Genomic DNA, 89,716 nt, shown 5'->3' on the forward strand with positions numbered 1-89,716 from the left:
TCGCGTAGGGCCTACGGCTTCAGAAACTTTGAGAATTACCGCATGAGGGTCTTGGCTCAATGCGGCTGGAACGGTGTCATCAACCGTGTCTGATGGATGCCCATCCCCCGTTAATGGGGTAGAGCCGGCACCTGATGTCCCGACAGTACGGCCAGTTCTGTCATGGTTTTGGGCTTGGCCCGCCAAAACAAAACGCCCGACAGAGACCTGTCAGGCGGTTGTTCTGGTGGAGACGAGGAGGATCGAACTCCCGACCTTCGCATTGCGAACGCGACGCTCTCCCAGCTGAGCTACGTCCCCGAAAGACCGAAATTCTAGCATAGAAAAGGCGCTGTGCATGGTGGCCATTCCTTGGTTTCCAGGGGGCGCAGGACACGGGATCCACGGCGATATAATGGAAGTTTGTCTTTCACTCTGGCTACTTCGGATTCCCATGAGCACAACCATTCTAGAAAACCTGCCGGTCGGGCAGAAGGTCGGCATCGCCTTTTCAGGCGGCCTGGATACCAGCGCTGCGCTGCTGTGGATGAAGAACAAAGGCGCGATCCCGTTTTCCTACACGGCCAACCTGGGGCAGCCGGACGAGCCCGATTACGACGAGATCCCCCGCAAAGCCCTGCGTTATGGCGCCAAGGGCGCGCGCCTGGTGGATTGCCGCGCGCAGCTGGTGGCCGAAGGCATCGCCGCGCTGCAGTGCAGCGCCTTCCATATTTCCACAGGTGGCGTGACATATTTCAACACCACGCCGCTGGGCCGCGCCGTGACGGGCACCATGCTGGTGTCGGCGATGCGCGAAGACGATGTGCACATCTGGGGCGATGGTAGTACCTTCAAGGGCAATGATATCGAGCGTTTTTATCGTTACGGCCTGCTGACCAATCCGGATCTGAAGATCTACAAGCCCTGGCTGGACCAGCTGTTCATCGACGAACTGGGCGGCCGTGCGGAAATGTCCCAGTATCTGCAGGAAAACGGCTTCGACTACAAGATGTCGGCCGAGAAGGCCTATTCCACGGATTCCAACATGCTGGGCGCCACGCACGAGGCCAAGGACCTGGAATATCTGAATGCCGGCATCCGCATCGTCGATCCCATCATGGGGGTGGCGTTCTGGAAACCGGACACCGACGTCAAGGCCGAGGAAGTCACCGTGCGCTTCGACGAAGGCCGTCCTGTGGCCCTGAACGGCGTGGAATACGCCGATCCGGTGGAACTGATGCTGGAGGCCAACCGCATCGGCGGGCGTCATGGCCTGGGCATGAGCGACCAGATCGAAAACCGCATCATCGAGGCCAAGAGCCGCGGCATCTACGAAGCCCCCGGCATGGCGCTGCTGCACATCGCCTACGAGCGCCTGGTGACGGGCATCCACAACGAGGACACCATCGAGCAGTACCGCATCAATGGCCTGCGCCTGGGCCGTCTGCTGTATCAGGGGCGGTGGTTCGACCCGCAGGCTATCATGCTGCGTGAAACCGCCCAGCGCTGGGTGGCGCGCGCCATCACGGGCGAAGTCGCGCTGGAACTGCGCCGGGGCAATGATTATTCGATCCTGGATACCCGTTCGCCGAACCTGACCTATCACCCCGAGCGTCTGACGATGGAAAAGGGCGAGTCGATGTTCTCGCCGCTGGATCGTATCGGCCAGCTGACGATGCGCAATCTGGATATTGTCGATACGCGTGAAAAGCTGTTTACCTATACCCAGGTCGGTCTGCTGACCAAAACCGCTCAGTCGGACATTCCGCAGATCCGGCAGGATACGGCTGAAAAATGATCAAGGCGGGCAGCGGCGAGGCAGGCATGTCCCGCCGCTGCGGTCGCAGCAATGATCGTGCACGATAAAACACCGGCGCTGCAGCCGGTGTTTTTTTCTGGCGAAACGGATGGGGCTCTGTTGTGGCGATGACCGTTGTGCAGCCTAGGCAGACGCGCTCAGGTCGTCGATGGGGTCAGCGGTGTCGGTGGTCTGCAGGTGGTTGCTTTCCGCAAAATCACAGGCGAATTTCCAGGCCAGGGGTTCCAGGTCGCGCAGGCGGTGGTCGATAAGCACGCAGGGGGTGCCATTCAGGGTGCGCGGCGTGGCATAGGGGGAATAGGACAGGGGGTTATGGACGGACCCGGCAGGCCGGAACTGAGACAGGACGCCTGCCAATCGTTCGGCCCAGTCGCTGGGACGAAATCGCTGGCCATCCAAGGTTTTTCCATGGATGATCAAATGTTGAACTGGGAGATTCATGTGGGTTCCAAAGACGGGACACGCCTGGCGGCCAGGTGCGCAACATCCCCTACGCCGCGCATTGTATCCGATCGGCGTTTTGCGCGTCCTGCGGGCGCACGGTAAGATGATCCCTTTGCGTAGGGTTTCCCATGTCTGCAGCCAATTCCACCGGGCCTTTGCGGCATTTCTTGCAGTTTCGCGACTTTTCGGAGGACGAAATCCATTATGTGATCGACCGCGCGCGGCTGATCAAGGACAAGTTCAAACGCTACCTGCCGCATCACACGCTGCATGACCGCAATCTGGCGATGGTGTTCGAAAAGGCCAGCACCCGCACGCGGGTGTCGTTCGAAGCCGGCATGTACCAGCTGGGCGGAGCAGTCATCTATCTGACGACCGAAGGCTCGCAGCTGGGGCGCTCCGAACCCATCGAGGATACCGCACGCGTCATCTCGCGCATGGTCGACCTGGTGATGATCCGCACCTTTGAGCAGACCCGGATCGAACGGTTCGCCGCGCATTCGCGGGTGCCGGTCATCAATGGCCTGACCAATGAATTCCACCCCTGTCAGATTCTGGCCGATATCCTGACCTTTGTGGAGCATCGCGGGCCGATTCGTGGCAAGACTGTCGCCTGGATCGGGGATGCTAACAACATGGCCTATACCTGGCTGCAGGCAGCCGAATTGCTGGGCTTCACGCTGCATGTGTCGGCGCCCGCAGGGTATCGTCTGGACCCCGTGCGCGTGGGGCAGCAGCCCGCATCCGTGCTGAAGGAATTCGACGATCCTCTGGAAGCCTGCCGGGGCGCTGATCTGGTCACCACCGACGTCTGGACCAGCATGGGCTACGAGGCCGAAAACGAGGCACGCCGCCTGGCCTTTGCCGACTGGTGCGTCGATGAGCAGATGATGAGCGCCGCCCAGCCGGATGCCTTGTTCATGCACTGCCTGCCCGCCCATCGTGGGGAAGAAGTCGCTGGCGAGGTCATCGATGGGCCGCAAAGCGTGGTCTGGGACGAGGCTGAAAACCGCCTGCATGTGCAAAAGGCCTTGATGGAATTCTTGCTGCTGGGCCGCCAGGACTGAATCCGGCTACAGGGCAGTTCACTAGAACTGTCCTGTGCCTGGGATCAGGGCGGCATGCGGGTCGCGACGCAGGCCGCTGGCAGGGCAATAAAAAAGGACGCCGGAGCGTCCTTTTTCTACAGTCCAAGCTGCGCGTTTCTTCGATCAGGCAAGCGCCTTGATGGCGGCCGACAAGCGGCTTTTATGGCGGGCAGCCTTGTTTTTGTGGATGATCTGTTTGTCGGCAACGCGATCGATCACGCTGCTGGCCTTGCGGAAGACTTCGTTGGCAGCAGCCTTGTCACCCGCTTCGATGGCCTGGCGCACGCGTTTGATGGCGGTGCGCAGCATCGAACGAATGCTGGCGTTGTGTTTGTTCTGGGCAACGGCCTGGCGGGCGCGTTTGCGGGCTTGTGCGGAATTGGCCATAAAGTGTTATCTGGTTCGCGTAAATAGAAACGGTTGCTTAGACTGCAAAAGCAAAGACGGATAAGTGTATCCTACGACTGTCGGCGTGTAAAGTCTCTTGGCCGAAAACCGAATAAAAACAAGGTGCTGAAGTACGCCAGTACAGCCAGCGCCAGAACGCCCAGCAGCCACGCGACTCGTGTTAGCGGCTGGGCGCCCAGGGCTACCCAATCCAGATGCCGGTCAGCCCAGCCCAGGACCAACGCCAGAGCGCCCAGGGCCGGCAGCAGTTTCAGGGTGAAAACCGGCCAGCCCGACAGGGGGGTGTACAGCTTGCGCCGGCGCAGCAGCACGACCAGGCACAGCGCGTTGGCGCTGGCGCCCAGCCCGATGGACAGCGCCAGCCCTGCGTGGGCCAGCCAAGGCACCAGGATCAGATTCAGCAATTGGGTAAAGACCAGCACGGCGATGGCGATGCGAACCGGCGTCCGGATGTCCTGTTTGGCATAGAAGCCCGGCGCCAGTATCTTGATGGCCAGCAGGCCCAGCAGACCGGCGGCGTAGGCGGTGACCGCCAGCCGTGTCTGGGCCACGTCGGTGGCGGAAAAGGCGCCGTAATTGAACAAGGTAGCGACCAGACCGTCGGATAGCAGCGCCATGCCCAGGGCCGCAGGCAGGCCCAGCAGCAGCACCAGACGCAGTCCCCAGTCCAGCAGGGCGTTGTAGGCGCGGTGGTCGTCTTTGGCGTGCGCTGCCGACAAGCTCGGCAACAGCACCGTCCCCAGGGCCACGCCCAGCAAGGCCGTGGGGAATTCCATCAGGCGGTCGGCGAAGGACAGCCAGGTGACGCTGCCCGGCGTCAGCCAGGTGGCGATATTGGTATTGATCAGCAAGGACAGCTGGGCGACGGACACTCCCAGTGTCGCCGGCAGCATCTGCCGCAGGATGCGGCGCACGGTGGGGTCCTGCCAGGCGGCGCGCAGCCCGTTGCCGTAGCGCGGCAGCAGGCCCAGGCGGCCCAACGCCACCCATTGGACGACCAGTTGCAGAAGGCCGCCGATCATCACCCCGATGGCCAGCGCGTGGATAGGCTGATCCAGATAAGGGGTCAGCAGCAGACTGGCGGCGATCATCGCCAGATTCAGCAGGACCGGCGTAAAGGCCGGGACCGCGAATCGGCTGAAGGTATTCAGCACGCCCGAGGCGAAGGCTACCAGCGACATGCAGATGATGTAGGGAAACATCAGCCGTGTCATCCAGATGGCTTCCTGGAATTCAGCGGCGCGGGCCGTCGTGCGCATGCCGCTGGCCATGGCGGTGACCACCCAGGCGGCCCCCGCGATCCCCACGAGCGTTACGCCGCACAGCGCGACGAACAGCAACAGTGCGACACGGTCCAGCAGGCGGCGCAGCGTGTCATGGTCGCCGCGCTGGCGGATTTCGCCCAGAATGGGGACGAAGGCTTGGGAAAAAGCGCCTTCGGCGAACAGGCGGCGCAGCAGATTCGGGATGCGGAAGGCCACCCAGAACGCATCGGTCAGCGGTCCGGCTCCGTACACGCTGGCGATAAGCACATCGCGCAGCATGCCGGTCACCCGGGAAAACAGCGTCAGGCCACTGATCGTAGCCGCCGAGCGCAGCAGGCTCATGAAACAGTGGGTGGCAGGCAGGCCTTTTGCCGCCGGGCCGCCCCAAGGCAAAAGCGCCCCCTTGGGGGGCAGCAAGCGGCCTTCAGGCTGCGCAGCGTGGGGGCAGTCATTTTGGATTCATCCGGATGGCGCCGTCCAGACGGATGGTCTCGCCGTTGAGCATATCGTTGTCCAGAATGCTGAGAACCAGCTTGGCGTAGTCTTCCGGGCGACCCAGGCGGGACGGGAAAGGCACGCTGGCAGCCAGGGAGTCCTGGACTTCCTGGGGCATGCCGAACAGCATCGGGGTGCCGAAGATGCCCGGCGCGATGGTCATGCAGCGCACGCCCAAGCGGGACAGATCGCGGGCGATCGCCAAGGTCATGCCGACGATGCCGGCCTTGGAGGCGGCATACGCGGATTGGCCGATCTGGCCATCGTAGGCCGCCACGGACGCGGTATTGATGATGACGCCGCGTTCGCCAGTGGCCTGGGGATCATTGGCGGTCATCGCCTGGGCGGCCAGGCGGGCCATGTTGAAGGAGCCGACCAGATTGATGTCGATGACACGGCGAAACAGCGCCAGGTCGTGAGGGCCGGTCTTGCCGACGATGCGCGCCGCCGGGGCGATGCCGGCGCAGTTGATCAGCCCGCGCAGCGTGCCCTGCGCCGTGGCGGCGTCGACCGCAGCCTGCGCGTCGGATTCGGACGTGACATCGCAATGGACATAGGTCTGGCCGAGTTCCGCTGCCAGGGCCTGCCCGGCGGCTTCCTGAACGTCGGCCAGAACAACGCGGGCGCCCTGGGCGCTGAGGGCGCGGGCGGTGCCTGCGCCCAGGCCGGATGCGCCGCCGGAGATGAGGATGACTTGATTGCGGATATCCATGATGGCGTCCTGGCGGCGATCAGGCAGCCGAGTGGGTGCGCAGGATGCCCAGGATCCGTTCACGGATCTCGTCGACCGAGCCCACGCCGGAAATTTTGGCGTAGTGCGGCGCTGCGGCATCGCCCGTCGTGGCCCACTGGGAATAGTAGTCGACCAGCGGGCGGGTCTGGTCGCGGTAGACCGACAGGCGATGACGCACGGTTTCTTCGCGGTCGTCGTCGCGCTGGATCAGCGCTTCGCCGGTGTCGTCGTCCAGGCCTTCGCGTTGCGGCGGGTTGAACTTGATGTGATAGGTGCGACCGCTGGCTACGTGCACACGCCGTCCGCTCATGCGTTCGATGATGTTTTCTTCGGGGACGCTGATCTCGATCACGTAGTCCAGCGCGACGTGAGCGTCCTTCAGCGCGTCGGCCTGCGGAATGGTGCGGGGAAAACCATCGAACAGATAGCCGCTTTGGCAGTCGGCCTGCTTCAGGCGATCGCGCACCAGGCCGATGATGATGTCGTCAGACACCAGGCCACCCTGATCCATGATTTTTTTGGCGGCCAGCCCTAGCGGGGTCTGCGCCTTGACTGCGGCACGCAGCATGTCGCCGGTCGAGATCTGCGGAATGCCGAACGCTTCAGTGATGAACGCGGCCTGGGTACCCTTGCCCGCCCCCGGGGGGCCTAGCAAAATCAAGCGCATGATTTCCTCCGAAAGTATTTTTCAAATTTTTCCGATTATGCCGCAACGCAGCAAAAACTGCAGGGATTCCTGGCGTATGGGCTTACGTGTTTGAAAACAAAGCGCGAACCCGAGCCAAGTCTTCTGGGGTGTCGATCCCTCTGGCCGGCAGTTCCTGGGTCTGGTGTACGAAAATCGGGAAACCTTGTTCCAGGGCGCGCAGTTGTTCCAGGGATTCGATGTGTTCCAGCTGTCCTGGGGGCAGTTCTGGAAAGGTCCTGAGAAAGCCGGCGCGGTAGGCGTACAGGCCGATGTGGTGCAAAGCGGGCAGGCCGGGCGCCAGGCGTTGCTGGCCGTCTTTCAACGCGTCGCGGGCCCAAGGGATGGGGGCGCGGGAAAAGTACATGGCCCGCTGGCGACTGTCGCAGACGACCTTGACTGCATTGGGGTCGAACAGTATGTCGGCGTCGCGGATCGGGGCGGCGCAGGTGGTGATGGCGGCTTCCGGGTGTTGCAGCAGCAAGGCGGCGACGGCATCGATCAGGGCAGGTTCGATCAGCGGCTCGTCGCCTTGGACGTTGACGATGACGGCGGCGTCATCCAGGCCCAGTTGCTGGACGACCTCGGAGAGGCGGTCGGTGCCGGTGGGGTGATCCGGGCGAGTCGCCAGGGCTTCGATGCCATGCGCGGCGGCGGCCTGCAGGATGTCCGGGTGATCGGTGGCGATGATGACCCGATCGGCGCTTGACTGGGCTGCCTGGCGGGCCGTGCGCACCACCATCGGCAGGCCGCCGATATCCAGCAGCGGCTTGCCCGGCAGTCGGGTGGAGGCGGCGCGTGCCGGAACGACGACCGTGAAGCTCATTGCTCTGGCGCCTGATCCAGCGCGCGGGCTTCGCCCGGCAGCATGACGGGTACCCCATCGCGAATCGGAAAGGCGAGGCGGTCGGTCGGGCAGATCAGCTCTTGGTGTTCGCGGTCATGGCGCAGCGTGCCTTTGCAGACGGGGCACACGAGGATCTGCAACAAACGGGTTTCCATGGCGGGCAACTATCAAGTGTGGAGACAAAGAGCACAGTTTAATGCCTGCTGCTGCGATTGTGCGGCAAAGTCGCAGAACGTTCACGCAGCCCGGCTTCCAGTGCGTCCAGCCAGCCTGGATCGGAGAATTCCGGGGCGGCGTGGACGACCCAGAGCCGGGAGTCGTGGGGCGGCGTGTATTTGACGGCGTCCTTGGCGGTGATCAGGATGGGGCGGGCAGGCAGGGTGAGCAAAGCATCCGGGGATGGCGCCTGGTGATCTGGGCTGCTGAGCGTGCGTTCCAGGGCGAGCCCGGCCTGGCGCAGCATGTCAAAGAAGCGCTGAGGCTGGCCGATGCCGGCGGCGGCGCTGCAGGGGGAGCGCCCGTGCGCCAGGCGCCAGGCGGGCCAGTCCAGCTGCGTGCCGCTCGCCAGGTGGACCAGATGGTCCGGCTGCAGGCGCAAAACGATCTGGCGGGGTTTGCCGGCGGAGTCGATCGGCAGGTCGGGCGGGGGTGTGTCGGCAGGCCCCAGTTGGGTGATGAGCCAATCGGCGCTTCGGCGCCGGTCGGGGGGTTCCCGCAGCGGGCCCGCCGGCAACAGCCTGCCGTTGCCGACGCCGCGGGCATCCTGCACGATGATTTCCACGTCGCGGGCCAGGGCGGTATGTTGCAGGCCGTCGTCGGCCAGCAGCACGTCGATGTCCGGGTGCGCCTGTAACAGTGCTGCGGCGGCCAGAGGGCGTTTGGGGTGAACGGCGACCGGCGCGCCCGTCATGGCATGCAGCAAGGCGGGTTCGTCCCCCAGGTGGGCGCTGTCCGCGGATTGGTCGCTTAGCCGCGGCGTGACGCCGGGGCGGGTGCCGTAACCCCGGCTGAGGATGCCGGGGCGCCAGCCCCTGGACTGCAAAAAGCGGCACACGGCGGCGGTGACCGGAGTTTTTCCCGTGCCGCCGACCAGAATATTGCCGATGACGATGACCGGCACCGGCGCTTGCCAGGCTTGAGCGGCCTGCCGCGCCATGCGGCGGGCGGATAGGCTGCCGTAGAGCCAGGCCAGGGGCGCGAGCAAGGTGCTGACGGGGCCAGGCGTGCGCCAGATGGCCTGCAGGCGGTCTTCGGCCTGCCTGCGCCAGGCGGACGTCATGGGCGGCCCTGGGTCAGAAAGGACACCCGCCGGATATCGGCCTGGCGGGCGGCTTCCAGAGCCAGGACCACGGCGGCGTGGGATGCCTGGCCGTCGGCGTCGATGCGCAGGGCCGCATCCGGCAGCTCGACCGCCGCCTGGCGTAGCGCGGCGGTCAGGGCGTCTGGCGTGACATCGTCGATGTAATGGCCGTTCAGGGCGTATTGCCCGTCGCGGCTGATGGCCAGTTCCAGGGCAGGGCCGGTCTCGAGCGTCTGGGCCTGGGCCTGGGGCAGGGCGATGGGCAACTGGCGCGTCTGCGTGAAGGACGTGGAGGCCGCCAGGAAGATCAGGATCACCAGCAGCACGTCGATCAGCGGGATCAGATTGACCTCGGGTTCGTCGTGCGCTTGACGGTGGTGGAAGTTCATGAGCTAGCGCGGCGGTTGATCAGGCGGTCCAGGGCGCCGGCTTCGCGTTCCATGGTGTGCAGAAAGTATTCCACACGGGACCGGAAGTAGCGGTGGAAGATCAGGGCGGGAATGGCGATCAGGATGCCGAAGCCCGTGTTGTACAGTGCGATGGCGATGCCGTGGGCCATCTGCGCCGGGTTGCCGGTGCCGCTGGGGTCGTAGGCGCCGAAAATCTCGATCATGCCGACCACGGTGCCAAACAGTCCCAGCAGCGGCGCGACCACCGAGATCGTCGCCAAGCCGGCCAGATAGCGGTTCAGGCGCCAGGAGACGTCACGCCCGACGGCTTCGATGGCCGCCTGACGTTCGGCGTCGTCTTGCCAGCGCTGGGCGACGACTTCGGCCAGGATGCGACCGATGGCGCTGCTGCGCGCCAGGCGCAGCACGGCGTCGGGTTCATCCTGCTGGCGACGCATGAGTTCCAGCACCTGTTCGGGCAGGCCGCGCGGCATGACCTGGCTGGGTCTCAAGGCCAGGAAACGTTCTATGATGATCGCCAGCGTGATGACCGAAGTGGCCACTAGCAGCCAGATGGGCCAGCCGGCCGCGTGGATGATGTCCAGCAAGATCGTTTCCTTTGTGATCGGTGGGCGGAGCGACAATTCCTTATTCTATCCTCAGGGTGTGAAATCAGGTTTTATTCAGCTAAAGTCCCGCACCGTAAGGCTTTCCGGCAAGTATCCACAGATTCTGTGGATAATTCTGTGCATAAAGGTGCTCAAGCGCATGATTCAAGCCCTCTCGCAGTCGATTGGCTATTTTTTGCACACCTGGCTTGTATTTTTATTTTTGTTATTAATCAATAGCTTACGTAATTATATTCAGGCTTTCTGTGATGATCGTCCTGTGCAAGCCCGGAAATAGGCGTGTTTGACAAAAAAAGGTTTTCTGTGGATAGGTTTTCATGAGTTTTTCGGATCAGACCCCCGCTGACAGGTGTTTTCCAGCCGAAGACGTAGTGCTGAGCGTGGCCCAGCTCAATCGTCAGGTGGCCCGGCTGCTGGAAGCCGGTGTGCCACGTCTGTGGGTTGCGGGTGAAATCTCCAATTTCACCCGGGCCGCGTCTGGTCACTGGTATTTTTCGATCAAGGATGAGTCCGCCGCTGTGCGCGCCGTCATGTTCCGCGGGCGGACCCAGGCCGTCGGTTTCGTGCCCGAGGCGGGCGGGCGCTATGAGTTCCGGGTGCAGGTTTCGCTATACGAACCGCGCGGGGATTACCAAGTGCAGGTCGAGGCGATGCGGAGGGCAGGTCGTGGCGATCTGCACGAGGCTTTCCTGCGTCTGAAGGACAAGCTCAGCAGCGAAGGACTGATCGATGCCGGGCGCCGCCGCCCTGTGCCCGCCATGCCGCAGACGATCGGGGTGGTGACGTCCCTGGCGGCGGCGGCCTTGCGCGACGTGTTGTCGGTCATGGCGCGCCGCGCCCCGCACGTGCGGGTGATTCTGTACCCGGCGCCGGTGCAGGGCCGCGAGGCGGCGGCTCAGCTATGTCAGGCGCTGGATCAGGCGGCGAGCAGGGCTGAGATCGACGTGCTGCTGCTGGTGCGCGGCGGGGGTAGCCTGGAAGACTTGTGGAGCTTCAATGACGAGGCCTTGGCGCGGCGGATCGCGGCCAGTCCGGTGCCTGTCATCAGCGGCGTGGGGCATGAAACGGATTTCACGATTGCGGACTTCGTGGCGGATCTGCGGGCGCCGACCCCGACGGCAGCGGCGGAACTCTGCTGCGTGAGCCGGGACCAGCTGCTGGGGCGGGTGCTGACGACCGCAGAGGATCTGGCGCGGATGCAGCGGCGGCGGCTGGAATATGCCGCCATGCGCCTGGACCGGGCCGCCGCTCAATTGGTGTCCCCTGTACAGCGCCTGCGCATGCATCGCCAGCGTCTGGACGCCGCTATCCGGCATCTGGCAGCGCCCGTGTCCGGGCGGGTCCTTCAACGAGAGCAGGCCCTGGGCCGGGCAGGAGAGCGTCTGCGGGCCGGAATGGACCGTCTGCTGCAGCAGCGTGGGCGTCGGCTGGCCGTGGCCGAAGGGACTTTGGGGGCGCTGGATCCCCGTGCCGTGCTGACGCGCGGCTATGCCATCGTGCGCGGCCCCGACGGGAGAATCATCAAAAATGCGTTAGACTTAAACGTTGATGCGCGTCTCGATATTGAATTCGCACAGGGCCGGGCTCAGGCCAAGGTCGTGCGCGCCGATACGCTGCTCTAGGCTTGCGACCCCCTTTCGGGTTCGTCTCATGTTTTTTGAAGGAAATGTCATGGCTTTTACTCTGCCGCCGCTACCCTATGCGATGGATGCGCTCGCGCCCCATATTTCCAAGGAAACCCTGGAATTCCATTACGGCAAGCACCATCAGGCCTATGTCACCAACCTGAACAAGGCGGTGGAAGGCACCGAACTCGCCGGCCTCAGTCTGGAAGACGTCATCCGCAAGTCCACGGGTGGGGTGTTCAACAACGCTGCTCAGGTCTGGAACCACACCTTTTACTGGAACAGTCTGTCCCCCAAGGGCGGTGGCGAACCCAGCGGTGCTCTGCGCCAGGCCATCGAGGCCAAATGGGGCAGCGTGGCTGCGTTCAAGGATGCGTTCTCCAAGTCGGCTGCCGGCAATTTCGGCTCTGGCTGGACTTGGCTGGTGAAGAAACCCGATGGCACTCTGGACATCGTCAACACCGGCAATGCCGGCACCACCGTCACCACCGATGACAAGGCACTGCTGACCTGTGATGTCTGGGAGCACGCCTATTACATCGATTATCGCAATGCCCGCCCCACGTACCTGGAACATTTCTGGGATCTGGTGAACTGGGATTTTGCCGCCAGCAACCTGGCGTGATTATGCGCCCGCAGGGGCTGGCGGTTTGACCGCCGTTCCCCGGCGCACCGGAAAAAGGCGGCTTCGGCTGCCTTTTTTTCTTTGGGTGCGCGGGGCGGCTGCGCGTTTAGCGTGGGGCCGGGATGCCGCGCACCGGATCGCCGGTCTGGATACCGGTGCGTTCGAACCACCCCTGATTCATTTCGAGCGCGATGGCGACGGGAGACGGGGAGCAGTGCGGCGTCAGGTCATGCGGCTGCATGTCCTGGATAGACACGATGCGGTGTTGCTCGTCTATGAAGGCGATCGACAGCGGGATCAGGGTGTTTTTCATCCAGAAGCATTGCACGCCCGGCGGCCCCAGCATGAACAGCATGCCGGCGTTGGCCGGCATGCTGGGGCGGTCCATCAGGCCGGCTTGGAGGGTGGCCGGCGTGTCGGCCAGCTCGGCCTGTATCGCGTGTTCGCCCAACTGCAAGGTGATGGCAGGCAGGGGGGGCTGGGCCTGGGCCGGGTTGTTGGCCAGCAGGGCGGTCAGGCTGAGCAGGCCAAGCAGGCGTCGGGCGCCGGGCCATGCGCAGCGCGCGAGCACGTAAAAAGCAGGACCCATGAAGGGTCCTGCATCGCGGTAAAATGCCAAGGGATATCCTGCGAATGTCAGGCGGCAGTGATATTCAGGGCTTGTTTGCCTTTCGGACCCTGCGCGATATCGAAAGCGACCTTCTGGCCCTCTTTTAGGGTTTTGAAGCCGTTCATCTGGATGGATGAAAAATGAGCGAAAAGGTCTTCCCCCCCGTTGTCCGGGGTAATGAAGCCAAAGCCTTTGGCGTCATTGAACCATTTGACCGTGCCAGTTAGTTTTTGTGATTCTCCGGTATTCTCGATGGATTCCGACATGCAAACTGCCTCTAATGTGTGGGGTTAAGCGGCCCCGGCCAGCCAACACAATAGCAGGCGACCTGCGGGACACGTCGATCATGCTGAATTCCACTGCCTTCAGTCAACTATGGAAACCACTAGGTTTTAACGCGCATGCCCACTGTCATTCAAAATCAGCGCGAACTGGTGCGCGAGGCCCAGCCGGTGCGGCTGGCGCCACCGCCCATGTATCAGGTCGTGCTGCTCAATGATGATTACACCCCAATGGATTTCGTCGTCCATGTGCTGCAGCTGGTCTTTCACAAGACCGATGCGGAAGCCGAGCGTGTCATGCTGCAGGTGCATCACGAGGGGCGCGGGGTCTGTGGCGTCTACACCCGGGATGTCGCCGCCACACGCGTCGAGACGGTGTTGCGCATGGCGCATGCCGATCAGCATCCGCTGCAGTGCCTGATGGAACCCGTCGCCCTGTTCTGATGCCTTAGTCGCATCGATTCCGCCCGCCCTGGGGATTGCCCCGATGGGACGTCAACAACAGCGGTCTGTTTTAGTCATAGAATAGACACAACGGATTGCTTGGTCCGCTCCGAAACAATGGAGGAAGCGTGATTTCCGAAGAACTTGAAGTTAGCCTGCACATGGCGTTCGTCGAGGCCCGTGCGGCTCGGCACGAATTCATCACCGTAGAGCACCTGCTGCTCTCCCTGCTGGACAATGCTTCAGCGGTCGAGGTCCTGCGCGCTTGCGCAGCCGACGTCGAACTGCTGCGTCAGGATCTGCGCAAATTCATCGTCGAGAATACGCCGGTGTTTCCGGGAGACGGCGAGGTCGACACCCAGCCGACCCTGGGGTTTCAGCGCGTCATTCAGCGCGCCATCATGCATGTGTCCTCGAACGGCTCGAACAAGACAGCCGTGACGGGTGCTAACGTGCTCGTGGCCATGTATGGCGAAAAGGACTCGCATGCCGTGTATTTCCTGGTGCAGCAGGGGGTCTCGCGTCTGGATGTCGTGAACTATCTGTCGCATGGCATTACCAAAACACCGGATGAACCCCAGGCTGCGGACAATCCGCGGCTGGAGCCGCCGTCAGCCGAACCCAAAGCGGAACAGCAGAAATCACCGCTGGAAACCTACGCCACCGACTTGAACGCCGAGGCGCTGAAAGGTCATATCGACCCCTTGATCGGTCGCGAGGACGAGGTCGAGCGAGTCATTCAGGTGCTGTGCCGCCGGCGCAAGAACAATCCCTTGCTGGTGGGCGAGGCGGGGGTGGGCAAAACCGCGATCGCCGAAGGCCTGGCCTGGCGCATCACCCAGGGCGATGTGCCCGAGGTCCTGAATCAGACACAGGTCTACGCACTGGACATGGGGGCGCTGCTGGCCGGCACCAAATACCGGGGGGATTTCGAGCAGCGCCTGAAGCTCGTGCTCAAGGCCCTGAAAGACAATCACCATGCGGTGCTGTTCATTGATGAAATCCACACGCTGATCGGTGCAGGGTCGGCCTCGGGCGGCACCCTGGACGCGTCGAACCTGCTGAAACCCGCGCTGTCGTCCGGGCACCTGAAGTGCATCGGCGCCACCACGTATACCGAATACCGGGGCATTTTCGAAAAAGACCACGCGCTGGCGCGGCGCTTCCAGAAGATCGACGTACCCGAGCCCACGGTGGAACAGACCATTCGCATTTTGCGCGGACTCAAGGCCCGTTTCGAAGCGCATCATCAGGTGCGCTATTCGGGGGCGGCCATCACGGCGGCGGCGGAACTGGCGGCCCGCCACATCAGCGACCGTTTCCTGCCGGACAAGGCCATCGACGTCATCGACGAGGCCGGCGCCGCTCAACGTCTGCTGCCGAAATCGCGGCAGAAAAAAATCATCGGGCAGTCGGAAATCCAGGCCACGGTGGCGCGGATCGCCCGGATTCCGCCGCAGAACGTCTCCAATGACGATCGCAACAAGCTCGCCACCCTGGAACGCGACCTGAAGGCCGTGGTCTTTGGCCAGGATCAGGCGATTTCCGCCCTGGCGGCGTCGATCAAGATGGCCCGTTCGGGCCTGGGGCGGCCCGACAAGCCCATCGGCTGCTTCCTGTTTTCGGGGCCGACCGGCGTGGGCAAGACCGAAGTCGCCCGTCAGTTGGCCTTTGTGCTGGGCATCGAGCTGCTGCGCTTCGATATGTCCGAATACATGGAACGCCATACGGTGTCGCGCCTGATCGGGGCGCCGCCGGGCTATGTGGGGTTCGACCAGGGTGGGCTGCTGACCGAGGCCGTCACCAAACAGCCGCATTGCGTGCTGCTGCTCGACGAAATCGAGAAAGCTCACCCGGATGTCTACAACATCCTGCTGCAGGTCATGGACCATGGCACCTTGACCGACAACAACGGTCGCAAGAGCGACTTTCGCAATGTGATTCTGGTCATGACGACGAACGCGGGCGCCGACACCCTGAACCGCAATGCCATCGGCTTTGCCGCGCCCACGCACACCGGCGATGAAATGGCTGAAATCAAGCGCCAGTTCACACCGGAATTCCGTAATCGTCTGGATGCCATCATCAGCTTTTCCGCTTTGCCGCGCGACATCATCCTGCGGGTGGTGGATAAATTCCTGATGCAGCTCGAAGACCAGCTGCATGAAAAGCATGTGGACGTTCTGTTCACGCCGGCCTTGCGTGAACATTTGGCGTATGCCGGCTTTGATCCCACCATGGGGGCGCGGCCCATGCAGCGCCTGATCCAGGACACCATCCGTCGCGCGCTGGCCGACGAATTGCTCTTCGGGCGGCTGGTGCATGGCGGGCGGGTGCAGGTCGATCTGGATGAACAAAAGCAGGTGGTGCTGAACTTCCCGGATGGGCCGGCAGGTGCCGGCGCGGTGCCGTCGCCCTCTCACCCTGAGCCTGAGCTCGTGGATTGATGGCGCCGGACGGGGACTCCCGCCCCCTGATTGCTTGTCCGCACTGCGATACGCTGCATCAGCGGCTGGTCCTTGACGTTCGCGCCCAGGCCGCCTGCCGTTGCTGTAACACGGTCCTGTATCGGCGCGGCAGGTTCAGCCTGAAGCAATGGCTGGCCTTTGCCTGGGCGACGCTGGTGGTGTTTGCGGTCGCTCAGGGTTTTCCGATGGCCGTGCTGTCGGTACAGGGCCTGGACATCTCCTTGACCTTCTGGGGCGCTTTGCGCCTGTGCTGGGACCGGGGTTTTTACGGCGTGTCGGTGATGACCGGCCTGGTCGGCTTCTGGATTCCTCTGTTGCAGATCGCATTGACCTTGTGGGTGATGCAGGCCATTGCGACGCGGCGCCTGCCGCCGGACATGGGACGTACGCTTCGCTGGTTGGCGCGTCTGGCGCCCTGGTCGATGGCCCCGGTGCTGGTGCTGGGGGTGCTGGTGGCGGTCGTCAAGGTGGCCGGCATGGCCCACTTGCAGGTCCAGCCAGGCCTTCTGGGGTTTTTCGCGCTCAGTTTCCTGTTGTCCGGCCTGTCCCGATGGGATGCGCTGGCCTTGTGGCGCGAGGCAGAGGACGCCGGCATGGCGCCGGTGTCAGGCGCACGGGGGACGGGGGCCGTCTGCAGATCCTGTGGCTATGTGCAGGCGCCTGGCGCGTCGCACTGCGGGCGGTGCCATGCCCCGATGGGGCCACGCCGTTATGGCGCGGCTCCGGAAGTCTGGGCGCTGCTGTTGGCGGCAGTGATTTTCTACATTCCGGCCAACGTCCTGCCCATCATGCAGGTGCAAACCTTGCTGGGCCGCAGCAACCACACCATTCTGGGCGGCGTGATCGAGCTGTGGCGCATGGGATCCTGGGATCTGGCCGTGATCGTCTTTGTCGCCAGTGTCATGGTGCCGGTCACCAAGCTGCTGGCCCTGTCTTTTCTGTTGTTGCGCGTCCAGCCGCGCGGCGGGTACGTGCAGCGCCAACGCACCCGGATGTACGAAGCGGTGGAGTTCATCGGCCAGTGGTCGATGCTGGACGTCTTCGTCGTCGTGCTGATGGTGGCGATGGTGGATTTTCCTGGCTTGTCGCGCATTGATGTCGGCCCCGCCGCCTTGAATTTCGGGGCGGTGGTGGTTCTGACCATGTGGGCGGCCATGCGGTATGATCCCCGTCGAGGGTGGGACCGCCTGCGGGCGGCGGATGCTGACGAGAAAAATAATGACGACTGATGAAGACAATAGCCAGCCGCAGGAATCCGACCAGCCGGTCGCGCCGGAGATTCGCCCTGGGCGATCGCTGCACTGGTCCTGGGTGTGGCTGGTGCCTTTGCTGGCCCTGGCGGTGGCGCTGTCCTTGTTGGCGTCGGTCTGGGTGCGTACCGGGCCGCTCATCACCGTCAGTTTTGCCTCGGCTGCCGGCATTGAAGCAGGGCAGACCAAGCTGCGCTATCGCGATGTGATCGTGGGCGAGGTCAAGGGCGTGCGGATGGCCCAGGACAGGCAGCATGTGCTGGTCGATGTGCAGCTGGCCCGCGAAGGCGCGGGCTACATCACGCAAAAGGATGCAAAGTTCTGGATTGTGCGTCCGCGTGTCGGGCTGACGGGGGTCTCGGGCCTGGATACGCTATTTTCCGGCGTTTATATCAGTGTCGATGCGCCCTCTGCCGAACCGACGGGAAGCGCTGTCACCTCGTTCCAAGGCCTGCCGAACCCGCCCGAGGTGCTCAGCGGCCAGGTCGGCACCCGGTTTCAGTTGAAGTCCTCGTCCCTGGGGTCGCTGACGGTCGGTTCGCGGGTCTATTACCGTCGCCTCGAGGTCGGGCGTGTCGTCAATTACGAGATGACGCCGGATGGGCGGGCGATCAGCTTGCAGATCTTCGTGGAAGCGCCCTATGACCGCTACGTGACGGCGGATACGCGGTTCTGGAACGACAGCGGGGTGGACATGTCGCTGTCACCGACCGGCGTGCAGCTGCGCACCAGCGGCCTGGCGGCGATCCTGAACGGCGGGGTGGCGTTTGCTCAGGCGGACGAGTCCTCGTCCTACGAAGGGCAGGTCAGTACCGTGCCCGCTGCAGAGGGCAGCAGCTACACTTTGTTCGATACGCGCGATCAGGCCTTGGCCGATCCCGACGGAGAACCCATCCCTATCGAGCTGCGCTTTGCCGATTCCGTCCGTGGGCTGCAGGTGGGGGCCGAGGTCGATTATCACGGCATGTCCATCGGCAAGGTCGTGGATATCGATCTGGAACTCGATCACACCGGTCGGCGCCTTTTTGCCAAAGTGCGCGCGCAGATTTACCCCATGCGCTTCAGTCAGGCCTATCTGGCGCTGGTGGACGCCACCAATGGCGTTCGGGGAGGAGCCTTGCTCCAGCCTCTGATTCAGCGGGGCTTGAGAGCGCAGCTGCGTTCCGCCAGCCTGTTGACGGGGCAGCAGTATGTGGCGCTGGATTACTTCCCGGCCAAAGCGTCGGAGAAAATCCAGATACCGGGTGATCAGAATCATGCCAGCGGATATCTGATTCCAACCGTGCCGGGTGATTTCACGCAGCTGCAACGGCAGCTGAGCAGTGTCGTGACCAAGCTCGATAAACTGCCCATCGAAGCCCTGGCTCAAGAACTGCAGGGCAGCTTGGGGGCTTTGCATAAGTTGTTGCGGCGCCTGGATACGCAGCTGGCTCCGCAGGCCAGCCAGACGCTGGAATCCGCCCGCCGGTCTCTGGATCGGGTGGGGGCGATTCTGGGGCCCGACGCGCCGATGGTCGGCAATCTGCAGGAGACGCTCAAAGCCTTGGATGGCGCTGCGCGAGGCCTGCGCATGCTGGCCGATGCCTTGCAAGCGCATCCAGAGGCCCTGTTGCGCGGCCCTGCGCCCGACCGTTTGCGTTGATGGGGCAGAGGATGAACGGAGAGATACCCGTGGCAGGCGCGGTGCACAGGAGAAAACCGATGCAAGGCAGGATTCTGGGGCTGATGTGCGGCGTGGGCGTTTTGCTGAGCGCTTGTTCGGTGACGCCGAGCAACTACTACAGTCTGGCGGCGCCGGCGACGGACACCCAAGCGCCGTCGCGCGCGCAGCACGCGTCGTATGGTGTGCGAGTGCAGGTGCTGAGCATTCCTGCCGAGTCCGATCGCCCGCAATTGCTGGTCCGCGACCCGGCGCAGGATCCTGCGGTCGATGTTTTGCGCCAGTCTTTGTGGGCCGCGCCTTTGGTGGATCAGATCCAGGCGGTGTTGGCCGACAGGGTGTCGGCGGATCTGGGGGCGCCGGATGTGCAGAAGCTGCCAGATCTGGCGGATCAGGCCGTGCGCCAGATGTTGGTCCGCGTGACCCGTTTCGATCTGGTGTGGGGGCAGGGCGCCGATCTGGCGGCGGTCTGGACGGACCGTGGCCCCGTTGGGCAGGATGCCAAAATGTGTCAGGCACAGATTCGGGTTCCTGCTGTCCAGGGGGTGGCGCCTTTGGTCGAGGCGCAGCGTCGGGCCTTGCTGGCCTTGGCAGGGCTGATGGCACGTCAGGCGACAACGGAGGCAACAGGTTCACCTAGTGCCCAGGATGTCATTCAAGCGGGTTGTACCTAACCCATTTTCGGGTTATCCATAATGGCTGAATCGGGGTTAACCTCATACCATGTCATATGGTGAGCAGCGCTTTGCGGTAAAGGGCTGCGCGATTCAATTTCTCTTCCGAGAGTCCGATCATGGCGACTGTTACCCTGGGTGTTAAGGTCGATGAGACCTTGCGCGAGCGTCTCCGGCATCAAGCCGACAAACTGGGGTGTACCCCGCATTGGCTGCACAAACAAGCCTTGCTGAGTTACGTCGAAGCCATCGAGCGCGGTCAGTTGCCGGCTGATATCGACCATCGCGGGGATGCCGCCGAACCCGGCGCCGTGACCGAAGCCGACCCGCAAACTCCGTTCTATGAGTTTGCCCTGGAAGTCCAGCCGCAATCGGTGCTGCGATCCGCCATCACGGCGGCCTACCGCCGGCCCGAGGCCGAGTGCGTCGCCATGCTGCTGGACCAGGCGGGATCTACCCAGGCGGATCAGGTCGATGCGCTGGCGCGGCGCCTGGTACAGACCTTGCGCGATAAGCGCACTGGCGGCGGAGTCGAAGGCCTGATCCAGGAATTTTCCCTGTCCAGCCAGGAAGGCGTCGCCCTGATGTGCCTGGCCGAAGCCCTGTTGCGCATTCCCGATCAGGCGACCAGGGATGCCCTGGTGCGCGACAAGATCAGCCGGGGGGATTGGCGGGCGCACGTGGGCGAATCGCGCTCGCTCTTCGTCAATGCCGCGACTTGGGGCCTGCTGGTGACGGGCAAACTCACCAGCGTCAATAGCGAACAAAGTCTGTCCCAGGCGCTGACGCGCCTGATCGCCAAGGGCGGCGAACCCCTGATCCGACGCGGCGTGAACATGGCGATGCGTCTGATGGGCGAGCAATTCGTCACTGGCCAGACGATTTCGTCCGCGCTGGCCAACAGCCGCAAATTCGAGGACATCGGTTTTCGTTATTCCTACGACATGCTGGGGGAAGCCGCCACCACCGCCGAAGACGCCGCCCGCTACTACCAGTCCTATGAACAGGCCATTCACGCCATCGGCAAAGCGTCCCAGGGGCGCGGCATCTACGAAGGCCCCGGGATTTCCATCAAGCTCTCGGCCCTGCATCCGCGCTATGCCAGGGCGCAGCGCGACCGGGTGATGGCCGAACTGCTGCCGCGCATGGTGGAATTGTCGGCGCTGGCGCGGCACTACGACATTGGTTTGAATATTGATGCCGAGGAAGCCGATCGTCTGGAATTGTCGCTGGACCTGCTGGAAGCCCTGTGCTTCGATGAGCGCCTGCGCGGCTGGAACGGCATCGGGTTCGTGATCCAGGCCTATCAGAAGCGCGCGCCTTTCGTCATCGATTTCGTGATCGATCTGGCGCGGCGCAGCAAGCATCGCCTGATGGTGCGGCTGGTCAAGGGCGCCTACTGGGATTCGGAAATCAAGCGCGCCCAGGTCGATGGCCTGGAAGGCTTTCCGGTCTATACCCGCAAGGTCCACACGGATGTGTCTTACCTGGCCTGCGCCCGCAAACTGCTGTCGGCGCCCGAAGCGGTCTTCCCGCAATTCGCCACGCATAATGCGCAGACGCTGGCCTCCATCTATTATCTGGCGGGCGAAAATTACTACCCCGGCCAGTATGAATTCCAATGTCTGCACGGCATGGGAGAGCCGTTGTACGAGCAGGTCGTCGGGCCGCTGTCCAAAGGCCGTCTGAACCGTCCTTGCCGGGTGTATGCCCCGGTGGGCACGCACGAGACCTTGCTGGCGTATCTGGTGCGCCGCCTGTTGGAAAACGGCGCGAATACGTCCTTTGTCAATCAGATCGGCGACAAGAACATCCCCGTTGATCGCCTGATCGAAGATCCGGTGCACAAGGCGCGGGCGATTCAGCCGCTGGGGGCGCCGCATGACCGCATCCCGCTGCCGCGCGATCTGTACCGGGCGCACGAGAATCGCGCCAATTCCGCCGGCCTGGATCTTAGCAATGAGCATCGTCTGGGGTCTTTGGCGGCGGCTTTGCTGGGCACAGCGGATCAGACCTGGCGGGCGGCCCCTGCGGGAGAGTGGCCGGCGGACCGCGCTCAGGATGTCCTGAATCCGGCGGACCGGCGCGATGTGGTCGGCCAATTGGTCGAAGCGGACGACGCCGATATCCAGGCGGCGCTGGAGCGCGCCGATTATGCCGCGCCCATTTGGCAGGCCACGCCAGTGGCGGAACGTGCCCAGTGTCTGCGGCATGCCGCCCAGCTGCTGGAAGACGAGATGCAGGTCTCCATCGGCCTGATCGTGCGCGAGGCCGGGAAATCCTTTCCCAATGCGGTGTCCGAAGTCCGCGAGGCCGTGGATTTCCTGCGCTACTACGCCGTGCGGATCGAAGAAGAATTCTCCAACGACAGCCATCGCCCGCTGGGGCCGGTCTTGTGCATCAGCCCCTGGAATTTCCCGCTGGCGATTTTCACAGGCCAGGTCAGCGCGGCTTTGGCTGCCGGTAATGTGGTCCTGGCCAAGCCCGCCGAGCAGACCAATCTGATCGCCGCCTATGGCATTTCGGTCTTGCACCGCGCCGGCGTCCCCGCCGATGCCGTGCAATTATTGCCGGGCCGGGGGGAAACCGTCGGCGCCGCGCTGGTGGCCAGCCCGGTGGTGCGCGGGGTCATGTTCACCGGTTCGACCGAGGTCGCCAAATTGATTGCCGCAACCCTGGCGCGGCGATTGAACGGGGCTGGCCACCCGGTGCCGCTGATCGCCGAGACCGGCGGCCAGAACGCCTTGATCGTCGATTCATCCGCCCTGACCGAGCAGGTTGTCTACGATGTGTTGAATTCCGCTTTTGATTCGGCAGGTCAGCGCTGTTCCGCCCTCAGAATCCTGTGCGTGCAGGAAGACTGCGCGGACCGCACGCTGGCCATGCTGCGCGGCGCCATGCAGGAATTGCGCGTGGGGCGTCCAGAGCTGCTGTCCACGGATATCGGCCCGGTCATCGATGCGGACGCCCAGGCCGTGATCGAACATCACGTGCAGGCCATGCAGGCTGCCGGCCATGCAGTCGATCGCCACATCATGGACGAGGATCAGGTCCGCTTCGGCACGTTTGTCGCGCCGACCCTGATCGAGATTGCGGATATCGCCGAGCTGGAACGCGAGGTCTTCGGCCCGGTGTTGCATGTGCTGCGCTATCGGCGGGAAGACCTGGACAGCGTCATCGATGCCATCAACGAGCGGGGCTACGGCCTGACGTTTGGCGTGCATACCCGCCTGGACGAAACCGTGCATCACGTCACCGAGCGCATCCATGCCGGCAACATCTACGTCAATCGCAACATCGTGGGCGCCACGGTGGGTGTGCAGCCCTTCGGCGGCGAAGGCCTGTCGGGGACAGGGCCAAAGGCCGGCGGCCCTCTGTATCTGCATCGCCTGCTGTCGGTGGCCTCGCATGCTTTGCCGGTCGACGGCGTGGTGGGCGCGGACGCGCAGCCGCTGGACCTGCCGGGGCCGACCGGCGAGACCAATCGCTATCACCTGAAACCACGCGGCACCGTGCTGTGCCGGGCGGTCAGCGTCGCAGGCGCGCAAGCGCAGCTGCAGGCCTGCCAGCGCACCGGCAATGCCATGTTATGGGTGGATACGCCGGAAATGCGATCCTTGCGCGAGCAAGAAAGTTTGCAGGCCGTGCAGTGGGTAGATAGCGGCGATCTGGACGCCGCCGATTTCCAGGCGGTGCTATTCGAAGGCGATGGCGACGATCTGCTGGCGCTCAATCAGTCGGTGGCGGCCCGTCCCGGTCCCATCGTTCCGGTGCTGGCCCGCCGTTCGCACGAACTGTCCAACGGCCAGGACTATCCCCTGGAAATGCTGGTGCGCGAGGTCTCTGTCTGCATCAACACCGCCGCCGCCGGCGGCAACGCAACCCTGATGATGGTGGGATGAGATCGGACACAGAAGGGTCCCTGCGGACCCTTCTGTGCCGATCTCATCCGAGCCGCTTGCAAGCGGCGAGGTGGGGATCAATCTTCCCGATCTGTCACTTCCACCAGGTGATATCCGAATTGCGTGCGCACCGGACCCTGCACCACGCCAACCGGCGCGCTGAACACCACCGTATCGAATTCCGGGACCATCTGGCCGCGACCGAAAGTACCCAGATTGCCGCCGTCGCGGTTGGACGGGCAGCTGGAATGGTCACGGGCGACGGCGGCGAAGTCGGCGCCGTTTTCGATATCGGCCTTCAGTTTCAGGCACTGTTCTTCGGTATCGACCAGAATATGGCGGGCAGAGGCTTGGGTCATGTTGAGGCTCCTGTAGGACGGAAATATGAACCCGACAGGATAACCCGGATCGGGTGCACAAAATAAGCAAAGCCGCTGGGTAGAGCGGCCTTGGTCATGCAGATAGCGGCAGTCTACACCCGCTCAGTGCCCCAGATAGGCCGCCTGGATTTCCGGCGAAGCCAGCAGTTCGCGAGCCGGGCCTTCGTGCGAGAGTTTGCCGACCTCCAGCACATAGCCGCGATCGGCCAGTTTCAGGGCCATGCGCGCGTTCTGTTCGACGATCAGGATCGTGACGCCGGTGGCACGCACGTCGCGCAGCACCTGGAAAATATTGCGCACGATGATCGGGGCCAGCCCCAGACTGGGTTCGTCCAGCAGCAGCAGACGGGGCTTGGTCACCAGGGCGCGGCCAATGGCCAGCATCTGCTGCTCGCCGCCCGACAAGGTGCCGGCCAGCTGGGCGCGGCGTTCATAGAGGCGCGGAAAGATCTTGTAGACGTGTTCGCAGCTATCGGTGATTTCCGCGGCGGGGCGGGTAAAGCCGCCCATGCGCAGGTTTTCCGCCACCGATAGCGTGCCGAAGACACGTCGGCCCTCGGGGGATTGACCGATGCCCAGGCGCACGATCCGGTCGGCGCCCATGCGGGTGATGTCCTGCCCGGCAAAGGAAATTTTGCCGGAATGCGGGCTCAGTAAGCCGCTGAGCGTGCGCATCAAGGTGGTCTTGCCGGCGCCGTTGGCGCCCAGAATGGCAACGACCTCGCCTTCGGTGACCTGCAGCGAGATCCCCTTCAGCGCCTGAATATGGCCATAGTTGACGCGCAGGTCTTCAATTTCAAGCAAATGGGTCATGACTGGGCCTGCTCTTCATGGATGGCTTGCATCAGGGGGTCGTCTTCGTCATCGTCCTGGCCCAGGTAGGCCTCGATCACCAGCGGGTTGGTGCGGATTTCTTCGGGCTTGCCTTCGGCGATTTTCTTGCCGAAATTGATGACGACGATATTGTCGGTGACGTTCATCACCACGCTCATGTCGTGTTCGACCAGGATGACGGTGATGCCCTGGTCGCGGATGGCGCGGATGGTGTCGTTCAGGCCGGCGGATTCCTGCTCGTTCAGGCCGGCGGCGGGCTCGTCCAGAATGATCAGTTCAGGTTTGGCCACCAGCGTGCGCGCCATTTCCACGCGACGCTGCGCCCCATAGGGCAAGGATGTTGCGATTTCCTGGGCGACGTCGGCCAGATCCAGCTGTTCCAACACGATCATGGCGCGTTCGACCAGCGCTTTTTCCTCTTGGCGCTGGGCGGGAGTGCGCAGCAGCCCCTGCCACCAGGATTGGCGCATCAGCAGATGCTGGCCGGCGATGACGTTTTCCAGCACGGTCATGTCGGTGAACAGACGGATGGTCTGGAAGGTGCGGCGGATGCCGGCCTGGGCGACCCGATGAGGGGCTTGGCCGGTCATGTCCTGACCATGCCAGCGGATATGGCCGTCCGTGGGCTGGTAGACGCCGGTGATCATATTGAAGACGGTCGTTTTTCCGGCGCCGTTGGGGCCGATCAAGCCGACGATTTCGCCACGCTTGACCTGGAAGCTGAGATTATCGACCGCCCGCAGGCCGCCGAAGCTGATGCCGATCCGGTCCAGTTCGAGCAGGACGTCGGGCGACGCGGTGGGGGACTGGGGCGAGTTCATAGGGCTCCCTTGCGTGCGGGCCAGATGCCCTGCGGACGCAGAATCATGACCAGGATCATGGCGATGCCGAAGACCAGGTAGCGGTATTGGGCGAATTCCGTAAAGATCTGCGGCACGACGAACATCATGGCGGTGCCCAGCAGCACACCCGGCACCGAGGCCTGGCCGCCCACCAGCACGATGGCGAACAGCACGACCGAATCCGTGAACTGGAAGGAACCGGGGCTGACGGCGGACAGTTGCATCGCAAACAGCGTACCTGCCAGACCCGCGATGCCCGCTGACAGCGCGAAAGCGGCGACCTTGTAGTTGCGGGCGTTGACCCCCAGCGTGGTGGCGGCCAGTTCATCGTATTTGATGTAGCGGAACGTGCGCCCCAGCGAAGAACGGTCCAGATTGCGCATCAGCCACAGCACGATGGCCAGGACCACCCAGTTCAGATAGAACAGATGGCTTTGCGATCCGAAGACGTGACCGAAGAACGACGGACCGCTGACGCCGAATAGACCGTCGGCCCCGCCGGTCAGGCCGAACAGATTGTTTTTCATGGCCAGCACGAAAATCGCGTTGAAACCTATGGTGACCACCAGCAGGTAGTCGCCGCGCAGCTTGACGATGGGGGCGGACAGAATCGCCCCCAGAGCAGCCGACAGCACGATGGCGACGGGAATGGTCCAGAGAATGGGCCAGTTGAACGAGAGCGACAAGATGGCGCTGGTGTAGGCGCCGATGCCGAAGAACACGGCGTGGCCCATATCGTACATGCCGGCGCGCCCTAGAACGATGTCCTGCGACAGGGCGACGATGGCATAGATGGCGAAGATGCCGCCGATGGTGATCCAGGCGGGCGACATCACGGACGGGATGGCCAGTCCGGCGACCCACAGGAGCGGCCCCAGCACTTGCAGGAAGCGGATGCCGGTTTTGGCGGAGGCCGTCGGGCGAGTGTCCGGCAGCTGGGCGGAGGAGGGATTGGCGTGATTCATGGCTTAGACCTTTTCCGCGACACGTTCGCCCAGCAGGCCCGAGGGGCGTACCAGCAAAATGGCGATCAGCAAGGTGAACGTAATGGCATCTTGCCAGGAGCTGGAGATATAACCGGCTGCGAAGGCGTTGAACAGGCCTAAGACCAGGCCGCCCAGCATGGCGCCGGGGATGTTGCCGATCCCGCCGATGATGGCGGCGATGAAGGCGTTCAGGCCATAGGACCAGCCCATCGTGAAATAGGTCTGGCGATAGTACAGGCCGATGAACAGGCCGCCGATGGCGCCCAGCACCGGGCCGATGATGAAGACCAGCGCAATGACGCGGTTGACGTTGATGCCCATCAGGCGGGCGGCGTCCTGGTCGATGGCCGTGGCGCGGATGGCGGTGCCCAGGCGCGTGTGGTTCACGAAAAAATACAGGCCCGCCATCAGCAGGAAGGCGCAGAAGATGATCAGGAGCTGGACGAAGCTGAGATACGCGCCGCCGATCTCCCAGGTGATATTGGGGAGCAGGTTGTTGGGAAACACCTGCACGTTGGGCGACCAGATCAGCATGATGCCGTTCTGGATCAGCATCGAGGCGCCCAGCGCCGAGACGACCGCCGACAGGCGGTGGGCCTTGCGCAAAGGCTTGTAGGCGAGCTGGTCCAGCAGCGTCCCTGCAATCGCCACGATGATCATGGCGATGACGAATGCCAGCACCAGGAGCGTGACGGTGGATAGGCCGCCCAGGGCGCCGGAGGTGAGGGTGGTCAGGCCGATGAAGGCCCCCAGGATGCACAAATCGCCGTGGGCGAAGTTGATCATCTTCAGCACCCCGTAGACCATCGTGTAGCCCAGGGCGATCAGGGCATAGATGCCCCCGACCGTGACCCCGTTGATGAATTGCTGGAGGATAAAGTCCATCGATCGGTTTCCGTGGTGGTTCTTGTGTGTCGTGACCAGCAGCGATGGCCGGGCAAACGGCGGAAGTAGGCCTGTGTCCTGACATTCAGAGGGAGACAGACATCGACCGGGACGTTCAGGCGTCTGTTGGGCGCTGAAAAATGCGTGAGCCCCGGCTTTCCGGAAGAGAGACCATGCTGCGATCTGTCTTCCGGATACCGCTGTGCTGTTATTGACGCGTGTCGAGTTGACGCGGGTAGATGGTCTTGTAGCCGCCACCTGCCTGGACTTCGAAGGCCGACATCAGGCTACCAATGCGCTCGCCCTTGTCATCCCAGGTGAACGGACCGGTCAGACCGCCGAAGGGTTCCTTCAGAGTGTGCAACCAGGGAATGAGCTTGCTGGTATCCGTGGACTTGGTGTCCTGGATGGCTGCGATGACGGCGCGAAAGCCATCGGCGTTGGTCAGGGTGTAGATGCTGGGGGGCGGCGCGCCGAATTCCTTGGTGTAGTCGGCCAGGAATTGCTTGGCTGCCGGGTAAGGCAGGTTTTCGGGGGCCGGCACGTTGACGATCACGGCGCCCGCAGCGGCGTCGCCAGCGATCTTCGCGAAGTTTTCGTTCTGGTTGGCGTCACCGCCCACGAACACGGCTTCCATGCCCAGTTGCTTCATCTGGGCGCGGATCAGGCCGCCATCGGTGTAGTAGCCCGAGAAGAACAGCACGTCCGGGTTCTTGGACTTCAGTTTCGTCAACACGGCGCTGTAATCCTGCGTACCGGCGTTGATGAAGTCTTCACCGATGATGTTGCCGCCTTCTTTTTTGATGGCGTTGACCGTGGCTTTGGCGAGGCCGGTCGCGTAGCTGGAGTGGTCGCTCAGTACCGCGATGCGCTGGTATTTCTTGATCTTGACGAAATAATTGGCGACGAATTCGGCTTCGTCGCTATTGGGCGGCGCGTTGCGGAAGAAGGTCTTCCAGCCTTTTTGCGTCAGTTCGTCGCTGGTGCCGTCCGAGGTTTGGATGACGTTGGCGGCGGAATAGATCGGCGCGGCAGCCAGGGCGGCGCCGCTGGTGTAGGTGCCGATCACGGCGATGACGCCGTCGTTCACCAGTTTGCGACCGCAGATGGCGGCCTGAGCGGCTTTGCCTTCGTCGTCGCAGACGATGACTTCGATCTGACGGCCCAGCACGCCGCCAGCAGCATTGTGCTGCTTGGCAATCAGGCGGACGCCGTTTTCGATGCCTTGGCCTTCGGCAGCGTATTCGCCGGTGATCGGGGCTTGCACACCGATTTTGATGGGGCCGTCAGCCGCCAATGCCGTGCCCATGCCCATCAGGGCCAAGGAAACCGCCGCTGAAAGCGTGGAAAGTTTAGTCAGCCTGCTCATGTCTCGATTCTCCTTTGCATGGACCCGGATGGAACCATATATTCGTAATATATTAAGAGCGCGCTTATCGCACCATGAGGGTATTCCCGGTGACAGGGTGCGCCAGTCGGTGGGAAACAGGACGTCTGTGTATGGTTCAGGCGTGTTTCCGACCGGACTTTGTTTGGCTTTGATGGGAAGGGTTGCGCTAAAGGTGAAACCTTTTGATTCCAACAAAACCAATTTGAAGTTTAACTACCAGAAGGTGCAGGTACAACCAGGGGTTTTACTAATAAGCGCATCGAGCGCGGGAGACAGGCTGTGAGTGGTTCAGTGCTGTCCCGTGCTGCCGAATCCGCCCGTGCCGCGCTCTGTTTCGGTGTCGAAGGAGTCCGTCATGCGCAGGCCGACCTGCACAACCGGCTGGAACATCAACTGCGCGATCCGTTCACCGGGCTGGATGGTGTAGGGTTGATCACTGTCGTTGGTCAGCAGGACCTTGATTTCCCCGTGATAGTCGGCATCGATGACACCGATGCCTTGCGCAACGCGGATGCCATGTTTCAGCGACAGGCCCGAACGAGACGCGACGATGGCGACCAGGCCGGGATCCATCATGTTCAGCGCCAGGCCGGTGGGCACCGGCAGGCGGGCGCCAGGCAAAAGAGTCTGGGGGGCGTCCAGGCAGGCGCGCAAGTCCATCGCGGCGGAGCCGCCGGTGGCGTAGTCCGGCAGCGGGATGGCGTCCGTACCCAAAAGCGGGTTGACAATGCGGGCCTGGATGAGTCGTCGATGCATGGTGGAGTCCGAGGAAAAAGCAGAGGAGCGGCGGCGAATGCCGCCGGGGATCTATCGTGCCGAGGCGGGCAGGCGCTGGGCAAGCCACGCCACCAGTTGGCGGGCGGCCTGCAGTTTGGGCTGCCGGGCCAGGGGGTGGGCGCCGTGATCGTCGAAGATGATCAGTTCGGTATCGGCGGCGTCCATGGACTGCTGAGCCAGATTGCCGACGATGACGGGAACGCCTTTGCGCTGACGTTTGGCCTGAGCGTATTCGTGCAGATGGTCGGTTTCGGCGGCAAAGCCCACGCACCAGGGGCCGTCGGGCAGGGTCGCAACGTCGGCCAGGATGTCGGGATTTTGCACGAAGGCCAGCTCGGGCGCCTGGCCGTCCGCCTGTTTTTTTAGTTTGACGGCGGAAGGGTTGACGATGCCCCAGTCGGCTACCGCCGCCACGGCGATGAACAGATCGGCGTCGCGGGCGCGTTCCAGCACGGCAGCATGCATTTCGCGCGCCTGGGTGACGTCGATACGCGTGACGCCATCCGGGCAAGGCAGGGCCGTGGGGCCGGAAATCAGAGTGACTTGAGCGCCGGCTTCGGCGGCGGCCCGCGCCAGGGCGTAGCCCATGCGCCCAGAGGACCGGTTGGTCAGGACGCGCACCGGATCGATGATTTCGCTGGTGGGGCCCGCCGTCAGCAGGATGCGCCGACCCGCCAGTGTCTTGGGCTGGAAAAAGGCGATCACGGCGCGCAGGATCTGATCCGGTTCCATCATGCGCCCGGAGCCGCTTTCGCCGCAGGCCTGGCTGCCTTCGGCGGGGCCGATCAGCGTGACGCCGTCCGCCCGCAACTGGGCGGCATTGCGCTGGGTGGCCGGGTGGGTCCACATTTCGTGATTCATGGCGGGCGCGGCCAGCAGCGGCACCGCACCCCGCGCCACGCATAGCGTGGCTAGCAGGTCATCGGCCAGGCCGTGGGCCAGTTTCGCCAGGAAATCGGTGCTGGCCGGCACGATCAGCACCGCATCGGCGCCGCGCGTCAGGTTGATGTGGGCCATGCGATTGTCCATGCGCTCGTCCCACTGGTCCAGCCAGACGGGACGCCCGGACAGGGCCTGCATGGTGGCCGGCGTGATGAAGCCGGTGGCGGCCTGGGTCATGACCACGTCCACCGTGGCGCCTTCGTCTTGCAGACGGCGCAGCAGTTCGGCGGATTTGTAGCAGGCGATGCCGCCCGTCAGCCCCAGGATGATGCGTTTGCCTGATAGGTCCGGCATGGCGATTTTCCTATGTGCGGTGGGCGCGGCGGCTGCGCAGGATTTCATCCAGAATCAGCAGGATCGCGCCGCAGGTGATGGCGATGTCGGCCACGTTGAAGGCCGGGAAATACCAGTCGCGCCAATAGAACAACAGAAAATCCACGACGTGTCCATGCATCAGGCGATCCAGGGCGTTGCCCAGCGCGCCGCCCAGAATGCAGGCCAGCGAGGCGCAGAGCAGGCGCTGGCCCTGGTGCGTGTAGAGCCAGCGCAGGATGACCAGGGCGACGACCAGGGCGATACCGGTGAAGAGCCAGCGCTGGAACCCATCGCCATCGGCCAGAAAGCTGAAGGCGGCGCCTGTGTTGAACAGCAGCGTCAGGTCAAAGATCGGCAGCACGGGGATACGTTCGGCGTAGCTCAGCGTCTGCGAGATCCAGGCCTTGGTGGCCTGATCCAGCAGCACCAGCGCAGCGGCAACCAGCAGCCACCCTGCCAGGGACCGCAGCCGGTTGCGTGCCGCCGGGGCCGCAGCGCCATCCGGCGCCGCGGACGGGACGAGCGGCCCCAGGTCGTGGCGGGGCGGGGGCGCTTTAGGCATGGCTGCGCTGTTCGCCATCGCCAAACAGGTTGTCTGCACAGCGCCCGCACAGTTCCGGGTGTTGCGCATCGCGGCCCACGTCGGCGCGATGGTGCCAGCAGCGCCCGCACTTGTCATGGGTCGACGCCTGCACCTGGATCGCCAGGGCGCCGTTGTCTGCGTGCACGTCGGCGCGGGACACCAGCATGACAAAGCGCAGATCGTCGCCCAGACTGTGCAGCAGGGCCAGATCGTCGCCGCTGGCGAGGTAGTCGATTTCCGCTGCCAGCGAGGAACCGATTTCCCCCCGTGCGCGCACGGCTTCGATTTCACGCATGGTGTCGGCGCGGATCTCGCGCAGACGGGACCAGCGGGCAGCCAGTTGTTCAGCGTCGGCGGTCACCGGTACGGCATGGAACAGTTCGGTGAAGATGGTGGGCGATGCGGGATTGCCGCCCAGATCGGCCCAGGCTTCTTCCACCGTGAACGACAGGATCGGCGCCAACAGTTTGAGCAGCGCATGCGTGATGTGGTGCAGGGCCGTTTGGGCAGCGCGGCGGGCCGCGCTGTCCTTGCCGGTGGTGTACAGGCGGTCCTTCAGAATATCCAGGTAGAAGGCACCCAGGTCTTCAGAGCAGAAGATCTGCAGGCGGGCGACCGCCGTGTGGAATTCGTAGCGCTCGTAGGCGGACAGGACTTCCGCCTGCATGGCGGCGGTCATCTGCAGGGCGTAGCGGTCGATTTCCAGCAGATCATCGGGCGCCAGCAGATCGGTGGACGGATTGAAGTCCGCCAGATTGCCCAACAGGAACTTCAGGGTGTTGCGGATACGGCGATAGGATTCGACGACCCGGTCCAGGATCTGCTTGGAGATCGACAGCTCGCCGGAATAATCGGTGGATGCGGTCCACAGACGCAGGATTTCCGCCCCCAGGGAATTGGCGATTTCCTGCGGGTAGACCACGTTGCCCACGGATTTGCTCATTTTCTTGCCCTGGCCATCGACCACGAAACCGTGGGTCAGCAGGGCTTTGTAGGGCGGACGCCCGTACAGCATGCAGCCGGTCAGCAAAGATGAGTGGAACCAGCCCCGGTGCTGGTCGGAACCTTCCAGGTAGAGATCCGCCGGCCAGGCCAGTTGCTGGGCGTGGGATCCTTTCAGGCTGTGATCCTGACCGCCCAGCACCGTGGCGTGAGTGGTGCCGGAATCGAACCAGACGTCCAGCGTGTCGCGGTTCTTTTCGTATTGATCGGCCTCGTCGCCCAGCAAATCGCGCGAGTCCAGGGTCTGCCAGGCCTCGATGCCGTCGCGTTCGACGCGCTCGGCCACCTGGTCCAGCAGTTCCGGCGTGCGCGGGTGCAGGGCGCCGGTTTCCTTGTGCACGAAAAAGGCCATGGGCACGCCCCATTGGCGCTGGCGCGAAAGCGTCCAGTCAGGGCGGTTGGCGATCATGGCATGCAAGCGGGCGCGACCCCAGGCCGGGTAGAAGGCGGTGTCGTCCACGCCTTGCAGAGCCATTTCACGTAGGGTCGGGCCGCTGGCGGGTTGCACGTCCATGCCGGCGAACCACTGGCTGGTGGCGCGGTAGATGATGGGGGTTTTATGGCGCCAGCAGTGCATATAGCTGTGCGCGTGCGATTCGGTGTGCAGCAGGCTGCCGGCCTGGTCCAGGGCGTCGACGATCTTCGGGTTGGCTTTCCAGATCAGTTCGCCGCCAAAGAGCGGCAGGCTGTCGGCGTAGTGGCCGTTGCCCATGACGGGATTGATCATGTCCGCGTCGCTCAGGCCGTGCGCTTTGCAGGAAATGAAGTCTTCCACCCCATAGGCGGGGGCGGAGTGCACGACGCCGGTGCCGGAATCCAGGGTGACGTAGTCGCCCAGGTAAACGGGTGCCAGGCGGCGATAACCGGCGTCTACCTCGTAGAGCGGATGGCGGAACGTCAATCCGGCCAGGGCCTGGCCGTAGGCGCGGGCGAAGATCTCGCCTTGCAGGCCCCAGCGTTGCAGGCAGGATTCGGCCAGTTCGCTGGCGACCAGCAGCAGCGGTCCGGTGGCGCGGGGCGCGGAGAGGCGCACCAGCGCGTATTCGTGATCCGGGTGGATGTTGAGCGCCTGGTTGGCGGGGATGGTCCAGGGCGTGGTCGTCCAGATGACGATGGCGCCGGCGTCGACTTGGCCGTCCAGGCCAAAGGCGCGGGCGACCGCCGCCCGGTCGTCGAATGCGAAGGCCACATCGACGGACGGATCTTTGCGGTCAGCGTATTCGACCTCGGCCTCGGCCAGGGCCGACCCGCAGTCAAAACACCAGTTCACAGGCTTCAGCCCGCGAAAGACGAAGCCTTTTTCCATGATGCGGGCGAGCGCCCGCAGCTCGTCGGCTTCGTTGCCCGGATTCATGGTCAGGTAGGGATTGTCCCATTCGCCCAGCACGCCCAGGCGCTTGAAGTCAGTGCGCTGACGCTCGATCTGTTCGGCGGCATAGGCGCGAGCCTTGGACTGGACCTCGGCCACCGGCAGATGCTTGCCGTATTTCTTTTCGATCTGGATTTCGATCGGCATGCCGTGGCAGTCCCAGCCGGGCACGTATTGCGCGTCAAAACCCGCCATGTCGCGGCTTTTGACGATGATGTCTTTAAGGATCTTGTTGACCGCGTGGCCGATATGGATGTCGCCGTTGGCGTACGGCGGGCCATCGTGCAGAATGAATTTCGGCCGCCCCTGAGCGGCCTCCCGGATCACTGCGTAAATCTTTTTTTCTTCCCAGTCGGTGATCCAGCCCGGCTCGCGTTTGGCCAGGTTGCCCCGCATGGGGAAGGGAGATTCGGGCAGATTCAGGGTGTCTCTATAGTCCATGGGAGGCGAAATAGTCGCGAGCGCCTTGCACGTCCTGGCGGATGGCGGCGATCAGGGTGGTTAAGTCGGGAAAGGATTCCTCGTCGCGCAGAAACTCGAGAAATTCAACGCATACCAGTTTACCGTAGGCGTTTACCTGCCGATCGAGGATATGTGTTTCCAGCAGCAGGGGGCCGTCGCGGGTCACGGTGGGCCGCACCCCCAGGCTGGCGACCCCCGGCAGCGGCGTGTCTTGCAGGCCATGCACCCGCACGATGTAGATGCCCGACCGCGCAGCGCAGGGGGCCGGGACACGCAGATTCAGTGTCGGGAAACCCAGGTCGCGACCCAGTTTCTGGCCGTGGATGACGTGGCCGCTGATGCGAAAGGGGCCGCCCAGCAGCTGGCTGCTGTGTGTCAGATTGCCCACCGCCAGCGCGGTGCGCAGGGCGGAACTGGAAATGCGCTGCCCGTGGTTGTCATTGATGTCGGCGATGGTCTCGACCGTGAAGCCATGTTCCTGGCCCATGCGCCGCAGCAGGTCGATGTCGCCGCTGCGCTTGTGGCCGTAGCGAAAGTCCTCGCCCACCAGCAGCCAGCGGGTGTTCAGGCCTTGCACCAGCAGCTGGCGGATGAAGTCTTCGGCGCCCATGTCGGCCAGATGCCGGTTGAAGCGCTGAATGACGATCTGGCGCATCCCGTGGGCCGCCAGCAGGGCGACTTTGTCACGCAGGCTGCTGATCTGGGTGGGGATGAGTTCCAGACGCCCCCCTTGGCGAGCGAAAAAGGCGCGCGGGTGGGGGGAAAACGTCATGACCGTGGGTTCCAGACCCAGCGCCTGCGCCTGGCTGCGCACCTGGGCCAGAATGGCCTGATGCCCCCGGTGCACCCCGTCGAAATTGCCGATGGTCAGGGCGCTGGGGGCGGCGGTGTCGCGCCGGGGCAGCGCGCGGTAGAGGCGGGGAACGGGTTTCACGTCGGAGAGTTTACAATTTCGGGTTTGGGATCCTCTGAATAAGTCGAGCGGAAAGCAGGCGCTGCGGATAGTAACCGGATGCAAGGCGTAAACCGCAGCGATAGCCGTAGCTATCGCGAGGATTTGCAACGCCGCAGACGGTTACTATCCGCAGATGCATGCGACGCGGTGACTTGTTCAGAGGATCCCTATCCCTTGATTTTATGTCGGAGAGCACAGGCATGGAGCATACCCCCGAACGACCGTTGCGGGTGGCGATCCTGATTTCGGGCCGGGGTTCGAATATGCAGGCGCTGGTGGACGCCGTGATGGCGGACCACCTGCCGGTGCGGGTCTGCACCGTGCTGGCGAACCGGGCCGATGCGGCGGGGCTGGATTGGGCGCGCGCGAAGGGGCTGCAGGCGGAATGTCTGTCGCATCGGGATTTCGATAGCCGCGATGCTTTCGATGCGGCCTTGCGGGCGCGCCTGGATGCGCTGGCGCCGGATGTCATTTTGCTGGCTGGTTTCATGCGGGTGCTGGGCCATGATTTCGTGCGCCATTTCAATGGCCGCATCATCAACATCCACCCCTCTCTGTTACCAGCGTTTCCAGGCCTGCATACGCACCAGCAGGCGCTGGCGCAGGGGGTGCAGTGGCACGGCTGCACCGTGCATTTCGTGACGCCCGTGCTGGATCATGGACCCATCATCGCCCAGGGCGCCATTCCGGTGTTGGCGTCGGATACGCCGGACAGCCTGGCCGCCCGGCTGCTGCCGGTCGAACACCAGGTGTATGTGCAGGTGCTACGCTGGTTGGCCGAAGGCCGGGTAACGCTGAAAGACGACGGTCGGGTTCAGGTGGCCGGTGTCGATCATCGAGCCTGGGCGGGCGACACACTTTTTGAATGACAGGATAGCCATGAGCACGAATGAATCGCGGGATCGCTCCCGCAAACGCCCTGCGGATGGCCGCACGCGACGCAGCGACGAGCGGCGACCGCAGCAGGATGCGGCCGACCGTGGGCGCGGCGCCAGGCGCCTGGCTACGGATCGCGCAGTGCGCCCGTCTGCAGGCCGCCCAGGATCGGATCAGGCGTCGGCGCGGCCCTACATCATGGCCGCTGCCCGCATCGAACAGGTCCGCCAGGTGTTGGGCGAGGCCCTGCAATGGCAGTATCCTGCCGATGCCGTGTTGTCGCACTGGTTCCGGGGGCGTAAGCAGGTCGGTCAGCGGGACCGGGGAGAAATCGCCGAGGCCGTCTTCGACGTGTTGCGCCACTTGCGCCGCTATCGGCAGTTCGCCGAAAGCGGGCAGGGGTCCGCGACCCGCCGCCTGGCCGTGCTGGGCCTGGCTTCGGTCTGGCCGCGCAGCACCTTGGATACGGGGCTGGACGAACACGAACGCGCCTGGCTGGATTATGTGCAGGCTTTTCCAGTGGACAGCCTGCCCGCGGGGGTGCGTTACAGCGTGCCGGAATGGCTTGAAGCCCGCCTGAGCAGCCTGACCGATGCGGAATCGCTGCTGCAGGCCTTGAATCAGACGGCGCCGCTGGACCTGCGCGCCAATCCCATGAAGACCGATCGCGACGCCGTGCTGGCCGCTTGGTCGCAGGGGCCGGAGGCCCGCTGGGCGGCTAAACCCACCCCGTATTCTCCCTGGGGCATCCGCATCCAGGGGCGTCCGCCGGTGAACCGCTGGACGTCGTTCGAGCGCGGCGAGATCGAAGTCCAGGACGAAGGCAGCCAATTGCTGGCGGCGCTGGTCGCGCCCAAACGCGGCGAAATGGTCATTGACTACTGCGCCGGGGCAGGCGGCAAGACGTTGCTGCTGGGGGCGCTGATGCGCTCCACCGGGCGCCTGTATGCCTTTGATGTGTCGGCTGCCCGGCTGGCGCGGGCTAAACCCCGTTTTGCCCGCAGCGGTTTGTCCAACATCGTGCCGGTGGCGATCGCCGAGCGCCATGATCAACGCGTCAAGCGTCTGCGCGGCAAGGCTCACCGAGTCTTGGTGGATGCGCCCTGCAGCGGTCTGGGTACCTTGCGGCGCAATCCCGATCTGAAATGGCGCCAGCATCCGGAATCCCTGGAGCAGCTGTGCGCCACGCAGGCGGCCATTCTGCGGGATGCGGCGGCGTGCGTACGCCCCGGCGGGCGGCTGGTCTATGCCAGCTGCAGCCTGTTGCCGGAAGAAAACGAACACCAGGTGCAGGCGTTCCTCGCGGAATACCCCGAATTCACCCTGCTGGATGCGGGGGCCGTCCTGGCGGATCGGGGTATCGTGCTGACATTCGATGGGCCGATGTTGCACCTGCGTCCGGACGTGCACGGCACGGACGGGTTCTTTGCCGCCGTGATGCAGCGCAACCCGGCCAAAGACCCGCAAGCTGATGCGCCGGCCCCGGACAGCGAGGTGGAAACGGAAGCAGCGCCGCAGGAAGACACACCGGACCCGGCCTGATTCACCCGGTCGCGCTGGCCGCGCCTTTTTGGGCGCGGTCTCTTGCTTTCCGTCGCGGGGCGCGTGGTCTACACTGAAGGCCTTCCCCCCTTGCTCGCACATCATGAACACCTGGCTATCCTTTCTGCAGGGCGGCGTCCTGCAACTGGGCCCCTGGGCCTTGCTGGCGGTCACTCTGATCCTGACCCACATCACCATCGTGGCCGTCACCCTGTACCTGCACCGCAGCCAGGCGCATCGGGGGGTGGATCTGCATCCGGTCGTGGCGCATTTTTTCCGCCTCTGGCTGTGGCTGACGACCGGTATGGTCACCCGCGAATGGGTGGCCATCCATCGTAAACATCACGCCAAATGCGAACGGGAAGGCGATCCCCATTCGCCCGCCGTCTTTGGCCTGGCCCAGGTGTTTTTCCGTGGCGCGGAACTGTACCGCGACGAGGCGAGCAATCCCGACACCCTGAAGCGCTACGGCCACGGGACACCGGACGACTGGATGGAACGGCACGTCTACGGACGGCACAATCTGCTGGGCATCGTCCTGATGCTGGGGATCGATCTGGCCTTGTTCGGCGTGATCGGCCTGACCATCTGGGCCGTGCAGATGGCCTGGATTCCGTTCTGGGCCGCCGGCGTAGTCAACGGCCTGGGCCATGCCTGGGGCTATCGCAATTTCGCCTGCCCAGACGACAGCACCAATGTGTCGCCCTGGGGCATCCTGATCGGCGGGGAAGAACTGCATAACAATCATCACGCCTACGGTACCTCGGCGAAATTTTCGTCCAAATGGTACGAAATCGACCTGGGTTGGGGGTATATCCGGGTGCTGCAGGCGCTGGGGCTGGCTCAGGTGCGCCGTGTGGCGCCGCGTCTGCAGTGGCAGTCCGATGGGCCGGTGGCCATCGAATCGCTTAGCCAGGATCAGCTGCAGGGCATCATCGCCCATCGCTACGACGTCCTGGCCCGGTATTCCAGCATGGTCAAGGCCGCTGTGGCGCATGAACTCAAGGCCCTGAAATTGCGGCGCTGTCTGGCCGAACGCCGGTTGCTGCGGCGTTGCCGCAAGTGGCTGGTGCGCGATCCGCAGGCGCTGGCGCCCGTCGAACAGGCGCAGGTGGCTCATGTCCTGTCGATGGCGCCGGCCCTGTCTACTTTGCTGCAGATGCGTCGCGAACTGACGGCGCTGTGGGAATCTTCCAGCGCCAGCAGCGATCAGCTGCTGGCCGATTTGCGGGCCTGGTGCCAGCGGGCGCAAGCCAGCGGCATCGATGGTCTGGAACAATTCGCGTATCGACTACGCTCTTATGCTGCATGATTGAAGGTCTGAACGAACAACAACGCGCCGCCGTCACCCTGCCCGCGCAACACGCTCTTGTCCTGGCAGGGGCGGGTAGTGGCAAGACTCGGGTGCTGACCACGCGCATGGCGTGGCTGATCCAGACCGGCCAGGTCGGCCCTTTCGGCCTGCTGGCGGTCACCTTTACCAATAAAGCCGCCCGCGAAATGCTGTCGCGCCTGTCGGCGCTGCTGCCCATCAATACGCGCGGCATGTGGGTCGGCACCTTTCACGGCCTGTGCAACCGTCTGCTGCGGGCGCATTTCCGCGAAGCCGGCCTGCCGCAGACCTTCCAGATTCTGGATAACGCGGATCAGCTCTCGGCCATCAAGCGCATGCTCAAGGCCAATGGCGTAGATGATGAACGCTTCCCGCCGCGTGATGTGCAGCGCATGATCAATAGCGCCAAAGAAGACGGCTTGCGTCCCGATGACCTGGATGTGCGCGACAGCCATGCGCGGCGGCTGGCCGATCTGTACCAGCGCTACCAGGACCAGTGCGAACGCGAAGGCGTGGTGGATTTCGGCGAGCTGCTGTTGCGGGCCTATGAACTGCTGCAGCGCGAGGCCCCGATTCGCGAACACTATCAACGCCGCTTTCAGCATATCCTGGTGGACGAATTCCAGGATACCAACGTGCTGCAGTACCGCTGGCTGATGCTGCTGGCGGGCAGTCAGACGCCGGTGTTCGCCGTCGGCGACGATGATCAGTCCATCTATGCCTTTCGCGGCGCGAATGTCGGCAATATGGCGGATTTCGAGCAGCGCCATGCGCACGGCAACGTCATCCGCCTGGAACAGAATTACCGGTCTCACGGCCATATTCTGGACGCCGCCAACGCCCTGATCGCGCACAATGCCCACCGCCTGGGCAAGAATCTGTGGACCGAGGCCGGCGAGGGCGAACCCCTGCGCGTGGTGGAACAAGCTTCCGATCAGATGGAGGCCCAGTGGTTGGTCGATGAAATACGCGCCCTGTTGCGCGAGGGCCGGACCGCTCATCAGATCGCCATCCTGTACCGCAGCAATGCACAGTCGCGGCCCATCGAACACGCGCTGTTTTCGGCCCGCGTGCCGTATCGCGTCTATGGCGGTCAGCGCTTTTTCGAGCGCCAGGAAATCAAGCACGTCCTGGCCTACCTGCGCCTGATCGACAATCCGCATGACGATACGTCCTGGATGCGGGTGGTGAATTTCCCCACGCGCGGGATCGGCGCGCGGACACTGGAACAGCAGGCCGATGCCGCCGCGCAGTACGGCACCAGCCTGGCGGGCGCCGTGGCGTATGTGCCGGGTAAAAGCGGCAGCAGCCTGGCCCGTTTTGCCACGCTGATCCGCGAGATGGCCGAGGCCGCCCAGTCACTGGATTTGCCGGAACTGATCGGCCACGTGGTGCATCACAGCGGTCTGGAAGCCCATTATCGGGCCGACCGCGAAGGGCAGGATCGGCTGGACAACCTGCAGGAACTGGTCAATGCGGCTGCCGCTTTCGTGGCGGAAGCCGGTCTTCAGGGGCTGGTCGCAGGCCGGATCCCGGAATTTGCGGCGGGTGGAACCGTGCCGGCGGTCAACGGGCGCTCGGCGGTGGATAGCGTTTCCGGCGCCGCGGCAGCCGTCGATCCCTTTCCCTCAGAGGCCGACGTCGATGCGGAGCTGGCGCCGCCCGCCGTGATGTCGCCCCTGGGCGCGTTTTTGAGCCACGCCTCGCTGGAAGCCGGTGACAATCAGGCTCAGGCGGGCGAGGACGCCGTGCAACTGATGACCGTGCACGCTGCCAAGGGCCTGGAATTCGATATTGTCTTTATCACCGGTCTGGAAGAAGGCCTGTTTCCGCACGAAAACAGTCTGCTGGACGCTGGCGGCCTGGAAGAGGAACGCCGCCTGATGTACGTGGCGATCACCCGCGCGCGGGAGCGCCTGACCTTGACCCTGGCGCAAAGCCGCATGTTGCACGGCCAGACGCGCTACGCCCTGCGTTCGCGATTCCTGGAAGAAATCCCCGAACAGGATTTGAAATGGATCACGCCGCGTCAGCGCGCCGCAGCCCCTGAACAATCGCCCGTCTGGCGCGGCGCATTCCGCCGGGGTACAGGCGGCTGGCAGGACGAGGGCGGCAGCAGTTTTGCGCCGCGCGCGCCGCGCACCCGCACCGCCGACGTCACGGTCGGCGATCAGTGTTTCCGCATTGGCGCCACGGTGCGCCACGGTCGCTTTGGCGAGGGCACCATCGTGTCCTTGAGCGGTTCCGGCACCGAAGCTCAGGCCCAGATCGAATTCCACGATGTGGGCACCAAGACCCTGGCCCTGGGCGTGGCGAAGCTGGATATTTTGCAGTGATTCAACGTCCCCGCCCCCAGCGCCGGTGCAGGCGCTGGGCGGTGGCATCCAGCGTGAATCCCAGGGCGCCGATCAGCACGATCACGGCCATCAGTTCCGAATAGGCCAGGCGGTCGCGGGTGTCCAGAATGAAATAGCCCAGGCCGGAACTGACTCCCAGCATCTCGCAGGGCACCAGAATGATCCAGACGATGCCGATGGCCAGGCGCAGGCCGGTCAGGATGTGGCCCAGGGAACCGGGGATCACGATCTTCCACAGGATCTCGGTGCGTGTGGCGCTCAGGCTGCGGGCCAGCATCAGCCAGCGGGCGTCCAGTTGGCGCACGCCGGCGCTGGTGTTCAGGATGATGGGCCAGACAGCGGCGAAGCTCAGCAGGAAATAGATCGGCGCATCGCCCACGCCGAACAGCATCACGGCGATCGGCATCCAGGACAGGGGCGAGACCATGCGCAGGAACTGAAACGCCCCGCTGGTGGCGGATTCCAGACGCTTGGACAGGCCGATGGCCAATCCCAGGGGGATGCCGAACACCAACGCCCAGAACAGGCCCACCGCGACGCGCCGCAGGCTGACCAGGGTGTGCAGGGTCAGTTGATTGTCGGCGATCAGGTGCGCCAGACTGGGCAGCGCCTGGCCGGGGGCGAACAGACGCGCCATGGCCAGGTCCTGGCCCAGCAGACCGATGCCGGCGGCCCACAGCAATAGCAGCGCCAGCAGGCCGCCCAGGCTGAGCAGCAGGCGCTGACGGGACGGCAGGGCGGAGGGGCGGGTGCTCATCAGCTGACCTCGAAAGTTTCCGTGCGGGTATAGCCGCCCTCGATGCCAAAGGCGGCCAGGCCGCCTTGCGCTTCGATGGCCTTGCGCACGTAGCGGTCGTCCACCAGGTCGCGCGCGGCGTGGGCAGGGTCCAGTTCCTTCAGAAAGGCGTTTTCGCCCAGGACGTAGGTGTCCTTCAGCAGCGACACCAGTTTTTCCGTGTAACTGGGGTAGGGATAGGGGCGGAAGTCGATGCGAAGTTCATTCCAGTCGGTATGGCGGATGGCGCCGCTTTTGGCGTAGGCGGCATCGCGCTCGGCAGAGGGCAGCAGCACCCGCGCCAGGGTGGAGGCGTCGTGCGGGGTATAGGCGGACGGATTGTCGCGGGCCAGGATCTTGACCGTGTCTTCGCGGTGATGGCGTACCCAGGCTTGGGCCTGGACGATGCCGTTGACCACTTTTTGCGACCATTCCGGGCGTTCTTGCAGGTCCCGTTCGTGCATGGTGACCACGCAGCAGGCGTGGTTGCGCCAGACGTCGCCGGTAAATCGCCAGACCTTGCCTACGCCCAGCTCTTCGGCCTTGGCGTTGAAGGGCTCGGCCACGATGTAGCCGGAAATCCGCTTGCTGCCCAGCGCCGGCAGCATGTCGCCGGGCGACATGACGACCAGTTTCACTTGTTTTTTCGTCGGTTCGCCTTCGTTGATGAATTCCAGCCCCGCCTGGCGCAAGATGGCCTGCAGCACGATGTTGTGCACCGAATACCAGAAGGGAATGGCGACCGTCGTGCCGCCCAGGTCCTCCAGAGCGTTGACGGTCGGCAGCACGGTCAGGCAGGAACCCTCGGTGTGGTTCCAGGCCACGACCTTGGCGGGCGATTGGCTGCCGTAACGCGACCAGATGGTCATGGGCATCAGCAGGTGGACCACGTTCACCTGGCCGCTCAGAAAGGCTTCGACGATCTGCGACCAGCTGCGAAAACGCCGGGGCGGCTCGACTTTCAGCCCCTGTTGTTCGAACAGGCCGTTGTGGTGGGCGATCAGCAGAGGCGTGGCGTCCGTGATGGGCAGGTAGCCGATGCGTACGGGGGCATCGGGTTCCGCGGCGTGCGCCAGGCGACCGGCCTGCAGCAGCGGCAGCGCGCCGGCGGCGGTGAACATGGCCGACAGCTTCAGGAATTGGCGGCGGCGGGCCAGGGTGCTGTCGGCTTCGCCGCAGCAGGCGTCAAACAGTTTGAATCGTGTCATTGGGGTCTCGGTAAACGGGCGCTGCGCAGGGTTTGCAGAATCTGGACGCGCAATTCGGTCAGTGCGGCGCTGGTGTCGTCTCTGGGGTGTGCTTGGCTGATGGACCACCGGCCGATCAGGCGCCCAGGCTGGCTGCCGATCAACAGGATGCGGTCAGCCAGCAGCAGGGCTTCGTCGATGTCGTGCGTCACCAGAATGGCCGCCGCCTGGTGCTGGGATCGGATCTGCAGCAGCAGGGTCTGCATCTCGTGGCGGGTGACTTCATCCAGGGCGCTGAAGGGTTCGTCCAGCAATAGGATTTGGGGCGCGCGGGCCAGCGTGCGGGCCAAAGAAGCCCGTTGCGCCATGCCGCCCGACAGCTCGTCGGGATAGCGCGTGCGGGCGGATTGCAGACCGACTTCGCTGATGGCCTGCTGGACGCGCTGCCGGCGGGTCGCGTCGTCCAGTTTGGGCTGGTGGCGAAAATCCAGGCCAAAGGCCACGTTCTCTTCCAGGGTCAGCCAGGGCAGCAGGCTGGGGTCCTGGAATACCAGTCCCAGGGCCGGGTCGGGGCCGTTTAGCGGGCGGCCCTTGATCCTGATCTCGCCCGCCTGGGCGGCTTGCAACCCGGCTAGCACGCGCAGCAGCGACGATTTTCCTACTCCGCTGGGGCCCAGCAGGGCAATGATTTCACCTGGCTGCAGTTCCAGGGAAAAGTCCGTCAGCACGGTCGTTGCGGCCTCGCGGCGGCTGGTCGCATAGCCCAGGGAAATGGCCTGGGCGCTCAGCAGGCTGCTCTGTTCGGGGGCCGCGTTGGCGGCGGAAGGCGCTAGGGCGGCTGCGCTCATCTCAGGCCGCCTGGCGTTGTTCCAGCGCATGGATTTCCTTGCGCAGGTGTTTCAGGGCCGGGGTGACGATGGCCACGAACAGAGCTTCGCGCAGCCGGCGCTGGGCGGGGCTGCTCATCAGATAGCCGGCGGCGCCGGCATGCAGAGCGGCGGACTGGGTGGCTCGCAGGCTCAGTTCCGATCCCAGAGCGCGGGCGCGCAGGACGCTGAGCAGTGGCGCGTCCCGGCCCTGCAATGCCAGCTCGCGAGTCCGAGCCACCAGTTGCTGCAAATCGCGCTCCAGATCGCCTTCCTGGTCATCCAGATAGCTGTTCACGTGCTGCAGCCGCTGATTGGTGGCGTGGATGGTGTCCAGGCTGGCCTGGACCAGGCCGGCGCCCATGCCGATCTGCATCAACAGGAAACCGGGTTTGAAGCCCTGCACGTAGGCATCGAAGCCCTCGGGGCCGGACAGCACATCCTGCGGCGGCACGAAAAGGTCTTTCAGGCGCACGCCATAGGTGCCGCTGCCTTCCAGGCCTGCAAACGTCGGGCAGGCCCGCAACGTCAGGCCATCGGCGCCGGGCGGAACGGCAAACATGACGTAGCCGCCCTCATCCAGGGCCGCGGCGACGATCAGCAGGTGGTCCGGCCCCAGGTTCGAGACCCAGGGCAGGGCGCCGCTGATGCGATAGCCATCGCCTTCCCGGTGGCCGCGCAGATTGATGCGTTCGATGCCGGCCAGATGCTTGACGGCGTTGGACATGCCGGTGCCGGCCAGCAGACGACCGCTGGCGATGGCCTGCAGGTAGCGATCTTTGACGGCCTGATTGTCGCTGCGGTGCAGATACCAGGCGCAGGTGGCCTGGCACCAGGTCAGGAAGGAGGTCGATCCGCAGGTGCGGGCGACCCGGGCGATGATGTCGATCTGGGCGGGCAGGTCGCCGCCCAGGCCGCTAGCTTCGAGCGGCAGGGCGGCGCCAAAGCCGCCCAGGCTACCCAGCGCCCGCATGAAGTCGCCGGGGTACAGGCCCTGATCGATGGCCTCGACCTGGGGGGCCAGGGTGTCGCGGATCAATTGATCGATTCTGTCGTCCGTGCCGGCAGGCTGTGCTGCGTGTGTCATGGTGCGTCCTTGCCGCTCAGGCGTAGGCTTGGAGTTCCGGATTGATGGGAGTGCGAGCCAGGTTGTTGGCGTAGTTGCACAGGGTGGCCAGGCTGACGCCCAGGACGACATCGAGGGCCTGGGCGTCGGTATAGCCGGCGGCCTTCAGGTCGTTCAAGGCGTCGTCGGACACCTGGCCGCGGTGTTCCAGCACTTGCAGGGTGAATTGGGCCAAGGCGTTTTGTTTGGGGTCGGACAGGGCCTGGGTGCCGCGCAGGGCGTCGATCAGTTCCTGGGGCAGTTGCAGTTTCTTGGCGGCGATCTTGGTGTGACCGGCGACGCAGAAGCCGCAACCGTTATAGGTGGCGGCGGTGATCTGGACGATTTCCCGTTCGGTGGGGGTGAGGCTGTTGCGACCGTTGATGGCGCCGACGACCTGGTAGGTTTCCAAGGCTGTCGGGGCGTTGGCCAGGACGCCCAGCAGGTTGGGCAGGAAGCCGCTGGCTTTTTCGGCGTTGCGCAGGCGTTCTTGGGCCTCGGCGGGGGCGGATTCGACGGACTGGATGGGAAGGCGGCTCATGGTGTTGGGAGTGAACTAGGTTTAGACCTGTTCATTCTATGGAGCCTGGTTCTCATAGCGAACGACTATAAGAGAATTAAATTATTCAGGATTGGAATATAGGGTGGTCTCCGAGGCTTGGGGCGGTGTTGGCCGGAGTGATACGGGGGGCGTGCTTACAGCGCTTCGATTTCCGTCTGGATGTCCAGCCATTCTTCTTCGGCGGTTTGCAAGGCCTTGCTGAGTTCGCCGTGTTCGGCCAAGAGGCCGGGGCGGTCGTCCTTGTGCGCGTCGGTGTAGAAGGCGGGATCGGCGATCAGGGCGTCCAGTTCGGCCAGCCGGGTCTGGGCGCGGGTCATGGCGTCTTCGATCTTTTTCAGGCGGGTTTCCAGGGGCTTGCGGCGGGCGGCCAGTTGTTGGCGGGCCTGGGCTTCTTCGCGGCGCTGGGCTTTGCGATCGGGGGCGGGGGCAGCGGTGGCTCGGGCGGCCTGATTTTGCTGGGTTTGGCGCTGCTGCAGCCAGTCCCGGTAGTCTTCCAGGTCGCCGTCGAAGGGCTGGATCTGGCCGTCGGCCACGATCCAGAAGGTATCGACGGTGGTGCGCAGCAGATGCCGGTCGTGCGAGACCAGCAGGACGCTGCCGGGGAATTCGGCCAGGGCGCGGGCCAGGGCCTCGCGGGTGTCCACGTCCAGGTGATTGCTGGGTTCGTCCAACAGCAGCAGATTGGGTTTGCGCCAGACGATCAGGGCTAGAGCCAGTCGGGCTTTTTCGCCGCCTGAAAAGGGCGCTACGGGCTGGGTGACCATGTCGCCGCCGAAGCCGAAGCGGCCCAGCATATTGCGCAGTTCTTGTTCCCGTGTGTCGGGGGCGATACGGGCGAAATGCTGCAGCGGGCTGGATTCGGGATCCAGCACATCCAGTTGTTGCTGGGCGAAATAGCCGATTTCCAGGCCCTTGGCAGGCTGCATGTGGCCGGCCAACGGGGCCAGTTCCTGGGCCAGGGTCTTGACCAGGGTACTTTTGCCGGCGCCGTTGACGCCCAGGATGCCGATGCGGCTGCCGCCGCGCACCATCAGGCTGATGTCCTTCAGGATGGTGCGCGGTTCGCCGCCGGCGGGGTTGGCGTACCCCAGGGTTGCGTCGTCCAGGCGCAGCAGCACGTCGGGGGTCTGGACGGGGTCCGGCAGACGGATGTCGATGCCGGATTCCACGGCCAGGGGGGCCAGGGTCTGCATGCGGGACAGGGCTTTGACCCGGCTTTGCGCCTGTTTGGCTTTGGATGCCTTGGCCTTGAAGCGATCGATAAAGGCTTGCAGATGGGCGGTTTCGCGCGCCTGTTTCTGGCGGGCCAGTTGGTTCTGGCGCAGGCGCTCGGCGCGCTGTTCCAGGAAGTCTTCGTAGCCGCCCTTGTAGCGGATCAGCTTGCCGCTTTCAAAGTGCAGAATGACGCGGGCGACCGTATCCAGGAATTCCGTGTCGTGCGAAATCAGCAGGACGGTGCCGGGATAGCTGTTCAGCCAGCGCTCCAGCCACAGCATGGCATCCAGGTCCAGATGGTTGGTGGGTTCGTCCAGCAGTAGCAGGTCTGATGGCGCCATCAGGGCGCGGGCCAGGGCGATGCGCATCTGCCAGCCGCCGGAAAAACTGGCGACGGGGCGGGCCCATTCATCGGGCGCGAAACCCAGGCCGGCCAGCAATTGCTCGGCGCGGGATGGGGCGCTCCAGGCCTCGGCCTCGACCAGCGCGGATTCGAGTTCGGCGATCTGCTGGCCCTGATCCGGGTGCAGGGCGGCGCGTTGCGCCTGCAGGTCGCGCAGGTGGCGGTCGCCGTCGATGACGAATTCGCGGGCGGCACGGTCTGTGTCGTGCAAAATCTGTTCGACGCTGGCCAAACGCCATGAGGCGGGCATGTCCACGGCCCCGGCGTCGGGGTCGATCTGGCCCTGCAGCAGAGCGAAGAGCGACGATTTTCCCGCCCCGTTCTTGCCGACGAAGCCCACGCGTTCGCCCGGATGCACGACAAATTCGGCGTCTTCCAGCAGAACCTTGACGCCGCGCCGCAGGGTCAGGTCACTGGCGCGGATCACGCCGTCAGCTGCGCGCGGCGCAGCAGCAGGATCTGGTCGCTGGCGGTTTCCGTGCTCAGCCAGACGGGGTCCAGATCCGGGAATGCCGCCTGGAAATGCGCCTGTTCGTGGCCGATCTCCAGCACCAGCAGGCCGTCGTCCGTCAGGTGCTCAGGGGCTTTCGTCAGGATGCGCCGCACCAGATCCATGCCATCCTGGCCGCCGGCCAGGGCCATGCGCGGCTCGTGCCGATATTCGGGCGGCAGCGCCGTCATGGCCTGGCTGTTGACGTAGGGCGGATTGCAGATGATCAGGTCGTAGCGGCGATCGCCGGGGATCTGGGCGAACAGATCGCTGCGCAGCGCCTGCACGCGGCCCTGCAGTTCGTGCAGGGCGATGTTCGATTGCGTGACCGCCAGGGCGTCGGGTGACAGGTCGACCGCATCCACCTGAGCGTCCTCGAAGGCCAGGGCCGCCAGAATCGCCAGACAGCCCGATCCGGTGCACAGATCCAGCACGCGCGTCACGGCGTCGGGGTCTTCGATCCAGGGCGTCAGTTGTTCGGCCAGCAGTTCGGCGATCGGCGATCGCGGCACGATCACGCGCTCGTCCACCAGAAAACGCTCACCTTGCAGCCAAGCCTCGCCCGTCAGGTAGGCGGCGGGCTTGCGGCTGTTGACCCGTTCGTGGATCAGGTCGACGCAGCGCTGGCGTTCGCGTTCCAGCAGGCGCGCATCCAGAAAGGGTTCCAGCGTGTCCAGGGGCAGGTGCAGAGAATGCAGCAACAGATAGACGGCCTCGTCCCAGGCATTGTCGCTGCCATGACCAAAGACCAGATTGGCGCCGCGAAAGCGGGTCACGGCCCAGCGCAGCAAGTCGCGCAGGGTCAGCAGTTCGGTATGGGGAGAAGCCATGTCGGGCGAGTGCGTTCCGATGGAGCAGGGGCGGCGCCGTGGCGCGGATCAGCTGTGTCCCGCGTCGGGCAGCAACGTTTCCAGGACCCTGCGATAAATGTTTTTCAGGGGGACCAGGTTGTCCAGGGGCAGGCATTCTCCCACCTGGTGTATGGTCCGGTTCAAAGGGCCGAACTCGACGACCTGCGGACACAGGCGGGCGATGAAGCGACCGTCGGACGTGCCGCCGGTGGTCGAGAGTTCCGCCCGCACACCGGTTTCATCCGAGATGGCCGATTGTAGCGCAGCGCATAGCGGCCCTTGCGGGGTCAGAAACGGCAGCCCGCTGAGCGTCCAGGTGATGTGGTAGTCCAGCCCGTGACGTGCCAGGATGGCGTGCACGCGCGCCTGCAATCCGTCTGGCGTACTGGCGGTGGAAAAACGGAAATTGCAGTCGATGACGGCTTCGCCGGGAATGACATTGCCCGCGCCCGTGCCGGCATGCAGATTGGACACCTGGAAGGTCGTGGGCGGGAAGTAGACATTGCCTTCGTCCCAGCGAACAGTGCTTAGTTCGGCCAGCGCAGGGGCCAGTTCGTGGATGGGGTTGCGGGCCAGATGCGGGTAGGCCACATGACCCTGGATGCCGCGCACCGTGATGCGCGCCGACATCGAACCCCGCCGCCCGTTTTTAATCGTGTCGCCCAGCCGGTCGCCCGAGGTGGGTTCGCCGACGATGCAGTAGTCCAGCGTATCGCCGCGGGATTCCAGGACGCGGCAGACGTGCACGGTGCCGTCGGTGGCCGGGCCTTCTTCGTCGGATGTCAGCAGCAGGGCGATGGACCCTGTGTGCTGCGGATGGGCGGCGGTGAATTCCTCGACGGCCACGACAAAGGCGGCCACGGATGTTTTCATGTCGGCGGCGCCCCGGCCCACCAGCATGCCATCGGTCTCGGTCGGCTCGAAAGGTGGGCTGGGCCAGGCGGATTCGGGGCCGGGCGGGACGACGTCGGTGTGGCCGGCAAACACCAGCAGGGGGGCGTTGGCGCCGCGCCGCGCCCACAGATTGCTGACGCCGCCGCTGGGCAGCGATTCGCAGGTGAAGCCCAGGGGGCCAAGCCGCTGAGCGATCAGGTCCTGGCAACCGGCATCGTCGGGCGTGACCGAGGGGCGGGCAATCAGCGCATGGGCCAGCGCGCGGACATCGGCATCAGCCATCTCAGGCCCTCAGCAGGTCGTTGATGCTGGTCTTGGCGCGGGTCTGGGCGTCGACGCGCTTGACGATCACCGCGCAGGCCAGGCTGTGGCTGCCGTCAGCGGCGGGCAGGGAACCCGGCACCACGACGGACCCCGACGGGACCCGACCGTAATGAATCTCGCCCGTCGTGCGGTCGTAGATTTTCGTGCTTTGTGAAATGAAAACGCCCATCGCCAGGACGCTGTTTTCCTCGACCACCACGCCCTCGACAATTTCGGAGCGGGCGCCGATGAAGCAGTTGTCTTCGATGATGGTCGGGCCGGCCTGCAGCGGTTCCAGCACGCCGCCGATGCCCACGCCGCCGGATAGATGCACGTGGCGACCGATCTGGGCGCAAGATCCCACCGTCGCCCAGGTGTCCACCATCGAGCCTTCGCCCACGCGGGCGCCGATGTTCACGTAAGACGGCATCAACACCACATCGGGGGCGATATAGGCGCCCCGCCGCACAGTGGCCGTGGGCACGACCCGGATGCCGGACTGCTGAAAATCGGCGGGGGAGTAATCCTGGAACTTCAGCGGAACCTTGTCGTAGTACAGCTGAGGGGACTGGCCCATGACGCGGTTGTTCGTCAGGCGAAAGGACAGCAATACCGCTTTTTTCAGCCATTGATGCACCTGCCACTGACCATCGATTTTTTCGGCCACCCGCAGCGTGCCGTCATCCAGCCCCGCCAAGGTGTGTTCGATGGCCTGGGCCAGCGCGCCAGGTGTCAGGCCGGACGAGATCGTGGCCCGGTCTTCCCAGGCGGATTCGATGAGGTTCTGGTGAGCAGTGTGCATGACGGCGGGACCCTCGTTGGCGCTGATAAAAAATCGGGGGACTATTTTATCAGCGTGTTTGCCGTCTGTCGGACGAATGTTCAATCGCCAGTCAGCCGGCGTCCAGCCCATTTGTCAGAAATCGATTTCCAGGCGGGTGGCGTCATGGAACAGGGGGCCAGCTTTCTAGGCGTCGGGGTGTTGGTGCAGATCGCGCAGCGCCTTGCGGATCACCTTGCCCGTGGTCGTCATCGGCAGGGCATCCATGAATTCGATCAGGCGCGGGTATTCGTGGGCGGCGGCGCGCTGCCGGACATGATCCTGGATCTCGGCGATCAGCGCGGCGCTGGACTGGAAGCCTTCTTTCAGCACGATGCAGGCTTTGACGATTTCGGTGCGTTCTGGGTCCGGGACGCCGATGACGGCGGCCATGCGGACGGCTGGGTGGCTGAGCAGACAGTCTTCGATCGGCCCCGGGCCGATGCGGTAGCCCGCGCTGGTGATGACGTCGTCGCCGCGCCCCTTGAACCACAGATACCCGTCCGCGTCGCGCATGCCGCGGTCTCCTGTGACCAGGAATTCGCCAATGAAGGCGTCGGCGGTGGCGCGCGGGTTGGCCCAATATTGCAGGAACATCACCGGGTCGGGGCGGCGCACTGCGATGTGGCCTTCGGTGCCATCGGGCAGGATGCGTCCGTTGTCGTCGATGATCCGGACGTCATGACCCGGTACGGGCCGTCCCATGGCCCCCGCTCGCGGCTCGAACAGGGCCGCGCATGATGACACGATCATATTGCACTCAGTCTGCCCATAGAATTCGTTGATCGTGACCCCCAGGGTCTTGCGTCCCCAGGCGATCAGCTGGGCGCCCAGGGTTTCGCCGCCGCTGGCGACCGACACCAGCCGCAAGGCGCCGTATTGTTCCGGCGCATCCAGGGCGCGCAGCATCTTCAGCGCAGTGGGCGGCAGGAAGGTATGGCTGACTTGGTGCCTGGACATCAGCCGCCAGGCTTGTTCAGCGTCGAATTTGCCAAAGCGGTGGGCCAGGACGGGGACGCCGTGATGCCATGACGGCATCAGCACATCCATCAGGCCGCCGATCCAGGCCCAGTCAGCCGGCGTCCACATCAGGCTGGCCTGCTTGGGGAAGAAGTTGTGCGAGATCTCGACGCCGGGCAGGTGGCCCAGCAACATGCGATGGGCATGCAAGGCGCCCTTCGGTTTGCCGGTCGTGCCCGAGGTATAGATGATCACTGCCGGGTCATCGGCCAGTGTGTCGTGCGGCGTCAGGGCCTTGCCTCGCTGGGATTCGATGGCGCCCCAGAAAGCGGTTTCGTCCTGGGGTTCGGCATGAATGTTCAGGACGCAGCTCAGATCTGGCAGCGCGGCCCGTATGGCCGCGATCTTGCCCATGCCTTCGGTGTGGGTGACCAGCACCCGTGCGCCGGAATTCCCCAGCCGGTATTGCAAGGCGTCGGTGCCGAACAGCGTGAACAGGGGTACGGCAATGGCCCCAAGCTTATAGACGGCCAGGTGGGACAGAGCGGTTTCCAGCGACTGGGGCAGCAGGATGCCGACACGGTCGCCGGGTCTCACGCCGCGCGCCCGCAGGGCCAGAGCCAGTTCGTCGGACCAGTGTTTCAGCTGGTCGAAGGTATATTGATCGGGCGGCGAGTCGCCGCGGTCCACGATCAGGGCGGGACGACCGCTGCCGTCGGCCCATCGGTCACAGACGTCTGTGCCGATGTTGTAGTGCGCCGGTACCGACCAGGAAAAATCCCGGTACGTATGAGCATAGTCGTCTCGCGCCTGAAGCATGTGGGTCTCCGGTTCAGCCTTTGAGCAGTGAGCAGGTCGATTCCGATTCCGGTCCGTAAACCGATTCGGCGGGCAGGGTGCGCACGATGTTGTAGTAGTCCCAGGGCGCCTTGGATTGCTCGGGCTTTTTCACCTGCGCCAGGTACATGTCGTGCATCATCAGGCCGTCTTTGCGCACATAGCCGTTTTTGACAAACATATCGTTGATCTTGTGCGATTTCAGGTACTGCATGATGGTGTCGCCGTCATCCGTGCCAGTGGCTTTGACGGCTTCCAGGTAGTTTTTGGCCACGGAATAATCACCGGCTTGCAGGAAGGAAGGCGCGCGCTTGTGTTGGTCGAAGAAACGCTTGGCCCAGGCGCGCGAGTCGTCGGACTGGTTCCAGTACCAAGGCGTGGTCAGATACAGTCCCGCGGTACTTTCCAGGCCCAGGGCGTGGATGTCGTTGATGAACACCAGCAGACCGGCCAGTTTCATGGTCTTGGTGATGCCGAACTCGTTTGCGGCTTTGGCGGAATTGATGAAATCCCCGCCGGCGTTCGCCAGCCCCAGCACCTGGGCGCCCGAGCTTTGGGCCTGCAACAGGAAGGATGAAAAGTCCGATGTGGCGATCGGCGCGCGCACGGCGCCCAGAACCTTGCCGCCGTCCTTTTTCACGACCGCGGCGGTATCTTGTTCCAGCGAATGGCCGAACGCATAGTCAGCCGTCAGGAAGAACCAGGTCTTGCCGCCCTCGCGCACGACGGCGGACCCGGTGCCATTGGCCAAGGCTACCGTGTTGTAGGCGTAGTGCACGGTGTAGGGCGTGCATTTTTCATTGGTCAGTTGCGACGAGCCGGGGCCGACCGCCAGGAAAGGTTTTTTCTTTTCGGCAGCGACTGCGGCCATGGACAGCGCCGTGGCGGAATTGGTGCCGCCCACCAGCATGTCCAGTTGCTGGGTGTCGAACCAATCACGGGCCCGGGCCGAGGCGATGTCGGCCTTGTTCTGGTGGTCGGCGGTCAGCAGTTCGATCTTCTTGCCGTTGATCTCGCCCCCCATGTCGGCGATGGCCATGCGGATGGCATCGGCCCCCGCTTGTCCGTCGATGTCGGCGTATACCCCGGACATGTCGGCGATGAAGCCGATGCGGATGACGTCATCCGACATGCCGGCGGCGTGGGAAGGCAGGCTGGCGCCGAGGCCGAACACGGCCAGAGCAGCCGCCAAGGCGGTTTTTTTCATAAGTTTGTCTCCTGAGTATGCTGTTTTTATCCGCTCGCGCGGTATGGACCACGATACAGAGGTGCAGCCGCGCTGTCGAGGATTTGGAATACTTGGCGCACAATGGGCGCATGGATCAACAAGAACGGATAGATGTGATGGATGTACCCTGGAGCGCTGCCGATATGGCGGATCTGCGCGTGGCCCGTCAGTTGCTGGAAAATCCCGGCCTGGCCGCCCGTATGACCAACCTGGTCGGCACACCCATCGAGAAAGGCCTGGACATGCTGTCCCTGGGCTGGCAGGCCAAGCTTGCCGGCATCACCCGCGGCGCCCTGAGCAAGGCCGCCGACGCGGCGATTTTCACCCTGAGCGATACCCCCGGCGCGGGCAGTGCGGATCGCTGGCACAAATGGGGGGCGGCGCTCAGCGGCGGCGTCGGCGGATTTTTCGGCCTCGCCGGCTTGGCGGTGGAATTGCCGGTGTCCACGACGCTGATGATGCGCTCCATCGCCGCCATTGCCCGCAGCGAGGGCGAATCCTTGCAGGACGCCGATACCTGCAGGGCTTGTCTGGAAGTCTTCGCTCTGGGCGGCAAGGCCGACGCCGATGATGCCGCCGAGAGCGGTTATTACGCCGTGCGCGTGGCGCTCGCCCAGGCGGTGGGTCAGGCCGTGGACTATCTGGGCGCCAAGGTCGCGGTGGACAAGGCGTCCACCCCTGCGATGGCGCGCCTGATCGCGGCCATTGCGGACCGTTTCGGCATCCAGGTCACCGAGAAGGTCGCCGCCCAGGCCGTCCCTGCCTTGGGCGCAGCGGGCGGCGCGCTGGTCAATACCCTGTTCATCAACCACTTCCAGGATATGGCGCGCGGCCATTTCACCGTGCGTCGGCTGGAACGCAAATACGGAGAAGACGCGGTGCGGGCCGCCTATCTGGCGCTGGCGAGCGAATAGGGCACGGTTCCGGGCGACCCCTCAGCTGTCCCAACCCCCGCCGAGTGCCCGGATCAACTGCACGGCTTCGTGCGCGCGCAGGCCATCCAATTGCACGACGGCGCGTTTGCGCTGCAGCACGTTGCGGTCGGCGTCGATGACTTCCAGGTAACTGACCGAACCGGCTTCGTATTGGGCTTTGGACAGTTCCGCTGCGCGGGCGGCGGACGCCACGGCGGAGTCCTGCACCTCGCCTTGCTCGCCCAGCAGACGCAAAGAAGACAGGCCGTCTTCGACTTCTCCAAAGGCCTTGAGCACGCTTTGACGGTACAGGGCCACGTCTTCTTCGTAGCGGGCGCGGGCGCGATCCACGCCGGCCTGGCGGCGGCCACCATCGAAGATCGGCAGCGAGAGCGCCGTCCCCACCAGCGGACCCAGCAGGAAACTGCGGCTCGACCAGCGCAGCAGCTCGTCCAGTTCGGATGATTCGAATCCGAAGGCGCCCGTCAGGGTCAGTTGCGGGAACAGGGCGGCCTTGGCGGCGCCGACCCTGGCATTGGCGGCTGCCAGGGCCCGTTCCGCTGCGGCAATGTCAGGGCGCCTTTCCAGCAGGGAAGAAGGCAGGCCGGCGGGGATGGCGACCGGGATCCTGGCCAGAGGCTGACGCGACAGGGAAAAGTCCGCGGGCGGTCGCCCGAGCAGCAAGGCCAGTCCGTGCTCGGCGGCGGCGCGTTGACGATCAATGCCCAGCGCCTGGGCGCGCGCCGTCGCCAGTTCAGACCGGGCGCGCGCGACGTCCAGTTCGCTGATGTCGCCTTCACGGTAACGCGTCTCGACCAGATCCAGGCTCATGCGGCGCAGAGCAATCGTGTGCTCGTAGAGCAGGGTTTCGCCATCCAGTTGCCGGATCAGGAAATAGGATTGTGCGACGTCGGCCTGCAGCGCCAGCAGCACGGACTGGTAGAGGGCCTGTGCCCGCTGGGCGTCGGCGCTGGCGGCATCGACTTCCGAGGCGACACGACCAAAGAGATCGACTTCATAGGCCAGGCCGGTCTGCGCACGCCAGAGCGTGGCAGTGCCGCCTGGGTCAGCGGCGCCCTGGATGGCTTCCGATGTGCGCTGACGGTTGGCGGCCAGACCGGTCGTCAGTTCCGGAAGCCGGTCCGCCCGGGCGCGCCCCAGCAGTGCGCGCGCCTGCTTTACGCGTGCGGCGGCGGCCTGCAGGTCCTGGTTCGCCTGCATGGCTTGTGTTTGCAGGGCATCCAGCGCGGGATCCTTGAAAATGGCCCACCAGCGCCCTCGCGCCAGCGCATCGGCTGGCTGGGCCTGCTTCCAGCGCTGCTGTTCGGCGGCGCTCAGGCTGGCTTCCTTGAAGGCGGCGGGGACTTCGACGGCGGGCCGTTCATATTTGGGGCCGACGGCGCACCCGGCGAGCAGGGCCAGCAAGCTTGCCGTGGCAGCGAAAGAAATGCGTGTGATCATGAGCGGACTTCCACAGAGGGGGTTGCGGCGGGGGTGGATGGGTCCGGGTGCGCAGCGTCGGCGCGTCGGAACTGGAATCGGACAGCGAGCGCGCGCAGCAGCACATAGAACACCGGGGTCAGGTACAGACCGAACAGCGTGACGCCCAGCATGCCGAAGAAGACCGCGATCCCCATCGCGTGGCGCATTTCCGCGCCTGCGCCGGTGGACAACACCAGGGGCACGATGCCCATGATGAAGGCGATGGACGTCATCAGAATGGGGCGCAGGCGCAGGCGGCTGGCTTCCCGCGCGGCCTGCGCGGCGGACATGCCCTGGGCCTCCAGTTCGCGCGCGAACTCGACGATCAGGATGGCGTTCTTGCAGGCCAGGCCGACCAGCACCATGAGCCCGATCTGGGTGAATATATTGTTGTCTCCCTGGGTCAGCCAGACGCCGGTCAGGGCGGCCAGCGCGCTCATGGGCACGATCAGGATGACTGCCAGCGGCAGCGTCAGGCTCTCGTACAGGGCGGCCAGCACCAGAAAGACCAGCAGGACGCTGATGGGGAACACCCAGATTCCGGCGTTGCCGGCCAGGATCTGCTGGTAGGTCAGATCCGTCCATTCGAACTTGATGCCTTTGGGCAGGGTTTGCGCTGCGATGCGTTCAGCCACCGCCTGGGCTTCGCCGGACGAATAGCCGGGCGCCGGACCGCTATTGATGTCGGCGGCGGTGTAGCCGTTGTAGCGCACCACCATCTCCGGCCCATACGTCGGTGTCAGCGACACCAGGGAACCCAGCGGCACCATGGCGCCCGAATCGCTGCGCGTCTTCAGCCGCAGAATGTCCTCGGGGTCGGACCGGAAGGGCGCGTCGGCCTGGGCCTTGACCTGGTAGACGCGCCCGAAGCGGTTGAAGTCGTTGATGTACAGCGAGCCCAGGTAGATCTGCATGGTGTCGAACACGTTCGTGACGGGTACGCCCAGTTGCTTGGCCTTGACCCGATCCAGATCCACGTCCAGTTGCGGCACGTTGATCTGGTAGCTGGAAAATGCCGGCCCCAGTTCCGGCGTTTGCGCCGCCTTGGCCAGGTAGGCCTGGACCGCGTCGTTCAGGCGGTCATAGCCCAGCCCGGCGGTGTCCTCGATTTGCAGCTTGAAGCCGCCCACCGTTCCCAGGCCCATGACGGGCGGTGGGGGAAACACGGCGGTAAAGGCTTCCTTGATTCCGGAAAATTGCTGACTCAGCGCTGCCGTGATGGATTGGGCGGACGTTGCCGCGTCCTGGCGCTTGTCAAAGTCGTCGAGCGCGATGAAAACGACGGCTGCGCTGGAGCTGTTGGTGAAGCCGTTGATCGACAGGCCGGGAAACGCAACGACGTTTTTGACGCCCGGTTGGGACAGCGCGATGTCGCTCATGCGGCGGACCACGGCATCCGTGCGTTCCAGCGATGCGCCGCTGGGCAGTTGCGCGAAACTGACCAGATACTGCTTGTCCTGCCCCGGCACGAAACCGCCCGGGACGATATAGGTGACGCCCGCCGTCAGCGCGAGCAGGACCAGGTAGACGCCGAGGGTCGCGCCCTTGCGCCGCACGACGGCGCCCACGCCGTGTGCGTAGTGGTCGGAGGCGCGCCCGAAAGCGTGATTGAAGGCGCGAAAGAATCCGCCCAGGACGCGGTCCATGCCGCGGGTCAGCGCATCGGGTTTTGCTCCGTGGGGTTTGAGCAGCAAGGCGGCGAGCGCCGGCGACAAGGTCAGCGAATTGAACGCCGAGATGACCGTCGAAATGGCGATCGTCATGGCGAATTGCTTGAAGAACTGTCCGCTCAACCCCGTCATGAAGGCCAGCGGCACGAACACGGCGACCAGCGTCAGGGCGATGGCGATGATCGGGCCGCTGACCTCGCGCATGGCGCGGTACGTGGCGTCGCGGGGGCTGTGGCCGGCCTCGATGTTGCGTTCGACGTTCTCGACGACCACGATGGCGTCGTCCACGACGATGCCGATCGCCAGCACCAGGCCGAACAGGGACAGCGCGTTGATGGTGTAGCCGAACGCCAGCATCAGGGAGAACGTGCCGATGATGGAGATCGGCACCGCCAGCAGCGGGATGATGGACGCGCGCCAGGTCTGCAGAAAGACAATGACGACGAGCACGACCAGGGCGATGGCCTCCAGCAGCGTCGAGATCACCGCCTCGATGCTGGACCGGACGAACTGCGTGGGGTCATAGACGATGCTGCTTTCGAGCGATGCCGGGAAGTCGGCGGACAATTCCTGCATGGTGGCGCGCACTGCGTCGGAAATGGCCAGGGCGTTGGCGCCAGGCGCTTCCATGATCGCCATGGCGACCGCCGGTTTATTGTCCAGCAGGGACCGCAAAGCGTATTCAGATGCCGCCAGCTCGATGCGCGCCACGTCCCGCAGCCGGGTGACGCCGCCGTCGGCGGAAGACTTCAGGACGATGTCGCCGAATTCCTCTTCGGTCCGCAGGCGTCCCTGCGCATTGACTGAGAATTGCATGGCCACATCGGGGCTGCTGGGGGACGCGCCGATGACGCCCGCGGCCACCTGCACGTTCTGTTCCCGGATCGCGGCGACGACGTCGCTGGCGGTCAGGCCCCGCTCGGCGACTTTGCTCGGGTTCAGCCAGACGCGCATGGCGTAGTTGCCAGCGCCCCATACTTGTACTTCGCCCACGCCCGGGATGCGCGCCAGCTTGTCCTTGACGTTCAGGACGGCGTAGTTGCGCAAATAGGTCAGGTCGTAGCGCTGGTCGGGCGAGACCAGATGCACGACCATGGTCAGGGTGGGCGTCGCCTTGACCGTGGTGACCCCCAGACGCTGAACGTCCTCGGGCAGGCGTGGCAAGGCTTGCGCGACCCGGTTCTGCACCAGTTGCTGGGCTTTGTCGGGGTCCATGCCCAGGTGAAAGTTGACCGTCACCGCCAGGTTGCCGTCGCTGTTGGCCTGCGACTGCATGTACAGCATGTTCTCGACCCCGTTGATGGCTTCCTCCAGGGGCGCCGCCACGGTTTCGGCGATCACCTTGGGATTGGCGCCGGGAAATTGCGCGCGCACGACGACCGAGGGCGGCACGACCGCCGGATACTCGGAAATCGGCAGTCGGAAGACCGCGAGCAGGCCGGCCAACAGGATCAGGACAGAGAGAACCGCCGCAAAGATCGGTCGGTCGATGAAGAATTTGGAAATGTTCATGGGGCCGCTCAGGATTGGTGCTGTTCATCCGGCTTCGAGCCGGGCAGGGCGCCCACCGCGAGCGCGCCGTCATCGGTTTGGACCAGCGTCGGCGCCACGATGTCTCCGGGCCGGACGCGCTGGATGCCGTTCACGACGACGCGGTCTCCCGCCGACAGGCCGGTCCGGACGACGCGCCGACCGTCCCGGCTGGCGCCCAGCGTGACTTCCCGGTAGGCGGTCTTGTTCGCCTCATCGACGACCATGACGAAACGCTTGGCCTGATCGGTGCCGATCGCCTTTTCCTGCAGCAGCACGGCCTCGTGAGGAGCGCCGGCGCCCAGGCGGATCTTGGCGTAAAGCCCGGGCCGCAGAAGACCGTCCGGATTGTCGAACAGCGCCCGCACCCGGATCGTGCCGGTTTGTGGGTCGAGGCTGTTGTCCAGGAACGCCAGCGTGCCGTGGCGGGGGTAATCCTGCTCATTGGCCAGGCCCATGGACACAGGGGCGGCTGCCCCGGCGCCTGCGTCGTGCATCTGCAGGAAGGTTTGTTCGTCCACCTCGAACGAGGCGTAGAGCTGCGAGACCGAGACCAGGGTGGTCAGGGGCCGCGCGTTGCCCAGGCCGACGACATTGCCTTCGGTCGCGTCAGCTTTCGAGACCCGCCCGCTGATGGGGGCGGTGATGCGGGTGTGCTCCAGATCGAGCTGCGCCGATTGCAGTGCGGCCTGCGCGGCCTGCACACGGGCCGAGGCCTCGCGAGCCGCATTGCGCTTTTCCTCGAAATCCCGGCGGGCGATCGCATTGCCGGCCAATAGCCGTCGGCCCCGGCTCAGATCCGCGCTGGCGTAGGCGTCCTTTGCTTTGGCCGCCGTCAATTGCGCTTGGGCCTCGTCGACCGCAGCCTGATAGGGGCGCGGGTCGATGGTAAAGAGCGGATCGCCGCGCTGAACCAGTGCGCCGTCCTGAAAATGGACCTGGATCAGGGTGCCGGACACCAAGGGCCGGATGTCGACCCGATCCACGGCTTCCAGGCGTCCGGAATATTCATGCCAGTCCGTGATGGCCTGGTAACGGATCGTGGCGACGTCAACCTGAATAGCGGGTGCCGGAGGCAGTTTGCCGTCGCCGGCGGGTGTGCCGGTGCTGTCGCGCATCAGCAGCACACCGCCGGCGAGCAGCAGTCCGGCCAGTGCAAAGGCGACGTGTCGTGCGGGGAAAGAGGGCATGGCGGGATTCCTTTTGATGAGTGCGTTATTATTTGTTATTCGCGAATTTGGATAAATATCCAATTTTTGTTATCACTATTCAAATCCAGCAAACAATAGCGACGCGGTCAGCCTAGCCGCGCGCCGGGAGCACAGGGATGGATCATCTGCAAGCCATGCGCGTCTTTACGCGAGTCGTCGATGCCAACAGCTTTACTCAGGCGGCAGACAGCCTGGGCATGCCCAGGGCCACCGTGAGCACACTGGTTCGCAAACTGGAAAAATACCTGGGGACGCGGCTGTTGAATCGCAGTACGCGCCGCCTGAGCCTGACGCCGGACGGGGCGTCTTACTACGAGCGCTGTATCGGCATCCTGGCCGACGTCGAGGATGCGGAATCGTCCTTTCGCGACCGGGCGCGCGGCCCGCGTGGTCTGTTGCGTATCGATGCGCCGCCATTTCTGGGTCGGCAGGTGTTGGTGCCCAGGCTGTGTGAATTCCACCATCGCTACCCGGACATCGAATTGGTGGTCGGCATGAGCGACCGGGTGGTCGACATGGTCCAAGAGGCCGTCGATTGCGCCTTGCGCATTGGCGAACTGCAGGATTCCACGCTGGTTGCCAAGCGCATCGGCGTCTTCAGGACGCTGACGTGCGCGGCGCCGTCCTATATCGAACGCTACGGGAAACCAGAACGCATCGAGGATCTGGGCCGTCATCGGGCAGTCAATTATTTCCTGGCCCGGACCGGGCGCACGGTGGACTGGAGCTTCCTGGTGAATGGCGAAATCGTGAATGTACCCATGAAAAGCTCGCTGTCCGTCAACGATGCCGAGGCCTGTATCAGCGCCGGGCTGGGCGGGTTCGGCATGATTCAGCCGCCGCGCTATATGGTTGCGCCATACCTGGATTCCGGCGAGCTGATTGAGGTGCTGGAACCCTGGGCGCCGTCGCCGATGCCGATTTCCATCGTCTATCAGCAAAGCCGGCACCTGTCTTCCAAGGTCCACGTGTTCGTCGACTGGATTACCGAGGTCTTTCAGGGGTGTGCGTTGATGGAAAAATGCCGGGGCGACTATCCGCTGGATCAGGACTGCCGGTTTGCGTGCGAGGGGGAGATGTCCAACGGCCTGCAGGAAATCATGGCGCGGCAGAATCTGCTGGAAAGTGTATTCTAGGGAATCACCCAGCCCGTCGCGTGATTCCGGAGAGACCACGCCGACGGGGTGTCGATTGGGCTTGAATGTGACTTAACCCACTGATTTTGCTGGTTATTTATGTTATGCTATCAGCAATTTCAAGGCATCAGTGGTGCGAACGGAGAGACTTGAACTCTCACGCCTTTCGGCGCCAGAACCTAAATCTGGTGCGTCTACCAATTCCGCCACGTTCGCTAGGTTAGCCGGGCATTATAGCGTGAAACTCCCGGCGCTCCGGTGCTTCTACGCCGGCCTCGACTTTCCGCTAAAATAGCCCGTTCACTGTCCATTACTATCAATAGGTTCCGAATGCAGCCCGTGGTTGAAAAACTGTCCGGCCTGGAGCGCCGTGTCGATCTGAGCGTTTCTGTGGCCGACATCGAGAAAGAAGTCCAGGCACAACTCAAACGCGTCGCCCGCACAGCCAAGGTCCAGGGGTTTCGCCCCGGCAAAGCCCCGCTGTCCGTGATTGAACGCAGCCATGGCCCTTCGGTGCGCTATGACGTCATCAATACCCAGATCGGCAAATCCCTGGACAAAGTCATTGCCGACGCCAATTTGCGCGTCGCCGGTTCGCCCAGCCTGGAACCCAAGGTCGATGGTGTCGAAGAAGGCATCATGGCGTTTTCCGCCACCTTCGAAGTCTATCCCGACGTCGAACTGCCCGACCTGTCCAGCCTGAAGATCACCCGCAGTGCGGTGCAGGTGGGTGATGCCGAAGTCCAAAAGACCATCGACATCCTGCGCAGCCAGCGCACCATCTTCAAGGCCGTCGCAGATCGCGCCGCTCAGTCCGGCGACCGTATTACGCTGGATTTCGCCGGCACCATCGATGGCGTGGCCTTTGATGGCGGCACCGCCCAGGACTTCCCCTTTGTGCTGGGCCAGGGCCGCATGCTGCCCGAATTCGAAGCTGCCGCCACTGGCCTGAAGGCCGGCGAAAGCAAGGTCTTCCCGCTGGATTTCCCGGAAGACTACGGCAGCGCCGCTGTGGCGGGTAAACAAGCTGAATTCACCATCACGGTGAAAGAAGTCGCCGAACCCGAACTGCCCGAAGTCGATGCTGATTTCGCCAAGGCGCTGGGCCAGGCCGACGGCAACGTCGACGCCCTGCTAACCGAAGTGCGCGGCAACGTCGAACGCGAAGCTCAGGCCCGTGCAAAAAGCCGCACCAAAGGCAGCGTGATGGACGCCCTGGCTGCCGCCTGCACCTTCGATCTGCCCAAGGCCCTGGTAGACAGCGAAGTCGCCAGCCGCACCGCCGCCGCCCGCGAAGAACTGAAGCAACGCGGTCTGCCCAATGCCGATTCCATCCCCATCCCGGAAGACACCTTCCGTCCGGAAGCCGAACGCCGTGTGCGTCTGGGCCTGCTGGTGGGTGAACTGATCAAGTCCGCCGACCTCAAGGCCAAGCCCGAGCAGGTCCGCGAGCGCATCGAGGAATTCGCCAAAAGCTACGAGCAACCGGCCCAGGTCGTCGCCTATTATCTGTCCGACCGCCAGCGCCGTGCCGAAATTGAATCGCTGGTGCTCGAAGACAATGTCGTCGATCACGTCCTGGCCGCTGCTCAGGTCACCGACGAAAACGTGGATTTTGATACCTTGATGGGAACGCGTTAATGTCCAGGTTCACCGATTTCTATGCCTCGATGTATGGGGGAGATTCCGTCACCCCCACGGGCCTGGGCTATGTGCCCATCGTCATCGAGCAGTCCGGTCGCGGCGAACGCTCCTACGATATCTATTCGCGCTTGCTGCGTGAACGGGTGATCTTCTTCGTGGGGCAGGTCAACGATCAGTCGGCCAACCTGGTCGTGGCCCAGCTGCTGTTCCTGGAATCGGAGAACCCTGACAAAGACATTTCTCTGTACATCAATTCGCCGGGCGGTTCGGTCTACGCCGGCATGGCCATCTATGACACCATGCAGTTCGTCAAGCCGGCTGTGTCCACTCTGTGCACCGGCCTGGCCGCCAGCATGGGGGCGTTCTTGCTGGCGGCGGGTGAAAAGGGCAAGCGTTATGCCTTGCCCAATTCCCGCATCATGATCCACCAGCCGTCGGGCGGGGCGCAGGGTCAGGCATCTGATATCCAGATCCAGGCCAAGGAAATCCTTAGCCTGCGCGAACGCCTGAACGGTATCCTGGCAGATCGCACCGGGCAGGATATCGAGCGCATCGGCATCGATACCGAGCGCGACAATTTCATGTCCGCCGACGACGCGCAAGCCTATGGCCTGATTGACAAGGTCCTGGTTTCGCGCACCGACGAGACCAAATAAGTACAGGGTTGCCATGACCGAAAAAAAGGGATCCGGCGAGGATAAGGCCTTGCATTGTTCCTTCTGCAATAAAAGCCAGAGCGAAGTTCACAAACTGATTGCGGGTCCTTCCGTGTTCATTTGTGACGAATGCATCAGCCTGTGCAACGACATCATCCGGGACGAAAAGCAGGACGCAGCCCGCGATGCCGTGCGTAACGAATTGCCAACGCCCCAGGAAATCAAGACCTTCCTGGATGGCTACGTGATCGGCCAGGAAACGCCAAAACGCAATCTGGCGGTGGCGGTCTACAACCACTACAAACGCATCCGCTACGCCGAAGCCAAAAGCGGTGACGTCGAGCTGTCGAAAAGCAATATCTTGCTGATCGGGCCGACCGGTTCGGGCAAGACCTTGCTGGCGCAGACCCTGGCTCGCATGCTGGACGTGCCGTTCGTCATGGCGGACGCCACCACGCTGACCGAGGCCGGTTATGTGGGCGAAGACGTCGAAAACATCATCCAGAAGCTGCTGCAGAATTGCAACTACGAAGTCGACAAGGCTCAGCGCGCCATCATCTACATCGACGAAATCGATAAAATTTCGCGTAAATCCGACAATCCGTCGATTACCCGCGACGTGTCGGGCGAAGGCGTGCAGCAGGCCCTGCTGAAACTCATCGAAGGCACGGTGGCGTCGGTGCCGCCCCAAGGCGGACGAAAACACCCCAACCAGGACTTCGTCCAGGTGGATACCACCAACATCCTGTTCATCGTGGGCGGCGCCTTCGATGGGCTGGAAAAGATCATCCGCGATCGTAGCGAACGTTCCGGCATTGGTTTTTCAGCCACGGTACGGGCGCGTTCCGAACGCGGCGTGGGCGAATTGTTTGCCGAGGTCGAACCAGAAGACTTGATCAAATTCGGTCTGATTCCCGAATTGGTCGGTCGCTTGCCGGTGGTCGCCACGCTGGAAGAACTCAAGGAAGACACGCTGGTTCGCATTCTCACGGAACCGCGTAACGCCGTGGTGAAACAATTCCAGAAACTGTTCGAAATGGAAGACGTGGAACTCGACGTCACGCCCGACGCGCTGACGGCAATCGCCAAACGCGCCATCAAACGGCGTACGGGCGCTCGAGGCCTGCGTTCCATCATGGAACAGTCGCTGCTGGCCACCATGTTCGAGCTGCCCACCCGCCAGGACATCAACCGCGTGGTGCTGGATGCGGATGCCGTCGAGGGGCAGGGGGCGCCTGAACTCATTCAGGGGCCTCGGAACGCCGCTCATTCCGACGAGGAAAAGCCTCTGCGCACCGCAGCAGCCTGATCATCCACTCAGCGACCGGTTCTGCCTTTATACTGACTGACAGGCACGAGGTCTTGAAAGCCTCGCACCTGGCACCATATGGGTAGACAGGCAATACACGAAAAAGGAAGCCTGAGCTTCCTTTTTTATTGGAATCAATCGTTTTAGGAAGCAACCATGTCTGCTAGCCAGATTCTGACCCAGGAACCTGCGGATTTGCCGCTGCTGCCGTTGCGCGATGTCGTGGTCTTTCCTCATATGGTCATCCCGCTGTTCGTGGGGCGCCCGCGTTCCATTAAAGCCCTGGAACTCGCCATGGAAGGCGGCAACAGCATCATGCTGGTTGCTCAAAAATCCGCGGGCAAGGATGACCCCACACCGGATGATCTGTACGAAATCGGCTGCGCCGCCAGCATTTTGCAGATGCTCAAACTGCCCGACGGGACCGTCAAGGTCCTGGTAGAAGGCCAGCAGCGGGCGCGCATCCATGCGGTGTCGGATGCCGAAACGCACTTCGCGGCCAGCGTCAGCGGCATCGCCGAAGACGAATCCGACCTGGCCGAGGCCGAGGCCATGCGCCGCGCCGTGCTGGCCCAGTTCGAACAGTACGTCAAACTGAACAAGAAAATCCCCCAGGAAATCCTGACCTCGCTGACCGGCATCGAAGACGCCGGTCGTCTGGCGGACACGATTGCCGCGCATTTGCCGCTGAAGATCGAACAGAAACAGTCCCTGCTGGATATGGTCGGGGCCGTGCCGCGTCTGGAAGCCTTGCTGGCGCAACTGGAATCCGAAATCGACATTCTGCAGGTCGAAAAACGCATTCGTGGCCGCGTCAAAAAGCAGATGGAAAAGAGTCAGCGCGACTACTATCTGAACGAGCAGGTCAAAGCCATCCAGAAGGAACTGGGCGAGGGAGAGGAAGGCGCAGACATCGAGGAACTCGAACGCAAGATCGCCGCTGCCCGCATGTCCAAGGAAGCCCGCAAAAAGGCCGACAGCGAGCTTAAAAAGCTGAAACTGATGTCGCCCATGTCGGCGGAAGCCACCGTGGTGCGCAACTACATCGACACTCTGATCGGCCTGCCTTGGCACAAAAAGAGCCGGGTCGACAACACCCTGAAAAACGCCGAAGAAGTCCTCGACGCGGATCACTATGGCCTGGAAAAGGTCAAGGAACGCATCGTCGAATACCTGGCCGTGCAGCAGCGCGTCGAAAAGCTCAAGGCCCCCATCCTGTGCCTGGTGGGGCCTCCGGGCGTGGGCAAGACATCCCTGGGGCAATCCGTGGCGCGGGCGACCAATCGCAAGTTCGTGCGCATGGCCTTGGGCGGTGTGCGCGACGAGGCTGAAATCCGTGGTCACCGCCGCACCTACATCGGTTCCATGCCCGGCAAGATCCTGCAGAACATGAGCAAGGTCGGGGTGCGCAACCCCCTGTTCCTGCTCGACGAGATCGACAAGCTGGGCGCGGATTTCCGCGGCGACCCCTCGTCGGCGCTGCTGGAAGTCCTGGATCCGGAACAGAATCACACCTTCCAGGATCACTACATCGAGGTCGATTTCGATCTGTCCGATGTGATGTTCGTGGCCACCAGCAATACGCTGAACATTCCGCCGGCCCTGCTGGACCGCATGGAAGTCATCCGCCTGTCAGGTTACACGGAAGACGAAAAGGTTCACATCGCCTTTGACCATCTGCTGCCCAAGCTGATGAAAAACAACGGCGTGCAGGACGGCGAACTGACCGTGACGGACGCCGCCATCCGCGACATCGTGCGCTACTACACGCGCGAAGCAGGGGTGCGGGCGCTGGAACGGGAAATCTCCAAGATCTGCCGCAAGGCCGTCAAACGCCTCTTGTCGGCCAATCCGGTGGGCAAGGGGCGCAAGGTCGCCAAAGTCGTCGATTCCCTGACCGTGGATACCGACAATCTGGGCGATTACCTGGGCGTGCGCCGCTTCAGTTTCGGCGTGGCCGAAAAAGAAGACCGCGTCGGGCAGGTGACGGGGCTGGCCTGGACGGAAGTGGGCGGCGATCTGCTGACCATCGAAGTCGCCGACATGCCCGGCAAGGGCGTGGTCACGCGTACCGGTTCCTTGGGCGATGTGATGAAGGAATCCGTCGAAGCCGCCCGCACAGTGGTGCGGGCCCGCGCCCGCCGTTGGGGGATTGCCGATCAGGTCTTTGAAAAACACGACCTGCACGTGCACTTCCCGGAAGGCGCCACGCCCAAGGACGGCCCTTCCGCCGGTGCCGCGATCACCACGGCTATGGTGTCGGCGCTGACCGGCATTCCGGTGCGCGCCGACGTCGCCATGACAGGGGAAATCACCCTGCGCGGCGAGGTGCTGGAGATCGGCGGCCTGAAGGAAAAGCTGCTGGCGGCGCATCGCGGCGGCATCAAGACCGTGATGATCCCCGAGGAAAACATCAAGGACCTGGCTGAAATCCCGGATAACGTGAAAAACCACCTGGAAATCATCCCGGTGCGCTGGATCGACCGGGTGCTGGAAGTCGCTTTGCAGCGCATGCCCACGCCGCTGTCGGACGAGGAGGTCGCCCGCCTGGCTGCTGAGGCCCTGACGGCGGCCAAGCCCTCGGGCTCCGGGACCGGAGATGTGATCAAGCACTGACCCCTGCGTCCGGCTTGACGGCGCTATGACACTAAACAGGCCTCGCTTCTTTTCGAAGCGAGGCCTGTTTTTTTTGCCGGGGGTTGCCCCCAGGGCAAAAAGGCTCTATTGGGAGTAGCAAGCAGCCGTCAGTGCAGCGAGGTCGTGCGGATCAATCCCACGGCGATGCCTTCGATCGCGAAGTCGTCGCCGTCGCCCACCACGATGGGGGAAAAGTCGGGGTTTTCGGGTAGCAGGCGGATGTGCCGGCCTTGGTGATCCAGGCGTTTGACCGTGACGTCGTCGCCCAGCCGGGCCACCACGATCTGGCCGTGGCGGGCATCCGGTGTGCTGCGCACCGCCAGCAGATCGCCATCCAGGATGCCGGCATCGCGCATGCTGCTGCCGCGTACTCGCAGCAGGTAGTCGGGGGCGGAGTCAAATAGCTGCGGCGCCACCGGAATTTCGCGTTCGACGTGTTCCGCAGCCAAGATCGGACTGCCGGCGGCCACACGGCCAATCAGCGGGATCAGGTGCGGATCGGAATCAGCTGTCCAGATGGGCGCCCCAGGAGGGGGCTGGATCGCCCGCGCCGCCGTGATCAGCCCGGCGCTGGCGGGCGGTTGCGTGGCCTGAGGAGAGACGGGTGGGAAGGAGGATGCTCCGGCCTGCGCCTGTGGGGCTGCCGGCTGCGCCAAAGCAGTGAGCTGGATGCCGCGCGACGTGCCCGCTGTCAGCAGGACGTAGCCCTTGCGTTCCAGTGCGCGCAGATGGTCTTCTGCAGCGTTGGCGGAACGGAAACCCAGTGTCCGGGAGATTTCAGCGCGAGTCGGCGGGCGCCCCGTCTGGTTGATGGCCTGGGCGATCAGCGCCAGGATTTGAGCTTGCCGGGCAGTGAGCTTAAGAGACATAGCGGGCTACTGGATGAAAACACAGCCTGTATTCTGTCGGAATGCTCGGGATAAGGCAAGGCCCGGATGGAAGTCCGGGCCTTGTGTCGTGCAGCTATGGCGGTCAGGACACGCCTGCCTCGCGGCCTGTATGCCTTTTGGGTTCGCCAGGCATGGGGCGTCCTTCAGGACTGCACTATGACCGGACTCATCCTTTCAGCACCTGAGCGATGGCGCGGGCCACGTAGTCGATATTGGCGCTGTTCAGGGCGGCCACGCAGATGCGACCGCTGCCCACGGCATAGATGCCGAAGTCTGAGCGCAGGCGCTCGACCTGGGGCTTGGTCAGGCCCGAATACGAGAACATGCCGCGTTGCGCCTTGACGAAGCTGAAGTCGCGATCGACGCCCTGGGTGTGGATCTGTTCGACCAGTTGGTGGCGCATGGTGCGGATGCGGTCCCGCATGCCGGCCAGCTCTTCGGCCCACAGGGAAAACAGCGCCGGCGTGTTCAGCACCGTGGACACCAGGGCGCCGCCGTGAGTGGGCGGATTGGAATAGTTGGTGCGGATCACGCGTTTCAGCTGGCTGAGCACCCGGGCGCTTTCCTCGTCGCCGCTGGTGACCAGGGTCAGGGCGCCGACGCGTTCACCGTACAAGGAAAACGACTTCGAGAACGAGGAACTGATGAACATGGTCATGCCCAGGTCGGCGAACAGGCGCACGACGGCGGCGTCTTCTTCCAGGCCCGAACCAAAGCCCTGGTAGGCGATGTCCAGGAAGGGCACCAGCTGGCTGGTTTGCAGTGTCTGGGCGATGTCGCGCCATTGTTCCGGAGTGGGGTCCACGCCGGTGGGGTTGTGGCAGCAGGCGTGCAGCACGACGATGGTGCCGGCGGGCAGCGCCTTGAGCGAGGCCAGCATGCCGTCGAAGTTCAGGCCATGAGTGGCGGCGTCGTAGTAGTCGTAGCTGACGACCGGAAAGCCGGCGGCGGAAAACAGGGCTTCATGATTGGCCCAGCTGGGATTGCTGATGGCTACTTGCGCCTGAGGCAGGATCTGCTTCAGGAAGTCGGCGCCGACTTTCAAGGCGCCGGTTCCGCCCAGCGTCTGGACGGTAACGGACCGGTGCGCGGCCAGCAGCGGCGACTTGGCGCCCAGCAGCAGGGCGGCGGCGCCCTGGTTATAGCCGGGAATGCCGTCGATCGGCAGATAGTTGCGCGGGGCAGCTTGCTCGAACAGCGTGGCTTCTGCTTGGCGCACGGCCTTGAGCAGGGGAATGTGGCCGCCATCGTCCGTGTAGACCCCCACGCCCAGATTGACCTTGGTGGACCGGGTATCGGCCTTGAATTGTTCGTTCAGGCCCAGAATGGGATCGCGCGGAGCGAGTTCAACAGAAGCGAAAATAGAGGACATGGGGTTACCGTTTAGGCAGAAGGGAATAGTGCTTGGTCGCGTGGGCCAACGATGGGATAATAAGGGGTTTACCCGAATAGTGTCTAGACGAACCATGGAGAGCGGCATAAATACCCCAGGTTTTGTGCATTTCCCTGACAGCCCATTTCAGTTGTATCAGCCGTATCCGCCGGCCGGCGACCAGCCTGCCGCGATCGATGCCCTGGAAGCCGGGGTGCGCGATGGTCTGATGAGCCAGACGCTGCTGGGGGTGACCGGGTCGGGCAAGACCTACACCATGGCCAATCTGATCGCCCGCACCGGGCGCCCGGCCATCGTGCTGGCGCCCAATAAAACCCTGGCTGCCCAGCTATATGCCGAAATGCGCGAATTCTTTCCCCGCAACGCGGTGGAATATTTCGTGTCCTACTACGATTACTATCAGCCCGAGGCCTACGTGCCATCGCGCGACCTGTTCATTGAAAAGGATTCGTCCATCAATGAACACATCGAGCAGATGCGCCTGTCGGCCACGAAAAGCCTGCTGGAACGCAGGGACACCATCATCGTAGGCACCGTGTCCTGCATCTACGGGATCGGCAATCCGGCGGATTACCACGCGATGGTGCTGACCCTGCGCACAGGCGACCGCATTGGCCGCCAGGAAATCCTGGCGCGGCTGGTCTCCATGCAATACGAGCGCAATGATACGGATTTTGCCCGCGGGACTTTTCGCGCCAGGGGCGAGATCATTGATGTGTTTCCGGCCGAACACGCGGAACAGGCGCTGCGCATCACGCTGTTTGACGACGAAATCGAATCCCTGGACCTGTTCGACCCCCTGACGGGCAAGCTGGTGCAGAATCTGGTGCGCTTCACCATCTTTCCCAGTTCACACTACGTGACGCCGCGCGAAACGGTGCTGCATGCCATCGAGACCATCAAGGAAGAACTGCGCGACCGTCTGGCGGAACTGACTGCCGATGGCCGCCTGGTCGAAGTCCAGCGCCTGGAACAGCGCACCCGCTTCGATCTGGAAATGCTGCAGGAACTAGGTTTCTGCAAGGGCATCGAGAACTACTCCCGCCATCTGTCGGGGGCGGCGCCGGGCGAACCCCCGCCCACCCTGATCGACTACTTGCCGGCCCGGTCCCTGATGTTCATCGACGAAAGCCACGTCACCATCGGCCAGTTGGGCGGCATGTACCGAGGCGACCGCTCGCGCAAGGAAACCCTGGTGCAGTTCGGGTTCCGCCTGCCATCGGCCTTGGACAACCGGCCCCTGCGCCTCGAGGAATTCGAGGCCCGCATGCCGCAGTGCGTGTTCGTGTCCGCCACGCCGGGGCCGTACGAGGCCGAGCACGCCGATGCCGTCATCGAACAGGTGGTGCGTCCCACCGGTCTGGTTGACCCGGAAGTCGAACTGCGTCCCGCCGCCACCCAGGTCGATGATCTGCTGGGCGAGGCCAAGCTGCGCATCGCCGCGCGCGAGCGTGTCCTGGTGACGACGCTGACCAAGCGCATGGCCGAGGACCTGACCGAATACCTGCAGGAAAACGGCCTGAAGGTGCGCTATCTGCACTCGGACATCGATACGGTCGAGCGGGTCGAGATCATCCGCGACTTGCGTCTGGGCGCTTTTGACGTGCTGGTGGGCATCAACCTGCTGCGCGAGGGCCTGGATATCCCGGAAGTCTCTCTGGTGGCGATCCTGGACGCGGACAAGGAAGGGTTTCTGCGTTCAGAGCGCAGCCTGATTCAGACCATCGGGCGGGCGGCGCGCAATCTGAACGGTCGCGCCATCCTGTATGCCGACCGGGTGACGGATTCCATGCGCCGGGCGATGGATGAAACGGCCCGCCGCCGGGAAAAGCAGCAGGCCTTCAATGAAGAACACGGCATCACGGCGCGCGGGGTCAGCAAGGCCGTGCGCGATCTGATCGACGGGGTGTCGGTCGCCGCCGGTCCGGTGCTGGAAGCCTCGGGCTTTGATGCCAGCGTGCTGGGTGACGACAAGGCCTTGGCGCGGGAAATCAAGCGTCTGGAACATTTGATGAATGACCATGCGCGCAACCTGGAATTCGAGCAGGCCGCCGCCGCGCGCGATGCCTTGCGGGCGCTGAAAGACCAGGCCTTGCTGTCTTGATGGCCTGCGGCAGAGGCATGAATGCCCCTGCGTCGCAAAGTGACTGACACGACAGGAATTTTTGTGAATTTTCCCGGAAAAAGCTTGCCAATTTCCGGGTTTTCCCTCACACTTTCACCTATCATGCATAAGGTACTTTTTGTCTGCACGGGCAACATCTGCCGTTCCCCCTCTGCCCAGGGTGTATTCCAGCACCTGATCGATGAAGCCGACCTGTCGGACGCGATTTGTGTCGACTCGGCGGCTACTCACCAATTCCACGTGGGCGAGGCTCCCGATGCGCGTGCGCAGACGGCGGCCCGCAAACGCGGCTATGACCTGTCCACCCACGTGGCGCGGCAGATCACGTCCGACGATTTTCGCGATGCGGACCTGATCCTGTCCATGGATTGGGAAAACATGTCTGCATTGCAGCAGCGCTGCCCGAAAATCTATCAACACAAACTGATGCTGTTGATGCGCTTTTCCAACGAATACGAAGAAGCCACCGTGCCCGACCCCTATTATGGCGGCCCCGAAGGCTTCAACAAGGTCCTGGACTACATCGAAGACGCCTGTCAGGGGGTTCTCGAACTCGTGCGCAAGCGCGCCCTGCAATATCAGGCCGCCTGATTCTATCCGGCACCGTTCGCCTGCCCACTGCTGCATCTGATCGACGCCCTGTCTGACAGGGCGTTTTGTATTGTGCGCGGCACAAGCGCATTTCTGCGTGAGGTCGGGGGACAGGCCTGGCAATCACCCGCTCTTCAACGCTTGCGGCTTTCGAGCATGCGCTGAAGCAATGTCTGAAGCTGTTGCCGATCTGATGCGCCAAGCTGTTCCGTCAGTGGCGCCAGTGCCAGTTGTGTTTGTGCCTGCAGACGCTTGACTAGTTCGGCGCCGGCATCAGTCAGAAAAACATCGGTTGCCCTGCCGTCTTCCGTATTGGGCGCGCGCGCCACGAGTCCCTTCTTTTCCGCTCGGGCGATCAGCCCCGACATGGTCTGTTTCTCCAGCCCCAGGTAGTCGGCCAGTTCGCTCATCCGCGGGCGCCGGTCCCACAGAATGCCCAGCACGCGCATCAGCGTGAGAGACAGGTCATTTTCGGCGCCGAGCTTGTTGAGAACGGCCATCGTGACAAAGGCAGTCGGTACGAGCACGTCGGCCAGTCCTTCGTCGCTTGGGGGAGGCGGCGCCATGATTGTTTGCTGTTTCATGTTGGCTCTATCTTGACATAGTTCGTACTACGCATCAATAATAGATCGTAATACGAACTTTCAGGAATGCGTGTTCATCGCAGGAGAGTCCCTTGAAAACAGTCGCCATCATCCCATTCAAATGAGTCTCCGCCTGAGTGTTCGTCTATCTTCCCTGGCGCTGTCCAGCGGTCTGGTCCTGATGCTGACCGCATGCACGGGTATGCCGGTGCGCGCTCCGGCGGTCGTTGATCTGCCCGAGGCGTGGCGCGCGCCCTTGCCTCATGGCGGGTCGACAGTGGCGCTTGCGGACTGGTGGAGGGCATTCTCCGATCCCTTGTTTGTCTCGCTGATTGAACGCGCCCAGGCAGCCAACCCGAATCTGCAGGCGGCTGCCGCCAGGCATCGGCGGGCGCGTGCCCTGGTCACCGAGTCCCGCGCCGACTTGCTGCCGACAGTTGACCTCGACGCCACCTCCAGCCGTGGCAAGAACCTCAACAGCATTCCCGGCGTTTCCACCCAGTCGGACGCCCGATTCACTGCCAGTTGGGAGATCGATCTCTTTGGCGGCAAGCGCGCTGCGGCCGATGAGCAAGCGGCGCGGGCCGATGCCGCGCAATATGATTGGCATGCGGCACGGGTGACGTTGGCAGCCGATGTCGCCGGGGCCTATCTGGACTTGCGCTTGGCACAGGCGCGCGAGGAAGTCGCCGCACTCGATGGCTTATTGGCGGCGCAGCTGCTTGCCTGGGGCCGCCGGCAGCAGGCGGGCGGTCTCTTCAGTGCAAATGATGTCGCCGTGCTGCAGGCCGATGCTGCGTTGGCTTCGGCCCGCCGCAATGCCGAACGGGCAGAGGCGCAGGTGGCGTTGCAGGAACTGGCTTTGCTGCTGGGCATATCGGCGGCCCCCTTGGCGCTTGAACTGCAGGCCGCCGCCTTGCCCACAGCCTGGGCCTGGCCGCGCCGTGGGCTGCCCGGCGTCCCTGGGTTCGAAGTCTACGCGTTGCCGGCGCAGTTGCTGGCGCAGCGTCCCGATGTGGCTGCCGCCCACCAGCGTTGGCTGGCGGCACAGGCCCACTACCGCAGCGTGGATGCTCAACGGTATCCGCAGCTGAGTCTGGGCGCCCTGGCCGGTGAAGCCCGCCTCAGTGTGGGGGGGATGAACACACTGAGCTCTCTCTGGTCGATCGGCCCGAGTCTGACATTGCCACTGTTCGATGGTGGAAGGCGCCGGGCCCAAGGCCGGGCCGCGCAGGCGTCGATCGATGAAGCGGCGGCGGCGCTGCAGTCGACATGGCAAACCGCCGTCGCCGAGGTCGAGGAATCGCTGGAGCGCATGGTTGCTGCGCGCGATCGCAGACGTGAAGCCGAAACAGTGGCGCGCGAATGGCAAGGCGTGGCCCAACGTGCCGTTTTGCAGGCGAGAGTGGGCCTGTACAGCGGTCCTGAGCGCGTCGCTTCGCAACGCAATGCTCTGACTGCTCACGATGATGTGCTGACCGCGCAGGCGGATCAGGCCAGGGCCTGGTTCCGCCTGTACCGCAGTCTGGGTGGCGGTTGGAACGTCGATCCGGATGCCATCGATCAACTGGCCGCTCAGTCATGAAGCATCGTTTCGCCTATCTTTCGGCTGCCGCTGCGGTCCTTTCCATTGTCTGCGCCGCTCTGTTCGTGGCCATGCGTGATGCGGCTCCCCTTGTCTCTGAATCGTCCTCTGCGGTGCCGCCCGCCTTGACGGTCAAGCGCACCTTGGTCACCGCGCAGCAGTGGCCGCAAACATTGGACGCTGTCGGCAGCATCGCCGCCTGGCAGGAAATCGTGATCAGCGCTGAGATCGGCGGGCGGCGTCTGTCGCGCTTGCTGGTCGATATCGGTGACCGGGTGACGCAAGGACAGCTTATGGCGCAGCTTGGTCCCGGCACGCTTGAGGCCGATCTGAACGCCAGCCGTGCGGCGCTTCGAGAGGCCCAAGCCACTGCCGCAGAGGCGGGGCGTGCGGCGGGTCGCGCCCGTGCCTTGCAGGGTACCGAGGTCTTGTCTGCGCAGGCTATCGACCAGGCGCTGGTGGCCGGCGATGTCGCGCAAGCTCGTTTGGCTGCGGCCCGCGCACGCGTGCAGGCCGATGCGTTGCGGCTGGCCTACACCCAGGTGCGCGCGCCGGATGACGGCGTGATCAGCTTGCGACCTGCGGTGGCGGGTGCGCTCGTCCAGCAAGGGGAAGAAATCATGCGCCTGCAACGTCAGGGGCGGCTTGAATGGCGTGCTGAACTGCCGGGGCCGGAACTTGCGCGCGTGACGCCAGGTCAGACCGTACGGGTCACGCTGGACGGCACGCGGACTGTCGAAGGCCGTGTGCGCAACATCTCACCGCAGGTCGATCCGCAAAGCCGTACCGGCATCGTGTACGTGGATCTCAAGCCCGCCGCTCGGGTGCGGGCCGGGCTGTTTGCCCGAGGCGAGTTTCTACTGGATCCGCGTGCGGTGCTGGCGCTGCCCGCAACCGCCATCCTGCTGCGCGACGGCTTCAGCTATGTCTTCCGCATCGAGGGTGGTGATAGGGTGCGGCAGCAGAAAGTCATGCTGGGCGCAAGGCGCGGCGATCAGGTGGAGATCCGTGAAGGACTGGCTGCCGGCGCCGCTGTGGTTGAGTCCGGGGTCGGCTTCCTGGCGGATGGGGTGACGGTGCGTGTCACCGCGACCGCTGCGCCACCGTCCTCCGACACGGTGCGCTGAAGAGGGCGGCCATGAATTTTTCAGATTGGTCGATTCGCAATCCTGTTCCGACTATCTTGCTGTTTGCCCTGCTGACGGTGGCGGGGCTATTCGCATTCGGCGGCGCCAAAATCCAGAATTTCCCCGACGTCGATCTGCCCCTGGTGACGGTCGTGGCCAGCTTGCCGGGCGTGGCGCCCGCCCAAATGGAAACCGAGGTGGCGCGCAAGCTGGAGAATGCCATGGCCACCATGAAGGGGCTGCGGCACTTGCATACGACGGTGCAGGACGGCGTAGCCACGGTCTCGGCTGAGTTCCGCCTGGAGAAGCCCCCTCAGGAAGCCTTGGACGATACGCGGGCCGCCGTGGCCCGTGTGCGGGCGGACTTGCCTGCCGCCTTGCGTGACCCCGTCATCAGCAAGGTAGAGTTCAAGAATGCCCCGATTCTGACGTATACGGTGGCCTCGTCGCGCATGGATGAGGAAGCCTTGTCGTGGTTCGTCGATGACCAGATCACGCGGCGTCTGCTGGCCGTGCCCGGCGTCGGAGCCGTCAACCGTGTCGGTGGCGTCAATCGTGAAGTCCGCGTGGAACTGGACCCCGATCGACTGTTGGCATTGCGCCTGAGCGCGGCTGATGTGTCACGCCGGCTTGGCCAGATGCAAGGCGAGGCCTCCGGCGGTCGCATCAGGCTGGGTAGCGGCGAGCAGACGATACGCGCGGTCGTTGCGGCACCCTCGGCGGCGGCTCTGGCGGCGATTGCCATTCCCTTGCAGGATGGTCGTGTCGTGCGTCTGGACCAAGTGGCCTCCGTGACCGATACCGTGGCTGAGCGCCGTAGCGCCGCCTTTCTGAACGGCAATCCGGTCGTCGGCTTCGAGGTTCTGCGCACCACGGGCGCGGGTGACCTGGCCGTGGCCGATGGCGTGCGCCAGGCGCTCGCCGCATTGAAAGCCGAACAGCCGGATCTTGAACTGACCGAAGCATTCAACGCCGTCGATCCAGTTGTGGAGAACTTCGAAGGCAGCATGTCGCTGCTTCTGGAAGGCGCTTTGCTGGCGGTGCTTGTCGTGGGACTCTTTTTGCGCGATATCCGCGCGACGTTCATCAGCGCCGTGGCTCTGCCGCTGTCCATCATCCCCACTTTCCTGTTCATGCAATGGCTGGGGTTCACGCTGAACGTCGTCACCTTGCTGTCGCTATCGTTGGTGGTGGGCATCCTGGTGGATGATGCCATCGTCGAGATCGAGAACATCATGCGCCACTTGGCGCAGGGCAAGGATCCGCTGGAGGCTGCGCGGGAAGCAAGCGATGAGATCGGGATGGCGGTGATCGCCACCACCTTTGCGCTGATTGCCGTCTTCCTGCCCACTGCCTTCATGGATGGCCTGGCCGGCAAGTTCTTCGTGCAGTTCGGATGGACCGCGTCCATCGCGGTCTTCTTTTCGCTTGTCGTGGCCCGGCTGTGCACGCCCATGATGGCGGCCTATTGGTTGAAGAAGCCGGCCCGAGCCCATGCCGAACCATTCTGGATGCCGGCCTATCTGAAGGCTGCGCGCTGGGCATTCGCGCACAAGGGCGCGACGCTGACGATCGTGGCGTCTTTCAGCATCGCCAGTTGCACGCCGCTGCTGACGGGCGCGATCAAAAGCGATTTCATGCCGCCCGCTGACGTGAGCCAGACCCGCATCAGCGTCGAACTGCCGCCGGGCAGCACCTTCGAGCAGACGCGCGCTGTCGCTGATCAGGTGGGCGCAGCCGTGGCCGCGCATCCGCAGGTGACCACGGTCTATACCGCTGTCGGCGGCGGCAGCGCCGGAGATAGCCCGGTGCACAATGCAGCCGAAGCGCGCATGGCGAATCTGACGCTGAACCTGATGTCGCGCGAAGAGCGCCCAGACCAGAGCCAGCAGCTCATCGAGCGCGAACTGCGTTCCCGTTTGCTGGATGTGGCGGGCGCGCGCATCAAGGTGGCCGTGGATGAGGTCTATACCTTGGTGCTCTCCGGCGAGGATAGCGACCTGCTGGCGCAGCATGCGGCCAGGGTAGAGCAGGAATTGCGCGGTCTGGCAGGCATCGGCCAAGTAATCAGCAGCGCGAGCTTGCAGCGGCCGGAATTGATTGTGCGTCCGGATACGGCCCGAGCAGCCGATCTGGGCGTGAGCACGGATGCGATTGCAGAGACGTTGCGGGTGGCTGCTCTGGGCGACTATGAGCAGTTTCTGCCAAAGCTGAATCTGGACCAGCGTCAGGTGCCGATTGTGGTGCGACTGCCCGATGATGCGATGCATGACCTCGCCTTGCTGCGCCAGCTCACGGTGCCGGGCGCTCGCGGCCCCGTGCCGCTGAGCCATGTGGCCGAGATGACGATTGCCAGCGGGCCGGCGCAGATCAGCCGCCTTGACCGCCGGCGCAATGTGAACTTCGAGATCGAACTCAACGGTCAGGCGCTGGGCGATGTACAGCAGCGCGTCGCCGCCTTGCCCAGCCTGTCGCATCTGCCTCCCGGTTTGTTCAGGAACGACATCGGCGAGGCGGAAACGTCCAACGAACTGGGCCGGAGTTTCCTGCTGGCGATGGGCGCCGGCGTGGCCTGCATCTACATCGTGCTGGTGCTGTTGTTTCGTGCCTGGGTGCAGCCGGTGACGATTCTTGGCGCGCTGCTGTTATCGGTGCCTGGGGTGATCCTGGTCTTATTCGCCACCGGCACCAACCTCAGCATGCCTGTCATGATCGGGGTGATCATGTTGATGGGGATTTCCTCCAAGAATTCCATCCTGCTGGTGGAATATGCAATCATGGCGCGCCGCGGTCACGGCATGTCGCGGCATGAGGCATTGCTGGATGCCTGCCATAAGCGTGCGCGCCCCATCGTGATGACGACGCTGGCGATGGGCGTTGGCATGCTGCCCATTGCGCTGGGCTTGGGCGCCGATCCGAGCTTTCGTGCACCGATGGCCATTGTCGTGATCGGCGGTCTGATCACCTCGACGTTCTTGAGTCTGTTGCTTGTTCCGGTGCTCTATGCCGTATTGGACGATCTTGCTCAGCGTTTCACGCCGGGACCTGGGCCGGTGAGGCCGTCCCGCCGCTAGCCTGCGTCGCCGCGTTTTACTCACCCGCATCCACTAAAAACCTCAACTTGATGTTGGTCAATTATTTGCATACTATGCCCTTAAATCTGAGTGTTTTAGTCGGGTACTGGGCTATACTTGACTTTAATAGTCGGGTATAAATTTCCCGTGTGATTTGATTCAGAACCAAAAGGGGTTTCATCATGCGTTTGACGACCAAAGGGCGTTTTGCCGTAACGGCAATGATCGATCTGGCTTTGCGTCATCACAGCGGGCCGGTCACGCTGGCCGCCATCAGCGGGCGCCAGAATATTTCCCTGTCTTATCTGGAACAGCTGTTCGGCAAGCTGCGTCGTCACGAACTCGTGGACAGCGTGCGCGGGCCGGGCGGGGGGTATATGCTGGCGCGTCACGCCCGCGACCTGTCCGTCGCCGACATCATCTTCGCGGTGGACGAGCCGCTGGATGCCACCAGCTGCGGCGGCAAGGAAAACTGTGACATCGGGCGTAACGGTCGTTCGGGAAAGTGCATGACCCATGACCTGTGGGCGACCTTGAGTCGTAAAATGCTGGAATACCTGGATTCGGTGTCGCTGCAGGATCTGGTCGATCAACAGCGGCTACGGGAATGGCAGGAATCGGGGCAGCTGCGCAACGGCCGCCCGACGATCCCCATCACGCCCGTGGCCAGCGATGCCCAGCAATCCGTTTCCGCCTGATTGTTCTGGAGTCTTCATCAATGCCGCAAGGCCTATCAGCAGATCGCCCCATCTATCTGGATTATTCCGCCACCACGCCGGTGGATGAACGTGTCGCACAGGCCATGCTCCCCTGGCTGACCGAACGCTTCGGCAACCCGGCTTCGCGCAGCCATGCCTGGGGCTGGGACGCGGAAGAAGCCGTAGAACAGGCGCGCGCCCGGGTCGCCGGCCTGATCCACGCCGATCCGCGAGAAATCATCTGGACCTCGGGCGCCACCGAATCCAATAATCTGGCAATCAAAGGCGTGGCCGAATTCCACGCAGCGCGCGGACGGCACATCATCACCGTGCGCACCGAACACAAGGCCGTGCTGGATGCCTGTCAGGCCCTGGAACAGCGCGGCTTTCAAGTGACGTACCTGGACGTGGACGAGGGCGGTCTGCTCAGCCCCCAGGCGCTGCGGGCGGCTCTGCGCCCCGATACCATCCTGGCGTCCGTCATGCTGGTGAATAATGAAATCGGCGTCATTCAGGACATTGCCGCGCTGGCTGCCGTGTGCCGGGAACAGGGCGTCCTGTTCCATACCGACGCTGCCCAGGCCACGGGCAAGGTCGCCATCGACGTCGCTGCCCTGGATGTCGATCTGCTGTCCATGTCGGCGCACAAGACCTACGGCCCCAAAGGGATCGGGGCGCTGTACGTGCGGCGCAAGCCCCGTGTGCGCCTGGAAGCCCAAATCCACGGCGGCGGACACGAGCGCGGCATGCGTTCCGGCACGCTGCCCACGCACCAGATCGTCGGCATGGGCCAGGCGTATGCCTTGGCCGCCGAACTGATGGATCAGGAAATCCCTCGTATCCGGGCGTTGCGGGATCGTTTGTGGGACGGTCTGAAAGACCTGCCCGACGTCTACCTGAACGGGGCGCTCGACCATCGCGTGGCGAACACGCTGAATGTCAGCATCGCCCATATCGAAGGCGAATCCCTCTTGATGGCCGTTCCCGAACTCGCCGTTTCCAGCGGGTCGGCCTGCACATCCGCCAGTCTCGAACCTTCCTACGTGTTGCGGGCCTTGGGGCGCAGCGACCCGCTGGCGCACAGTTCACTGCGCCTGACGCTGGGCCGCTACACCACGCAGGAACAGGTCGATCGGGCCATTGGCTTGCTGCGCACGCAGATTCAGCGCTTACGCGAACTTTCGCCCTTATGGGAAATGCGTCAGCAGGGTACGCTGGCGGCTTGGGAAGGCGCTTTGTGATGGCGGGGACTGCATACGGGCCGCAGGTCCTGGATCATTACCTGCATCCGCGTCACGTGGGGTCTTTCGACCCCCAGGACAGCCAGGTGGGCACCGCGCTAGTCGGTTCGCCGGCCTTGGGCCAGGTGCTGAAGCTGCAAATTCGTTTGCAGGGTGCGGCCATCGAGTCCGCCTGCTTCCGGGCGTTTGGCTGCGGCGCCGCGATTGCGGCGGGGTCCTTGGCGACCGAATGGCTGCAGGGCCGCAGCCTGGATCAGGCACTGGCTATCCGCAGCCAGGATTTCGTCCAGGCGCTGGATCTGCCGCCTGCCAAGCTGCACTGCGCTTTGTTGGCGGAAGACGCGATCCGCGCAGCAGTTGCGGACTATACTGATAAGCATTCTTGAATACCGGTTTTATTGTCGAGGTCACCATGGCAGTCACACTGACACAACAGGCAGCCGATCATATCCGGCGCCATCTGGAAAAACGCGGCAAGGGCCTGGGCCTGCGCTTGGGCGTGAAGCCGTCCGGCTGCTCGGGCATGTCCTATCAGCTGGAATACGTAGACGACCCGATGGCCGAAGATCAGATCTTCGAACAATTCGGCGCGCGCGTGTACGTGGCGCCCGACAGTCTGACCTATCTGCAGGGCACCGAACTGGACTACGTCCGGGAAGGCCTGAACGAGGGATTCCGTTTCCGCAACCCCAATGAAAAAGCCGCTTGCGGCTGCGGGGAATCATTTACCGTGTAACGGGCGCCCGCGTCGCGGACATGCAAAAGGCCGGGGTGATTCCCGGCCTTTTGCATGGAGCGCCGGGATGTCCCGGGCTTCGGCGGCTTCGCAGGGAAGCCGTCGAGGTGTCAGCGGCGATCAGTCCTCGCGGCGCAGATGCGGGAACAGGATCACGTCGCGGATGTTGGGGCTGTCGGTCAGCATCATGACCAGGCGATCGATGCCGATGCCGCAGCCGCCGGTGGGCGGCATGCCGTATTCCAGCGCGCGCACATAGTCGGCGTCGTAGTACATGGCTTCCTCGTCGCCGGCGTCCTTGGCGGCCACCTGGGCTTGAAAGCGCGCAGCCTGGTCTTCGGGATCGTTCAATTCGGAAAAACCGTTGGCGATTTCACGCCCGCAGGCGAACAATTCGAATCGTTCGGTGATGCCCGCCTGGGTGTCGGATGCTCGGGCCAGGGGCGAGACCTCGATCGGATAGTCGATGATGAAGGTCGGGTGCCACAGCAGGGCTTCCGCCGTTTCTTCGAATAGCGCCAATTGCAGGGCGCCCAGGCCGGCGTTGGACAACACGGGGCCGTTGACGTCGGCGCCCAGGCGGCGCAGATCCTGGCGCAGAAAATCGATGTCCTGCAGCTGCGCAGCCGTGTAGGTCGGCGCATATTTCAGGATGGCTTCGGTGATGGTCAGGCGGTCAAAGGTGCGGCCCAGGTCCAGCGGCTGGCCCTGATACGTAAGATCGGTCGTGCCGCAGACGCGCAGCGCCGTGTCGCGGATCAACGATTCGGTGTAGTCCATCAGCCAGCGGTAGTCGGTGTACGCCGCATAGAATTCCATCATGGTGAATTCCGGGTTGTGGCGCGGACTGACCCCTTCGTTGCGGAAGTTGCGGTTGATCTCGAAGACCCGTTCAAAGCCGCCGACGATCAGGCGTTTCAGATACAGTTCCGGCGCGATGCGCAGGTACATGTCCATATCCAGCGCGTTGTGGTGCGTGGTGAACGGTTTGGCGGCGGCGCCCCCTGGAATCGGGTGCAGCATCGGGGTTTCGACTTCCAGGAAATCGGCGTCCGACATGAGCTGGCGGATGGCGCTGACGATGCGGCTTCGGGCCAGGAAAGTCTGGCGCGTTTCTTGCGTCATGATCAGGTCGACGTAGCGCTGGCGGTAGCGCAGTTCCTGGTCGGCCACGCCGTGGAATTTGTCGGGCAGCGGGCGCAAGGATTTCGACAACAGGCGCAGCGATTCCACGCGCAGCGACAGTTCGCCTTTGTTGGTTTTGAAGACCTGGCCCTCGGCGCCCACGATGTCGCCGATGTCCCAGGACTTGAAGGCCGCATAGGTCTCGTCGCCCAGCACGCCCCGATCCAGGTACAGCTGCAGGCGGCCCGTGGCGTCCTGCAGCGTGGCGAAGCTGGCCTTGCCCATGACGCGCTTGAGCATCATGCGTCCGGCCACGCGCGCGCGGCGGTTCTGGGCCAGCAGGGCATCGGCGTCCAGCGCGCCGTAGTCCTCGTGCAAGGTCGCGGCATGCGTGTCGGGCTGGAAGTCGTTGGGGTAGGCGGGGCCGGCCTCGCGCAGGCTGGTCAGCTTGGCGCGCCGTTCGGCGATCAGGCGGTTTTCGTCGGGAGTGTGGGATTCTGTCTGCGCGGTCATGTCGGAAAATCAGTCGATCGTGGAAGGAGACCGGACGGCGGACGCCGGCCCGGTCTGAGCATGGCGGGGGCTTAGACCCCTTGTTTCAGGCTGGCGGTGATGAACGGGTCCAGATCGCCGTCCAGGACTTTCTGCGTATTGGAGATTTCCACCCCGGTGCGCAGGTCTTTGATGCGGCTCTGGTCCAGCACGTAAGAACGGATCTGGTGCCCCCAGCCCACGTCGCTCTTGGCGTCTTCCAGTTTCTGCTGTTCGGCCATGCGGTTGCGCATTTCCAGTTCGTACAGGCGGGATTTCAGCATCTGCATGGCTTCGGCGCGGTTGCGGTGCTGGGAACGGTCATTCTGGCACTGTACAACGATGCCGGTGGGGTTGTGCGTGATGCGCACTGCGGAATCGGTCTTGTTGATGTGCTGGCCGCCCGCACCGCTGGCGCGGTAGGTGTCGATGCGCAGATCAGCCGGATTGACCTCTATTTCAAAGGAATCGTCGATTTCGGGGTAGACGAAGACGCTGGCAAAGGACGTATGCCGGCCATTGGACGAATCGAAAGGGCTTTTGCGCACCAGACGATGCACGCCGGTTTCCGTGCGCAGCAGACCGTAGGCGTATTCGCCTTCGAATTTGATCGTGGCTGATTTGATGCCGGCGACTTCACCCTCGGATTCTTCCAGGATTTCTGCCTTGAAGTCCTTGCGCTCGCCATAGTGCAGGTACTGGCGCAGCAGCATGGAGGCCCAGTCCTGAGCCTCGGTGCCGCCCGCGCCTGCCTGAATGTCGACGAAGCAGTTCATGGAGTCGGCCGGATTGTTGAACATGCGGCGGAATTCCAGGGCTTCCAGGCGTTCGCCCAGTGCGTGGCAGTCGGCCTCGATGGCCTGCAGAGTCGCGTCGTCATCGTCGTCGCTGGCCAGTTCGAACAGGTCGCGGGCATCCAGCAGGCCGCGTTCCAGCTCGGTCAGCGTCTGGACGATGGTTTCCAGAGACTTTTTTTCACGCCCTAGTTCCTGGGCGTGAGTCGGGTCGTTCCAGACCTCGGGGCTTTCGAGTTCGGCATTGACGACGTGCAAGCGTTCGGCTTTGGCATCGTAGTCAAAGATACCTCCGAAGAATGGCCTGGCGCTCCAGATAGTCCTCGATGTGGGTGCTGATCTGGTTCTGGCGTTCGGCTTCCATGCGGGTTTCCTTTTTTCTGATACTGCGAAGATAATCTACCATTTTAACGCGCTGGGGCATCGGCATCGAGACCGGCCTGAAGCAGCCAGGAGAGTCGCATGGAAGAAGAGCAGGGCGCAGCTAGACAGGTGCCGGCGCCGCGGGCCGGTTCTACGCTGTTGGACCGCCGGGCGAGCCTCTTCGAGGGGCCGGTCGGGCGGCTGCGGGATCTGTCGCCGGCGTATTTCGGTCTGGTGATGGCCACCGGCATCGTGTCCCTCGGGGCGGACATGATGGGGCTGCCGCTGCTTGCTCAAGCGCTGTTCGTGCTGAATCTGTTGCAGTACGGTGCGCTGTGTGTCTTGTATGTCCTGCGTGCGATCTACCATCCCCGGCAGTTCTTCGGCGATATGGTCAGCCACCTGCGGGGGCCGGGCTATTTCACGGCGGTGGCGGCCACCGGCATCCTGTCCAGCCAGTTCCTGGTCCAGGCCGGCAACGTCGCGGTGGGCTTTTCCCTGTGGCTGCTGGCGGTCGTTCTGTGGATCGGCCTGATCTACACGATCTTTACCGCCTTCACGGTCAAAGCCGACAAGCCCACCTTGGACAAGGGCATCAGCGGCGGCTGGCTGCTGTCCGTGGTGGCGACCCAGTCGGTGGCGGTGTCCAGCGCTTTGCTGGCCGTGCACATCGGCCAGCCTTACCGGCTGGAACTCAATCTGCTGGCGCTGTCCATGTGGCTGTGGGGCGGCATGCTGTACATCTGGATGATGTCGCTGATCTTTTATCGCTACGTGTTCTTCCGTTTTTTGCCGGATGACCTGTCGCCGCCGTACTGGATCAATATGGGTGCGATGGCGATTTCCACCCTGGCGGGGTCGCTGCTGATCCTGAATGCCCCGCAAGCCCCCTTTCTGGTGTCGCTGCTGCCGTTTCTGAAAGGCTTCACCGTGTTTTATTGGGCGACGGGGTCGTGGTGGATTCCGATGCTGTTGTTGCTGGGCGTCTGGCGCTACGGTGTCCAGCGCTTTCCTTTTCGGTATGACCCGCTGTATTGGGGCGCGGTGTTTCCCCTGGGCATGTACGCGGCCAGCACGTGGCAGATGAACCGTGCCATGGAATTCGGCTTTCTGGGCGGCTTGCCGCATGTTTTCCTGTATGCGGCCCTGTTGGCGTGGATGCTGACGTTTGCCGGCATGGTGCGGTCCGTCCTGCGCGCAGGACGCCGCCCGCCGGGGACCGTCTAATCGGCGTATTCGATGGTCATGCCTGCGCTGGCGTCCAGCTGGAATTGCGCCAAAGTGCGGCGCAGCCTGCCCATGCCGGAATCCTGTTCGGCGACCGCTTGGGCCGTGCCTTCGGCATGGGTCGTGCTGCGGGCGCCCATGGCTTCCAGCAGGCGGGCGGCCTGCGCGGTTTCGTGGATCGCCTGCGCCTGCTGGTCCGTGGCCGCGGTGACTTCGTCCATGATCTGACGGCTGCGGCAAGTAGCCTGGACGACCTGGTCCATGGCCTGTTGCGCGGCAACCGCCAGTTGCGCGCCTTGGCGGCTGTTATCGACCGCCTGGGCGATGGCGGCATGGATGGTGCCGGCGGCGGCGTGACAGCGCTGCGCCAGGGATCGGACTTCCGCAGCGACGATGGCGAATCCCCGACCGTGAGCGCCCGCATGCGCCGCCTCGACAGCTGCATTGAGCGCCAGCAGGTTGGTTTGAAAGGCGATCTCGCCGATTTGCTTGGCGGCGGTTTCGATGTGCAAACCGTCTTCGGTGATCCCCGAGATGGCCCGGGCCAGTCGTGCAACGCTTTCAGACCCCATTCTGGCCTGTCGGTCGCCGGACTCGCTCAGGCGCCGGGCTTCCTGCGCCCGGTCGTGGTTCAGCTGGACGGTGTCGTCCAGATAATGCATGGCGGCTGATACCTGGCTGGCCATCTGGCGCTGCGCGTGACTGTCTTGCAGGGCGGCGCTCTGGCTGCGGGTCAATATCCCGACACTGGCATCCACGCGAGTGAAGTGGTCGGCCACTTCGCAGAGCGTGTCGTTCAGGCCCGTGCGGATGCTTTCCAGCGCGCTCATTAGGCGACCGATTTCATCGCGTCCGGCTTGCGGAATGCCGATGGTGAGATTGCCCGCAGACAGGCGGCCCGCGAGCGCCAGCCCTTGATCCAGGGGGCGCTTGATGGATCGGTACAGGCTGAGCAGCGCCGTCGTGCTGAATAGCAGCACCATCAGCACGGCAGCGATGGCCGTATAGCCCGCCGACTGCCCGGCAGCGCTTGCCTCCGCGATCTGGCGCGCCATGCGCTGCGACTGCTGGGCATCGAATGTCTGGATCAAGGTCCGGATGGCGGCTTCGGAGTCCATGTATTGCTGGCTGAAGACCAGGGCCTTGGCCAGCATGGCGTTGGGTAGGGCGATCTTGATGCCGCCGTTGCCATCGTCCAGTTCGCCCTTGGCGGTGCCGATGGCTTGTCGCTGGGTCTGGGTGAGCGCCAGCAGCTGTGCATGGGCTTCTTCGATCAGGCGCAGCTCCGTCGCATCGAAACCCGCCGTGCGAAAGCGGTTCAGGGTGTCCGCCTGGATGCCCTGGGCATCGGGCGCCTGTCCCGTCAGGATGGCGAGATCGCGCTGATGGTCTTGTTCGAATTCCGGCTGTTCGCTGGCGACGAACGCCAGGGTGTTGCGGGTCAGGGCGTCGACCAGGGCTTGGTATTGTGTGGCCAGCTGGGTGGCCTGGTAGCGCGCGGCTTCGGTTTGCTGCAAAGAATCCGCCGTGCGCAGCAGATGCAGCACGGCGCCCAGCATCAGGGCGGCGCACGCGGCCAGCAGGGTCAGAAACAGGATGAATCGGCTTTTCAATGTCGCATGCCGCATGCAAGAATCCCCCGGCGTGAACGCCTGGGTCGGAGGACCCAGGCAGCGCGGGGGATTATGGGTGTCCGATATGACACCCATGTGTCAGCGGTTTAAGCGAACAGTCCGGGCAGCCAGAGGCTGACGATGGGCACGTAGGTAATGAAGGCCAGATAGATCAACAGCAGCCCCAGCCAGGGCATGGCCGCGCGGATCACCTGGCCGATGCTCATTTTGGTGATGCCTGCGGTCACGAACAGGTTCAGCCCCACGGGCGGGGTGACCATGCCGATCTCCAGGTTGATCACCATGATGATGCCCAGGTGCACCGGATCGATCCCCAGTTCCGTGGCGATGGGAAACAGGATCGGCGCCAGGATCAGGATGATGCCGGTGGGTTCCATGAAGGCGCCGGCCACCAGCAGCAGGACGTTGACCACGATCAGGAACTGCCAGGCGCTCATGTCCCAGGCGATGATCTGCTCGGCGATGGCCTGCGGGATGCGTTCGGTGGTCAGCACATGGGCGAACAGCAGCGCGTTGGCGATGATGAACATCAGCATGATGGTCACCTTGGCCGCGTCGATCAGCACCTCGGGCACCTGCTTCATGCCGATGTCGCGATAGACGAACACGGCAATGCAGAAGGCGTAGACCGCCGCCACGGCAGCCGCCTCGGTGGGCGTGAAGACCCCGCCGTAGATGCCGCCCAGGATGATGATGATCAGCAACAGCCCCCAGATCGAATCGCGGGCGGCGGCGCTGACCTCGCCCAGGCTGGCGCGCGGCTGGCGCGGCATCTTGCGCACCCGCGCAATCACATAGATGGCGACCATCAGCAGCAGGCCCAGCAGCAGCCCCGGCACGACCCCGGCCATGAACAGCGCCCCGACGGAGGTTTCCGTGACTGCGCCGTAGACCACCAGCACGATGGACGGCGGAATCAGGATGCCCAGGGTGCCGGCGTTGCAGATGACGCCCGCGGCAAAGCCTTCGCTGTAACCGGCGCGCACCATGCCGGCGATGACGATGGAGCCCACCGCCACCACCGTCGCGGGCGAGGAACCCGAGACGGCGGCAAACAGCACGCAGGCCAGCACCGAGGCGATGGCCAGCCCGCCGTGCAGATGGCCCACCGCGGCGATGGCAAAGCGGATCATGCGCTTGGCCACGCCGCCCGTGGTCATGAAGGCCCCGGCCAGGATGAAGAAGGGAATGGCCATGAGCGTGAAGTGCTCGGAGGTCTCGTAGAGCTTGAGCGAGAGCGAGGCCAGGGAGTCCGTGCCAAACACCATGATGGTCACGAGCGAGGACAGGCCCAGGGCGACGGCCACGGGCATGCCCATGAACATGAACAGAAACAGCAGGATGAACAGGGCGGTGGTGGTCATGATGCGTCTCCGGCGTCGTCGCTGCGGTATTTCATGGCGTCGGCGACTTCGTCGCCCAACAGCGAGGCGTGGTCGCCCTTCATCAGGTGCCAGAGCACTTCGCCAAAGCGGTAGATGAGCAGCGCAAAGCCCAGGGGCATGACTGCGCGCGGCACCCACTGCGGGATGGGCAGATCCTGGGCCATGATGCCGATCATGTGGATTTTGCTGACGTAGATCCAGCTGCCGTAGAGCACGATGACGGCGTAGACCATGCACAGCACGGTGCTGGCCATCGCCAGGTAGCGCGCAGGGCGCGCCGGCAGCAGACGCACCAGCGCGTCCACGCCGATGTGCGCGCCCACGCGCACCCCGTAGGAAATGCCCAGAAAGATCAGGGCGCCAAAGAGGAACATGGTCAGTTCCAGGGCCCAGACAAAGCTGTAGTTAAAGACGTAGCGGGCAATGACCTGGGCGAAGGTCACCACGGTCATGGCCGCCAGCAGAAAGGCGATCAGGC

75 protein-coding genes and 2 tRNA genes are annotated in these 89,716 nt (G+C 63.7%); 30 read left to right on the plus strand and 47 right to left on the minus strand.

Features of this window, described 5'->3' with window-relative positions; genetic code table 11:
- Positions 1-224 precede the first annotated feature (224 nt).
- Positions 225-300, minus strand: a tRNA-Ala gene (locus WBF69_RS00525).
- 133 nt (positions 301-433) lie between these two features.
- Between WBF69_RS00525 and argG the strand changes: the two genes are divergently transcribed.
- Positions 434-1,777 (plus strand): argininosuccinate synthase, encoded by a 1,344-nt coding sequence (argG, locus tag WBF69_RS00530; protein ID WP_424260137.1) that lies wholly within the window; start codon positions 434-436, stop codon positions 1,775-1,777.
- Positions 1,778-1,921: 144 nt separating this feature from the next.
- Here the strand turns inward: argG and WBF69_RS00535 are convergent, their stop codons facing one another.
- Positions 1,922-2,239, minus strand: coding sequence for a DUF3579 domain-containing protein (locus WBF69_RS00535; protein WP_424260139.1), 318 nt, complete (start codon positions 2,237-2,239; stop codon positions 1,922-1,924).
- Between the two features lie 131 nt (positions 2,240-2,370).
- On the opposite strand from WBF69_RS00535, the gene argF reads away from it, so the two are divergent.
- Positions 2,371-3,309 carry an ornithine carbamoyltransferase gene (gene argF / locus WBF69_RS00540; RefSeq protein WP_424260141.1) on the plus strand — a complete coding sequence of 313 codons (939 nt, stop codon included), beginning with the start codon at positions 2,371-2,373 and terminating at the stop codon, positions 3,307-3,309.
- A 144-nt stretch (positions 3,310-3,453) separates the two neighbouring features.
- Here argF and rpsT read toward each other — a convergent pair whose 3' ends face one another.
- The 9 genes from rpsT to WBF69_RS00585 all read right to left on the minus strand — a co-directional run bounded on the left by rpsT (position 3,454) and on the right by WBF69_RS00585 (position 10,060).
- Positions 3,454-3,717, minus strand: a complete 264-nt coding sequence (rpsT, locus tag WBF69_RS00545; protein WP_424260143.1) for a 30S ribosomal protein S20 — start codon at positions 3,715-3,717, stop codon at positions 3,454-3,456.
- Positions 3,718-3,788: 71 nt separating this feature from the next.
- A complete protein-coding gene (gene murJ / locus WBF69_RS00550) occupies positions 3,789-5,345 on the minus strand; it encodes a murein biosynthesis integral membrane protein MurJ (RefSeq protein WP_424260145.1) in 1,557 nt (518 codons plus the stop codon).
- Between the two features lie 106 nt (positions 5,346-5,451).
- A complete protein-coding gene (locus tag WBF69_RS00555) occupies positions 5,452-6,210 on the minus strand; it encodes an SDR family oxidoreductase (RefSeq protein ID WP_424260147.1) in 759 nt (252 codons plus the stop codon).
- Positions 6,211-6,229: 19 nt separating this feature from the next.
- Positions 6,230-6,898 (minus strand): adenylate kinase, encoded by a 669-nt coding sequence (gene adk, locus WBF69_RS00560; protein WP_424260149.1) that lies wholly within the window; start codon positions 6,896-6,898, stop codon positions 6,230-6,232.
- Positions 6,899-6,980: 82 nt separating this feature from the next.
- Complete coding sequence (kdsB, locus tag WBF69_RS00565) at positions 6,981-7,742, minus strand: 3-deoxy-manno-octulosonate cytidylyltransferase (protein WP_424260151.1); 762 nt, start codon at positions 7,740-7,742, stop codon at positions 6,981-6,983.
- Positions 7,739-7,918: a Trm112 family protein gene (locus WBF69_RS00570; RefSeq protein ID WP_424260153.1), complete on the minus strand. Its 180-nt coding sequence runs from the start codon at positions 7,916-7,918 to the stop codon at positions 7,739-7,741. The genes kdsB and WBF69_RS00570 overlap by 4 nt, the downstream gene beginning before the upstream one ends.
- Before the next feature lie 38 nt (positions 7,919-7,956).
- Complete coding sequence (gene lpxK / locus WBF69_RS00575) at positions 7,957-9,042, minus strand: tetraacyldisaccharide 4'-kinase (protein WP_424260155.1); 1,086 nt, start codon at positions 9,040-9,042, stop codon at positions 7,957-7,959.
- On the minus strand, positions 9,039-9,452 hold the full coding sequence (locus WBF69_RS00580) for an ExbD/TolR family protein (RefSeq protein WP_424260157.1): 414 nt from the start codon (positions 9,450-9,452) through the stop codon (positions 9,039-9,041). Before WBF69_RS00580 ends, lpxK begins: the two co-directional genes overlap by 4 nt.
- On the minus strand, positions 9,449-10,060 hold the full coding sequence (locus WBF69_RS00585; protein ID WP_424260159.1) for a MotA/TolQ/ExbB proton channel family protein: 612 nt from the start codon (positions 10,058-10,060) through the stop codon (positions 9,449-9,451). The genes WBF69_RS00580 and WBF69_RS00585 overlap by 4 nt, the downstream gene beginning before the upstream one ends.
- A gap of 338 nt (positions 10,061-10,398) precedes the next feature.
- Between WBF69_RS00585 and xseA the strand changes: the two genes are divergently transcribed.
- Positions 10,399-11,703, plus strand: coding sequence for an exodeoxyribonuclease VII large subunit (xseA, locus tag WBF69_RS00590; protein ID WP_424260161.1), 1,305 nt, complete (start codon positions 10,399-10,401; stop codon positions 11,701-11,703).
- Positions 11,704-11,752: 49 nt separating this feature from the next.
- Positions 11,753-12,331, plus strand: a complete 579-nt coding sequence (gene sodB / locus WBF69_RS00595) for a superoxide dismutase [Fe] (RefSeq protein ID WP_424260163.1) — start codon at positions 11,753-11,755, stop codon at positions 12,329-12,331.
- A 106-nt stretch (positions 12,332-12,437) separates the two neighbouring features.
- Here the strand turns inward: sodB and WBF69_RS00600 are convergent, their stop codons facing one another.
- Positions 12,438-12,920, minus strand: coding sequence for a DUF192 domain-containing protein (locus WBF69_RS00600; protein ID WP_424260165.1), 483 nt, complete (start codon positions 12,918-12,920; stop codon positions 12,438-12,440).
- 47 nt (positions 12,921-12,967) lie between these two features.
- Complete coding sequence (locus WBF69_RS00605; RefSeq protein ID WP_066454117.1) at positions 12,968-13,207, minus strand: cold-shock protein; 240 nt, start codon at positions 13,205-13,207, stop codon at positions 12,968-12,970.
- A 135-nt stretch (positions 13,208-13,342) separates the two neighbouring features.
- On the opposite strand from WBF69_RS00605, the gene clpS reads away from it, so the two are divergent.
- The 6 genes from clpS (at position 13,343) to putA (ending at position 23,620) form a co-directional block, all read left to right on the plus strand.
- Positions 13,343-13,666 (plus strand): ATP-dependent Clp protease adapter ClpS, encoded by a 324-nt coding sequence (gene clpS / locus WBF69_RS00610; protein WP_424260167.1) that lies wholly within the window; start codon positions 13,343-13,345, stop codon positions 13,664-13,666.
- Positions 13,667-13,794: 128 nt separating this feature from the next.
- Entirely contained in the window at positions 13,795-16,113 is a 2,319-nt protein-coding gene (gene clpA / locus WBF69_RS00615) for an ATP-dependent Clp protease ATP-binding subunit ClpA (protein ID WP_424260169.1), read from the plus strand.
- Complete coding sequence (locus tag WBF69_RS00620; RefSeq protein WP_424260274.1) at positions 16,113-17,363, plus strand: paraquat-inducible protein A; 1,251 nt, start codon at positions 16,113-16,115, stop codon at positions 17,361-17,363. Before clpA ends, WBF69_RS00620 begins: the two co-directional genes overlap by 1 nt.
- Complete coding sequence (locus WBF69_RS00625; RefSeq protein WP_424260171.1) at positions 17,353-19,026, plus strand: intermembrane transport protein PqiB; 1,674 nt, start codon at positions 17,353-17,355, stop codon at positions 19,024-19,026. The genes WBF69_RS00620 and WBF69_RS00625 overlap by 11 nt, the downstream gene beginning before the upstream one ends.
- 59 nt (positions 19,027-19,085) lie before the next feature.
- Entirely contained in the window at positions 19,086-19,718 is a 633-nt protein-coding gene (locus tag WBF69_RS00630) for a PqiC family protein (protein WP_424260173.1), read from the plus strand.
- A gap of 119 nt (positions 19,719-19,837) precedes the next feature.
- Complete coding sequence (gene putA, locus WBF69_RS00635; protein WP_424260175.1) at positions 19,838-23,620, plus strand: trifunctional transcriptional regulator/proline dehydrogenase/L-glutamate gamma-semialdehyde dehydrogenase; 3,783 nt, start codon at positions 19,838-19,840, stop codon at positions 23,618-23,620.
- Between the two features lie 77 nt (positions 23,621-23,697).
- Here putA and WBF69_RS00640 read toward each other — a convergent pair whose 3' ends face one another.
- The 11 genes from WBF69_RS00640 to WBF69_RS00690 all read right to left on the minus strand — a co-directional run bounded on the left by WBF69_RS00640 (position 23,698) and on the right by WBF69_RS00690 (position 35,321).
- Entirely contained in the window at positions 23,698-23,979 is a 282-nt protein-coding gene (locus WBF69_RS00640; RefSeq protein ID WP_424260177.1) for a peptidylprolyl isomerase, read from the minus strand.
- 123 nt (positions 23,980-24,102) lie between these two features.
- Positions 24,103-24,813, minus strand: a complete 711-nt coding sequence (locus tag WBF69_RS00645; RefSeq protein WP_424260179.1) for an ABC transporter ATP-binding protein — start codon at positions 24,811-24,813, stop codon at positions 24,103-24,105.
- The gene (locus WBF69_RS00650) at positions 24,810-25,655 is read right to left on the minus strand and encodes an ABC transporter ATP-binding protein (protein WP_424260181.1); all 846 of its coding nucleotides are present in this window, start codon (positions 25,653-25,655) and stop codon (positions 24,810-24,812) included. The genes WBF69_RS00645 and WBF69_RS00650 overlap by 4 nt, the downstream gene beginning before the upstream one ends.
- Complete coding sequence (locus tag WBF69_RS00655) at positions 25,652-26,641, minus strand: branched-chain amino acid ABC transporter permease (protein ID WP_424260183.1); 990 nt, start codon at positions 26,639-26,641, stop codon at positions 25,652-25,654. The genes WBF69_RS00650 and WBF69_RS00655 overlap by 4 nt, the downstream gene beginning before the upstream one ends.
- 3 nt (positions 26,642-26,644) lie before the next feature.
- Entirely contained in the window at positions 26,645-27,547 is a 903-nt protein-coding gene (locus WBF69_RS00660; protein WP_424260185.1) for a branched-chain amino acid ABC transporter permease, read from the minus strand.
- A 208-nt stretch (positions 27,548-27,755) separates the two neighbouring features.
- Complete coding sequence (locus WBF69_RS00665; RefSeq protein ID WP_424260187.1) at positions 27,756-28,916, minus strand: branched-chain amino acid ABC transporter substrate-binding protein; 1,161 nt, start codon at positions 28,914-28,916, stop codon at positions 27,756-27,758.
- A 309-nt stretch (positions 28,917-29,225) separates the two neighbouring features.
- A complete protein-coding gene (gene dut, locus WBF69_RS00670; protein WP_424260189.1) occupies positions 29,226-29,693 on the minus strand; it encodes a dUTP diphosphatase in 468 nt (155 codons plus the stop codon).
- Between the two features lie 51 nt (positions 29,694-29,744).
- Positions 29,745-30,950: a bifunctional phosphopantothenoylcysteine decarboxylase/phosphopantothenate--cysteine ligase CoaBC gene (coaBC, locus tag WBF69_RS00675; protein ID WP_424260191.1), complete on the minus strand. Its 1,206-nt coding sequence runs from the start codon at positions 30,948-30,950 to the stop codon at positions 29,745-29,747.
- A gap of 10 nt (positions 30,951-30,960) precedes the next feature.
- Positions 30,961-31,533: a signal peptidase II gene (gene lspA / locus WBF69_RS00680; protein ID WP_424260193.1), complete on the minus strand. Its 573-nt coding sequence runs from the start codon at positions 31,531-31,533 to the stop codon at positions 30,961-30,963.
- Positions 31,526-34,366 carry an isoleucine--tRNA ligase gene (ileS, locus tag WBF69_RS00685; protein WP_424260195.1) on the minus strand — a complete coding sequence of 947 codons (2,841 nt, stop codon included), beginning with the start codon at positions 34,364-34,366 and terminating at the stop codon, positions 31,526-31,528. Before ileS ends, lspA begins: the two co-directional genes overlap by 8 nt.
- The gene (locus WBF69_RS00690) at positions 34,356-35,321 is read right to left on the minus strand and encodes a bifunctional riboflavin kinase/FAD synthetase (protein WP_424260197.1); all 966 of its coding nucleotides are present in this window, start codon (positions 35,319-35,321) and stop codon (positions 34,356-34,358) included. Before WBF69_RS00690 ends, ileS begins: the two co-directional genes overlap by 11 nt.
- Before the next feature lie 221 nt (positions 35,322-35,542).
- Between WBF69_RS00690 and purN the strand changes: the two genes are divergently transcribed.
- The 4 genes from purN to WBF69_RS00710 all read left to right on the plus strand — a co-directional run bounded on the left by purN (position 35,543) and on the right by WBF69_RS00710 (position 41,429).
- On the plus strand, positions 35,543-36,211 hold the full coding sequence (gene purN / locus WBF69_RS00695) for a phosphoribosylglycinamide formyltransferase (RefSeq protein ID WP_424260199.1): 669 nt from the start codon (positions 35,543-35,545) through the stop codon (positions 36,209-36,211).
- Positions 36,212-36,449: 238 nt separating this feature from the next.
- Positions 36,450-37,760, plus strand: coding sequence for an RsmB/NOP family class I SAM-dependent RNA methyltransferase (locus WBF69_RS00700; protein ID WP_424260276.1), 1,311 nt, complete (start codon positions 36,450-36,452; stop codon positions 37,758-37,760).
- A gap of 103 nt (positions 37,761-37,863) precedes the next feature.
- Positions 37,864-39,072 (plus strand): DesA family fatty acid desaturase, encoded by a 1,209-nt coding sequence (locus WBF69_RS00705; protein WP_424260201.1) that lies wholly within the window; start codon positions 37,864-37,866, stop codon positions 39,070-39,072.
- On the plus strand, positions 39,069-41,429 hold the full coding sequence (locus WBF69_RS00710) for a UvrD-helicase domain-containing protein (RefSeq protein ID WP_424260203.1): 2,361 nt from the start codon (positions 39,069-39,071) through the stop codon (positions 41,427-41,429). The genes WBF69_RS00705 and WBF69_RS00710 overlap by 4 nt, the downstream gene beginning before the upstream one ends.
- 1 nt (position 41,430) lies before the next feature.
- On the opposite strand, the gene WBF69_RS00715 is transcribed toward WBF69_RS00710, so the two are convergent.
- From WBF69_RS00715 to WBF69_RS00765, 11 genes are all read right to left on the minus strand, one after another.
- Positions 41,431-42,207 carry an ABC transporter permease gene (locus tag WBF69_RS00715; RefSeq protein WP_424260205.1) on the minus strand — a complete coding sequence of 259 codons (777 nt, stop codon included), beginning with the start codon at positions 42,205-42,207 and terminating at the stop codon, positions 41,431-41,433.
- Positions 42,207-43,433: an ABC transporter substrate-binding protein gene (locus tag WBF69_RS00720; RefSeq protein WP_424260207.1), complete on the minus strand. Its 1,227-nt coding sequence runs from the start codon at positions 43,431-43,433 to the stop codon at positions 42,207-42,209. Before WBF69_RS00720 ends, WBF69_RS00715 begins: the two co-directional genes overlap by 1 nt.
- Complete coding sequence (locus tag WBF69_RS00725) at positions 43,430-44,260, minus strand: ABC transporter ATP-binding protein (protein WP_424260209.1); 831 nt, start codon at positions 44,258-44,260, stop codon at positions 43,430-43,432. Before WBF69_RS00725 ends, WBF69_RS00720 begins: the two co-directional genes overlap by 4 nt.
- A gap of 1 nt (position 44,261) precedes the next feature.
- On the minus strand, positions 44,262-45,365 hold the full coding sequence (locus tag WBF69_RS00730) for an acyl-CoA dehydrogenase family protein (RefSeq protein ID WP_424260211.1): 1,104 nt from the start codon (positions 45,363-45,365) through the stop codon (positions 44,262-44,264).
- A 16-nt stretch (positions 45,366-45,381) separates the two neighbouring features.
- Positions 45,382-45,924, minus strand: a complete 543-nt coding sequence (locus WBF69_RS00735) for a carboxymuconolactone decarboxylase family protein (RefSeq protein ID WP_424260213.1) — start codon at positions 45,922-45,924, stop codon at positions 45,382-45,384.
- Between the two features lie 155 nt (positions 45,925-46,079).
- Positions 46,080-47,990: an ABC-F family ATP-binding cassette domain-containing protein gene (locus WBF69_RS00740; RefSeq protein ID WP_424260215.1), complete on the minus strand. Its 1,911-nt coding sequence runs from the start codon at positions 47,988-47,990 to the stop codon at positions 46,080-46,082.
- A complete protein-coding gene (prmB, locus tag WBF69_RS00745) occupies positions 47,987-48,883 on the minus strand; it encodes a 50S ribosomal protein L3 N(5)-glutamine methyltransferase (RefSeq protein ID WP_424260217.1) in 897 nt (298 codons plus the stop codon). Before prmB ends, WBF69_RS00740 begins: the two co-directional genes overlap by 4 nt.
- A gap of 48 nt (positions 48,884-48,931) precedes the next feature.
- Positions 48,932-50,080 carry a succinyl-diaminopimelate desuccinylase gene (dapE, locus tag WBF69_RS00750; RefSeq protein ID WP_424260219.1) on the minus strand — a complete coding sequence of 383 codons (1,149 nt, stop codon included), beginning with the start codon at positions 50,078-50,080 and terminating at the stop codon, positions 48,932-48,934.
- A 1-nt stretch (position 50,081) separates the two neighbouring features.
- Positions 50,082-50,903, minus strand: coding sequence for a 2,3,4,5-tetrahydropyridine-2,6-dicarboxylate N-succinyltransferase (gene dapD, locus WBF69_RS00755; protein ID WP_424260221.1), 822 nt, complete (start codon positions 50,901-50,903; stop codon positions 50,082-50,084).
- A gap of 165 nt (positions 50,904-51,068) precedes the next feature.
- Positions 51,069-52,700, minus strand: a complete 1,632-nt coding sequence (locus WBF69_RS00760; RefSeq protein WP_424260223.1) for an acyl-CoA synthetase — start codon at positions 52,698-52,700, stop codon at positions 51,069-51,071.
- A 13-nt stretch (positions 52,701-52,713) separates the two neighbouring features.
- Positions 52,714-53,925 carry an ABC transporter substrate-binding protein gene (locus WBF69_RS00765; RefSeq protein ID WP_424260225.1) on the minus strand — a complete coding sequence of 404 codons (1,212 nt, stop codon included), beginning with the start codon at positions 53,923-53,925 and terminating at the stop codon, positions 52,714-52,716.
- Positions 53,926-54,062: 137 nt separating this feature from the next.
- Between WBF69_RS00765 and WBF69_RS00770 the strand changes: the two genes are divergently transcribed.
- Positions 54,063-54,860 carry an EcsC family protein gene (locus WBF69_RS00770; protein ID WP_424260227.1) on the plus strand — a complete coding sequence of 266 codons (798 nt, stop codon included), beginning with the start codon at positions 54,063-54,065 and terminating at the stop codon, positions 54,858-54,860.
- A 21-nt stretch (positions 54,861-54,881) separates the two neighbouring features.
- Here WBF69_RS00770 and WBF69_RS00775 read toward each other — a convergent pair whose 3' ends face one another.
- Genes WBF69_RS00775 through WBF69_RS00785 form a run of 3 tightly spaced genes read right to left on the minus strand, consistent with a single transcriptional unit; the run spans position 54,882 to position 60,732 of the window.
- Positions 54,882-56,321, minus strand: a complete 1,440-nt coding sequence (locus WBF69_RS00775; protein WP_424260229.1) for an efflux transporter outer membrane subunit — start codon at positions 56,319-56,321, stop codon at positions 54,882-54,884.
- Positions 56,318-59,524: an efflux RND transporter permease subunit gene (locus WBF69_RS00780; RefSeq protein ID WP_424260231.1), complete on the minus strand. Its 3,207-nt coding sequence runs from the start codon at positions 59,522-59,524 to the stop codon at positions 56,318-56,320. The genes WBF69_RS00775 and WBF69_RS00780 overlap by 4 nt, the downstream gene beginning before the upstream one ends.
- A gap of 8 nt (positions 59,525-59,532) precedes the next feature.
- Entirely contained in the window at positions 59,533-60,732 is a 1,200-nt protein-coding gene (locus WBF69_RS00785) for an efflux RND transporter periplasmic adaptor subunit (RefSeq protein ID WP_424260233.1), read from the minus strand.
- Between the two features lie 137 nt (positions 60,733-60,869).
- Between WBF69_RS00785 and WBF69_RS00790 the strand changes: the two genes are divergently transcribed.
- On the plus strand, positions 60,870-61,889 hold the full coding sequence (locus WBF69_RS00790; protein ID WP_424260235.1) for a LysR family transcriptional regulator: 1,020 nt from the start codon (positions 60,870-60,872) through the stop codon (positions 61,887-61,889).
- Between the two features lie 131 nt (positions 61,890-62,020).
- Here the strand turns inward: WBF69_RS00790 and WBF69_RS00795 are convergent.
- Positions 62,021-62,105: transfer RNA gene (locus WBF69_RS00795), tRNA-Leu, on the minus strand.
- A 114-nt stretch (positions 62,106-62,219) separates the two neighbouring features.
- Here WBF69_RS00795 and tig point away from each other — a divergent pair.
- The 4 genes from tig (at position 62,220) to lon (ending at position 68,114) form a co-directional block, all read left to right on the plus strand.
- The gene (gene tig / locus WBF69_RS00800; protein ID WP_424260237.1) at positions 62,220-63,530 is read left to right on the plus strand and encodes a trigger factor; all 1,311 of its coding nucleotides are present in this window, start codon (positions 62,220-62,222) and stop codon (positions 63,528-63,530) included.
- Positions 63,530-64,189 carry an ATP-dependent Clp endopeptidase proteolytic subunit ClpP gene (gene clpP, locus WBF69_RS00805; RefSeq protein ID WP_424260239.1) on the plus strand — a complete coding sequence of 220 codons (660 nt, stop codon included), beginning with the start codon at positions 63,530-63,532 and terminating at the stop codon, positions 64,187-64,189. The genes tig and clpP overlap by 1 nt, the downstream gene beginning before the upstream one ends.
- 13 nt (positions 64,190-64,202) lie before the next feature.
- A complete protein-coding gene (gene clpX / locus WBF69_RS00810; protein ID WP_424260240.1) occupies positions 64,203-65,498 on the plus strand; it encodes an ATP-dependent Clp protease ATP-binding subunit ClpX in 1,296 nt (431 codons plus the stop codon).
- 156 nt (positions 65,499-65,654) lie between these two features.
- The gene (gene lon / locus WBF69_RS00815) at positions 65,655-68,114 is read left to right on the plus strand and encodes an endopeptidase La (RefSeq protein ID WP_424260242.1); all 2,460 of its coding nucleotides are present in this window, start codon (positions 65,655-65,657) and stop codon (positions 68,112-68,114) included.
- Positions 68,115-68,242: 128 nt separating this feature from the next.
- Here lon and lexA read toward each other — a convergent pair whose 3' ends face one another.
- Both lexA and WBF69_RS00825 read right to left on the minus strand, forming a co-directional pair.
- On the minus strand, positions 68,243-69,004 hold the full coding sequence (gene lexA, locus WBF69_RS00820; protein WP_424260244.1) for a transcriptional repressor LexA: 762 nt from the start codon (positions 69,002-69,004) through the stop codon (positions 68,243-68,245).
- Positions 69,005-69,191: 187 nt separating this feature from the next.
- Positions 69,192-70,397 carry an aromatic amino acid transaminase gene (locus tag WBF69_RS00825; protein ID WP_424260246.1) on the minus strand — a complete coding sequence of 402 codons (1,206 nt, stop codon included), beginning with the start codon at positions 70,395-70,397 and terminating at the stop codon, positions 69,192-69,194.
- A gap of 106 nt (positions 70,398-70,503) precedes the next feature.
- On the opposite strand from WBF69_RS00825, the gene uvrB reads away from it, so the two are divergent.
- Together uvrB and WBF69_RS00835 are read left to right on the plus strand one after the other, a co-directional pair.
- Entirely contained in the window at positions 70,504-72,522 is a 2,019-nt protein-coding gene (gene uvrB, locus WBF69_RS00830) for an excinuclease ABC subunit UvrB (protein WP_424260278.1), read from the plus strand.
- A 120-nt stretch (positions 72,523-72,642) separates the two neighbouring features.
- A complete protein-coding gene (locus tag WBF69_RS00835) occupies positions 72,643-73,134 on the plus strand; it encodes a low molecular weight protein-tyrosine-phosphatase (RefSeq protein WP_424260280.1) in 492 nt (163 codons plus the stop codon).
- A 134-nt stretch (positions 73,135-73,268) separates the two neighbouring features.
- Here the strand turns inward: WBF69_RS00835 and WBF69_RS00840 are convergent, their stop codons facing one another.
- Positions 73,269-73,718 carry a MarR family winged helix-turn-helix transcriptional regulator gene (locus WBF69_RS00840; RefSeq protein ID WP_424260248.1) on the minus strand — a complete coding sequence of 150 codons (450 nt, stop codon included), beginning with the start codon at positions 73,716-73,718 and terminating at the stop codon, positions 73,269-73,271.
- Positions 73,719-73,839: 121 nt separating this feature from the next.
- Here WBF69_RS00840 and WBF69_RS00845 point away from each other — a divergent pair, with 121 nt between their 5' ends.
- The 7 genes from WBF69_RS00845 (at position 73,840) to iscA (ending at position 82,179) form a co-directional block, all read left to right on the plus strand.
- A complete protein-coding gene (locus WBF69_RS00845) occupies positions 73,840-75,303 on the plus strand; it encodes an efflux transporter outer membrane subunit (RefSeq protein WP_424260250.1) in 1,464 nt (487 codons plus the stop codon).
- Positions 75,300-76,430, plus strand: coding sequence for an efflux RND transporter periplasmic adaptor subunit (locus WBF69_RS00850; protein WP_424260252.1), 1,131 nt, complete (start codon positions 75,300-75,302; stop codon positions 76,428-76,430). Before WBF69_RS00845 ends, WBF69_RS00850 begins: the two co-directional genes overlap by 4 nt.
- An 11-nt stretch (positions 76,431-76,441) precedes the next feature.
- Positions 76,442-79,504: an efflux RND transporter permease subunit gene (locus tag WBF69_RS00855; RefSeq protein ID WP_424260254.1), complete on the plus strand. Its 3,063-nt coding sequence runs from the start codon at positions 76,442-76,444 to the stop codon at positions 79,502-79,504.
- 182 nt (positions 79,505-79,686) lie between these two features.
- Positions 79,687-80,202 carry a Fe-S cluster assembly transcriptional regulator IscR gene (gene iscR, locus WBF69_RS00860; RefSeq protein ID WP_424260256.1) on the plus strand — a complete coding sequence of 172 codons (516 nt, stop codon included), beginning with the start codon at positions 79,687-79,689 and terminating at the stop codon, positions 80,200-80,202.
- A gap of 20 nt (positions 80,203-80,222) precedes the next feature.
- Positions 80,223-81,443 (plus strand): IscS subfamily cysteine desulfurase, encoded by a 1,221-nt coding sequence (locus WBF69_RS00865; RefSeq protein ID WP_424260258.1) that lies wholly within the window; start codon positions 80,223-80,225, stop codon positions 81,441-81,443.
- Positions 81,443-81,829, plus strand: a complete 387-nt coding sequence (locus WBF69_RS00870) for an iron-sulfur cluster assembly scaffold protein (protein ID WP_424260260.1) — start codon at positions 81,443-81,445, stop codon at positions 81,827-81,829. Before WBF69_RS00865 ends, WBF69_RS00870 begins: the two co-directional genes overlap by 1 nt.
- Before the next feature lie 26 nt (positions 81,830-81,855).
- Positions 81,856-82,179 carry an iron-sulfur cluster assembly protein IscA gene (iscA, locus tag WBF69_RS00875; RefSeq protein WP_424260282.1) on the plus strand — a complete coding sequence of 108 codons (324 nt, stop codon included), beginning with the start codon at positions 81,856-81,858 and terminating at the stop codon, positions 82,177-82,179.
- Between the two features lie 120 nt (positions 82,180-82,299).
- On the opposite strand, the gene lysS is transcribed toward iscA, so the two are convergent.
- Together lysS and prfB are read right to left on the minus strand one after the other, a co-directional pair.
- Positions 82,300-83,817 carry a lysine--tRNA ligase gene (gene lysS / locus WBF69_RS00880; protein ID WP_424260262.1) on the minus strand — a complete coding sequence of 506 codons (1,518 nt, stop codon included), beginning with the start codon at positions 83,815-83,817 and terminating at the stop codon, positions 82,300-82,302.
- A gap of 71 nt (positions 83,818-83,888) precedes the next feature.
- A protein-coding gene (gene prfB / locus WBF69_RS00885) for a peptide chain release factor 2 (protein WP_424260264.1) occupies positions 83,889-84,993 on the minus strand; the annotation gives its coding sequence in 2 pieces (ribosomal slippage) (positions 83,889-84,911 and positions 84,913-84,993; 1,104 coding nt in all).
- A gap of 98 nt (positions 84,994-85,091) precedes the next feature.
- On the opposite strand from prfB, the gene WBF69_RS00890 reads away from it, so the two are divergent.
- The gene (locus WBF69_RS00890) at positions 85,092-86,219 is read left to right on the plus strand and encodes a tellurite resistance/C4-dicarboxylate transporter family protein (protein WP_424260266.1); all 1,128 of its coding nucleotides are present in this window, start codon (positions 85,092-85,094) and stop codon (positions 86,217-86,219) included.
- Here the strand turns inward: WBF69_RS00890 and WBF69_RS00895 are convergent.
- The 3 genes from WBF69_RS00895 to WBF69_RS00905 all read right to left on the minus strand — a co-directional run.
- Positions 86,216-87,847 (minus strand): methyl-accepting chemotaxis protein, encoded by a 1,632-nt coding sequence (locus tag WBF69_RS00895; RefSeq protein ID WP_424260268.1) that lies wholly within the window; start codon positions 87,845-87,847, stop codon positions 86,216-86,218. The genes WBF69_RS00890 and WBF69_RS00895 overlap by 4 nt on opposite strands.
- A gap of 92 nt (positions 87,848-87,939) precedes the next feature.
- Entirely contained in the window at positions 87,940-89,217 is a 1,278-nt protein-coding gene (locus tag WBF69_RS00900; protein WP_424260270.1) for a TRAP transporter large permease, read from the minus strand.
- Positions 89,214-89,716, minus strand: a 503-nt coding sequence (locus tag WBF69_RS00905) for a TRAP transporter small permease (protein ID WP_424260272.1), incomplete at its 5' end; no start/stop codon positions are given. The genes WBF69_RS00900 and WBF69_RS00905, both read right to left, overlap by 4 nt.

This window comes from Castellaniella sp., assembly GCF_049673105.1.
In the GTDB taxonomy this organism is placed as follows: Bacteria; Pseudomonadota; Gammaproteobacteria; order Burkholderiales; family Burkholderiaceae_B; genus Castellaniella.

Bases quoted from the DNA above. Each gene is read 5' to 3' on its own strand.
- argG (WP_424260137.1), top strand. From the start codon at position 434: ATGAGCACAACCATTCTAGAAAACCTGCCGGTCGGGCAGAAGGTCGGC.
- WBF69_RS00535 (WP_424260139.1), bottom strand. From the start codon at position 2,239: ATGAATCTCCCAGTTCAACATTTGATCATCCATGGAAAAACCTTGGAT.
- argF (WP_424260141.1), top strand. From the start codon at position 2,371: ATGTCTGCAGCCAATTCCACCGGGCCTTTGCGGCATTTCTTGCAGTTT.
- rpsT (WP_424260143.1), bottom strand. From the start codon at position 3,717: ATGGCCAATTCCGCACAAGCCCGCAAACGCGCCCGCCAGGCCGTTGCC.
- murJ (WP_424260145.1), bottom strand. From the start codon at position 5,345: ATGAGCCTGCTGCGCTCGGCGGCTACGATCAGTGGCCTGACGCTGTTT.
- WBF69_RS00555 (WP_424260147.1), bottom strand. From the start codon at position 6,210: ATGGATATCCGCAATCAAGTCATCCTCATCTCCGGCGGCGCATCCGGC.
- adk (WP_424260149.1), bottom strand. From the start codon at position 6,898: ATGCGCTTGATTTTGCTAGGCCCCCCGGGGGCGGGCAAGGGTACCCAG.
- kdsB (WP_424260151.1), bottom strand. From the start codon at position 7,742: ATGAGCTTCACGGTCGTCGTTCCGGCACGCGCCGCCTCCACCCGACTG.
- WBF69_RS00570 (WP_424260153.1), bottom strand. From the start codon at position 7,918: ATGGAAACCCGTTTGTTGCAGATCCTCGTGTGCCCCGTCTGCAAAGGC.
- lpxK (WP_424260155.1), bottom strand. From the start codon at position 9,042: ATGACGTCCGCCTGGCGCAGGCAGGCCGAAGACCGCCTGCAGGCCATC.
- WBF69_RS00580 (WP_424260157.1), bottom strand. From the start codon at position 9,452: ATGAACTTCCACCACCGTCAAGCGCACGACGAACCCGAGGTCAATCTG.
- xseA (WP_424260161.1), top strand. From the start codon at position 10,399: ATGAGTTTTTCGGATCAGACCCCCGCTGACAGGTGTTTTCCAGCCGAA.
- sodB (WP_424260163.1), top strand. From the start codon at position 11,753: ATGGCTTTTACTCTGCCGCCGCTACCCTATGCGATGGATGCGCTCGCG.
- WBF69_RS00600 (WP_424260165.1), bottom strand. From the start codon at position 12,920: ATGGGTCCTGCTTTTTACGTGCTCGCGCGCTGCGCATGGCCCGGCGCC.
- WBF69_RS00605 (WP_066454117.1), bottom strand. From the start codon at position 13,207: ATGTCGGAATCCATCGAGAATACCGGAGAATCACAAAAACTAACTGGC.
- clpS (WP_424260167.1), top strand. From the start codon at position 13,343: ATGCCCACTGTCATTCAAAATCAGCGCGAACTGGTGCGCGAGGCCCAG.
- WBF69_RS00620 (WP_424260274.1), top strand. From the start codon at position 16,113: ATGGCGCCGGACGGGGACTCCCGCCCCCTGATTGCTTGTCCGCACTGC.
- WBF69_RS00625 (WP_424260171.1), top strand. From the start codon at position 17,353: ATGACGACTGATGAAGACAATAGCCAGCCGCAGGAATCCGACCAGCCG.
- WBF69_RS00630 (WP_424260173.1), top strand. From the start codon at position 19,086: ATGCAAGGCAGGATTCTGGGGCTGATGTGCGGCGTGGGCGTTTTGCTG.
- putA (WP_424260175.1), top strand. From the start codon at position 19,838: ATGGCGACTGTTACCCTGGGTGTTAAGGTCGATGAGACCTTGCGCGAG.
- WBF69_RS00640 (WP_424260177.1), bottom strand. From the start codon at position 23,979: ATGACCCAAGCCTCTGCCCGCCATATTCTGGTCGATACCGAAGAACAG.
- WBF69_RS00645 (WP_424260179.1), bottom strand. From the start codon at position 24,813: ATGACCCATTTGCTTGAAATTGAAGACCTGCGCGTCAACTATGGCCAT.
- WBF69_RS00650 (WP_424260181.1), bottom strand. From the start codon at position 25,655: ATGAACTCGCCCCAGTCCCCCACCGCGTCGCCCGACGTCCTGCTCGAA.
- WBF69_RS00655 (WP_424260183.1), bottom strand. From the start codon at position 26,641: ATGAATCACGCCAATCCCTCCTCCGCCCAGCTGCCGGACACTCGCCCG.
- WBF69_RS00660 (WP_424260185.1), bottom strand. From the start codon at position 27,547: ATGGACTTTATCCTCCAGCAATTCATCAACGGGGTCACGGTCGGGGGC.
- WBF69_RS00665 (WP_424260187.1), bottom strand. From the start codon at position 28,916: ATGAGCAGGCTGACTAAACTTTCCACGCTTTCAGCGGCGGTTTCCTTG.
- dut (WP_424260189.1), bottom strand. From the start codon at position 29,693: ATGCATCGACGACTCATCCAGGCCCGCATTGTCAACCCGCTTTTGGGT.
- coaBC (WP_424260191.1), bottom strand. From the start codon at position 30,950: ATGCCGGACCTATCAGGCAAACGCATCATCCTGGGGCTGACGGGCGGC.
- lspA (WP_424260193.1), bottom strand. From the start codon at position 31,533: ATGCCTAAAGCGCCCCCGCCCCGCCACGACCTGGGGCCGCTCGTCCCG.
- ileS (WP_424260195.1), bottom strand. From the start codon at position 34,366: ATGGACTATAGAGACACCCTGAATCTGCCCGAATCTCCCTTCCCCATG.
- purN (WP_424260199.1), top strand. From the start codon at position 35,543: ATGGAGCATACCCCCGAACGACCGTTGCGGGTGGCGATCCTGATTTCG.
- WBF69_RS00705 (WP_424260201.1), top strand. From the start codon at position 37,864: ATGAACACCTGGCTATCCTTTCTGCAGGGCGGCGTCCTGCAACTGGGC.
- WBF69_RS00710 (WP_424260203.1), top strand. From the start codon at position 39,069: ATGATTGAAGGTCTGAACGAACAACAACGCGCCGCCGTCACCCTGCCC.
- WBF69_RS00715 (WP_424260205.1), bottom strand. From the start codon at position 42,207: ATGAGCACCCGCCCCTCCGCCCTGCCGTCCCGTCAGCGCCTGCTGCTC.
- WBF69_RS00720 (WP_424260207.1), bottom strand. From the start codon at position 43,433: ATGACACGATTCAAACTGTTTGACGCCTGCTGCGGCGAAGCCGACAGC.
- WBF69_RS00725 (WP_424260209.1), bottom strand. From the start codon at position 44,260: ATGAGCGCAGCCGCCCTAGCGCCTTCCGCCGCCAACGCGGCCCCCGAA.
- WBF69_RS00730 (WP_424260211.1), bottom strand. From the start codon at position 45,365: ATGACACACGCAGCACAGCCTGCCGGCACGGACGACAGAATCGATCAA.
- WBF69_RS00735 (WP_424260213.1), bottom strand. From the start codon at position 45,924: ATGAGCCGCCTTCCCATCCAGTCCGTCGAATCCGCCCCCGCCGAGGCC.
- prmB (WP_424260217.1), bottom strand. From the start codon at position 48,883: ATGGCTTCTCCCCATACCGAACTGCTGACCCTGCGCGACTTGCTGCGC.
- dapE (WP_424260219.1), bottom strand. From the start codon at position 50,080: ATGGCTGATGCCGATGTCCGCGCGCTGGCCCATGCGCTGATTGCCCGC.
- dapD (WP_424260221.1), bottom strand. From the start codon at position 50,903: ATGCACACTGCTCACCAGAACCTCATCGAATCCGCCTGGGAAGACCGG.
- WBF69_RS00760 (WP_424260223.1), bottom strand. From the start codon at position 52,700: ATGCTTCAGGCGCGAGACGACTATGCTCATACGTACCGGGATTTTTCC.
- WBF69_RS00765 (WP_424260225.1), bottom strand. From the start codon at position 53,925: ATGAAAAAAACCGCCTTGGCGGCTGCTCTGGCCGTGTTCGGCCTCGGC.
- WBF69_RS00770 (WP_424260227.1), top strand. From the start codon at position 54,063: ATGGATGTACCCTGGAGCGCTGCCGATATGGCGGATCTGCGCGTGGCC.
- WBF69_RS00775 (WP_424260229.1), bottom strand. From the start codon at position 56,321: ATGATCACACGCATTTCTTTCGCTGCCACGGCAAGCTTGCTGGCCCTG.
- WBF69_RS00780 (WP_424260231.1), bottom strand. From the start codon at position 59,524: ATGAACATTTCCAAATTCTTCATCGACCGACCGATCTTTGCGGCGGTT.
- WBF69_RS00785 (WP_424260233.1), bottom strand. From the start codon at position 60,732: ATGCCCTCTTTCCCCGCACGACACGTCGCCTTTGCACTGGCCGGACTG.
- WBF69_RS00790 (WP_424260235.1), top strand. From the start codon at position 60,870: ATGGATCATCTGCAAGCCATGCGCGTCTTTACGCGAGTCGTCGATGCC.
- tig (WP_424260237.1), top strand. From the start codon at position 62,220: ATGCAGCCCGTGGTTGAAAAACTGTCCGGCCTGGAGCGCCGTGTCGAT.
- clpP (WP_424260239.1), top strand. From the start codon at position 63,530: ATGTCCAGGTTCACCGATTTCTATGCCTCGATGTATGGGGGAGATTCC.
- clpX (WP_424260240.1), top strand. From the start codon at position 64,203: ATGACCGAAAAAAAGGGATCCGGCGAGGATAAGGCCTTGCATTGTTCC.
- lon (WP_424260242.1), top strand. From the start codon at position 65,655: ATGTCTGCTAGCCAGATTCTGACCCAGGAACCTGCGGATTTGCCGCTG.
- lexA (WP_424260244.1), bottom strand. From the start codon at position 69,004: ATGTCTCTTAAGCTCACTGCCCGGCAAGCTCAAATCCTGGCGCTGATC.
- WBF69_RS00825 (WP_424260246.1), bottom strand. From the start codon at position 70,397: ATGTCCTCTATTTTCGCTTCTGTTGAACTCGCTCCGCGCGATCCCATT.
- WBF69_RS00840 (WP_424260248.1), bottom strand. From the start codon at position 73,718: ATGAAACAGCAAACAATCATGGCGCCGCCTCCCCCAAGCGACGAAGGA.
- WBF69_RS00845 (WP_424260250.1), top strand. From the start codon at position 73,840: ATGAGTCTCCGCCTGAGTGTTCGTCTATCTTCCCTGGCGCTGTCCAGC.
- WBF69_RS00850 (WP_424260252.1), top strand. From the start codon at position 75,300: ATGAAGCATCGTTTCGCCTATCTTTCGGCTGCCGCTGCGGTCCTTTCC.
- WBF69_RS00855 (WP_424260254.1), top strand. From the start codon at position 76,442: ATGAATTTTTCAGATTGGTCGATTCGCAATCCTGTTCCGACTATCTTG.
- iscR (WP_424260256.1), top strand. From the start codon at position 79,687: ATGCGTTTGACGACCAAAGGGCGTTTTGCCGTAACGGCAATGATCGAT.
- WBF69_RS00865 (WP_424260258.1), top strand. From the start codon at position 80,223: ATGCCGCAAGGCCTATCAGCAGATCGCCCCATCTATCTGGATTATTCC.
- WBF69_RS00870 (WP_424260260.1), top strand. From the start codon at position 81,443: ATGGCGGGGACTGCATACGGGCCGCAGGTCCTGGATCATTACCTGCAT.
- iscA (WP_424260282.1), top strand. From the start codon at position 81,856: ATGGCAGTCACACTGACACAACAGGCAGCCGATCATATCCGGCGCCAT.
- lysS (WP_424260262.1), bottom strand. From the start codon at position 83,817: ATGACCGCGCAGACAGAATCCCACACTCCCGACGAAAACCGCCTGATC.
- WBF69_RS00890 (WP_424260266.1), top strand. From the start codon at position 85,092: ATGGAAGAAGAGCAGGGCGCAGCTAGACAGGTGCCGGCGCCGCGGGCC.
- WBF69_RS00895 (WP_424260268.1), bottom strand. From the start codon at position 87,847: ATGCGGCATGCGACATTGAAAAGCCGATTCATCCTGTTTCTGACCCTG.
- WBF69_RS00900 (WP_424260270.1), bottom strand. From the start codon at position 89,217: ATGACCACCACCGCCCTGTTCATCCTGCTGTTTCTGTTCATGTTCATG.